The sequence below is a fragment of the Arthrobacter sp. P4_F11 genome, assembly GCF_056401395.1.
In genome coordinates this window covers 115,344-230,162 of the sequence record NZ_JBFUJK010000003.1, presented here as the reverse complement: position 1 = coordinate 230,162, position 114,819 = coordinate 115,344, and the positions used below count along the sequence as shown (strand labels likewise).

Genomic DNA, 114,819 nt, shown 5'->3' with positions numbered 1-114,819 from the left:
GTCGTCATAGCTGCTCATGTCAGTTGCCTTCCTTGATGGTCACGTTGCTGACGGTGCCGGAGATCTCCAGGACCAGCCGGGCGCCCGGTTTTGCGGTGTTGTAGTCGCTTTGCTGCGTCGTCATGCCGCCGCGGTCCTGGTTGCCGTCGTGGAGGTTGCCCATGGTCATGTCCGCCTGGACGTGCACCGGAACGGTGGCGGGGATGACGACGGTGAGGTTGCTGGCTGTCGCGTCGATCGGAACTACGACGTCGGAGCCCAGGGGCGGATTCAGCGCCAGCTTGGTCAGGTCCACGGTTCCGGCGCCGCCGGTGATCTCGAAGCCGCCTTGGGCCTGCTGAATGCTCGCCGGAGCCCAATCGGCGTTCTGGAAGCGGAACCGGTCCCCGTGCGGGACCACGCTGAAAATGGCGCCGATCAGCAGGGCCACGACTGCGAAGAAGCCCAGGATCCCGGAGGTCCGGCCCCTCAGCCCTGCAAACAGGATCCCGAGGCCCAGGATGGCCGCGCCGAAGGCCCAGACCAGCGCGTTGCCGGCATCGCCGAGATCGATCACGTTGGCGGCGTCGAGGGCCTTGATGCCCCCGCCCACCAGGAGGGCGGAGCCGACGGTGATGGCGACCGCCGGAGCGCCCGGGCCAAGGTTGCGCGCGGCCGGTGCGGGCGGTGTGCCGCCGGACCCCGGTCCGTAGCCGTCTGGGGGAACAAGGCCGGGCGGGACGGGGCCGGACGCAATGGGTCCCGACGGCGGGGGCGGACCCCAGTCCGGTACGGTGCCGGTGACTCGAGAGCTGTCAGCCGGGTCGCCATATGTCCGGCCGCCGCCCTGCGGGAAGCTGCCTGCTGATTGCGGCCCGGCGGCGGTGCGGGGGCTAGCCGCAAAAGCCGCGGCGCCGGCCGGGCTGCCGGAGTCGTAACGCGATGGCATGGCAGTGGCCCCGTCCCGGATCTTGTTGCGTTGGGTCAGGTAGTAGACGAGGTAGATGGCGCCGCCCACCCAGAAGACGGTCCAGACGAAGGCGCCGAAGCCGAAGCGGTCCCAGCCCCAGACCCCGGTGCCCAGGCTGGGGAAACCAATGACCGAGGTGATGAGCGCGCCGGTCATGCCGGCCGTCCACCGCCCTGCGGCGGCCTCCTGGACGTGAATGCGGCCGTCGTGTTCGGGCAGCAACGCCCAGGCCAGGCCGTAGGCGAGAACGCCGATTCCGGCGAAGACAGTCAGGACGATCAGGACGCCGCGGATAATCAGCGGATCGACGCCGAGCCGGTGGGCTATGCCGCTGGCCACGCCGCCGATCCAGCGGTCGCGTCCGCGGTAAATGCCCTGGCTGCGGATCCAGTCGAAGAAATTCTGGGTTTGCCGGCCGGGCAACGGCCCATTCGGATCGCCGGGCGGGTAAAGCCGCGGCGGCTCCGGCGGCGCGCCGCCCGGCCCGGAGAAGGCCGGAGCGGGCTGGCCCGTGCCTGGAAGATCGGGGTCGGGACGTTCCGTGTGCGGAAGGTCTGCGGCGGGGCGTTCGGGTTCGGGACGTTCCGGTTCTGGAAGTTCCGGTTCTGGAAGTTCGGGGCGGGATAGATCCGTGGCCGGCCGGTCTGCGGAGGCCGGGCCCTCATCGGGGTGCGGGGTGTGCGGGTTCATACTTCGATCCTTCCCGTTCCCGGCGCCGGGCTCTACTGGGGAACACCCTGAACGGTCCCTGAGTGGCCCCCGGTTGGGCCCTCAAACGCGTCCGGGAAACCCCGATCCGTGCTTGGATTGAGGCATGACAACCGCGCCCGCCCGACCGCCGCTGGTCCGCAGCAGCGACCGCGTGATTGCCGGCGTGTGCGCGGGCCTCGCCACCCACCTGGGCTGGCCGGTGCGCATGGTCAGGATCGGCATGGCAGTGGCCGCGCTCGCCGGCGGGGCCGGGGTGGCGTTCTACGCCTGGCTTTGGATCATGGTCCCCACGGCGGATGAAAGCGCCCGGCGCAACGCCCGCCGCCCGGCGTCGCCCATCGCTCCGGCAGTGAGCTTCCCGGACACTCCAGGCGTCGCAAACCTGCCCGACGCCCACGGCATGCCGGGAGCCCCCGGAACCAGTGGAACGCCAACGACGGCGGCGCCGGGATCCTGGCGGTCCAAAGTGTCCGGCATGCCCTTTGGCAAGGAGATCCTGCTGGGCGCAGGCCTGTTGCTGGCCGCCGGGATCCTGATCGCCCGGCTCCTGGGGGTCGACGTGCCGCTGGGTACCCTGATCCCGGTCGCGGCGATCCTGGGCGGCGCCGCGATCGCCTGGATGCAACTGGACGAGACCCGCCGGGCGGGGCTCGTGGACAAGACCAAAGCGAACCAGGCCGGCGGCTGGGCCCGCCTCGCGGCCGGGCTCGCCCTCGTCGTGGCCGGCGTGCTGGTCATGGTGTCCGGCTCGGGGTCCTGGGAACAGACCTGGCTCGCCCTCCTGGCCTCGGTGGCCGTGCTCGGCGGCGTGGCCCTGGTGCTCCTGCCATGGGGGCTGAAGTTCTGGCGCGACCTGGAAACCGAGCGCGCGGGGCGGGTCCGCGCCACCGAGCGTGCCGAGATCGCCGCCCACCTCCATGACTCCGTGCTGCAGACGCTCGCCCTGATCCAACGCCGGGCCGGCAACGAGCACGATGTCATCAGGCTGGCCCGCGCGCAGGAGCGCGAGCTGCGTGGCTGGCTGTACCGGGACGCCGACAAGGAATCCGGCCAGCTGTCCGACGGCATCAAGGCCGCTGCGGCCGAGGTCGAGGACGCCCTGGGGAACGCCGTCGAGGTGGTCAGCGTGGGGGACTGCGCCATGACCCAACGCCACGAGGCCCTCGTCCAGGCATCCCGAGAGGCCATGCTGAACGCCTCCCGGCACGGCGGCGGCGCCGTGTCCGTGTACCTGGAAGTCACCGACGCCGCCGCGGAAGTTTTCGTCAAGGACCGGGGCCCGGGCTTCGACCCGGATTCCGTTCCCCAGGACCGGCTCGGCGTCAGGGAATCGATCATCGGCCGGATGAACCGCCACGGCGGCACCGCCGCGATCACCAGCAGCCAGGACGGCACCGAAGTGCGGCTCCGGCTGCCCGTCGCCGCCGCCTCCGCCGGAACTGCCGCGGCCGCCGCCAACAACGCCAACGGAGAGGCCAAACCGTGACCAGCCCAACATCGGGAAACCCTGTGCAAGGAAACCCCGCACCGATTCGCGTGGTGATCGTGGACGACCACGCCATCTTCCGCTCCGGATTGAAGGCGGACCTGGACCCGGACATCGTCGTCGCCGGGGAGGCCGGAACGGTGGAGGAGGCAATCGCCGTCATCGCAGTCCAGCGCCCCGACGTCGTGCTCCTTGACGTCCATCTTCCCGGCGGCCGGGGTGGCGGCGGACGCGAGGTCCTGGCCGGCTCGGCGCCCCTGCTGGGCACCACGCGGTTCCTGGCGCTGAGCGTCTCCGACGCGGCAGAAGATGTGGTGTCCGTGATCCGGGCCGGCGCGCGCGGCTATGTCACCAAGACCATTTCCGGCGCGGAGATCAGCGGCGCCGTCCGCCGCGTGGCCGGCGGCGACGCCGTCTTCTCACCCCGGCTGGCGGGCTTCGTCCTGGACGCGTTCGGCACGGCCCCCGCGGACATCGCCGACGACGAGCTCGACAGGCTCTCGGCGCGGGAACTCGAGGTGATGCGCCTTATCGCCCGCGGCTACAGCTACAAGGAGGTGGCCAAAGAACTGTTCATCTCGATCAAGACCGTTGAAACCCACGTCTCGGCCGTGCTGCGCAAGCTCCAGCTCTCCAGCCGCCACGAGCTGACCCGCTGGGCCGCCGAGCGCCGCCTCCTTTAACCACAAACGCTCCCGCACGTCCGGCGCCTAAAACCCGGACGCTCCCGCACTTCAGGCGCTTTTAGGCCCGACGCTTCCGCAGGTGGTGCGGTGATGCGGTGGTGCGGTTTTGGGGTGGCCGCTCCCGCAGGTCGTGCGGTAATGCGGCGGACGCTCGTCGGGTTCTGCGGGAGCGTCGGGTAGGTCGGGTAGGTATGGTGCCGGACCTGCGGGAGCGTCAGGAGGAATGGTGCAGGACCTGCGGGAGCGTCAGGAGGAATGGTGCCGGACCTGCGGGAGCGTTTGGTAGGTTCCTACTTCGCCTTGCCGAGGAAGTCCTGCAGGCGGGCGACGCCCGTGGCCAGGTCGTCGTCGCCGAGTGCATAGGACAGGCGCAGGTAGCCGGACGGGCCGAACGCCTCGCCGGGAACCACAGCCACCTCGACCTCGTCCAGGATCAGCGCCGCGAGTTCGGCAGAGGTGGCCGGCCGCACCGGGCCGTTCGCAGACGGGAACTCCTTGCCCAGCAGCGCGCGGACGTCCGCGTACACGTAGAACGCGCCCTTCGGCGTCGGGCAGTCAACGCCGTCAATCGCGTTCAGGCCCGCGACGATCGCCTTGCGGCGGCGGTCAAATGCCACCTTCATCTCATCGACGGCGGTCAGCGGCCCGGACACAGCCGCGAGGGCGGCGACCTGGGGGATGTTGGAGACGTTCGACGTCGCGTGCGACTGCAGGTTGGTGGCGGCCTTGATGACGTCCGCGGGCCCGATCATCCAGCCCACGCGCCAGCCGGTCATGGCATAGGTCTTCGCGACGCCGTTGAGGATGACCACCTTGTCGCCGAGCTCGGGCACCGCGGTGGCGATCGAGGTGAACGGCACGCCGTCGTAGGTCAGGTGTTCGTAGATCTCGTCGGTGACAACCCACAGGCCCTTGGACGCTGCCCACTGGCCGATCTCCTTGACCTGCTCCGGCGAGTACACGGCGCCGGTGGGGTTGGAAGGGGAGACGAAGAGCAGGATCTTGGTGCGCTCGGTGAGGGCCGCTTCCAGCTGGTCCACAGTGACCAGGTAGCCCTGCTCCGGGCCAGCGAAGACCTCCACCGGCACGCCGCCGGCGAGCCGGATGGCCTCCGGGTACGTGGTCCAAAACGGGGTCGGAACAATGACCTCGTCGCCCGGATCCAGCAGGGTGGCGAAGGTGTTGTAGACGGCCTGCTTGCCGCCGTTGGTCACCAGCACCTGGGACGCCGCCGCCTGGTAGCCGGAATCCCGGAAGGTCTTGTCCGCGATGGCCTGCTTCAGTTCGGGGAGCCCGCCGGCGGGGGAGTACCGGTGGTATTTCGGCTGGCTGGCGGCCTCGATGGCGGCCTGCACAATGTAACCGGGGGTCGGGAAGTCGGGTTCCCCGGCACCGAAGCCAATGACCGGACGGCCGGCTGCCTTCAGCGCCTTCGCCTTGGCATCGACGGCCAGAGTGGCGGATTCGGCTATGGCGGAAATGCGCTGGGAAATGCGGGCAGCAGACATGGGCGGGTCCGTTCTTCGCTTGCAGCTGGAAGGCTGGATATGGGATTCGACGAAATCTACTCTATGCTGTTCAGCGGATCCCCCGGGGTGCCTGAACCCGAATGTGACTGACGGCTGTCAGTTGGTTTTCGCAGGCACGCAGGGGTCCGGAAGAGGGCCGGTTCGACGTAGGCGCAGTTGTTGCGTAGACTGGTTCTCCGGTGTTGAAAACACGATGATGGCCTGCGCCTCAGGGAAGCCTGTGGGACGCATCGGCCGGAGCGGTTTTTATCCCCGAAGGGTAGTGGCGCAATTGGTAGCGCAGCGGTCTCCAAAACCGCAGGTTGCAGGTTCGAGTCCTGTCTGCCCTGCGCATGCTGTTCCGGATTATCCGGAACCAGCGCAGCAACCATGGTTCAGTTCAGAGCCGGGTATCCGATCATTGCGAGGATGAGTGAGGACCAGGTGACCGAAACAGCTGCCAGCAGCTCCAAAGGCCGCCCCGCCAAGAATGCCGCCAAGCCCGGCTTCTTCGCTCGTATCGCGATCTTCATCCGCCAGGTCATTGGCGAACTGAAGAAGGTCGTCGCACCGACCCGTAAAGAACTGATCAACTACACACTCGTGGTACTGGTGTTCGTGACCATCATGATGGTGATCGTCACCTTGCTGGACCTGGCCTTTGGGACCGCGGTCAGCTGGGTCTTCGGCGGCAGCGGCCCCACGGACAGCTAAGGCGACCGGTCCGCAGACTGCGTGGATGCCCCGGGAAACCGGAGATTCCGCGGGGTGTGCGGAATTGAGTCATTTAAATAGGCATGTTAGGCAATGAGGAAGCAGGAGACCAAGTGTCTGAGCAGGAGCTCGAGGTAACTGAGACTGAGCTGGATAAGAGCCAGGACGCCGCGGTGGAAGCCGCGGAAGAGTCCGAGGCTGTGTCTGCTGCGCCCGAATCCGACGTCACTGACGAGGCCGTAGCCACGGAAGAAGAAGCGGCAGACGACGCCGAGGCAGTTGCAGCCGACGCCACCGACGCTGATGAGGCTGACGCCGACGCTGATGAGGCTGACGCCGACGTGCTGGCAGCGGCGGCCGCTAAGGCCGACGTCGACCCCGCGGACGAGTTCAAAGCCAAGCTGCGCCGCCAGGAGGGTGACTGGTACGTCATTCACTCCTACGCAGGCTACGAGAACCGCGTCAAGGCCAACCTTGAGACCCGCATCCAGACCCTGGACATGGAAGATTACATCTTCGAAATCCAGGTTCCGATGGAGGAAGTCGTTGAGATCAAGAACGCCCAGCGCAAGGTCATCAACCGTGTCCGCATTCCCGGTTACGTCCTGGTCCGCATGGACCTGACCGACGCTTCCTGGGGCGCCGTCCGCCACACCCCCGGTGTCACCGGCTTCGTGGGCAACGCCCACAACCCGGTCCCGCTGCGCCTCGATGAGGTCTTCTCCATGCTCGCGCCGGTCTTCGAAGAAGAGCAGGCCGAGAAGGGCAAGCCGGTCAAGCACGCCGCCGCCCAGGTCGACGTCGACTTCGAGGTTGGCGAGTCGGTCATCGTCAAGGAAGGCCCGTTCGAGACCCTCCCCGCCACGATCTCCGAGATCAAGATCGATTCCCAGACCCTCGTGGTGCTGGTGTCCATCTTCGAGCGCGAGACTCCGGTCACCCTGGCGTTCAACCAGGTCAGCAAGATCTAGCTGTTCCCTAAGAATTCGCCCCGGGCTGCCCGCTTAGCAGCCACGGAGCGGCCGGCCGCCTTGCCATGGCGGCCACCAACCTGAGGCACGCTCCTGTGCCCCAGGACGTATTTGAGAGAAGGACCTACATTGGCTCCCAAGAAGAAGGTCACCGGCCTCATCAAGCTGCAGATCCAGGCAGGTGCCGCTAACCCGGCCCCGCCGATCGGTCCTGCGCTCGGCCAGCACGGTGTCAACATCATGGAATTCTGCAAGGCGTACAACGCTGCGACGGAAGCCCAGCGCGGCAACGTTATCCCCGTGGAAATCACGGTCTACGAGGACCGTTCCTTCACGTTCATCACCAAGACCCCGCCGGCTGCAGAGCTCATCAAAAAGGCTGCAGGCGTCGCCAAGGGTTCGGCTACCCCGCACACCGTCAAGGTTGCCAAGCTGACCCAGGCCCAGGTCAACGAGATCGCCACCACCAAGATGGAAGACCTCAACGCCACCAGCCTCGAAGGCGCAGCGAAGATCATCGCCGGCACCGCCCGCTCCATGGGTATCACCGTCGAGGGTTAATTCCCCCCGCTGATGCGCCGGGATCGGGAAACCGGTCACGACGCCGTCAGCACCGCCGGCCAGCCGGCACCACCTAAACAATGAACAGCGGAATTCCGGAACGGATACACCAGCCGGAATGCCGCCTGTGGCAGGGCCCAGCGCGGTCCGCAGACCACAACTGCACAAGGAGAAATAAGCAGCATGGCAAAGCGCAGCAAAGCATATGAGGCAGCCGCGGCCAAGATCGACGCGGAGAAGTTCTACGCGCCGTTCGAGGCAGTGACGCTCGCCAAGGACACCAACCCGTCCAAGTTCGACGCCACCGTTGAGGTCGCTTTCCGCCTCGGCGTTGACCCGCGTAAGGCCGACCAGATGGTCCGCGGCACCGTCAACCTGCCGCACGGCACCGGTAAGGTCGCCCGCGTCCTCGTCTTCGCAACGGGCGACAAGGCTGAGGCTGCAATCGCGGCCGGCGCCGACTTCGTTGGTTCCGATGACCTGATCGAAAAGATCGCCGCCGGCTGGACCGACTTCGACGCCGCCGTCGCCACCCCTGACCTCATGGGCAAGGTTGGCCGCCTCGGTAAGGTCCTGGGTCCGCGTAACCTGATGCCGAACCCGAAGACCGGCACCGTGACCGCTGACGTCGCCAAGGCCGTCAACGACATCAAGGGCGGCAAGATCGACTTCCGCGTCGACAAGCACTCGAACCTGCACTTCATCATCGGCAAGGTTTCGTTCGACGCCATCAAGCTGGCCGAGAACTACGCAGCCGCACTGGAAGAGGTCCTCCGCCTCAAGCCGTCCGCTTCCAAGGGCCGCTACATCCAGAAGGCCACCGTGGCCACCACGTTCGGCCCTGGCATCTCGGTTGACCCCAACGTCACCAAGGTCCTGACCGAGGTCTAGTCCTCACCGGATCCACGGAACCGCCGGCTTCGCTGACGTCGCCGGTTCCAGCCAAAGGCCGTCCCGCCAACTGCGGGGCGGCCTTTTGCCGTCCTGCGCCGGGACCCCGCGGCGTACAAAACGCTTGGCATCCGGGGCCCTTGGTGCCGCCGGACTTGCCGGTTAGGCTGTCCCGGTGACTACGCCGTCGTACCTCATCGAGGAACTCTCCCTGCCCGCCAGCCTTGATGCCGCTGACACCGATGCCGCTGACACCCATGCCGCTGACACCCATGCCGCTGACACGGCGGAGTTCCTCGAATTCATGGAACTCTGCGATGAGCTCATCCGGCAGACCTGGGGCAACCTGGACCGGGCATCGTCCGCGGCGGCCCGCCTGCAGTACTGGCGGGACACGGCGTACACCCGGCTGCGGCTCTTCTTCGTCCGCGTCGACGGGCTCATGGTGGCCAACTCCTGGGTCCGCTGTGAACTGCAGGAGAATCTGGGCAGTGCGCTGCTGCACGTGGGCGTCCTGGATGACTTCGCCGGGCGGGGGATCGGCTGGGCACTGCTGGTGCACGCCGAGGCGCTGGCCGCCGCCGACGGGCGGACCATCCTGCAGACATTCACCGAGCACCCGGCCGATTTCGACGTCGATGGCACCAACCTCATCAAGCCCGCCACGGGGACCGGAGCGCTGCCCGCCGGCGCGCCGGGTGTCCGTTTCGCCGGAAAAGCCGGCTACCGCCTGGAGCAGGTGGAACGGTTCAGTTCGCTCGACGTACCGCCCGCCGCGGACCTCGACGCCCTGGAACGGGACGCCCTGGCCCGCGCGGGGGACTATGAACTGCTGCACTGGACCGACTCCTGCCCGGAGGAACATGCCGCCCAGCTCGCGGTGCTCATGTCCCGCATGAGCACCGACGCCCCCTCCGGAGCGCTGAGCTACGAGCCGGAAATCTGGGACGTCGCCCGGGTCCGCCACGTCGAGGACACCTGGCGGCGCGCCGGCCAGTCCTCCCTTGTGGTGGCGGCACGGCACCGGGCCAGCGGCGAACTGGCCGCCTATACCGTCCTGCAGACAACAGCCGACAAGCCATGGCTGGCCAACCAGGACGACACCCTCGTCGCGGTGGGCCACCGCGGCCACCGGCTTGGCATGCTCATCAAGATCCGCAACCTGCGCCTGCTGCGGGAGTCGTACCCCGCGGTCCGGCGCGTCCTGACGTACAACGCCGCCGAAAACGACCACATGCTCGGCATCAACATCGCACTGGGCTTCAAGCCGGCCGGCTACGACGGCGAGTGGCAGCGGACCGCTGCCGCCGCGGGCGCAGCCACCGGCAATGAGATCCGGAACTGACCGGGCGCCGGCTGGGGCAGAAGCTGCCGGGCGCCGGCTGGAGCGGAAACTGCCCGGCGTCACCAATGGAACAGCGGCCCAAACCAGCATATGCTGGCGGTTGAAAGCCCGGTTTGAGCCGGGCCGTACCGATGGTGGGTGGCACAACGGCTGGGAAGATGCCCTCTATGGCAAACGATGTACGGATTGAGCAGCTGTGGATCCCCGATTCCCTTGACGCGCCCGATGCCGCCGACTTTCTCGCCGCGATCGAGGTGGGGCGCAGGGTCCGGATGCAGACCTGGGGCACCGACGACCTCGCCTACGCGCCGCAGGAAAAGCTGCTTGAGATGGCGGACCCCTACGAACGCCAGGTGATCCTCGTCGCCAAGATCGACGGCGTGATTGTCGGGACGGCGGACATCGCCCTGCCGCTCGTGGACAACCTCGATCTCGCCGAATTCACGCTCGACATCCTGCCGGAATTCCGGCGCCAGGGCGTGGGGAGGCAGCTGCTGGCGGCCGCCGAACATTTCGCCCGGGACGAGGGCCGCCACACGATCCTGATCGACACCAACCACCCGGGATCAACCCTGACGGACCCGGAGGCCGAACAGCTCGTGCCCGGCAGCGGCGTCGGGTTCGTCCCGTTGGGCAGCCGTGACGTGGAATTTGCCCGCCACACCGGCTACACCCTGCAGCACATCGAGCAGTTCAGCTCCTGTGCGTTGCCGCTGGACACCAAGCTCGTCGCCGACCTCGAGGCCGAGGCCGAGGAAGCCAATGCCGGCCGCTACCGTCTGCACCACTGGACGGACCGGTGTCCTGACCAGTGGCTCGAGGCCGTCGCCGCGCTGGAAAACCAGGCAGGCGAGGACGAAGTGCCGGGGCCGGATGCCCAGGAAATGGTGTTCGACGGCGGCATCCTCCGGGAAGCGGAGGAAGTCACCATAGCCCAGGGCCGCCGGACGGTGGTCACCGCCGTCGAGCACGTCGCCAGCGGAACGCTCGTGGGCCTGACCACCATCAGTGTCCTGGCCCTGCGCCCGGACGTCGTCTTCCAGGACGACACGGTGGTGCTGCAGGAACACCGCGGCAACAAGCTCGGGCTGCTGATCAAGGTCGCCAATATGGAACGGCTCAGCGAACAGTTCCCGGACGCCCGGGTCCTGTACACGTGGAACGCCCCGGAGAACCGCTACTTGTTGAAGGTCAACCAGCAGCTCGGCTTCACGACAGCGGGAGTGACGGGTCTCTGGCAAAAAGAACTCCCCAACTTCGGACCGGCTGTCAGCTGAGGTCCCGGGCCGACGTCGGGCGCTAAAGTCTTTCGCTGAAGTCCGGCGCTGCCCCTGCCCGCCGGGCCCGATTTGGAACACGCGCGCCGTGTCCCGTAAGCTTGGAGGACCAAAGACCGTCGGTTGTTGGAAATCCACTCTCCCAAGCAAGACTCACTTCTGCAGTCGCGCCGGGAGAGCGCAGTGGATTTCCGGACGAAGGACCCTGAACATAGGGCGGCCGGCGCAGGTGAACGAAGCAAAGCTCCGCGGTCATGGACCGCGTCGAGACAAGCCCCGTGCATCTGCGCGGGGCGTTTTTTAGTTTTTAGCTCTTTTGAGCGGGGACCCGGACATACCGGCACTATCCCCGGAAGGAGGGTTATGGCAACGCCTAGCAAGGTTTCAGCAGTAGCTGAGATCACTAACGATTTCAAGGAATCGAACGCCGCTGTCCTGACCGAATACCGCGGGCTCACCGTTGCACAGCTCAAGCAGCTGCGTGTCTCTCTCGGCCAGGAAACCAAGTTCTCGGTCGTCAAGAACACCCTGACCGCCATTGCAGCCAAGGAAGCTGGTGTCGAAGCATTCGACGGTCAGCTCGCCGGCCCCACTGCAATCGCGTTCATCAAGGGTGACGCAGTTGCAGCTGCCAAGAGCCTGACGGATTTTGCCAAGGCCAACAAGCAGCTGGTCATCAAGACCGGTTACTTCGAGGGCAAGGCACTGAACGCCAGCGAAGTTGCTGCCCTGGCAGCACTCGAGTCCCGTGAGCTGCAGCTCGCCAAGGTTGCAGGGATCCTCAAGGCTCCTGCTGCCGCTGCTGTACGCATCATCGACGCACTGCGCCTCAAGCTTGAAGAAGAGAACGGTGCCCCGGCAGCAGCCGAAGCACCCGCCGCTGAAGAAGCTCCCGCAGCAGATGCAGCAGCCGAGGCCGAAGCACCGGCCGAAGCCGCAGCCCCCGAAGAGAACTAGTCCTCTTCTCCATAAGACTCCGGTGCCACAGCGAGCCTCAGGGCCGCCGCGCACCACTATAGGAAGGACGCCACACCATGGCGAAGCTCACCAACGAAGAGCTCATTGAAGCTTTCAAGGAACTGACCATCATCGAGCTCTCCGAGTTCGTCAAGCTCTTCGAAGAGACCTTCGAAGTTACTGCTGCTGCCGTTGCCGTTGCCGGCCCCGCCGCTGCTGCAGAAGAAGCTGAAGAGAAGACTGACTTCGACGTCATCCTCGAAGCTGCTGGCGACAAGAAGATCGCAGTGATCAAGGAAGTTCGCGCCATCACCTCCCTGGGCCTCAAGGAAGCCAAGGACCTGGTTGACAGCGCACCCAAGGCTGTTCTCGAAGGCGCCACCAAGGAAGCTGCCGAGAAGGCCAAGGCTCAGCTCGAAGAAGCTGGCGCCCGCGTCACCCTCAAGTAACACCCGCCGTCCGGATCCATCGCGGTCCGCACTGCTCACAGGAAACCCCGTCCACTCAGTGGGCGGGGTTTCCTGCGTTCCCGGACCGGAAACCCGAACCGCCCGGGCCGGCAGCCGGCGCCGGTGAACGGTACCCAAGGATTCGGCAAAGTTTTTCTGATACCCCTGTCGCACTTGATGGCGCGACCCTAGACTTTGGATTTGTGCCCACCGGCCCCCAACGCTCAGGAGTTCACCCACAATGACGGACCCGAACACTTCCCCCTCCCGCCGCGCCATGCTCGCCGCAGCCCTCGTGGGCGGCGGCGCGGCCGCCGCCGCGCTGGCCGGAGCCCCGGCGGCGCAGGCCGTCCCCGGCGAAGCCAGTGGCAGGGCGACTGCCAAGAATCAGTTCACCCTGACGGTGCTCGGCACCACGGATCTGCACAACAACGTCTTCAACTGGGACTACTTCAAGAACGTCCCCTATGCCGACGCCGCCGGGAACAAGATCGGGATTGCCCAGGCCGCGACCCTGATCAACGCCATGCGCGCCGAGCGCGGCGCGGCCAGCACCCTGACCATCGACGCCGGCGACACCATCCAGGGCACGCCCCTGGCCTACTACTTCGCCAAGATCAACCCCATCTCGGCAACCGTGAAACACCCCATGGCGCTGGCCATGAACGCGATCGGCTACGACGCCGTGGGGCTGGGCAACCACGAGTTCAACTACGGCATTGGGCTTCTGCGCACCTGGGAGCGGCAGCTAAACTTCCCGCTGTTGGGCGCCAATGTGCACGACGCCGTGGCGGGCGGGCGAGCCTTCACCCCCTACGTCCTGAAGCGGATCAAGACGGACAGCGGCTGGCTGACGGTCGGCCTCGTCGGCCTGGTGACGCCGGGCTGCGCACTCTGGGACCGGGACAACGTCCAGGGCAAGCTCGATTTCAACGGCATCGTAGAAGAGGCCAGAACCGTCATCCCGCAGGTGAAAGCGGCCGGGGCCGACGTCGTGATCGTCACGAGCCATTCGGGGGCGACTCCAGGGTCCTCCTACGGTGACGCCCTGCCCTTTCCCGAGAACGCGTCCACCCAGCTGGCAGAGGAAGTCCCGGGCATCGACGCCATCCTCGTCGGGCACGCCCACCTGGAGATCCCCGAGCGCTTCGTCACGAACAAGGCCACGGGCAAGCAGGTGCTCCTGACCGAGCCGCTCAAGTGGGGCATGCGCGTCTCCGTCATGGACCTCGAACTCGTCAAGGAAAAAGGGCAGTGGACCGTCACCGCGGCGCATTCGCTCCTTTTGGACGCCAAGACCGTCGACCCCGATCCCGCCGTCGTCCGGGCCGTTCAGGCCGGGCACGAGGCCACGGTGAACTACGTCAACGAGGTCATCGGAACTTCCACGGCGCCGCTCAGCACGGCCACCGCCTGCTGGGAGGACTCCGCCGCGATCGATGCCATTAATTACGTCCAGGCCAGCACAGTCAAGGCCGAGCTGGCCAACACTCCCGCCGCAGGGCTGCCCGTATTGTCCATTGCGGCGGCGTTCTCCCGTGCTGTGGACGTCAAGGCCGGGCCGCTGACCATCCGCGATGTCGCAGGCCTGTACATCTTCGACAACACGCTGCTCGCCATCAAGGTCACCGGCGCGCAGGTCAAGGCATACCTGGAGTGGTCCGCCCAGTACTTCAAACCGGTGACCGCCACCACGGCCAGGGCCCAGGAGGTCACCAACGCTGTGACGGCTACGGCCCCGAACGGCACGCCCGACTACAACTACGACGTCGTCTACGGACTGGACGCGCCGCTGAACTATGAGATCGACCTCGCCCGGCCGGCGGGGGACCGGATCGCCAAGCTCAGCTACGGCGGCCAGCCGCTGGCGCCCGAGCAGGAATTTGCTTTGGCCATCAACAACTACCGGCAGAGCGGCGGAGGCAACTTCCCGGCCGTGAAGAGCGCGCCGGTGCTCTCGAACAGCCAGCAGGAGATCCGGCAGCGCATCATCGACTATGTCGTGGACCGCGGAACCCTGGACATCGCCGTGTTCAGCCAGGCCAACTGGCGGCTCACCGTCAACGGGACGCCACTGACGGTCACGGCTTAGCCCCCGCCGATACAACAACGCGGGGTCACTTTGCGCCCATCCCGGCGGTCGGGATGGGCCGGAAGCGACCCCGCGTTGCTGTTAACCCGGGCGGGCTAGTTGGGTTCAGTGATATCTGCGACGACGGCGCCCAAGGCCGCCGTCAGGGCATCCGCGTCCACGAATGCGCTGTAGCCATGTTCCCCGGCGCCCATGGAGATCCGACGGCCCGTGATGGTCTGGTCGGCGTAGACGGGCCAGGGGCGGATGCTGCCGAGCGGCGTGATGGTCCCGCGCTCGTACCCGGTCGCCTCGAAAGCCGTATCCGCCGCCGGCAGCGAGAGCTTGTTGACGCCCAGCAGCGCCCGCAGCTTGGGCCAGGAAATCTGCCGGTCGCCGGGGACCAGTGCGAACAGGAAACTGCCGTCCTTGTGCTTGACCACGAGCGACTTCACGATATCCGCGGGCCGGATCCCGAGGATACCGGCCGCCTCCTCTAGGCTGCGGGCGGCGAGGCGTTCGACGATCTCCACGTCCAGCCCCCGCGCCGCGGCGTCGGCGAGGAACCGTTCGCGGCCGCTGGTTGTTTTCTGCTCTGGCATCGCGTCAAACCTTCCTGACTCCTGGCGGCGGTTCCCGGTCCGCCCGGCCGCCCTGTGGTCCGGGCCCGCCCCGCCCGCCGGTTACCGGATTTAGTCGCGGTACAGCAGCAGCGCTTCGCCCTGGCCGCCGCCGCCGCACAGGGACACGGCCGCCTTGCCGGTACCCCGGCGCTTGAGTTCGTGGGCCGCGTGCAGGGCCAGCCGGGCCCCGGAGGCCCCGATCGGGTGGCCCAGGGCGATGGCCCCGCCGTGGATGTTGCACTGCTCCGGCGGATAGTTGAGATCCTTCAGGGACTGCACCGCGACAGAACCGAAAGCCTCGTTGATTTCGATGAAGTCGAGGTCCGCGGCGGACCAGCCGGCTTTGTCCAGGGCGTTCTTGATGGCGTTCGACGGCTGGGAATGCAGCGAGTTGTCCGGCCCCGCAACCTGGCCCGGCTTGCCGACCACCGCCAGATACTCGAGGCCGTTGTCCTCGGCGAACTTCCGGCTGCTCAGCACCAGGGCGGCAGCGCCGTCGGACAGGGGAGAGGAGTTGCCGGCGGTGATGGTTCCGTCCGTGACGAACGCCGCGCGCAGTCCGGCCAGCGATTCGACGGTCGTGTCGGGCCGGATGCCCTCGTCGGCGGTGACGGCGATCGGATCGCCCTTGCGCTGCTTGACGCTCATCGGGGCGATCTCGTTGTCGAAGACGCCGTCCTTCGCGGCCCGGGCGGCACGCTGGTGCGACTGGGCCGCCACCTCGTCCTGGGAGGCCCGGTCAATGCCGAGGGTCAGGTTCTTGCTCTCGGTCGACAGTCCCATGGACTGCCCGTCGAAGGCGTCGGTCAGGCCGTCGTGCGCGGCCACGTCCAGGGCCTGGACCGTGCCGTACGCCCAGCCCTGCCGGGAACCGGGCAGCACGTGAGGTGCGCGGGTCATGGACTCCTGGCCGCCGGCGACCACCACCGTCGCGTCCCCGCTGCGGATCATCCGGGCGGCGTCGATCACGGCGGTGAGGCCCGAGAGGCAGACCTTGTTGATGGTCACCGTCGGCACGTTCCAGCCGATGCCGGCGCCGATGGCGCTCTGACGCGCAGGGTTCTGGCCCGCTCCGGCCTGCAGGACCTGGCCCATGATCACGCTGTCCACCTGGTCGGCCTTGACGCCGCTGGCGGCGAGGGCCGCGCGGATGGCGTGGGTGCCGAGCTCGACGGCGGTGAAGCTGGCCAGCTGCCCGTTCAGGCGCCCCTGGGGGGTGCGGGCTGCGGCGAGAATGACAACATCGTTGTTGTCTGCAGGATTGCTCATGGTGTTTTCTTCCGATCTTCTTTCGACTTATGTCTACGTTATCGTGAGCCCCGTCACCTATCCATTCGGCCCCGGTCTGGGCTGCGGTCCCGGCTGCTGACCCGCTCGCCCCGGGCGCTGCCCGGGGCAGCTTGCGAATGGCTCCGCCAGGAGTCAGGGAAAATTCCGCCAAACTTCGTGCTTGCAATCCCGCCGGAAGTGGGGTAGACAAGTAGGTTGCTTTGCCGTATCGTAGATATTTGCGTCTTCCCTGTTTACCTTCAGCCTTCATATAGCGGTGGGCTTAGCCTGACAGCTGTTCCATCAATGTGCCGTCTACCACGTGCACCAGCTATGGACAGCGCGGGTCCCGGGTCATATAGCGGAACCGGACTGGTAGCGCTGCGGAGTCATTCTGCAGAGTGCATAACGGGGGAGATCTGACAACGCCTGAAGGTCTGTGGAAGGATCCCTCTTGGTCGCCTCGAGCACCTCTAATGTAAACAACGCTACCGCTATCAATGCCGACAGCACCGACGGTGCAACCCGCCGGCTCTCATTCGCAAAGATTCACGAACCCCTTGATGTTCCGAATCTGCTCGCCCTGCAAACCGACAGCTTTGACTGGCTGGTCGGGAACGAACGCTGGCAGGCGCGCGTTGCGAAGGCCGTCGAAGAAGGCGACCTCAGCGTCGCCACCTCCTCGGGTCTGTCCGACATCTTCGAAGAGATCTCCCCGATCGAAGACTTCCAGGGCACCATGTCCCTGAGCTTCTCCGAGCCGGAGTTCGCTGACCCCAAATACACCATGGCTGAGTGCAAGGACCGGGACGCAACGTACTCGGCTCCGCTGTACGTCAAGGCCGAATTCATGAACAACAACACGGGCGAAATCAAGCAGCAGACCGTGTTCATGGGTGACTTCCCGCTGATGACCGAGAAGGGCACCTTCGTCGTCAACGGCACCGAGCGTGTCGTCGTCTCCCAGCTGGTCCGCTCGCCGGGCGCCTACTTTGAGCGCACCGCCGACAAGACCAGCGACAAGGACATCTTCACCGCGAAGATCATCCCCTCCCGCGGCGCCTGGTTCGAGCTCGAAATCGACAAGCGCGACCAGGTCGGCGTCCGTCTTGACCGCAAGCGCAAGCAGTCCGTCACCGTGCTGCTGAAGGCCCTCGGCTGGACCGAAGGCCAGATCCTCGAGGAATTCGGCCAGTACGACTCCATGCGCGCCACGCTGGAGAAGGACGCCACCGAGACCCGCGAAGACGCGTTGCTGGACATCTACCGGAAGCTGCGGCCGGGCGAGCCGCCCACGGTTGAGGCTGCCCAGTCCCTGCTGGACAACCTGTACTTCAACTCCAAGCGCTACGATCTGGCCAAGGTCGGCCGTTACAAGATCAACCGCAAGCTTGGCATCGACCGCTCCCTTGGCGACAAGGAAGCTTCGGTCCTGCACGTCGAAGACATCGTGGCCATGATCAAGTTCTTGGTTGCGCTGCACGCCGGTGAGAAGACCCTCATGGGCAAGCGTGATGGCCAGGACCACGAGCTTCGCGTCGAGATCGATGACATCGACCACTTCGGCAACCGCCGCATCCGCGCCGTCGGCGAGCTCATCGAGAACCAGGTCCGCACCGGCCTGTCCCGCATGGAGCGCGTTGTCCGCGAACGCATGACGACCCAGGACGTCGAGGCCATCACGCCGCAGACCCTGATCAACATCCGTCCCGTCGTGGCAGCCATCAAGGAGTTCTTCGGAACTTCCCAGCTGTCCCAGTTCATGGACCAGAACAACCCGCTCTCGGGTCTGACCCACAAGCGCCGCCTGTCCGCGCTTGGCCCGGGTGGTCTGTCCCGTGACCGTGCCGGCATGGAAGTTCGTGACGTGCACCCGTCCCACTACGGACGTATGTGCCCCATCGAAACTCCTGAAGGCCCGAACATTGGTCTGATCGGTTCGCTGGCTTCCTACGGACGCATCAACCCGTTCGGTTTCATCGAAACCCCGTACCGCCTTGTCGCCGAGGGTGTCGTCTCCGATGAGGTCAAGTACCTCACGGCCGACGACGAAGCCGAGGTCCTGATCGCACAGGCCAACGCACCGCTCGACGAGAACAAGCGTTTCGCGGAAGAGACCGTCCTGGTCCGTGCCCGCGGTGGTGGAGGCGAGCCTGTGCTGGTTCCCGCCGCCGACGTCGAGTTCATGGACGTTTCCCCGCGCCAGATGGTGTCCGTGGCTACCGCCTTGATCCCGTTCCTCGAGCATGACGATGCCAACCGTGCACTCATGGGTGCCAACATGCAGCGCCAGGCCGTGCCGCTGGTCCGTTCCGAGGCACCGTTCGTCGGTACCGGCATGGAGCGCGCCGCAGCCGTCGACGCCGGTGACGTTGTCATCGCCAAGAAGGCCGGTGTGGTTACCGAGGTCTCCGCTGAGCTGGTCATCATGCTCAACGACGACGGTACGGAAACCAACTACCGCATCAACAAGTTCGCCCGTTCCAACCAGGGCAACTGCTACAACCACCGTGTCCTGGTAAGCGAAGGCCAGCGCCTGGAGGTCGGCGGCATCATCGCTGACGGCCCGGCAACGGACCAGGGCGAGCTCGCCCTCGGTAAGAACCTGCTCGTGGCATTCATGTCATGGGAAGGCCACAACTTCGAGGATGCCATCATCCTGTCCCAGCGCATCGTGGCCGAGGACGTCCTGTCCTCGATCCACATCGAGGAGCACGAGATCGATGCCCGCGACACCAAGCTTGGTGCCGAGGAAATCACCCGTGACATCCCGAACGTGTCTGAGGAAGTCCTGGCGGGCCTGGACGAGCGCGGCATCATCCACATCGGTGCCGAGGTTGAGGCCGGCGACATCCTGGTCGGTAAGGTCACCCCCAAGGGCGAGACCGAGCTGACCCCGGAAGAGCGCCTGCTGCGCGCCATCTTCGGTGAGAAGTCCCGCGAAGTGCGCGACACCTCCCTGAAGGTGCCGCACGGCGAGTCCGGCACCGTGATCGGTGTCCGCGTCTTCGACCGCGACAACGACGACGAGCTGCCCCCGGGCGTCAACCAGCTGGTGCGCGTCTACGTCGCTGCCAAGCGCAAGATCACCGACGGCGACAAGCTCGCCGGCCGCCACGGCAACAAGGGTGTTATCTCCAAGATCCTTCCGATCGAGGACATGCCCTTCCTTGCCGACGGCACCCCCGTTGATATCGTCCTGAACCCGCTGGGTGTTCCGGGCCGCATGAACGTCGGCCAGGTGCTGGAAACGCACCTCGGCTGGGTTGCCAAGACCGGCTGGAAGATCGAGGGCGAGCCCGAGTGGGTCAAGCAGCTGCCGAACCTGCCGCGCGAGAGTGGCCAGACCACTGTGGCGACGCCGGTCTTCGACGGTGCGCGTGAAGAGGAAATCACGGGCCTGCTCGATTCCACCAACGTCACCCGCGACGGCGACCGCCTGATCAACTCCTCCGGCAAGACCCGTCTGTTCGACGGCCGCTCCGGCGAGCCGTTCCCGGATCCGATCTCGGTCGGCTACATGTACATCCTGAAGCTCCACCACCTGGTGGACGACAAGATCCACGCCCGCTCCACCGGCCCGTACTCCATGATCACGCAGCAGCCGCTGGGTGGTAAGGCACAGTTCGGTGGCCAGCGCTTCGGTGAAATGGAAGTGTGGGCGCTCGAGGCTTACGGCGCCGCGTACACGCTCCAGGAACTGCTGACGATCAAGTCGGATGATATCCACGGTCGTGTGAAGGTCTACGAAGCCATCGTCAAGGGCGAGAACATCCCCGAGCCGGGCGTTCCTGAGTCCTTCAAGGTCTTGATCAAGGAAATGCAGTCGCTGTGCCTGAACGTGGAAGTGCTTTCCACGGACGGAACCACAATTGAAATGCGTGACTCTGATGACGCAGTCTTCACGGCTGCGGAAGAACTGGGCATCGATCTGTCTCGTGCAGAGCCCAGTTCCGTAGAAGAGGTTTAGCAGGTGCGGCACCGGGAAAAGCAGGCGGCCCGGCCGCGCTGACTTTTCCCGGTGCATCACCTCCCTCTTCCCGTAACCCAAGACTTCAGAATTTAGAGAACAAGAGAGAACAGGGACCATATGTCCAGCGAATCCTCCTTCGGCCTCATGCAGATCGGCCTCGCCACCGCGGAAGACATCCGTGGCTGGTCGTACGGCGAGGTTAAGAAGCCGGAAACCATCAACTACCGCACGCTCAAGCCCGAGAAGGACGGCCTCTTCTGCGAGAAGATCTTCGGCCCGTCCCGCGACTGGGAATGCTACTGCGGCAAGTACAAGCGCGTGCGCTTCAAGGGCATCATCTGCGAGCGGTGTGGCGTTGAGGTCACCCGCGCCAAGGTCCGCCGTGAGCGCATGGGCCACATCGAGCTCGCCGCCCCGGTCACGCACATCTGGTACTTCAAGGGCGTGCCCTCCCGCCTGGGCTACCTCCTTGACCTGGCACCGAAGGACCTCGAAAAGGTCATCTACTTCGCCGCCTACATGATCACGAGCGTCGACGCCGACAGCCGCCACGAAGAACTGCCCAACCTCCAGGTTGAGCACGACATCGAGAAGAAGCAGCTGATCGACAACCGCGACTCGGACATCGCCACGATCGCCCGCGACCTTGAGAACGAGCTTGCCCGTCTCGAAGGCGAAGGCGCGAAGGCTGCCGACAAGAAGAAGGCCCGCGACTCCGCTGACCGCCAGATGGCGAACGTCCGCAAGCGTGCCGACGCCGAAATCGAGCGCCTCGAGCAGGTCTGGGACCGCTTCAAGAACCTCAAGGTCGCAGACCTCGAAGGTGACGAAGGCCTGTACCGCGAACTGCGCGACCGCTACGGCATGTACTTCGAAGGCTCCATGGGTGCCGAGGCCATCAAGAAGCGTCTTGAGAACTTCGACATGCAGGCCGAGTCGGACATGCTGCGCGACATCATCGCCAACGGCAAGGGCCAGCGCAAGACCCGCGCCCTGAAGCGGCTCAAGGTGGTCAACGCGTTCCTGACGACCAACAACAGCCCGCTCGGCATGGTGCTGGACGCCGTCCCGGTGATCCCGCCGGAACTGCGCCCGATGGTCCAGCTGGACGGTGGCCGTTTCGCGACCTCCGACCTCAACGACCTCTACCGCCGCGTGATCAACCGCAACAACCGCCTCAAGCGCCTGCTTGACCTCGGTGCTCCGGAGATCATCGTCAACAACGAGAAGCGCATGCTTCAGGAAGCTGTTGACAGCCTCTTCGACAACGGCCGCCGCGGCCGTCCGGTCACCGGACCGGGCAACCGTCCGCTGAAGTCCCTGAGCGACATGCTCAAGGGCAAGCAGGGCCGTTTCCGCCAGAACCTCCTCGGCAAGCGCGTCGACTACTCCGGCCGTTCGGTCATCGTCGTCGGCCCGCAGCTGAAGCTGCACCAGTGTGGCCTGCCCAAGCAGATGGCCCTGGAGCTCTTCAAGCCGTTCGTGATGAAGCGCCTGGTGGACCTCAACCACGCCCAGAACATCAAGTCGGCCAAGCGCATGGTGGAGCGTTACCGTCCGCAGGTCTGGGACGTCCTCGAAGAGATCATCACCGAGCACCCCGTGTTGCTGAACCGTGCACCTACCCTGCACCGTCTCGGCATCCAGGCGTTCGAGCCGCAGCTTGTTGAAGGCAAGGCAATCCAGCTGCACCCGCTGGTTTGTGGCGCGTTCAACGCCGACTTCGACGGCGACCAGATGGCAGTCCACCTGCCGCTGAGCCCCGAAGCCCAGGCCGAGGCCCGCATCCTGATGCTCTCCTCGAACAACATCCTGAAGCCGTCTGACGGCCGCCCGGTGACCCTGCCGTCGCAGGATATGATCATCGGTCTCTACCACCTGACCACCAAGCGTGTCGGTTCAGCTGGCGAAGGCCGGATCTTCTCCTCGGTCGCGGAAGCCATCATGGCCTACGACCTCCACGAGCTGCACCTGAACTCCAAGGTCAAGATCCGGCTCGAGGGCTTCGTGCCCTACGCCGGCTGGGAAGCCCCGGAGGGCTGGGAGCCCGGTCAGACCACACTGGTCGAGACCTCCCTCGGCCAGGTCATCTTCAACCAGACGCTGCCCGCGGACTACCCGTGGGTTGAGAACGTTGCCGACAAGGGCGAGCTGTCCACGATCGTCAACGACCTCGCCGAGCGCTACCCGAAGGTGATCACGGCGGCAACGCTGGACAACCTGAAGGATGCCGGTTTCTACTGGGCCACCCGCTCCGGCGTGACCGTTGCCATCTCCGACATCGAGGTGCCCACGGACAAGCCGCGGATCCTCGCCGGTTACGAGACCATGGCCGCCAAGATCCAGGGCCAGTACGACAAGGGCCTGATCGACGACGACGAGCGTCGCCAGGAACTGATCGAGATCTGGAACAAGGCAACGAACGAGATCGCCCAGGCGATGCGTGACAGCCTGTCCCCGATGAACACGATCAACCGCATGGTGTCCTCGGGCGCACGTGGTAACTGGATGCAGGTCCGTCAGATCGCGGGTATCCGTGGCCTGGTGGCCAACCCTAAGGGTGAAATCATCCCGCGTCCGATCAAGTCCTCCTACCGCGAGGGCCTCTCGGTGCTGGAATACTTCATCGCCACGCACGGTGCCCGTAAGGGTCTGGCTGACACCGCCCTGCGTACCGCCAACTCGGGTTACCTGACCCGTCGTCTGGTGGACGTGTCGCAGGACGTCATTGTCCGCGAAGAGGACTGCGGTACCGAGCGCGGCCTGATGACGGCCATCGCGGTGGCCGACGCCAACGGCGTCCTCGTCCTGGACGAGAACGTCGAGAACAGCGCCTACGCCCGCACCCTGGCCGTCGACGTCGTCGACTCCAAGGGCAAGGTCCTGGCAGCTGCAGGCACCGACTGCGGCGACGTCGTCATTGCCGAACTGTTCGCAGCCGGCATCACCGAGGTCAAGGTCCGCTCCGTACTCACCTGTGAGTCCAGCGTCGGCACCTGCGCCCTGTGCTACGGCCGTTCGCTGGCCACTGGCAAGACCGTCGACATCGGCGAGGCCGTGGGCATTATTGCCGCGCAGTCCATCGGTGAGCCGGGTACCCAGCTGACCATGCGTACGTTCCACACCGGTGGTGCTGTTTCCGCCAGCGGTGGCGACGACATCACCCAGGGTCTGCCCCGTATCCAGGAGCTCTTCGAAGCCCGTACTCCGAAGGGTGTCGCACCGATTGCTGAAGCAGCCGGCCGCATCACCATCGAAGAGTCCGAGCGCCAGATGCGCCTGGTCATCACCCCGGATGACGGATCTGAAGAGATCGCGTACCCGGTGCTGCGGCGTTCACGTCTTCTCATCGAAGACGGCGATCACGTCAGCGTTGGCCAGAAGCTCATCAACGGCCCGGTCGACCCCAAGCAGGTGCTGCGCATCATGGGTCCCCGTGCCGCGCAGAAGTTCCTGGTGGACGAAGTCCAGGGTGTGTACCGCAGCCAGGGCATCGGTATCCACGACAAGCACGTCGAGGTTATCGTCCGCCAGATGCTGCGCCGCGTCACGGTCATCGAGTCCGGCGAATCGGATCTGCTGCCCGGCGAGCTCGCCGAACGCAGCCGTTTCGAGGAGGCCAACCGCCGCGTTGTGTCCGAGGGCAAGACGCCGGCATCCGGCCGTCCCGAGCTCATGGGCATCACCAAGGCGTCCCTGGCGACCGAGTCCTGGCTGTCCGCAGCTTCCTTCCAGGAGACCACCCGCGTCCTGACGCAGGCGGCCATGGAAGGCAAGAGCGATCCGCTGCTCGGCCTCAAGGAAAATGTCATCATCGGTAAGCTCATCCCGGCCGGCACGGGTCTCCCGCGCTACACCGAGGTCACCGTGGAACCCACTGAAGAAGCAAAGGCCAACCTGTTCACCGGCCCCAGCGCATTCAGTGACTTCTCCTACGACTCGCTGGGCGGCGACGGAGCTCCCGAGTTCCACGCCATCCCGCTGGATGACTACGATCTCGGCAGCGACTTCCGCTGAGCTGAGTGACTGACAGGCCCCGTTCCCACCTCGGTGGGGGCGGGGCCTTTCCAGTGGTAAGCCCCGCCGATTAAGGGCTGGGACCCGTCCGTGTTAGACTTGAGACTAATTGTTATTGTGGCAGTGGATGAGTGCGCCGGTTTGAGTCAGACAGCTTGCAGCTGAAAGGTTCAACCAGGACGACGTTTCCGGTTTGCAGGGTTCTTGTGCAACGTATGCCACATTTTCGCATGCCTAGGGGCAGTTCGGGTCGAAAGTCCTTGGACCCCGGCGTGCGGTCCGACTATTAAGGCTTCGCCTCAGCTGCTCTGGAGAGAACTTCAAAGCTCGGGCGGCGAGGCGCAGCGACAAGAGAGCGGCCGCCAACGGCCGCTCCGGATAAAACGGAGAACACGAGAGTGCCTACGATTAACCAGCTGGTCCGCAAGGGCCGCACGCCTAAGGTCAAAAAGACCAAGGCTCCCGCGCTTAACGGCAGCCCGATGCGCCGCGGTGTTTGCACCCGCGTTTACACGACGACCCCGAAGAAGCCGAACTCGGCTCTGCGTAAGGTTGCTCGCGTGCGCCTCAACGGCGGCATTGAAGTCACCGCATACATCCCCGGTGTGGGCCACAACCTGCAGGAGCACTCCATTGTGCTCGTCCGCGGCGGCCGCGTGAAGGACCTTCCGGGTGTCCGCTACAAGATCGTCCGTGGCGCCCTCGATACCCAGGGTGTCAAGAACCGTAAGCAGGCTCGCAGCCGCTACGGCGCAAAGATGGAGAAGAAGTAATATGCCTCGCAAGGGTCCGGCCCCCAAGCGGCCGCTAGTTCTAGATCCCGTTTACGGCTCCCCGCTGGTCACCCAGCTCATCAACAAGGTGCTGGTTGACGGCAAGAAGTCCACCGCAGAGCGCATCGTTTACGGTGCCCTCGAGGGTGCTCGCGCCAAGTCCGGCGGCGACCCCGTTGCAGCCCTCAAGAAGGCCATGGAGAACGTCAAGCCTTCGCTTGAGGTCCGCTCCCGCCGTGTTGGTGGCGCCACGTACCAGGTTCCCGTTGAGGTCAAGCCGGGCCGTTCCACGGCCCTCGCCCTCCGCTGGCTGGTTGGCTACTCCAAGGCCCGCCGCGAAAAGACCATGACCGAGCGCCTCCAGAACGAAATCCTGGATGCCTCGAACGGTCTCGGTGCCGCTGTGAAGCGTCGCGAAGACACCCACAAGATGGCCGAGTCCAACAAGGCCTTCGCACACTACCGCTGGTAATACTTCCCGGACGCCGCCGGCTCGACTGAGCCGGCGGCGAACGTGCAGTCCATCCGAAAGGGAGACACCGTGGCACAGGACGTGCTTACCGACCTTAGCAAGGTCCGCAATATCGGCATCATGGCCCACATCGATGCCGGCAAGACCACTACTACCGAGCGCATCCTGTTCTACACGGGTGTGAACCACAAGATCGGCGAAACGCACGACGGCGCTTCGACGACTGACTGGATGGAACAGGAAAAGGAACGCGGCATCACCATCACGTCTGCCGCCGTGACCTGCTTCTGGGAAAACAACCAGATCAACATCATCGACACCCCCGGCCACGTTGACTTCACGGTCGAGGTTGAGCGCTCCCTGCGCGTCCTCGACGGCGCAGTCGCCGTGTTCGACGGCAAGGAAGGCGTGGAGCCGCAGTCCGAGACTGTTTGGCGCCAGGCTGACAAGTACAACGTTCCGCGCATCTGCTTCGTCAACAAGATGGACAAGCTCGGCGCTGACTTCTACTTCACCGTCGACACCATCATCAGCCGCCTCGGTGCCAAGCCGCTCGTCATGCAGCTGCCGATCGGCGCCGAGAACGACTTCATCGGCGTCGTGGACCTCCTTTACATGCGTTCGCTGGTCTGGCCCGGCGACGCCAAGGGTGACGTCACCATGGGTGCCAAGTACGAGATCCGCGAGATCCCGGCTGACCTCCAGGCGAAGGCCGAAGAGTACCGCGCAACCCTCATTGAGACAGTTGCCGAGTCCTCCGAGGAACTCATGGAGAAGTACCTTGAGGGCGAAGAGATCAGCATCGATGAGCTCAAGGCCGGCATCCGCAAGATGACGATCAACTCTGAGATCTACCCGGTCTTCTGTGGTTCTGCATTCAAGAACCGCGGCGTTCAGCCCATGCTCGACGCTGTGGTGGACTACCTGCCGAACCCGCTCGACGTCCCGCCGATGATCGGTCACGATCCTCGCGATGAAGAGAAGGAGCTTACCCGTAAGCCCTCCTCTGAAGAGCCCTTCTCCGCACTGGCGTTCAAGATCGCCGCGCACCCCTTCTTCGGCCAGCTGACCTTCGTCCGCGTGTACTCCGGTCACGTGGAAGCAGGCTCGCAGGTGGTCAACTCCACCAAGGGCAAGAAGGAGCGCATCGGCAAGCTGTTCCAGATGCACGCCAACAAGGAAATGCCCGTCGACGGCGCGACCGCCGGCCACATCTACGCAGCGATCGGCCTCAAGGACACCACGACGGGCGACACCCTGTGCGATCCGGCCAACCAGATTGTCCTCGAGTCCATGAGCTTCCCGGAGCCCGTGATCTCCGTTGCGATCGAGCCGAACACGAAGGGTGACCAGGAGAAGCTCTCCACGGCCATCCAGAAGCTCTCCGCTGAGGACCCGACCTTCCAGGTCTCCCTCAACGAGGACACCGGCCAGACCATCATCGCCGGCATGGGCGAGCTCCACCTCGACATCCTGGTGGACCGCATGCGCCGCGAATTCAAGGTCGAGGCAAACGTTGGCAAGCCGCAGGTTGCTTACCGCGAAACCATCAAGCGTGCTGTAGAGCGTCACGACTACACGCACAAGAAGCAGACCGGTGGTTCCGGCCAGTTCGCAAAGATCCAGATCGCGATCGAGCCGCTGGACACCTCAGGTGGCGAGCTGTACGAGTTCGAGAACAAGGTCACCGGTGGCCGCGTTCCGCGCGAGTACATCCCGTCGGTCGACGCCGGCATCCAGGACGCGCTTAACGACGGCGTCCTGGCCGGTTACCCGGTTGTCGGCATCAAGGCGACGCTGATTGACGGCGCTTACCACGATGTTGACTCCTCGGAAATGGCGTTCAAGATCGCCGGCCGTATGGCTTTCAAGGAAGCCGCACGCAAGGCGAATCCTGTCCTGCTCGAACCGCTGATGGATGTCGAGGTCCGCACCCCTGAGGAATACATGGGTGAAGTTATCGGTGACCTCAACTCCCGCCGTGGCCAGATGCAGTCCATGGAAGATGCCCAGGGCGTCAAGGTTATTCGCGCACACGTCCCGCTGTCCGGCATGTTCGGCTACATCGGTGACCTGCGCTCGAAGACCCAGGGCCGCGCTGTGTACTCCATGACGTTCAACAGCTACGCCGAGGTCCCGAAGGCAGTCGCCGACGAGATCATCCAGAAGAACCGCGGCGAGTAGTCCCCAGGACGCCTCGCAGCAACAAGAAAACTCGGGTGCGTCTCCGCCAGCGGAGACACATCTGGTGCAAGTGGCCGGACTCCGGTCAGCTGTAGTCCGGCCAGGCCGGAGTTCGGCCGCCTGCACGAACAGGCTCTAGGCACTAGCATTAGTACCTGAATCTGCAATTTCATCAATCCAAAGCCCCCCAAGTAGACTTACTGGAGTTTCTGCCGCGACAAGCGCGGCCGAAGGGTAAGTCAATTTGAAAACGTTCTAGGAGGAACCTGTGGCAAAGGCAAAGTTCGAGCGGACTAAGCCGCACGTTAACATCGGTACCATTGGTCACGTTGACCACGGTAAGACGACGCTGACGGCCGCCATTTCCAAGGTGCTGTACGACAAGTACCCGACTCTCAACGAGAAGCGTGACTTCGCGTCGATTGACTCTGCTCCCGAAGAGCGTCAGCGCGGCATTACCATCAACATCTCCCACGTTGAGTACCAGACCGAGAAGCGCCACTACGCACACGTAGACGCTCCGGGTCACGCTGACTACATCAAGAACATGATCACCGGCGCTGCTCAGATGGACGGTGCAATCCTCGTGGTTGCCGCCACTGACGGCCCGATGGCTCAGACCCGCGAGCACGTTCTGCTCGCCCGCCAGGTTGGCGTTCCCTACCTGCTGGTCGCGCTGAACAAGGCTGACATGGTTGACGACGAAGAGCTCCTCGACCTCGTTGAAATGGAAGTTCGCGAGCTGCTCAGCTCGCAGGGCTTCGATGGCGACGAGGCTCCGGTTGTTCGCGTTTCCGGCCTGAAGGCCCTCGAAGGCGACCCCGTCTGGGTCAAGTCCGTTGAGGACCTCATGGCTGCTGTCGACGAGTCCGTTCCGGACCCCGTACGTGACCGTGACAAGCCCTTCCTGATGCCGATCGAAGATGTCTTCACGATCACCGGCCGTGGCACCGTTGTTACGGGCCGCGCCGAGCGTGGAACCCTCGCCATCAACTCCGAGGTCGAGATCGTCGGCATCCGCCCGGTCCAGAAGACCACGGTTACCGGTATCGAGATGTTCCACAAGCAGCTCGACGAAGCATGGGCCGGCGAGAACTGTGGCCTCCTGCTCCGCGGTCTGAAGCGCGACGATGTCGAGCGTGGCCAGGTTGTCGTCAAGCCGGGTTCCATCACCCCGCACACCGACTTCGAGGCTAACGTCTACATCCTCTCCAAGGACGAAGGCGGACGTCACAACCCGTTCTACTCCAACTACCGCCCGCAGTTCTACTTCCGCACCACGGACGTAACCGGCGTTATCACCCTGCCGGAAGGCACGGAAATGGTTATGCCCGGCGACAACACTGAGATGACCGTTGCGCTCATCCAGCCGATCGCAATGGAAGAGGGCCTCGGCTTCGCTATCCGCGAAGGCGGCCGCACCGTTGGTTCAGGACGCGTCACCAAGATCATCAAGTAATTACTTGCCGATCTGATGCTTTGCCCCTGATCAGCCAGCCGTCTGGCAGCTGACCAGAGGATCGGGAACAGCCCCGCTGCACTTGCAGCGGGGCTGTTCCTTTTAAGTTCCTGATACCTTTGCAGGAAGGGAAGGGAGCTCACCATGGGCTGGTTCATTTTTCTGCTGATCGCCGCCGCGGTCGTCGTCGCGTTCTTTTGGGCGAAGAGGCACTTCCGCCAGGAGATCGAGCGCGCCAAGCGCATCAATAGGTCCAACCGCAACCAGTAGCACGGGCCGGGCGGGGCTCAGGCCCGGCGTGCCCGCGCGAGGGCCTGGTACCAGTAGTACGAGTCCTTCGGCGTGCGCTTGAGGCTCGTGAAATCGACGTGCACCAGGCCGAAGCGCTGCGAGTAGCCGGCCGCCCATTCGAAGTTGTCCATCAGCGTCCAGACGTAATAGCCGAGCAGTTCGACGTCGTGGGCCACGCCCCCGGGGGAGGTGGCCTCCACCGCCTGGCTCAGGTGTGCGGCGAGATAGCTGATCCGGCCGGCATCGGGAATGGGGCCGGTGACGTGGTCCGGTTCGGGGAAGCTCGCCCCGCTCTCGGTGATGTAGAGCGGCGGCAGCGAGGACCCGTACCGGTCCTTCAGCTCCCGGAGCAGGATCCCCAGGTGGTCCGGAGCGACCGGCCAGCCGAATCCTGTGCGTTCATACTCCGGGAACGCGGCCATGTGGAACGGGACTTTCAGCATCGCCTCCGCGGTTGCCGAGGGGCTGTCGACGCCGCGTCCCGTGGCCACCTTCACGGGGTAGTAATAGTTCAGGCCGTAGAAATCCAGCGGCTGGTGGATCGTGTCCAGGTCCGCGTCGCTGATGCTCCGCATTGAACGGAACCACGGCCGGGCGATCAGCGGCAGCCGGGGAAAGCGGCCCAGAAGGATCGGGTCAGCGTAGAGCCGGTTCAGCACGAAGTCGAACACCCTGGCAAGCATCCTGTCTGTTGGCGAACCGGAAGCAGGCCGGACGGGGGAATGCAGGTTCGCGACGCCGACGGCGCCGGCGACGCCCTGCGCGCGCAGCGCCTGAACCGCCAGCCCGTGCCCCAGGAGCTGATGCCGAACCGACGGCAGGGCATCGAAGAGCAGGCCGCGGCCGGGCGCGTGCACGCCCAGGGCGTAGCCGTTCAGGGTAACCGAGGCGGGCTCGTTCAGCGTCACCCACTGCGCCACGCGGTCGCCGAACCGCTTGCCGGCGGCCGCGCTGTACTCGGCGAACCGTTCCGCCGTCGAACGGTTCATCCAGCCGCCCCGGTGCTCGAGGGGCAGCGGCGTATCCCAGTGGTAGAGAGTGGCCATGGGGGAGATGCCGGCGGCGAGGAGCCGGTCGATCAGGCGGTCGTAGAAGTCCAGGCCGGCCGCATTGAAGCGGCCGCTGCCCTCGGGCTGGACCCGCGGCCACGAGATCGAAAAGCGGTAGGAATCGATCCCGAGATCGCGCATCAGTTCGATGTCTTCCTCGGCGCGGTTGTAGTGGTCGCAGGCCACGGCGGGGGAGTGCCCATGCAGGATGTTGCCGGGCTTTTCGGCAAAGGCGTCCCAGCCGGAGGGCCCGCGGCCGCCGGCGGCGAGGCTGCCCTCGATCTGGAAGGCCGCGGAGGAAACACCCAGGGTGAATCCGGGGCTCAGGCGTGCGGCGAGGGCCTGAACTGCTACAGAGTCCTGCACAGTCATGCCCCTATCATCCATTCGCCGGCGATTCAGGACAATGGCCCTCCGGCAGTGATTGCAATACGGCGATTGCAGTACGTTGCCTGCCCGGCTGCACGGCTGCGCTTGCAGTGCAGTGATTGCACCGCTGCGATTGCAGTACTGTGGCTGCACGGCCGTGCAAAGGGGCTGATTCGCTTCTGCCCGTAAATTCCGGCATACTAGATGAGTTGTTCAAGCGCTCTTTCGCGTCCCGATCCGGATAATGCCGGATGCCAGGGTCCAAGTGAGAGACCAAACATAACCCACTCCCCATGGAATTGCGGACTCGTACGTGTGAAAACATGCGACACGCCCGACCGCGGGGGTCGGTTGCGTCGGCAGGTTGAGGAACCCGGATCATTCCGGATTCAGCTTGTGCGGCGGGTGGTAGTCACGACTTCAAATGCTTCGGCAGCCATACAACTAGTAAGTGAACAGGGCAGCCCTAATCAGGGGAAGCACAGACTGAAAGAGAGTCAGGCGACATGGCGGGACAAAAAATCCGCATCCGGCTGAAGTCATATGACCACGAGGTCATCGACGTTTCAGCACGGAAGATCGTTGAGACGGTCACGCGCGCAGGCGCAACTGTAGTTGGCCCCGTGCCGCTGCCGACGGAGAAGAACGTTTACTGCGTTATTCGCTCTCCGCACAAGTACAAGGACAGCCGCGAGCACTTCGAAATGCGCACGCACAAGCGTCTTATCGACATCATCGACCCCACGCCCAAGGCTGTTGATTCGCTCATGCGTCTCGACCTGCCGGCCGACGTGAACATCGAAATCAAGCTGTAGGGAGGTGCTGAGAGACTATGACCGCAACCCGTAACGTAAAGGGCCTGCTGGGCACGAAGCTCGGCATGACCCAGGTCTGGGACGAGAACAACAAGCTCATCCCCGTCACTGTGGTCCAGGCTGACTCGAACGTCATCACGCAGCTGCGCAACGCAGAAACTGATGGCTATGTCGCCGTTCAGATCGGCTACGGCCAGATCGATCCCCGCAAGGTCACCAAGCCGCTGGCTGGTCACTTTGAAAAGGCAGGCGTCACGCCTCGCCGCCACGTCGTAGAACTGCGCACTGCAGATGCTGACTCTTACGAGCTGGGCCAGGAGCTCTCCGTAGAGCTCTTCGAAGCCGGCCAGAAGATCGACGTCGTTGGCACCACCAAGGGTAAGGGCTTCGCCGGTGTTATGAAGCGTCACGGCTTCCACGGCGTTGGAGCTTCCCACGGTGCCCACAAGAACCACCGTAAGCCCGGTTCTATCGGTGGCGCATCCACCCCGAGCCGCGTCTTCAAGGGCATGAAAATGGCCGGCCGCATGGGCGCCGTTCGTCACACCACGCTGAACCTCACGGTCCACGCGGTTGACGTCGAGAAGTCGCTGCTCCTGATCAAGGGCGCCGTTCCCGGCGCCCGCGGCCAGGTCGTACTCGTACGCACCGCCGTGAAGGGAGCCTAGTTCAATGACTAGCACTGTCAAGGTTGACCTGCCTGCAGAGATCTTCGACGTACAGACCAACGTGCCGCTGCTGCACCAGGTCGTCGTTGCCCAGCTCGCTGCTGCTCGCCAGGGTACCCACAAGACCAAGACCCGCGCCGAGGTTTCCGGTGCAGGTCGCAAGCCGTTCAAGCAGAAGGGCACCGGCCGCGCCCGTCAGGGTTCCATCCGTGCTCCTCACATGACCGGTGGTGGCGTTGTCCACGGCCCCACGCCGCGTGACTACAGCCAGCGCACCCCCAAGAAGATGATTGCTGCTGCACTGCGCGGCGCACTCTCGGACCGCGCCCGCAACGGCCGCGTCCACGTCGTTGCTGACCTGGTTGCCGGCTCCACGCCGTCCTCCAAGGAAGCACTGGCAACCCTGCGCGGAGTTTCCGAGCGCAAGAACCTGCTCGTTGTCATTGAGCGCGCCAACGATGTTGCTGCACTGTCCGTGCGCAACCTCGAGGAAGTTCACGTTCTGTACGCAGACCAGCTGAACACCTACGACGTTCTCGTTTCCGACGACGTAGTCTTCACCAAGGCTGCCTACGAAGCATTCGTTGCTGACAAGGTTGCAAAGAACGAGGAGGATGCCAAGTGAGTGCAGCCACCATCAAAGACCCGCGCGACGTCGTGCTTGCACCCGTTGTCTCGGAAAAGAGCTACGGCCTGATCGACGAGGGCAAGTACACCTTCCTGGTGGACCCCCGCTCGAACAAGACCGAGATCAAGCTGGCCGTGGAGAAGATTTTCTCCGTCAAGGTCGAATCGATCAACACCATCAACCGTGCCGGTAAGCGCAAGCGCACCAAATTCGGCTGGGGTACCCGCAAGAACACCAAGCGTGCAATTGTGAGCCTCAAAGAAGGCACTATCGACATCTTCGGCGGTCCGCTTTCATAGCGGAGACCACTTTAACGAGGAAATAAATTATGGGAATCCGTAAATACAAGCCGACTACCCCGGGCCGTCGCGGCTCGAGCGTAGCGGACTTCACTGAAATCACGCGGTCGACGCCGGAAAAGTCGTTGGTACGTCCCCTCCCGAAAAAGGGTGGCCGTAACAACTCCGGTAAGATCACGACCCGTCACAAGGGTGGTGGACACAAGCGCCAGTACCGTCTGATCGACTTCCGTCGCCACGACAAGGACGGCGTCAACGCCCGCGTTGCCGAAATCGAGTACGACCCGAACCGCACGGCTCGGATCGCCCTCCTGCACTACATTGATGGCACCAAGCGTTACATCATCGCCCCGAACAAGCTGTCCCAGGGCGACTTCGTAGAGGCCGGCGCCGACGCTGACATCAAGCCCGGCAACAACCTTCCGCTGCGCAACATCCCGGTCGGTACCGTAATCCACGCAGTCGAACTGCGTCCGGGTGGCGGCGCCAAGATGGGCCGCTCCGCCGGCGCATCGATCCAGCTCGTTGCAAAGGAAGGCCGCTTCGCCCAGCTGCGTCTGCCTTCCGGCGAAATCCGCAACGTTGACGTGCGCTGCCGCGCAACCGTCGGCGAGGTCGGCAACGCCGAGCAGTCGAACATCAACTGGGGCAAGGCCGGCCGTATGCGGTGGAAGGGCGTTCGCCCGACCGTCCGTGGTGTCGCCATGAACCCGGTTGACCACCCCCACGGTGGTGGCGAGGGTAAGACGTCCGGTGGACGTCACCCCGTCAACCCGAACGGTAAGCGCGAAGGCCGCACCCGCCGTCCCAACAAAGAGAGCGACAAGCTTATTGTTCGTCGCCGTCGTACTGGCAAGAACAAGCGATAGGAGCCTGGACACATGCCACGCAGCCTGAAAAAAGGTCCTTTCGTTGACCAGCACCTCTTTGTAAAGGTAGCCAGGGAAAACGAAAAGGGCACCAAGAACGTCATCAAGACCTGGTCCCGCCGTTCGATGATCGTCCCCGACATGCTCGGCCACACGATCGCCGTACACGACGGACGCAAGCACATCCCCGTGTTTGTCACTGAGTCGATGGTCGGGCACAAGCTCGGCGAATTCGCTCCCACGCGGACATTCCGCGGCCATGTCAAGGACGACCGTAAGGGCAAGCGCCGCTAGGCGCCTGCACTTACGTCAAAGACGAGAGAAGGAAAGCAATGGAAGCCAAGGCAATTGCGCGTCACATCCGCGTAACGCCTATGAAGGCCCGGCGCGTCGTCAACCTTGTTCGTGGTAAGCAAGCGAATGAGGCTCTGGCAATTCTGAAGTTTGCCCCCCAGGCAGCTTCGGAGCCGGTATTCAAGGTAGTTCAGTCGGCAATCTCCAACGCCCGGGTCCTCGCGGACCGCGACGGCGTGGCGTTTGACGAAGGTGACCTCATCATCAGCGAAGCGTTTGTTGATGAAGGCCCGACCATGAAGCGGTTCCAGCCGCGAGCCCAGGGTCGTGCATTTCAGATCAAGAAGCGCACGAGCCACATCACCGTGGTAGTCGCTACCCCGGAGAAAGAGGAGGCTCGCTAAGTGGGACAGAAAGTTAACCCGCACGGGTTCCGACTCGGCATCACCACCGATCACGTATCGCACTGGTTCGCCGACAGCACCAAGGCCGGCCAGCGGTACAAGGACTTCGTTCGCGAAGACATCCGTATCCGCCAGCTCATGTCCACGGGCATGGAGCGCGCCGGTATCGCCAAGGTCGAAATCGAGCGCACCCGCGACCGTGTCCGCGTGGATATCCACACGGCACGTCCGGGCATCGTCATCGGCCGCCGCGGCGCTGAAGCAGACCGCATCCGCGGCGAGCTTGAGAAGCTCACGGGCAAGCAGGTTCAGCTGAACATCCTCGAGGTCAAGAACCCCGAGATGGAAGCCCAGCTTGTTGCCCAGGGCGTTGCTGAGCAGCTGACTTCCCGCGTGGCATTCCGCCGTGCGATGAAGAAGGCCATGCAGTCCGCACAGCGCGCCGGTGCCAAGGGCATCCGGATCGCTTGCTCGGGTCGACTGGGCGGCGCAGAAATGTCCCGCTCGGAGTTCTACCGCGAAGGCCGTGTGCCCCTGCACACCCTGCGTGCGAACATCGACTACGGCTTCTACGAGGCCAAGACCACCTTCGGCCGCATCGGCGTGAAGGTCTGGATCTACAAGGGCGACGTCACTGCCAAGGAACTGGCTCAGCAGGCAGCTGCTGCTCCGTCCCGTGGCCGTGCCGGCGACCGCCCGGGCCGCCCGGGTGGCGCCGACCGTGGTGACCGCCGCCGTCGTCCCGACCGCCCCGCAGCCGAGGCAGCACCTGCCGCCGAAGCTCCGGCTGTCGAAGCCGGTGCCGCAGGCACGGCACAGTCAGTAGAAGGAGGACAGGCTTAAATGCTTATCCCACGTCGAGTCAAGCACCGTAAGCAGCACCACCCGGGTCGTTCCGGCGCTGCTACGGGCGGCACCCAGGTCTCCTTCGGTGAGTGGGGCATCCAGGCGCTGAGCCCGGCCTACGTCACGAACCGTCAGATCGAATCTGCCCGTATCGCGATGACCCGCCACATCAAGCGTGGCGGAAAGGTCTGGATCAACATTTACCCGGACCGTCCGCTGACGAAGAAGCCGGCCGAAACCCGCATGGGTTCCGGTAAGGGTTCTCCGGAATGGTGGGTCTCAAACGTCAAGCCGGGCCGGGTTCTCTTCGAACTCTCCGGTGTCAGTGAAGAGGTAGCTCGCGAGGCCCTGCGCCTGGCAATCCACAAGCTGCCGTTGAAGGCACGCATTGTGCGTCGCGAAGGTGGTGAGTAGAAATGGCAGTAGGATCCAAGGAACTTGCATCCGCACAGCTGGACGGTTTCGACAACGAGCGTCTCGTTGAAGAACTCCGCAAGGCCAAGGAAGAGCTGTTCAACCTGCGTTTCCAGTCCGCCACCGGTCAGCTGGAGAACCACGGTCGTCTGCGCGCGGTAAAGAAGGACATCGCCCGCATCTACACCGTTCTCCGTGAGCGCGAGCTCGGCATTCGTGCCGAGGTTGCCGCACCGGTTGTGGAAGCCAAGGAAGAGAAGAAGTCCAAGAAGGCTGCAACCAAGAAGGCTGAGAAAGCTGAAACGGTTGAATCCGAGGAGGATGCCAAGTGAGTGAAAAGGACGAGAACGTGACGGAAACTGTTTCCGACGCAGCCAAGGCTGACGAGCGCGGTTACCGTAAGACGAAGCGCGGCTACGTCGTCTCGGACAAGATGGAAAAGACCATCACTGTCCAGGTCGAAGACCGCGTGAAGCACGCCCTCTACGGCAAGGTCATCCGCCGCAACGCCAAGATCAAGGCTCACGACGAAGAGAACAGCGCCGGCATCGGCGACCTCGTGCTCCTCGCCGAGACCCGCCCGCTGTCCGCTACCAAGCGGTGGCGTCTGGTCGAGATCCTCGAGAAGGCCAAGTAACACCTGCACCTCGTGTCTGGTGATACAGCAGAAGCCCTCGTTCCCCTTTGGGGGAACGAGGGCTTCTGCGTTGCCCGCAGCCGCCGCAGCCGGCAGCCTGCGACCGGCGGCAGCCGTTTACCGTGCTCGTCGGGCGGAGCAGCCTTTGGGGGCTGACGACGCCGGCGGGCCGGGTTCCAGGGATGCGCGGCGGCGGGCGGGCCCAAAGCCTGTCCGGCGTAACGGCGTAACGGCGTAACGGCGTCGCGGCTGCGGGGGAGGGGTGTGCAGGTTCCATGGCTGTGATATGGGGATACGCCTAAAACGTGCTAAGATTTTGAGTTTGTATGGCGCCTTTTGCGCGCCGTCATCAACCTCGTAAACAATCGTGCCACGGCATAGTGCCCCCTTGCGCCCCGACTCGTCGGGAACCGCCTGGGAAGCAAATGTTTTTGGCACGGGCGTTTAGGCCTGGTCTGGCAAAATCCAGGCAGGTCAAGAGACACCCCGATCAACCGTTCCGCAAGGCTCATTCCGTAGGAAGATTTTCGGTCTGAGAACCAGCGCGACGCAAGGAGTAAATAGTGATTCAGCAGGAGTCGCGACTCAAGGTCGCCGACAACACGGGTGCTAAGGAAATCCTTACCATTCGCGTTCTCGGTGGATCTGGCCGTCGCTACGCAGGCATTGGCGACGTAATCGTCGCTACCGTCAAGGACGCAATTCCGGGCGGCAACGTAAAGAAGGGCGACGTCGTCAAGGCTGTCATCGTCCGTACCAAGAAGGAACGCCGCCGTGCGGATGGTTCCTACATCAAGTTTGACGAGAACGCAGCCGTCATCCTGAAGAACGACGGTGACCCCCGCGGTACCCGTATCTTCGGACCGGTTGGTCGTGAACTTCGCGACAAGAAGTTCATGAAGATCGTTTCTCTGGCTCCGGAGGTGCTCTAGTCCATGGCTAAGATCAAAAAGGGTGACCTCGTTCAGGTCATCACTGGCGCCAAGGCTGAGCGCGGCGGCGACAAGGGTAAGCAGGGCAAGGTTCTGCGCGTATACCCGGAGACCAACCGCGTGTTGGTTGAAGGCATTAACCGCGTAACCAAGCACACCAAGGTCGGTCAGTCGCAGCGCGGCACCAAGACCGGTGGCATCGAGGTCGTCGAGGCTTCGATCCACATCTCCAACGTGGCTCTGGTTGACCCGTCCACCAAGAAGCCCACCCGCGTCGGTTTCCGCACCGAGACCGTTGAGCGCGATGGCGTGAAGCGTGACGTGCGCGTCCGCGTGGCCAAGAGCTCAGGGAAGGACATCTAATGACTGAGACTCTCGAGACTCCGGCAAGCAAGATCGTTCCTCGTCTGAAGACCAAGTACGCCGATTCCATCAAGAACACGCTGACTGAGGAATTCAAGTACCAGAACGTCAACCAGGTTCCCCGCCTGGTGAAGGTCGTTGTGAACATGGGTGTTGGAGATGCCGCCAAGGACTCCAAGCTGATCGACGGCGCTGTCCGCGATCTGACCCTGATCACCGGCCAGAAGCCGCAGGTAACCAAGGCCCGCAAGTCGATCGCACAGTTCAAGCTGCGCGAAGGCATGCCGATCGGTGCACACGCAACTCTGCGTGGGGACCGCATGTGGGAATTCCTGGACCGTCTGGTCACGCTGGCCCTGCCGCGTATCCGCGACTTCCGTGGCCTCAGCGGCAAGCAGTTCGATGGCAACGGCAACTACACCTTCGGTCTGACCGAGCAGGTTATGTTCCACGAGATCGACCAGGATTCCATTGACCGCGTTCGCGGTATGGACATCACCGTCGTGACCACTGCCAAGACCGACGACGAAGGCCGCGCGCTGCTGAAGGCGCTTGGCTTCCCGTTCAAGACCGAAGACTAATCTAGCTACGTAAAAGGTCCGCCCGCGCTCCATTCCGAACTCTGTTCGGGACAAAGAGCACGGCGGAAACCGTTATGAGGAAGGGCAAGAGCCCACATGACAATGACAGATCCCGTCGCAGACATGCTTACGCGTCTGCGCAACGCTAACTCGGCATACCACGATTCCGTGACCATGCCGTACAGCAAGCTCAAGGCACGCGTTGCCGACATCCTGAAGGCTGAAGGTTACATCGCCTCCTGGAAAGAAGAAGACGCTGAGGTTGGCAAGAAGCTGACCCTCGAGCTCAAGTTCGGTCCGAACCGCGAGCGTTCAATCGCTGGCGTTCGTCGTATTTCCAAGCCGGGACTGCGCGTTTACGCAAAGTCCACCAACCTGCCGCACGTGCTCGGTGGCCTGGGTGTCGCAATCCTGTCCACCTCTTCCGGCCTCTTGACTGACAAGCAGGCCGGCAAGAAGGGCGTGGGCGGCGAAGTCCTCGCTTACGTCTGGTAACGGGAAAGGAAGAGAATAATGTCACGTATTGGACGTCTCCCCATCACCGTTCCTGCCGGCGTTGAGGTCAAGGTTGACGGCTCTGTCGTCAGCGTCAAGGGTTCCAAAGGCGAGCTGAGCCACACTGTGGCCAGCCCGATCGAGGTTTCCCTGGAAGATGGCACCCTGACTGTCGCCCGCCCGAACGACGAGCGCGCCTCACGTTCGCTGCACGGCCTGACCCGCACCCTGATCGCCAACATGATCCAGGGTGTCACCGCAGGCTACGAGAAGAAGCTTGAGATTGTCGGTACCGGTTACCGCGTCCAGGCCAAGGGTTCTGACCTGGAGTTCGCTCTGGGCTACAGCCACCCGGTCAACGTCTCGGCACCGAACGGCATCACCTTTGCAGTTGAGACCCCGACCAAGCTCTCTGTTTCAGGTATCTCCAAGCAGCAGGTCGGCGAGGTTGCTGCCAACATTCGCAAGCTGCGGAAGCCGGACCCCTACAAGGGCAAGGGCATCCGTTACGCAGGCGAAGTCATCCGCCGCAAGGTCGGAAAGGCTGGTAAGTAACCATGGCGATCGCAATTAACAAGAAGCGTACGAACAAGAGCAAGTCTGCCCAGCGCAGCCGCCGCCAGCTTCGTATCCGCAAGCGCATCTCCGGTACGGCTGTACGCCCGCGTCTGGTCGTCAACCGCTCCGCACGTCACGTATTCGTCCAGGTTGTCGATGACACCAAGGGCCTGACCGTGGCAAGCGCCTCCACACTGGAAGCCGACCTTCGTGCATTCGACGGTGACAAGACCGCCAAGGCCAAGCGCGTTGGCGAACTGGTCGCCGAGCGTGCCAAGGCTGCCGGTATCGAAGCAGTTGTCTTCGACCGCGGTGGTAACAAGTACCACGGCCGGATCGCCGCCGTCGCTGACGGCGCACGTGAAGGTGGGCTGGCACTGTGACCGAAAATAACGAAAAGGACATTCAGGTGACTGAAGCTGTAGCTGCTCCGGCAACTGAGACCGCTGCGCCTGCTACCACTGACGACCGCCGTGGTGGCGCTCGTCGTGGCGAGCGTGGCGACCGCGGCCAGGGCCGTGGCGACCGTGGCGGCCGTGGTGGCCGTGACGGCGGCCGCGAGGCCGAGAAGAGCCAGTTCGTAGAGCGCGTTGTAACCATCAACCGCGTTTCCAAGGTCGTCAAGGGTGGTCGTCGCTTCAGCTTCACCGCCCTCGTCGTCGTCGGTGACGGCAACGGCATGGTCGGCGTCGGCTACGGCAAGGCAAAGGAAGTTCCTGCCGCTATCGCGAAGGGCGTTGAAGAGGCCAAGAAGTCCTTCTTCCGCGTTCCCCGCATCGGCAGCACCATCCCGCACCGCGTTCAGGGTGAGGCCGCCGCAGGCGTCGTCATGCTGCGCCCGGCTTCCGCCGGTACCGGTGTTATCGCCGGTGGCCCGGTCCGTGCAGTACTGGAGTGCGTGGGCATCCACGACATCCTCTCCAAGTCGCTCGGTTCTTCCAACGCCATCAACATCGTTCACGCGACCGTTGACGCGCTGAAGCGCCTCGAAGAGCCGGCAGCAGTGGCAGCACGCCGCGGCCTCCCGCTCGACGAGATCGCCCCGCCGGCAATGGTCAAGGCGCTCCTGAACCAGAAGGCAGGTGTCTGAGTCATGGCTAAGAACGTGCTTGTCTCCGACGCACAGTTGGAGATCACTCAGATCAAGTCCGCCATTGGCGGCAAGCAGAACCAGCGCGACACCCTGCGGTCCCTCGGCCTGAAGCGGATCGGACACACCGTTGTCCGCACCGCCGACGCCGTGACCGTCGGGATGCTCAACACGGTTCCGCACCTGGTAAAGGTAGAGGAGGCGAAGTAAATGGCAGAGAAGAACACCGCCGAAAAGGCACAGGGCGCCGCTGAGAAGCAGAACGCACTGAAGGTTCACCACCTGCGTCCCGCCCCGGGTGCCAAGACCGCCAAGACCCGTGTTGGTCGTGGTGAAGGTTCCAAGGGTAAGACCGCTGGTCGCGGTACCAAGGGTACGAAGGCCCGCTACCAGATCAAGGCTGGCTTTGCCGGCGGCCAGCTGCCGCTGCACATGCGCCTGCCGAAGCTGCGCGGCTTCAAGAACCCGTTCCGGGTTGAGTACCAGGTGGTAAACCTGGACAAGCTCAACGAGCTGTTCCCGGAAGGTGGCGCTGTCACCGTGGAGAACCTGGTCGAAAAGGGTGCCGTTCGCAAGAACCAGCCCGTCAAGGTGCTGGGCACCGGCGACATCACCGTCAAGGTTGACGTCACCGTCCACGCATTCTCGGCCAGCGCTGCTGACAAGATTGCTGCAGCAGGCGGTAGCACCACCGCCCTCTAACGAGGCGGCGGGGCAGTTGCCCGTTGTTGAAACTCCCGGTACCAGGGGCTCAGGCCCCCGGTGCCGGGAGTTTTTTTCATTTTCCGGGCCCCGCCGATTGTTCGCGGGGCGCATCCACCCGTTAGACTCGGTTGTTGGGTTTATTTGACCTGTCTCACACGACTTTACTTATTACTCAGGAGGACGCTTGCTTAGCGCATTTGGCCGGGCCTTTCGCACGCCTGATCTGCGACGCAAGTTGTTGTTCACGCTGGGAATCATCACAATCTTCCGCTTGGGTGCCTTCATCCCCTCGCCTGGTGTGAGCTACCAGAATGTCCAGCAATGCTTGCAGAACGGTCAGACCTCGGGCGGGATCTACCAGCTCGTCAACCTGTTCAGCGGCGGTGCATTGCTGCAGGTGTCCATCTTTGCCCTCGGCATCATGCCGTACATCACCGCCAGCATCATCGTCCAGCTGCTCCGGGTGGTCATTCCCCGCTTCCAGCAGCTGTACGAGGAGGGCGCGTCCGGGCAGTCGAAACTGACCCAGTACACCCGTTACCTCACGATCGCACTCGGCCTGCTCAATGCCACGACACTGGTGTCGCTGGCACGCTCCGGCCAGCTGCTGCCTAACTGCCAGCTGCCCATCATCCCGGACAGCTCGATCGTCACCACGGTCCTGATCATCATCACGCTCACGGCCGGCACCGGCCTGATCATGTGGATGGGCGAGCTCGTGACGGAAAAAGGCGTCGGCAACGGCATGTCCCTGCTGATCTTCACGTCCATCGCCGCAGGCTTCCCCGGCTCGCTCGGTGCGATCTGGAAGGCCCAGGGTCCCGGCACGTTCTTCCTGGTCCTGATCATCGGCCTGCTCACCGTGGCGCTTGTGGTCTTCGTGGAGCAGTCCCAGCGCCGGATCCCGGTGCAGTACGCCAAGCGGATGATCGGCCGCCGCACGGTCGGCGGAACCAGCACCTACATCCCCATCAAGGTGAACATGGCCGGCGTCGTGCCCGTCATCTTCGCCTCGTCCATGCTCTACCTGCCGGGGCTGATCTCACAGTTCAACCAGCCCAAGGCCGGCGAGCCGGTACAGCCCTGGGTTGAGTGGATCAACAACAACCTCACCAAGGGCGACCACCCGATCTATATGGCACTGTATTTCGCCATGATTGTGTTTTTCACCTACTTCTATGTTGCGATTACTTTCAACCCCGAAGAGGTCTCGGACAACATGAAGAAGTACGGTGGCTTCATTCCGGGCATCCGCGCCGGCAAGCCGACCGCGGACTATCTTCAGTACGTCCTATCCCGGATCACCCTGCCCGGCGCCTTCTACCTCGGCTTCGTGGCATTGATCCCGCTGGTTGCACTGGTCCTGATCAACGCGAACCAGAACTTCCCGTTCGGCGGCACCTCGATCCTGATCATGGTGGGCGTCGGTCTGGAGACCGTGAAGCAGATTGATGCGCAACTACAGCAACGTCACTACGAAGGGCTTTTGCGATGACGAGAATGTTGATTATCGGACCTCCCGGGTCCGGCAAGGGAACGCAGGCGGAACGCATTTCAGAACGCCTCGGCGTCGTTGCGATCTCCACCGGAGACATCTTCCGCGCCAACGTCAAGGGTGAGACTCCGCTCGGCGTCGAAGCCAAGAAGTACATGGACGCCGGCGACTTCGTCCCGGACAGCGTCACCAACAAGATGGTGCGCGACCGCCTCAACGAGGACGACGTCGAGGCAGGCTTCCTGCTCGACGGGTACCCGCGCACCACCGCGCAGGTGGACTACCTCGAAGACATCCTCGCCGGCGCTGACCAGAAGCTCGACGTCGTGCTCCAGCTCACTGCTGACGACGAGGAGCTGGTTAACCGCCTCCTGGGCCGTGCCAAGGAAACTGGCCGCAGCGACGACAACGAAGGCGTTATCCGTCACCGGCTGGACCTGTACCACGAGCAGACCGAACCGGTGGTGGCCAAGTATGCCGAACGCGGCATCCTGACCCAGGTGGACGGCATCGGTGCCATCGACGAAGTCACCGAGCGCGTCATGGAAGCGATCAAGTCGGCCCAGGCCGCCTGATCCTCACCCCCTGATCCACGCATGCTCATTGCGGCTGACGCAGAACAGAGACGCAGTGCAGAAGGGCGCGTTCCGTACCATCGGGTACGGGACGCGCCCTTCGGCGTTGGGTGGCCCCGCAGCGGGCCCGTTCCGAACCGTTGAACCGGTACGGGAGAATAGAGCTTGAAGACTTGGGTTGATGACCCATGGTGGAGGCCCGGGATCCAGCCCGCCCGGACCGCGAGAGAAAATTTTGAGGTAGCGATGGCATTCGGCCAGGCACGCATTGAATACAAGACCAACGCCCAGATGCGCACGATGCACGAGGCCGGACTGGTCCTGAGCCGGGCACTGGATGCAGCGGTGGCCGCCGCGGCCCCCGGCGTCACCACTGCCCGGCTGGACGAAGTCTTCGCCGCCGTGCTCCAGGACGCCGGCGCCAAGTCCAACTTCCTCGGCTACCACGGGTTTCCGGCCACGATCTGCACCTCGGTGAACGAAGAGGTGGTGCACGGCATCCCCGGCGGCCGGGTTCTGGCGGACGGCGACATCATCTCGATCGACGGCGGCGCGATCGTGGACGGCTGGCACTCCGATTCGGCGCGGACCGTGGTTGTCGGCACCGCCGATCCCGAAGACGTTCGCCTCTCCGAGGTTACCGAGGAGGCCATGTGGCGTGGCATCGCAGCCCTGGCCACCGGGAAATTCGTGGGCGATATCGGCAACGCCGTGGACGACTACGTCTCCTCCGTGCCGGGCAAACCGCTGGGCATCCTGGAGGACTATGTAGGGCACGGAATCGGCTCCGAGATGCACATGGCTCCGGACGTGCTGAACTACCGCACCGGCCACCGCGGGCCGAAGATCCGCCCGGGGCTGTGCCTCGCAATCGAGCCCATGCTGGTCCGGGGCAGCATCGAGACCGCAATCCTGGACGACGACTGGACCGTCGTCACCACGGATGGCAAGCGCTCCTGCCAGTGGGAGCACTCGGTCGCTGTGCACGAGAAGGGGATCTGGGTCCTCTCGGCACCTGATGGGGGAGCGGCGAAACTGGCGCCGCTCGGTGTGGTGCCCGTCCCGATTCCCTAGGCCCGAACTACAAGGCGACTCGCGAGTTTTCTGGCGACGCGCAAAATCCCTGGCGACGGAAGACTCATAGCGCCAGGGATTTTGCGTGTCGCGGGTCAGCGGGGGCGCACAATGGAGCCATGGGAGCAACGGGAGCCATCACAGACGTGGCCGGGATCCGGGTGGGGCAAGTCCAGAAGTCCGGCGACGGCTGGCTGAGCGGAGTGACTGTGGTTCTCCCGCCGCCGGGCACCGTCGGCTCGGTCGACGTCCGGGGCGGCGGGCCCGCGACGCATGAGACGGACTCACTGGATCCCACCACGCTGTCCCAGACCGTGGACGCCGTGGTCCTGACCGGGGGCAGCGCCTTTGGCCTCGCAGCCGCGGGCGGCGCCATGCGCTGGTGCGAGGAGAACGGCCGAGGCTTCCCGGTCCCCGGCGGGCTTGTTCCGATCGTGCCGGCGGCCGCGATCTTCGACCTGGGCCGCGGCGGCGATTTCTCCGCCCGCCCCGGAGAGGCGATGGGCTACGCGGCGACGGCCGCCGCCGCCGGGCAGCCGGAAGGGCACGACGTCGAACGCGGCAACGTCGGCGCCGGCACAGGAGCGGCAATCGGCCGGGGACAGTACAAAGGGGGAGTGGGCACAGCCTCCCTCACCCTAAACAACATCTCCAAAGACGGGCCGGTGGTGGTAGGAGCCATAGCGGTAGTCAATGCGCTGGGGCTACCTTTTGGCTCATCGCCGCAACAGGGGGAACCCGGCAGCGTGCGTCTAAGCGGGGGCCACGCCGGCGGGGTTCCCTCACCGAGCTTGCGAGGCGAGGGGGCCGGTGGGGAGGAACGAGCGAGCACGCAGAGGGTTTCGCCTGTTGTGGAGAAAGCCGCGCAGGTCCCCGAGCCGGCGCCGCCGCTCAACACCACGCTCGTCGTCGTCGCCACCGACGCCGTCCTGGACAAGGCGGACTGCAAACGCACCGCCTCCGCGGCCCATGCCGGCCTGGCCCGGGCTTTGAATCCAAGCCACACCCTCGCCGACGGCGATACCGTGTTCGCCCTGGCGACGGGCGCCGTCGCGCTTGACCGAAGCACCCCGGCGGCCCGGCAGATCAGCCTCATTACCCTGCAGAGCGCGGCCGCCGACGTCGTCCGGCTGGCCATCCTCGACGGGATCTCGCGGGCAGAGGCAGTGACGACGGCGGCCGGGACGCTAGGTGCGTACGGACGCTGAGTGCGCTACGATGGGCGGATTTAACTTTGGATTTAACAATCGGGCCGCGATGGCGTAGTGTTGTCTGTTGGTTGTCTGCCCCGTTGTGCCCTTTTGGGGTCGGGTGGCACCAGCCAATCAATCAAAAACGTCCGCGGTCATGACCGGTGCAAACCGGGAGGCTGCGGCAACAACAGTTAGCGGAGGGTATGGCCAAGAAGGACGGGGTCATTGAGATCGAGGGCGTTGTGACCGAGGCGCTGCCCAACGCGATGTTTCGTGTTGAGCTCACCAACAAGCACATCGTTCTGGCACACATCTCTGGAAAGATGCGCCAGCACTACATCAGGATCCTCCCCGAGGACCGCGTAGTGGTGGAGCTGAGCCCTTACGACCTGACACGTGGTCGTATCGTCTACCGCTACAAGTAAACACTGGGCGGCCAGGGCGACAGCCGAGGGCCGGTCCAGCTGACCAACTGCAACACGCAAAGGAACGCCATGAAGGTCAAGCCGAGCGTCAAGCAGATCTGCGAAAAGTGCAAAGTGATCCGCCGTAATGGCCGGGTCATGGTGATCTGCGAGAACCCGCGCCACAAGCAGCGCCAGGGCTAATTTCCTTCACAGGAAATCCTGGGTTGCTAACCCACGCAAGTAAATAAAGGCAGCACAAGCTGAACTGGGACGTATTGAGCCCGGACAGCTAACCCCCGGTCGGAGGCTGGGGCCGCACTGTAAGTGCGGGTGTACTGCCTACGACCTCCGGTTTATACAAGGAGTACTGCCAATATGGCTCGTCTCGCTGGCGTAGACATTCCCCGCGAAAAGCGGTTGGAAATTGCGCTTACTTACATCTACGGCGTGGGCAAGACCCGTGCACACGAAACCCTGGCTGCTACCGGCATCAGTGCAGACGTTCGGGTCAAGGACCTGACCGACGCACAGCTGGTTGAGCTGCGTGACTACATTGAAGGCAACTACAAGGTTGAGGGTGACCTTCGCCGCGAAGTGGCCGCTGATATCCGCCGCAAGGTTGAAATCGGCAGCTACGAAGGTATTCGCCACCGCAAGGGCCTGCCCGTACGCGGTCAGCGTACGAAGACGAACGCGCGTACCCGCAAGGGTCCGAAGCGCACCGTCGCAGGCAAGAAGAAGGCCCGCTAAACCCCAGTTGCCCCCTAGGATCGCTTACGCGATTTCTGGGAACCCGGCAAGTGTGGGCCAAGCGTAGGCTTTCCCCCAATAACTTTCTGTAGGAGAAAAAATGCCCCCGAAGACTCGTGGCGCGGTTCGCAAGCCGCGTAAGAAGGACAAGAAGAATATCGCGCTGGGCCAGGCGCACATCAAGAGCACCTTTAACAACACCATCGTGTCCATCACGGACCCGAACGGTGCTGTCATCTCCTGGGCTTCGTCCGGTGAGGTTGGCTTCAAGGGCTCGCGTAAGTCCACCCCGTTCGCTGCCCAGATGGCCGCCGAAGCCGCCGCAAAGCGTGCACAGGAGCACGGCATGCGCAAGGTTGACGTGTTCGTCAAGGGACCGGGTTCCGGACGCGAAACCGCCATCCGCTCGCTGCAGGCCGCTGGCCTCGAGGTTGGCTCCATCCAGGACGTCACCCCCAGCGCCCACAACGGCTGCCGTCCGCCGAAGCGCCGCCGCGTCTAAGGCTTTCCAGCGCCCAGGAGCTTGCCCGGACCCTCACCGGTCCGGGCAGGCCCGGCCGCGTTAAGTCTTCAGACCGATCTTTCCACCACCTGTGTTGCGTCATATAGCGGATGCTCGCCGAAAGGAAACCTAAGTGCTCATTGCACAGCGCCCCACCCTCTCCGAAGAGGTCGTCTCCGAAAACCGCTCACGGTTCATCATCGAACCGCTGGAGCCGGGCTTTGGTTACACCCTCGGAAACTCCCTCCGCCGTACCCTGCTCTCCTCCATCCCCGGTGCCTCTGTAACGAGCATCCGGATCGATGGCGTGCTGCACGAGTTCACCACGGTTCCGGGTGTCAAGGAAGATGTCACCGAGATCATCCTGAACATCAAGAACCTGTCGGTTTCCTCCGAGCACGACGAGCCGGTTGTTGCTTACCTGCGCAAGCAGGGACCGGGAGTCGTCACCGCCGCGGACATCGCTCCGCCGGCCGGCGTCGAATTCCACAACCCGGATCTGCACATTGCCACGCTGAACTCGAAGGGCAAGTTCGAACTCGAACTGACCATCGAGCGCGGTCGCGGCTACGTTTCGGCAGCTCAGAACAAGTCCGGCGACTCCGAGATCGGCCGCATCCCGGTCGACTCGATCTACTCGCCGGTCCTGAAGGTTACTTTCCGCGTGGAAGCTACCCGTGTTGAGCAGCGCACTGACTTCGACAAGCTCATTGTCGACGTCGAGACCAAGCAGGCAATCGCCCCGCGCGACGCCGTTGCTTCGGCAGGTACCACCCTGGTGGAACTGTTCGGTCTGGCCCGCGAGCTGAACACCGCAGCTGAAGGTATCGAGATCGGTCCGTCGCCGACGGACGCTGCCCTGGCAGCCGACATGGCACTGCCGATCGAGGATCTGGACCTGACGGTCCGTTCCTACAACTGCCTCAAGCGTGAGGGCATCCACACCGTGGGTGAACTCGTTGCCCGCTCCGAGGCTGACCTCATGGACATCCGCAACTTCGGCGCGAAGTCCATCGATGAGGTCAAGGCCAAGCTGGTCGAACTGGGCCTGTCCCTCAAGGACTCCCCTCCCGGTTTCGATCTCGCAGCACGTGCCGCAGCCATCGAAGAGGACGACGCCGCGTTCAGCGACGACGAGCTCTAACCAACAGATCTTGGCCGGCTGGCTGGATGCACCCTGGTGTGCGCAGCCCAACGGCTTCCAATGAGGAGAAACTATAATGCCTACCCCCGCTAAGGGTCCGCGCCTCGGAGGCGGAGCGGCTCACGAGCGTCTTATGCTCGCGAACCTGTCCGCCGCACTTTTCGAGCACAAGCGGATCACCACCACGGTGACCAAGGCCAAGCGCCTGAAGCCGTACGCCGAGCGCCTGGTGACTTTCGCCAAGCGTGGCGACCTCGCGTCCCGCCGTCGTGTACTCGGCCTGATCAGCAACAAGGGCGTCGTCCACGAGCTGTTCACCGACATTGCACAGGCAGTGGAAAACCGCGATGGCGGCTACACCCGCATCACCAAGATCGGCAACCGCAAGGGCGACAACGCTCCCATGGCTGTCATCGAACTGGTTCTCGAGCCGGTTTCCGCAAAGCAGGCCGTGGTAGCAGAGGCTACTTCTGCTGCCAAGCGCGACGCTGACAAGAAGGACGCCGAAAAGGCCGAAGCAGCTCCGGTTGCCGAGACCGAAGAGGCTCCCGAGGCTGAGGTCGCTGAGACCGAAGCCGCTACCGAAGAGGCTCCGGCCGCTGAGGAAGCAGCCGCTGAGTCCGAGAAGGACGCGAAGTAATTCGCTAAGTCTTTCTATAGACTTAAGTCTATGAACGAGCTCAAACCCGCTGCCCCCGTCTTGGGGGGCGGCGGGTTTTTGCGTATCCGGCTGGATGTGGCGTACGACGGCGGCCCGTTCAGCGGGTGGGCCGTGCAGCCGGGACTGCGCACCGTCCAGGGCGTCCTGGAGGAGGCCCTCGCGCTGCTGATCCGCCGCCCCGTCCGGGTCACGGTTGCCGGGCGCACCGACGCCGGGGTGCACGCCCGCGGCCAGGTGGTCCACCTGGACCTCAGCGAGGCGGAGTGGCTGGGCCTGAACCGGGGCGCCGAACTGGATCCCGCCCTCGCCCTGCTCCGCCGCATCCGCGGTGCCTTGAGCCGTGGCCTGGGCGACCTCAGCGGCGCCATCGAGGTGCACCGAGTGAGCGTGGCACCCGTTGGCTTCGATGCCCGGTTCTCCGCCCTCTGGCGCCGCTATTCCTACCGGATCGCGGACGGCCCCGCGCTGTGGGACCCACTGGGACGCGCCTCGACCCTGTGGCACAAGGTTCCGCTGGACGTCGGTCTCCTCAACGAGGGCGCCGCGCCGCTGCTGGGCCTGCAGGACTTCCGCTCGTACTGCAAGCCCCGCGAGGGGGCCACGACCATCCGTGAACTGCAGCGCTTCGAATTCGCGCGCGGCACCGACGGCGTCATTGTCGTCACCGTTCAGGCTGACGCGTTCTGCCACAACATGGTCCGCTCCCTGGTGGGCTCGGCGTTGTACGTGGGGGAGGGCGAAGAGGCCCCGGAATGGCTCTACGAGCGGCTCCTCGCCCGGCAGCGCGACGCCCGCTCCGTGCTCGCAGCCCCGCACCCGCTGGTGCTCGAGGAAGTGGCCTACCCGACAGAGAGCGGCATGCTGGCCCGGGCCGAACTGACGCGGGCACTGCGGGCCTAAATCCAGACCTGGAACGCGGCTATGGGAACGCCGGCTGCGAGTAAGCCGGCGCGGTGCCTTTCGCAGGGAGCTCCAGCGTGAAGGTGCTTCCGGATCCGAGGAGGGTGTTGCAGGAAATGGAGCCGCCATGGCGCTCCACGATCGCCTTCGTGATCGACAACCCGAGCCCGGCCCCGGGGATGGAACCGTCCCGCACCGCAGGGCTTCGGAAGAACCGTGTGAAGACTCGTTCTGCGTCGGCGGCTGTCATCCCCAATCCGTCATCTTCCACGTGCAGCAGCACCCGGTCTCCCTCGGTGCTGGCGGAGACGCGCACATTGCCGCCATTGGGGGAATATTTGATGGCGTTGGAAATGAGGTTATCCAGCGCCTGGCTGATCCGGAGCGGGTCTACGTGCGCCCATAGCGGCGCCGGCACCTCCATCGAGAGCGTGACCTGGGAAGCCTGGGCGTGTGCGTGAGCCGAACCCAGGCTCGCCTCCACGAGGCTCGCCAGGTCGGTCCGCAGGGGATGGACATGGACAGCCGAGTTGGCGGACATCAGCAGATCCGAGACAAGGGCGAGGAGTCGTTCGGCGTTTCGTTGCGCAACCTCGAGGCGGCGGAGGGCCTGAGCGGACAAATGTTCCGAGTCGCTGAGGGCTAGATCCAAATTGCCGATAATCGATGTCAAGGGGGTCCGGAACTCGTGGGAGACGGTGGAAAGCACGTCGTCCTTGGCCGCCAGGGCATCGATCAGGCCGGACACTTCGTCATTGAGCAGTCGTTCGCGTTCGCAGCCGGCGTGGAGTTGGGTTGCCAGGCGCCCAGTCAACTGTTGCCGCGTAACCCGCAGGGCGATGGCCACTGCCAATGTGATGAATGGCAGGAGAACGGCGGCCGCGATTCGGTCCGGGGTTGAGCCGCCGTTGAGCAACCACGGCAGGCCGGTCAGCAGGGGCCCGAAGAAGCTGATCGAGACGATGGCCGGACCGGACAAACGGGAGGCCGTGACCCAGAGGACCGGAAGGACGGCCAAGATGCCGAGATCGGGCAGGCCCTCGACGCTGCCACTGCGGACGAGGCAGATCGCGGCTAAGTCGAGCACGGGGATGGCGAGCGGAGCATAGGGCCCGAACCGATGCCAGGGCACCAGAAGGCAGGCCAGGAGGAGGGCCAGAAGGAGCGCAAAGGCAGCCCGGCACAGGCCAGTCTCGAAGAGGCCGGGCCAGCCCCCGGGCGCTGCAAGCGCCACAGCCGTCATCGCCAGTGTGAGCGGAAGCTGGCATAGGGCAACCTGCACACGCGGCGGGAAAGCCGCAAAGTAACCTGCCGGGTTCCGGACCAGGTGCTGTTTACTCAATGAAGCCGCGCCCCTTCCTCGCTACTCTTTATTTAACAGCATTCGTCACGTTAACTTGACAAGTTACGAAAATATATTGCCGCGACTGTGCCTAAACGGTCGTTGGCGCTATAGCGTAGGTACTCTAGCAATGCTGGCGAATCATGATTGCACAGCAGTAGCGACGCGGCCGCTATGGGGGTAGGTGGCGCATCAGATGTGAGGGGGACCATGACTGACTTGGGAGTCGCCGTAGTTGTGGAGGACGATGACGATGTGCGTCATCTCGTGGAAGCGGTATTGAGCCAGGCGGGATTTGACGTCCACGGCGCAGCGAGCGGTCGCGAGGGGGTCGAGGTCGTGCGGAATCAGAAGGCCAACGTTGTCACCTTGGACGTTGGCCTCAACGATATTGACGGCTTTGAAGTGCTACGCCGAATTCGACAGTTCAGCGATGCCTACGTGGTCATGCTGACGGCGAGGACGGACGAGTTGGACACTCTGACCGCGCTGCATACCGGTGCCGATGATTTCATGACCAAACCGTTCCGGCCGCGCGAGCTCCGAGCCCGGATAGCTGCGATGATGCGCCGGCCTCGGCAGGACGGCCCGGAGGCCAAGCCCGCGGACCCGGAAACGGTTCCGTCGAAGGCACTTGACCTGACCCACGATTCGGAATTACGGCACAACGGCCTGATACTGAACCCGCACACCCGTTCGGTCACCGTGGATGGCATTCCTGCCAGCCTCACGCGCAGTGAGTTCGATCTCCTGCATGCCCTGTTGAAAGGGGCAGGTGCCGTCCGGTCGAAGACTGATCTGGTGCGGGTAGTGCGGGGTCAGCACTACAGCGCGGACGCCTATATCAGTGAGTCCGATGAGCGTGCCGTCGAAGTACACATCGGCAACCTGCGTCGCAAGCTGCGGGAGGATCCGCTGCAACCCCGCTGGCTCCAGACTGTCCGTGGCGTTGGGTACCGCCTCACGCCGGCCGCGGACTAGCTATCCCCGAGGTTGTGCCTGAGCTGCAGTTCGTCCACGGTGTGGTTTCCACTCTCCGCGACTTCCCGCAGGAGCAACCGCGCGAGGTGTGCGTCGTGGGTGCGAATGGCGTCCTCAAGCTCTCTGGCTAGCTCGGCCAGACGGACGCCGCCGACCATCGCAGAAGACGTCTTCAAGCTCAGGATTGCGTCCAGTGCTGCGGTCTCGTCACCGCTATCAAGGGACGTCGCCAGGGATTGATAGCGCTGGTCCCACATCCTTGCATAGTCCCTCGCGAATCCTTTGGCCACGGCAGGGCTGTCCAGCTGTGATTCGAGTTCCTTGAGGGCGGACGGGTCCACGATCGGGCTCACAACTTGTACGGTCGCCGTTGGGGCCGCGCCGGAACCAGGCGTGGTGCTGTCGGCGGAGGAACCGGTATTTGAATCGCCGTCGTCTGGCGTACCTTGGAAAGACATGTGCCCACGCTACTTGCTGCGCCTGCGCCGTGTTTCCAACTCCGGTGTTTCCTGTGGCAAAATTGTGGCTTTTCGGGTGCACTCCCGGGTTCTTGACTGCGGCTCGGACTCCTCCAGCGCCTGTCACACCGGGTGATCCTTCGGAAGCCTTTCGCTATCCCGATGGCTTCCTGAGGTTTGCGGTGAAGCTACTCTCCGCCGGAGGTCCGGGATGCTACTGGCCGCTGAAAGTCTCGATCGTGTTGATGACAGCAGGACCCAGGATGGCAATGAACAGAACCGGAAAAATGAAGAAGAGGAGCGGAAACAGGATCATCACCGGAAGCTTCATGGCCTTCTCTTCCGCCCTCTGCCGACGCTTGACGCGCATCACCTTGGCCTGGACGCGCAGCACGCGGCTAATGGCGATGCCGTAGGTATCCGCCTGAACCACTGCCTGGACGAAGCTCCGAAGTTCGGGGATATTGGTGCGTTCTGCGAGGGCAAGGTAGGATTCGCGGCGGCTGCGTCCCACCTGCATGTCCTGCAGGGTACGGACCAGCTCCTCCGCCAGCGGGCCTTTGCCGTTCTCGCCGGCCCGGGCCATGGCGCCCTCGAAGCCGAGGCCGGCTTCAACAGAGATCAGCATCTGGTCCAGGGTGTTGGCGAGCTCCAGCTGCATGGCCTTCTGCCGTTCCTGCCCCTTGCTGTAGAGCATCAGGTCCGGGATGAAATATCCCAGGACCACTACGAAGATCCCGACCAGCTTGATGATCGGCGTCGGCCCTATGGAACTGAGAAACAGTCCGAGCAGTCCGCCCAGGAGCCCCAAGGCGGGTTTGGCAGCAAGCAGCCGGCCCAAGGGCAGGTTTGCCGGGCGGCCGGCAAGAGACAGCAGGTGGTCGAGTTTGAACACGTAGGCGGCTGGCGTGAGGCGGTAGCCGATCTTCTCGATGAAGCCTGTACTGGCCTTCTTGTCTTCCTCCGCACGGTGGTTTCCCCTGGCGAGGATTTCCCGGGCCGCGGTCTGCCCCTTCCTGTCGGCGGACAGAAGGGTCCACGCCAGGTAGCTGAGCGGCAGGCAGATCAGGAGAAGGGCGAGAACAATCACGGGATCCATGGTCGGCTCAGAACTTTAGGTCGATAATCTTGCGCATCCAGAGACCGCCAATGGTCATCAAGATGACGGAAGCCACAACCATGATGCCGCCAAGGAGGGTAGTGAACATCTTGTCCATGTACCCGGGGCTGACCAGCATCAGCATGGCCACAATTCCGAGGGGGAGGGCCATCAGGATGTAGGCAGAGAACTTGCCCTCCGCGGCCAGGGACTTGATGTGGCCCTTGATTTCACTGCGTTCGCGGATGGTTTCATTCACCTGATCCATCACCTCGGCCAGGTTGCCGCCCACTTCGCGGTTGATCTGGATGGCCTGGGAGATCCACACGAAGTCCTCGTTCTTCATCCGGTCCGCCGTGTCGTTGAGGGAGGTCAGTAGGTCCCTCCCCAGGCTAGTTTCCGAGATGACCCGGCGCATCTCCTCGGAGGTGGGGGCCTGGGATTCATTGGCGGCGGCGTCAATGGCGCGAAGAATACTGTGCCCGGCGCGGAGGCTGCCAGAGAGCAGCTGCAAAGTATCGCCCAGCTGGGCATCGAATTTGGCGCGCCTCTTCCCCGCCAGGAAACCCAGGACAAGGTGCCCCAGGAAAGGCGCCGCAAGCATCAGAAGTATCGCCAAGAGGGGGCCGGCCACTACGACCCCCACGAGTCCGCCCACGAAGGAGCCGATGATTACCAGGAACAGGAAATCTGCCTGGCTCAGGCGCAGGCCGGCGTTCTCGAGGGCTTCCCGGTTGAAGAACCGGACGTTCCGTTTTGCCAGGAAGTGCTCGATCACCTCGACGGCGGAACCCGCGAATCGGGTCAGCTGCGAGTCTGATTCTGTCCGGTAGGGCCGACGGCGATCCAGCGGCACGGTGGGGGTGCGGGGGATGAGTACTGTCGCTCCGGCCAAGACGGCTGCCGCGACCAAGAGTATCACGCTGATAATCAGGACCATGAGTCTCAGTGCCCTCCGCTCGGGGTCAAGGGCGCCCCGAAGACACCTGCCGAAACGTGGATGCCCAGATCTTCAAAGCGGTCAATGAACCGTGGCCGGATCCCGGTAGGGATCGGAGTCCCCAGGAAACGTCCGTGTTGGTCAACGCCGGCGGAATAGTCGAAGATGAAGGCATCCTGGAGGGTGACGATGTCGCCTTCCATGCCCTGGACTTCGGTGACGTGCGTGATGCGGCGGGTACCGTCCCGGAGCCGGGAAATCTGGATGATGAGGTTGACGGCGGAGGCGATCTGTTCGCGGATGGCCCGCAGCGGCAGATCCATGCCGGCCATGAGGACCAGCGTTTCCAGACGGGCGACGGCGTCGCGCGGCGAGTTGGAGTGGACGGTGGAGAGCGAGCCGTCGTGGCCGGTGTTCATGGCCTGGAGCATATCCAGCGATTCGCCGCCGCGGACCTCACCGACCACGATGCGGTCCGGACGCATACGCAGGGAGTTGCGCAGCAGTTCGCGGATGGTGACTTCACCCTTGCCCTCGGTGTTTGGCGGCCGGCTTTCCAGCCGCACCACATGGGCCTGCTGGATCTGGAGTTCAACGGCATCCTCGATGGTCACGATGCGCTCGTTGGCCGGGAGGAAGGAGGAAAGCACGTTGAGGAGAGTCGTCTTGCCTGTGCCCGTACCGCCGGAAACGATGATGTTCAGCTTGGCCTTGACGCAGGCGTCGAGCAGCTCTGCCATCTCCGGAGTGAGCGTGCCGAAGTCGATCAAATTCCGGACCGTCAGCGGCACCTTGCTGAACTTACGGATGGTCAGCGATGAGCCGCCGACGGCGAGCGGGGGAATCACGGCGTTAACTCGAGAGCCGTCTTCCAGCCGCGCGTCAACCAGCGGCGAGGATTCATCGATGCGCCGGCCGACCTTGGACACGATGCGCTCAATGACCTTGCGCAGGTGGTCCTCGGAGCTGAACCTGGACTCGGTGAGCGTCAGCTGGCCCTTGCGCTCTACATAGATCTGGTCCATCCGGTTCACCATGATTTCCGTGACGTCCGGATCGTCCAGGAGCCGCTGCAACGGACCGTACCCGAGTACGTCGTCGGCTACGTCCCGGACCAAACGCGAGCGTTCGTCCGACGTGAGCGGGACTTGCTCCGCATCGATGATGCGGATGAGCTCCTCCCGGGCCGAGCTGCGCAGCTCGCCCTCCGTGATGGCTGAGTCGTTGAAGCGGGCTCCCATCTTTTCGAACAGCGCCGTCGCGGCGCGCTGTTTGATCGCTGCAAAAGCGTCTACGGGCTGGTGGGTCTTGGGATGGAAGCCTTCGGGCTCACCGGACGCGCCGGGTGGCCGCGTCGCCCGGGCGGGCGCCGCCGGCCGTTCGCGGCGTACTGCAGGCACAGAAGTCGGGGCCGGCATACGCGGGGCAGGCACACGGCGTGCAGCCGGGGGAGCCGTTGTGGAAGCAATCGAGACTACGGAGGCGGCGCCTGGGGCGGCTGCAGGCTGAGCCTTGTCTTTTGCCGCCTGAATGCGTTCTGAAAGTTTCAACTAGACCACAACCCGCCGGTGAGTCTTACGTTGGGAATTTGCGCGCCAGGCCGGGCTGAAGCGTTCCACGAGTTGGCTGAGGCCCTTGACGGCAGGATCCTTTCTAGCCTCCTGCAGGACGGGAACGCCACGGTTGGTGGAGAACGCGACGGCGCGGGAGCGCGGGACGCTGACATCCACTGGGGCGCCAAGGGTGGATTCGACGTCCTGGACCGAGAGACCGCACTTGGGATCGGCCATGTTGAGCACCACGTGCCGGCTTTCCGGCATGATGTCTAGCTGGCGTAGAACGTCGAGACCGGAGCGTAGGCCGCGGACGCTGGGGATATCCATAGCGCTCACCCAGACCACGTCGGTGCAGGCCTCCATGGCGGCCAACCCAATTTCCGGTAATCCTGGTGCGGTATCCACCACCACGTATTGGAACTCGTCCGCCAACTGCTCCAACAGGCGCGTGATCTGTTCAGGCGTGATGTAATCGGCCTCAACTGGGCTGACGGGTGCGCAGAGGGCATAGATGCTGGCGGGGTGCACAGTGAGGAAAGCCTTCAATACCAGCGTGTCCTGGCTTGCGGCAGGAGAGACGGCGTCTGTAACTGTGTGCTCCGGATTGAGATAGAGCCCGGAGGCGACGTCGCCGAACTGCAGGTCCAGGTCCACGATCACCACGCTCATGGGCGCAATCTTGCCCAGGCCCACGGCCACATTGGTGGCGATGGTTGTCTTTCCGACTCCGCCTTTCGGGGAGAAAACGCCGATGACCGTGCCCTTGCCGCCGTCCGCGTGCTGAGAGGGCTCCGTCCGGTGACGGTTGGCGAAGGACTGGCAGGCCCGCTCCAAAAGGACCCGCATCTGCGCCGGGTCGGCCGAGGGGCTGAGGATGTCCCGGACGCCTGCCCGCATGGCCTGCAGGATGAAGTCGGGATCAGGCTCACTGACCAGAAGCACCGTCAGGTCAGGCGCCTGAACGTCAAGCACGGTGGCGAGGCGCAATGCCTCGTCGACTGGCACGTCAGGCCCCAGCACGAGAACCTCCGGCCGCTCCTGATTCAGCTGGGCGAATAGGTCGTAGGGCCCGGCGGGCAAAACGTGGGTCAGGAATGTCTGCACGCCGCCCTGCAGCCCGCCCGCAACCGCCTGCCGCAAACGGTTGTCGAAGTCAGCATTAGGTGTGATCAGGACGAAGCGGCTCACTTGTAGACCTCAGGTTTCGTCATGATCCCGGGCTTTCCACTATCTGTGGCGTTGAGCGGTTCCTTGCTCAGCCAGATGCTGGCAAAGTCTTTAAACTCCGAGGCATAGACAATTTTCGTTGCATCGACATCATTGACCGCAACGGTCAGGAGCAATAAACCGGAGGGAAGTGACGTGTCTTCCGCTGGAGCAGAGCCTTCCGCCGACGGTTGGGGGGAAGGAGTAGCAACGGGAGCACGCTGGACGGCGGTGACCAGGACTTTGTGTACAGACAGTTGAGTCGTCTGCTTGTCAGGGGTGGCCTCGATGCCGCCATCCTTCAGGTTTATGAAGATTCCGACGTGGTCGCCTGGTGCGATACGGCCGCCGACAACGCGCTGAGGTTCCAGCTGGAAGGAGACTTCCTGCAGACCGGCCGGGATTTCTACCGACCCTTGGATTTTGAGGTCTTCCGGTTCGACCAAGCGTTCTGTAACAAGCTGCTCGCCGGGAATGAGGTCAACGGCGGCGACCTTCCCTTTGGACTCATCCAGGGACTTGAGGGAGGACGCGGTCACGGCCGCGGCAGGCAGCTGTTTGGTGGCTATCGAAGCGCTCATGGCCTCTACCGGCGTGCCAGCGGGAATCGCCGCCTTCACTACCAGGACACTCACAGGCTCAAGGTCCTTGACAGCCCGCTGGTCCGCGCCCTGAGCGTAGGAAACAACCAGCATGGCGCCAATGAGGGCGAGGACGACCGCTGCTATTCCGGCCAGAAGTCGTGACTTCACAGTTAGGTTGCTCCAATGGTGAGACGAACCACGGAAGTACCGTAGTCGGGGGTGCTGCCGAGTTCGAGGGCTTGAGACAGGGAAACAAACTTGACGAAAGAGCCTCGGAGCGTCTTGTTGGCAAGCTTGTCGGACTTTGGCCATTCTTCATTGGAGAAGTGGTACCCGGTGACGTGAAAGGCGGCAAACCCTTTGACGTAGTACTTGCCGCCTGAGCCTGTTCCGGTGGCGACAGCGTAGAGCGGAAGCAGGATCGTTTGATCTTGGAGGCCGCTAATGTCCGCGGATGAGCAGACGGTCGGGGCACTGGCACCGGTGTCGCTGCTGAACCAGATCCCTGAATCACTCGAAGCGCCGGCGCTCATCTTAACGCTGCATTTGCTGTCGGTTGCATCAGGATCGGTGATCCAACCAAAACCACCAGGGATCCCGCCGCAGCCCCCGGCGTCTATATAGAGGACTTGGACGACAGTGGGGTCCGAGGAAAATTTGCACTCAGCGATTGTCAACGGCACAATCACAGTGCCCTTGGACGGCGTCCCCCACTGGACATTCGAGATGGCCGTGACTTCAGAACTGGGAAAACCCAGTGCGCGCGCGAAAAAGTTCGACACTGAATTGGACGCGCCGCCCGTTTCTTTGGCACCTGTGGTCACCGTGGCCTTGCGGTTCACCTTGTCCAGGCCAATGGACTTCACGTTGCTTTGTCCGTCCACGGCGTTCTTATTTGCGAGATCAGCGGCCAACGCAGAAGTGGAAGAACAGTCCGAATCGTTTACATTCTTGGCACACTTCTGGGCCAGCATCAGGGCGACAGAATCCGAACCGTTCTGCAACTGGGCCCGCTCGGAATAGAGCCGAGCGACGTCAATGGAGATGGCTGCGAAGCCGAGAAGGACCACCATAAGCAGGGCGACGACAACCGCGATTCCGCCGCGTTCCCTGTCGGATTCAGCTGCTATCCGCCGCATTGCATCGTCCCGACGCCTTTCATCGCAAACGGACCGGCGATTCCCGTCATGGTGTTGAGAGTGTAGTCAATGGTCAAAGTGACCTGAACGTTCGCTGCGCAAGCCGTCGGTACCGGTGTAGTGGCAGGGGTCGTTTGATACTTGAAGACGATCTTTTCGTCTTTGATTGCCGGAGTGAGCGCAGAGGCAGCGCTCTGGACCGCTGCTTTGGCGCTGGGCGAGCTGTTGTTGATGGCCATAACGCGCACGCCCTCGCGGGCAGCATTGGATAGCGTGATTTGCACGTTGTAAGCACGGCCAAATTCCATGATGCCGAGTAACAGCATGATCAGGATAGGGGCCAGAATTGCAAACTCGACTGCCGCAGCACCGCGTTCGGATGCCCTCGACATGGTGGCCTCTCATCGAAACTGGTCAGACAGCTCGGCGGCGGCGGGTTTGCCGCCGCCGCCGAACTGAATTTGACTACCTGGGCTACTAATTACGCTGCGCAGGTCTGGGTAGCTGCAACCCAGTTCGGCTTTGTCGAGTCAGTGATTTGGCACTTGACGTCTCCGAACATGTCACCGAGCGTACTGCCGAGGAGGGTCACTGCGGCGATGATGACAACGGCGATGAGGGCGACCATGATGCCGTATTCAACGGCGGTTGCGCCTTTCTCATCGCGGCGGAGACGGACGGCGAGATTGGTGTAGAGAGCAAGCATTGTGGACTCCTGAGCGAGTGTAGGGAAGCTGGTCAGATGCCAGCTCTGCCAGAAAGCTAGCAATGCGATTCGTCAGAAGTTACGCTGCTTGCCACTTCCTGCGACAAGCCTTCTCTAACTGCACAATTCCTGATGATTTCCTGCGCATAATCTGCGCTCGAGCTGCTCCGAGGCTCAGAGGGATGGCACACGAAAGGACCCCCTCGGCTCTGGGGTCCAAGGGGGTCCGGTCCTGGGGCGCAACTTACAAGCTGCACTCTGCCCGTCACGCAGGTTGCTTACTAGGGCAGGCCCAGGGCATTTCTGATTCCGGTGCTGAGTTCCTCGAAATAGAGATTCAGCGCCAATCCGAAGGCCCCCACGCCCCCAACGATGACAATGGCGATGAAGCCTGTCAGGATGCCGTATTCCGTGGCGGTGGCGCCGCGCTCATCCGGGCTGAGCCAGCTGAGGTGCTGGAACCAGGCCCCGAGGCCGCATGAAGGTTTTGCCATTATGGCTCCTAGGAAAACGCGGCCATGATGCCCATGACGGCGGGCCCCATGAGGATGATAAAGAGCGTGGGGAAGATGCAGAAGATCAACGGGAAGAGGATCTTGACGGGTATCTTCATGGCATGCTCCTCGGCGGCCTGGCGACGCTTGGTCCTCAGTTCCTGGGCCTGCGCCTTGAGGACCTTCGCGATCGCGATGCCGTATGTATCGGCCTGGACGACAGCCCGGATGAAGCTCCGGAGGTCAGGCGAATCGACTCGCCCTGCGAACGCCAAGTAGGCGTCCTTCCGGCTGCGCCCCACTTGCATGTCTTGCAGCGTTCTGGTGAATTCGTAGGCGAGCGGGCCGGTGCCGTTGTGCGCACTCCGCGCCATGGCCGCTTCAAAGCCAAGGCCAGCCTGAACTGAGATCAGCATCTGGTCCAAAGCATTCGGCAGCTCAAGGCGGATCGCTTCACGGCGCTTTTCCGCCTTTGTCCGGATCAAAAGATCGGGAACGAAGTAGAGGAAGACGACGAAGGCAAGAGCGATGAGGACGCGCTGCGGAGAGGGCTCCGCCAAGAAGCCCATCAGGCCCAGGCCAGCGCCGGCCAGGGCCAACAGCGGTTTCACCATGAGCAGCCGCGCCACCGGCCAGCCCTTCGGTCGTCCCGCCCCGGCTAGTTGCTTGTCCAGCCAGGCAACGTAGCCAACCGGAGCCAGCTTTTTGCTGAGCCCTGCAAGCTGCCCGCCTATAACGGATCGCCCGGCGGCGGACCCCGCAGATTTGGTCCCGAGGTTAGTTCGGATATTCCGCAGCCCGGTGCGGTCTCCTGTGAATGCCAGCCAGACCATGCCGGAGACGGGGGCAATGATGGCCAACACGGCGGCCATAGCGATGGGTTGCATGTGTTCCTCCTCAGAACTTCGGCTTGATAAGACGGCTGAGCCAGAAAGCCCCGAGGCTGAGCATGACAGCGGAGGCCGCAATCATGAGGTAGCCGGGAAGCGTTGACGAGAACGTCTTCGCGTAGACCGGATTGATGAATTGCAACGCGATAAACAACAGGATCGGCAGGGAGATCAAAACCATGGCAGACACGCGTCCTTCGGCGCTGAGGGCCTTCACTTGGCGTCTGACCTGGTTCCGGTCACGGATAGTCTCACCCACGTGGTCAAGCACTTCGGCCAGATCTCCGCCGACTTCACGGTGGATTTCTATGGCTTGGGCGATCCAACTGAAGTCCTCATTCTTCGTCCGGCTTGAGACATCGAGAAGCGATTCGCCGAGGTCACGGCCGATGCGGGTCTCGTTGACTACGCGGCTCAATTCGTCAGCCATGGGTGCGTCGCTTTCCTGACCGGCAGCGTCCAGCGAACGTAGCAGGCTATGGCCGGCGCGCATGCCGCCAGCGAGCATCCGGAGCGTGTCCGGAACCTGATCATCGAACTTTGCCTGCCGGCGTGAGATGAGCACGTTCAAACTCAATGCGAGTCCAATGGGCGTGGCAAGAATCAGGAGAATCGCGGGAAACGCACCTCCCAGGAGGAATCCGGAGACGCCAGCCAGTACGGTGATGATGCCAGCCACCAGTAGGTAATCCGCGGGTTGCTTTTTGAGGCCCGCACTGTCCAGACGACGCCGGGACAGAATTCCCGAAGGCTGAGGCTGCAGCCTGGCATCGATCACGCCCAGCGTCGCGTCCGTCAGCTTTGTCAGGGTGGAAGGGTGGGCTACGCCGCCGGGCCGGCGACGTTCCGGTGAAATGACGTTGCTCGACTTCAAGATGATCCAGAACACGATCACGAGGGCCATATAGACCAGCGCCAAGCCAAGCACCATGACCGCAGGGGAGGCCTCGTCGGGAATCATCTGACACTACCCAGGTGCGCCCCGAAGACGGCGGGCGAGATTGGAATGCCAAGTTCCACGAACCTGTCGGTGAACCGCGGACGGACACCGGTGGGTATTGGTTTGCCGAGGAACCTGCCATTAGCGTCCACTCCGGCGGAGTAGTCGAAAACAAAGGCGTCCTGGAGGGTGACAATGTCCCCTTCCATGCCCTGCACCTCGGTGATGTGGGTGACCCGCCGGCTACCGTCACGAAGCCTCGTAATGTGGACGATGAGGTTCACCGCGGAGGCGACTTGTTCGCGGATGGCCCGCAGTGGCAGATCCATCCCCGCCATCAACACCAGCGTTTCGAGGCGGGCCACCGCATCCCGGGGGGAGTTCGCGTGCACGGTGGAGATTGACCCGTCATGGCCGGTGTTCATGGCTTGGAGCATGTCCAACGATTCGCCGCCGCGGACCTCGCCGACGACGATCCGGTCCGGCCGCATGCGGAGCGAGTTGCGGACGAGTTCGCGAATGGATACCTCGCCCCGGCCCTCGATGTTCGCCGGCCGACTCTCCAGCCGCACCACATGCTCCTGCTGCAACTGGAGCTCCACGGCGTCCTCGATGGTCACAATGCGGTCTGTCTCCGGGATGAAAGAGGACAGGACATTGAGCAAGGTGGTCTTGCCCGTGCCGGTACCGCCCGAGACGATGATGTTCATTCGCGCCAGGACACAGGCTCGCAGGAGTTCAGCCATTTCCGGGGAGAGGCTGCCGAACTCTATGAGCTTGTTCACAGTGAGGGCTTCGCGGGCAAATTTTCGGATGGTCAGCGAGGGACCATTGACGGCCAGGGGAGGGATGATCGCGTTTACGCGTGAGCCATCGGCAAGCCGCGCGTCGACCAGGGGCGAGGACTCGTCGATCCGTCGGCCGACCCTGGAGACAATCCGTTCAATGACCCGGCGGAGCGCTTCGTCCGAACTGAACTTGGCATCCGTTTTCTGGAGATGGCCATGTTTCTCCACGTAGATGCTGTCATGGCGGTTAACCATGACTTCCGTGACTTCGGGATCGTCGAGGAAACGCTGAATAGGACCGTGGCCCAGTACGTCGTCGATGATTTCGCGGGTCAGCCGCTGCCGTTCAGCCGAGGTAAGCGGGACTTGCTCCGCGTCCACGACCACCTTGAGTTCATCCTTGACCTGCTGGTGTAGCTCGGATTCATCCATCGAGGAGTCCGAGATCCTGGAGCCGAGCCGTTCATAGAGGGCCTGGCTTGCCCGCTCTTTGAGCCCACGGAGGGCCTCACTGGCTATACCGGCGTTGGGACCGACTTCCTCGACCACGAGTGCCGCGCTGGCAGCATCGGCGGCTTTGGCTTCCTGTATTCGGCCAAGGGTCGAAGGGACGCCAGGCTGCAGCAGAGGTTCCGGCGTGGCCGTCTCACCCTCCTGGCTGCCGTGACGCAATTGCTCAAATCTTTTGGTGAGACTCACTGGACTACCGCCCTTCGGTGGAGCTTGCGATGTGTTCGGTCCTGCCAATCCGGCTGGAAACGTTCCACGAGTTGACGAAGGCCTTTCGCTGCCACGTCACGTCGGCCATCCTGAAGGATGGGAACACCCTTGTTGGTGGAAAACGGCAGGGTCCGGGAGCGTGGAATGGCGACGTCAACCGGTACCCCGATTGTTGCCTCCACGTCGGGGACTGAAAGGCCGCTCCTGCCATCCGCCATGTTCAGCACAACATGCCGGCTGTCCGGCATGAGGCCCAGCTCGTTAAGGATGTGGAAGCCCGTGCGGAGCCCGCGGATGCTCGGCACGTCCATGCCGCACACCCAAACGGCATCCGTCGCCTGCTCTAGCGCGGCGAGGACGTGCTCGCCGAGTCCGGGCGCGGTGTCGATGACCACGTACTGGAACTCCTGTCGCAACTGTTTCAGTAGGTTTGTCACGTGTGCGCTGGAAATCTGCTCCATTTCCACGGGATTCCGGGGCCCACACAGTGCATAGATGCTTGCAGGGTGCAGGGTGAGATAGGTCTTGAGCACCATGGAGTCCTGGCTGGCAGCACCCGTAACAGCGTCCGTGATCGTATGTTCCGGGTCCAGCAACAGGCCGCTGGCGACGTCCCCGAACTGCAGGTCCAAGTCGACGATGACGACGCCCATCGGCGCTACCTTTCCCAGCCCAACGGCGATGTTTGTCGCGATGGTGGTCTTGCCTACACCGCCCTTCGGTGACATGACGGCGATGACTCGGCCGCCGGAACCGCCGACTGCAGACTCTGCGGTACTTGGATTCAGCCCCCTCCGGCGGCCCGCCGCGGCCAGGCTGGAACGTTCGACCATCGCCCGGACGCCGTTGGTGTCAGTCGCGGGCGAAAGGATATCCCTCACACCCGAGCGCATCGCGGCCAGGACAAGCTCTGGTGTCTGCTCCGCGGCCAACAGCACGCTGATCTCCGGATACTGCAGGTCCAGGACCGCGGCGTGCTTTAGGGTTTCGTCCAGATCCAGACCCGGGCCTAGGATGAGGACTTCCGGCGGCTCTCCCAGCAGTTTGCTGAGGAATTCATCCGGGCCGTCTGGGAGGTGATCTGCCTGGAACCACTGCAGGCTGCCACTCATGCCGGCCGTGGCGGAGCGGACCTTTCGTTCGAATTCTACGTTGGGCGTGATCAGTACGAAGCGGCTCATTGGAAGACCCTGATGCGTTCCATGACGCCGGTCTTCTGCGACGTCGAGCTTGCCGATTCCTTGCTCAGGTAAACTTTTCCGAACTCGATGGCGTGGACGATCTTTTCCACGTCAATCGAGGGCCGGGCCAGGGTGACCAAGTATCCACCGGTTGCCTGCGCGGCACTTGACTTGGCGCTTAGGGCCCCGTCGGAGGAATTGTCTGTCGTCGTTGTCGCCGACGGCTCCTGCGCTACGGCGCCCGAGGAGTTCTGGACTGCCGTCACGAGCACCTTGTGGAACACCAGCTGAGACTGGTCGGGGACGTTCAGCTTGTCGTTCGCCGCATAGGACAGAATCACACCGACGGTGTCTCCGGCCTTCAAACTGCCCCCGACGATTCTGTCGAGGGTCAACTTGACCGTGACTTCCTGCAGACCGCTGGGAACCGGTGCCCGGCCCGGGCCGAGCAACTGTGCCGGCTCCACCATGCGGGTGGCCAAGAGTTGTTCGCCGGGGACTAGCCCTACGGCGGAGACCTTCTGGCCGAGCTCAGCCAAAGTCGTGACGCTGTCACTTGCCACGGCTGACTTAGGTACAGATTTCTTGACCACCGAATCGCCGAAGTTTGCCGCGGCGGTTCCGGCTGCAATTTCTTTTTGGACCACATAGACCTCAGAGGTCTCGGTGTTTGCCAGGGCGCGCCGATCGGCGCCCTGGACGTAGGACACAAGCAGAACTGTCCCGATTATGGCCACAACGAGTGCGGCGATGCCTCCCAGTAGGCGAGCTTTCAATTCTTCCACCCCTTTAGAAATGAATCAGTTGCTATTTGATGAGACCCAGAACTTTGATGTTTCCGGTAGGGGTGGACGAGCCACCCGTGAATATGCTTGGATCGCCGAAATATCCGACAAACGTCCCGTAGAGGCCTTTTTGGCTCGTGGTAAAAACGTTAGTGGGATCATAGGAGTTGCCAGGAAACTTCCAGCCCTGAACTTCGAAACCCGCCCACTTCTCGATCATGTACTGCACGTTGCTGCCGGTGCAGGGCGAGAACATGTTCTTGCAGGTGTATTTGTAGACTGGAATTGCGACCGTCTGTCCGACGAGGGCGCTATTGAACATTGCGTCGCAGCCGGTTGGCATGGCGGCGCCCGCGCTCGTCATGCTCCACTGACCAACTTCTGCGGTCACCACGCAACCGGTACCTGAGTCCGGTTTCAGCCAGGCGAAACCACCCGGGATGATCTGATTGGAGGGGTTCAAACCGTTGCAGTCCACAGCTCCCGCACCGCCACCCTGTGTCAGGATTTTGTGGGGGAGCCCGTCATCGATGAATTCGCACGGTGCAAAGGTCAGCGGAAGAATGCTGCGTCCGCGCGTCGGGTAGAGCCATTTCGCCGTAGCCTGTGCCCCGACGCCGACGTCGGGCGTGTTGAGGGCGTTGGCGAACAGCTTGCTGAGGAAGCCTGAGCCGTTGGAACCGTTGACGGTGGAGGTGCTGACTGTCACCTGGCCGGCAACGCTGAGGTCTACAAAACGGACCCTGGAGACTCCGTCCTTGGAATTTTGGTTGGCCAGCAAAGCGGCGACGGCATTCGCGTCGCTCTGGGCGCAGCCTCCCGTTTCGGAACAGATCTGGGCGCCGGCCAGGGCTCCTGCGTCGGCTGCGTTTTGAAGTTCCGCGCGTTCTGCATAGATTTGCCCGACATCCACGGCAATGGCGCCGACGCCGATAAGAACGAGCATCATCACGGCCACGAGAACGCCGACGGCGCCTTTTTCGTTGTCCGCGGCCCGCCGATCTTCAGTTACGGCAAACGTTCGCATCGCATGGCTCCTTGTCCGGTCACAGTTACGGTTGGGCCGAAGAAACCCGTGAGGGCCGGCCTGCTGAAATTCACAGTGGCCGTGACAGTGGAGCCCGGTGTGCAGGCCCCAGCGAATGTGAAGTTTCCCGGGGCAATGGCGACACCCGGTGCTCCAGCGACCCCCTGGGCCGCTGCCCGACCAGCATCGCAGCTGACCGCCATTTCGCGGGCCGCTTCACGGGCCGCCTGGGTCACCGAAATTTGAAGGTTGTAGAAACTCGAGAACTCCACGATCGCCACAACGATCGCCAGTAGGAGTGGCGCGACAAGGGCGAATTCGACGGCTACGGCGCCGCGCTCCCGCCGCGTCATGACTTTGCTGCGTTTCACAGTTTCCCCCCCGAGGGATGTGAAGCTGGATTTAGTGAAAGGTGCCGCGCCCGCGGTGGGCGGACGCGGCACCTGTTGAGACCCGGCCAAGAGAGTGAGTTACCAGCCGTTGACGGTTCCGGCGAGACCCCGGAAGAAGTTGTCCAGGGCTGTGCCGAAGATGCCGACGCCACCGACGAGAATGAGGGCGATGAGGCCGACCAGCAGGCCGTATTCCGTCGCGGTCGCGCCCTTTTCAGATTCAAGCTTGTCCTTGACGCCGGCAACAAAAGCGAGCATTGAGACCATGAGACCAGTCATTTTAGGTTTTCCTTTTCCAGAGATTGAGTAATGAACGAATTCCAGTAAATCCCCGAATGCTTATTGGCTGGAGCTTCGTTGGGACAACATTTGCACGGGCGCAAACGGCACGGCAATGAGGTTCGATACTCGACTTTTTGGTAGGAATTTATGGGTTCCACTCGCCCACAAAAGGGGTGTACTCAGTTTCTAGGTAGCGAAAGCGGCCGATTACTTGGTTTGATCAGCCGGCTTACTTAAAACCCGCACGTGGCGGGGGGCTGCTACCTAGGGGAGAAGCAGGATGACAGCAAGGCCGGCCGCCAGCATCGAGGGCCCGTAGGCCACTTCCTTAGGCTTGTTTCCGCGGTTTTTCAGTACTACGACTACGGAGGCGACGCCCCCTGCGACAAATCCCAGGGCCCCACCGTAGAACAAGTGGGACCAGCCTAGGTAGCCCAAGTACAGCCCAAGTGGTGCTGCGAGCTTCACGTCGCCCATACCGAGGCCGTTTCGGCTGGTCAGGGCAAGGAAAAGGTACAAAACGAACAAAATTGAGGCGCCGGCTCCCCCCCGGAGCAGGTTACCTGCCTCGCCGGACACTCCTGCGGCTGCCCCGAGGAGCACAATTCCGGCCGCCAAGAGAGGCAGGACCATCCGGTTGGGCAGCAGATGGTGCAGCAGGTCGATCCGCGCCAGCTGGACGCCGGCCACCGCCAGCAGGATGTACGCAGGCAACTCAGGAGAGGGGCCGAAGCGCCACGCCAGCAGGGCGGACAGCGCAAAGGTAGCTGCCGCCGTCGTAAGTCTCATGCTTACTGTCATGGGTCCGCCCAGGCGGGGGAGCGTGCGCCGGATGAGGGCTTCGGCCAACAGGGACAGGCATGCGCCCGCGAGAGCAACGCCAGCTATGAAGAGGACCCCGCTGAACGATCCGGCCGGCTGCGCCAGCAGCAGGGAGATGGTGCCGGCGGCGGCGGGATCGGACACGGTTCCTCCAAGGGATGCGACGGGCCGGCACGGGGCTGTCTGACGAGACGGAGAGCAGACAGGATGCATCCGGACACCCCATTTTGACCCAACAGGCCGCCGTCGGCTATTCTTGGTAGTCGTTGTGCGTGTCCTATCTCGATGGTGCGTGCCCGCTTGAGAATCCGGTTGCAGGATAGCTACTCAACGTGCACATTCGAGACCTCAGGATGACTGGTTACATGGAGCCCTCACCTCTGTTCCGGTAGCGCATAGATAGTAGGTGCACCGTAAGAGTGACGCCTAAAACAAGAACGCCAGAACAAGAACGAGGCAAACACCGTGCGTACGTATACCCCGAAGCCCGGCGATATCAACCGCCAGTGGCACGTCATTGACGCCACCGACGTTGTCCTTGGTCGTCTCGCGAGCCAGACCGCAATCCTGCTGCGCGGCAAGCACAAGGCCACCTTCGCGTCCCACATGGACATGGGCGACTTCGTCATCATCATCAACGCTGAAAAGGTTGCCCTCACCGGCGCCAAGCTGGAGCAGAAGCGCGCATACCGCCACTCCGGCTACCCGGGCGGCCTGACCTCCGTCAACTACGCGGAGCTGCTTGAGTCCAACCCGGTTCGCGCCGTGGAGAAGGCTATCAAGGGCATGCTCCCGAAGAACTCCCTCGCTGCACAGCAGCTGGGCAAGCTGAAGGTGTACCGCGGTGCAGAGCACCCCCACGCCGCCCAGCAGCCCAAGACTTTCGAAATCACCCAGGTCGCCCAGTAGTCCTGGCCACCAACCAACTTTTTATCAAGGAGAATCGTGGCTCAGAACGAAGAACTGACCACCGAAGCCGTTGAGGCTGAGGAAAACCTGACCAGCTACACCTCGGAGAGCGGTGCTGCGGAAGCAGCTGCGCCGAAGAAGGAACGCCCGGCACTGACCGTTGCCGGCGCTGCAGTTGGCCGTCGTAAGGAAGCTGTTGCACGCGTTCGCGTTGTGCCCGGCTCCGGCAAGTGGACCATCAACGGCCGCGAGCTGGCGAACTACTTCCCGAACAAGCTGCACCAGCAGGACGTCAACGAGCCCTTCAAGATCCTCGATCTTGACGGCGCCTACGACGTCATCGCCCGCATCCACGGTGGCGGAATCTCGGGCCAGGCCGGTGCCCTGCGCCTCGGCATCGCCCGTTCACTGAACGAGATCGACACCGAGAACAACCGCGCCACCCTGAAGAAGGCCGGTTACCTGCGCCGCGACGCTCGAGTGATCGAGCGCAAGAAGGCCGGTCTCAAGAAGGCCCGCAAGGCTCAGCAGTACTCCAAGCGCTAATCCCGCTTCCAAGCGCTTCTGGCGTTTGCCCGAAAGCCCGTTCCGCCACTCGGCGGGGCGGGCTTTCGCCGTTAAAGCGGGACTTGCCCGGGCCATCGACTAAGCTTGGGTCGATGTCTAGATTATTTGGAACCGATGGAGTCCGGGGTTTGGCGAACGGGCTGCTGACCGCCGAGCTCGCGTTGCAGCTGGCTCAGGCTGCGGCCGTCGTACTTGGCCATGACCGCAATACGACCGGGAAGCGGCCGATCGCCGTGGTTGCACGCGACCCCCGGGCAAGTGGCGAGTTCATCGCGGCCGCCGTGGAGGCCGGCCTCTCAAGCTCGGGAATCGACGTCTACGACGCCGGCGTGCTCCCCACTCCGGCTGCGGCCTACCTCGTGGCGGACCTCGATGCAGACTTCGGCGTCATGATCTCCGCCTCCCACAACCCCGCGCCGGACAACGGCATTAAGTTCTTCGCCCGTGGCGGCCAGAAGCTGCCCGACGACGTCGAGGACGCCATTGAAGCGCAGCTCGGCAAGGACCCCTTCCGGCCCGTCGGCGCTGAGGTGGGTCGGATACAGCGCTTCTCCGACGCCGAGGACCGCTACATCGTGCACCTGCTCGGCACGCTTCCGCACCGCCTGGACGGGCTGAAAGTGGTGCTCGACTGCGCCCACGGCGCAGCCAGCGGCTGTTCCCCGCAGGTGTTCAAGGACGCCGGCGCCAACGTGGTCGTCATTGGCGCCGAACCGGACGGACTCAACATCAACGAAGGCGTCGGCTCCACCCACCTTGGCCCGCTCAAGCGCGCCGTCCTGGAGCACGGGGCGGACCTCGGTATTGCCCACGACGGCGATGCCGACCGTTGCCTTGCCGTGGACCACGAAGGCAACGAGGTCGATGGTGACCAGATCATGGCCATCTTGGCCGTCGCTCTCAAGGCCTCCGGAAAGCTCAGGGACGATGTCCTTGTGGCCACCGTCATGAGCAACCTCGGCCTGAAGCTCGCCCTGCGCGACGCCGGGATCAGCCTGCGTGAGACCGGCGTGGGGGATCGCTACGTCCTCGAGGAAATGCGCAACGGCGGCTTCAGCCTCGGCGGCGAGCAGTCCGGGCACGTAATTTTTGCCGACCACGCTACCACCGGCGACGGCGTACTGACCGGCCTGCAGATTGCAGCCCAGGTGGCCCTCACCGGGCGTCCGCTCAAGGAACTGTCCACGGTGATGACCAAGCTGCCCCAGGTCCTCATCAACGTCAAGGGCGTGGACCGTGCCCGGGTCAAGGGCGATGCTGTGGTGGCGCAGGCCGTATCCGTTGCCGAAACCGAACTCGGCGACACCGGACGCGTCCTGCTGCGCCCCTCGGGCACCGAGCCGGTGGTGCGCGTGATGGTGGAGGCCGCAGACCACGAGACCGCTCAGGGCGTCGCTGAGCGGCTGGCTCAAGTGGTCCGGACCGAACTGGCACTGGAGCTCGTCCCCGAGTAGTCCGCCCGTTCGATCACCTTTCGCGGCTGTAGTCCGGGGAGGGCCGTTAGCGCAGGAATATGTTGAGGATGAACGGACCGGTGGCGCTAAATAAAGCGACTGCTAGGATCCCGCGTGCAATTTGTCCCTTCCTGCTTAGGAGATACGTAGCGCTGGCGGACGCTTGGGGGCGCTGCTGCCAGTCCGCCGACATTTGAAATTCCGGACCTCCCAAGCTCGCCGTTTGCAGACCCTGGACCGAAGCCAAAGTTGCTTCCAGTGGCTTCGCTTCGAGGAAAGTTCGCGAAGTCCAGGCTACCTTTGCCTGTTCCAGCGGGAAGGCCAGTTGGATGTCTGCTCCTTCATGGCTCACGATGAGGACCACCCGCTGACCCGGTCCGAAGAACCTTTTCCGCCCCCTGGCTGGCGGTTCGGGGACAATTTCCCGGACGGTCTGCCACGGAAAAACAGCAACGACACCCGGTGAAGCCCCTCCGCCGATCAGCAGGGCACCGTCGCTGCTGAAGCAGAGCGAGAAGAACCGAGGCAGGCCAGCGGTCCCTGACCGTTGAAACAGTCCCGGGCGGAGGGCACGCAAAGCCTTGAGGAAGGCCTCGTCCCGTCTTCCCTGCAACACGGTGAACCGGCTCAGTTCGCGGGCCATGAGAAAGAATCCGCTGGCGCGGAGGTCCAGCCACGAAGAGACTCCCATTGCAAGCAGCACCCCACAGGCCAACTCTGCAAGGACAAATACCGTAAGTCCTTTCCACGCAGAGGGTGCAGAGCCGGCCAGTAGTTCGCGGATCAGCGGTTGTGCCAGCCACAGCGAGATGGCAAGGACGGCAAACGGAAAGGCGACCCAGCTCACCGCCCGCAGCCGGCGGACGATGAGGTCGGATTCCCGACGCGTAATGTGTTTCTCGAAGGCGTCATTGACGGTGGCGGGATTGCGTGCAGTGGGCGGGACAGTGACTACGAAACTTCCCATCGCGCCGTCGTCGAGGTCTGATAGATCGGGCCGGCGCCCCTGGTGGCTGTCCGAGGGTCCACTGCCGGCGTCTCCCGCTTGAGAATTTTCAGCTTCAAGGTCCGCCAGGGTTCCGGCCACGGCGGCAACATCTACTCTGTCGAGCTCCGCCCGAAGCTTCTCCGGGTCCAGATCGGCCGGTGATATCCCATACTTGGCCAATCGTCCGTTGGCGGCCAGGGCAGCGATCTTGGCAGGGGAGGGGTCTGTCTTCAAGATCCAGCGGGCGAAGGCGGCGGTCATGCAGTGGCAGTCGTCCTTGGCATCCGCCCAGGCGTCCAGTCCTGCATAACCCATTTGGGGCGTGATGTGTGCCGATGTTTGGCTGAACTGCAACTCTGCCAAAGACACTGAAATGTGCAGTAGTGAAACTATGCCGCGGGCACCGTATCGGGCGACACCGTGCTCCGCCAGGCTGTCTTCGGAGCTAAGGCCCAGGATGGCCTTGACGCCGTCAAAGCACCGGTGAAACATGGTGTTGCCATGAGCCAGCCGGACGTCCCGGAACATCAGCAGGTCCAGCAAGGACGCATCGATGGCGTGAGCCGGGCGCGGAGAGCTGTACGGGCGAGGGGTCTGAGAACACACGTGGACGAGGAACCTGGCGACGCCTGGTTCCTCGTCTTGGTTCCGGCCCTGGAGTCCCCCGGTTGCAAGGCTGTCCGGCCATGCGAGGTCCTTTTCTAGGGACCGGAGGGTGCGGAGCCTGAGCTGCGGCAGGAACTCGAGCGCAACGCCGAGTTCCGTTGCGAGCTCAGCGTCGGGGCCACTCCTGCCCAGCCGCTCATCGGCATACGCCAGTGCAGCAATACGGCCCACAATGGCTGCGATTTCGTTGCGCACGCTGCCGTCCCCGGTATCCCCCATGCGGACAATGTACACGGCATACACGCCCTGAGCTGGAAGGTCCAAGGGGCACCTCGGGGGCCGCCCTTACAGGTACGCCGGGGCGGCCTCCAGGCCGAAGTACTCTTCCAGCGTGCCGATCCCGCGCGCGGACATGTCCTTGGCCGCCTCGGTGCCGATGAAGCGCAGATGCCATGGCTCGTAGAAATAGCCGGTGATTTTGTGCAGCATCCACGGGTAGCGGACCACGAAGCCGAAGCGGTGGGCGTTCGTCTTGGCCCAGATCGCCGCAGGCCGGTCCTTGAACTGTGGGGTAAACGCGTCTGCGCCGCTTCCGTCGCCAATGTCGAACGCCCAGCCCGTCTGGTGCTCGGAGTGGCCCGGCCGGGCGGAAGCGGTGTCGGCCTCGGCCCGTCCCCGGGAATTCACGTAACCGCCGTAGGTAGCCGTCTGCGTCGCGAACGAACGGTAACCGCTGGCCAGGGTAATGATGACGCCCTCCGCTGCTGCCGCCGCGAACATCTTCTCCGCCGCGGCCGCCGTCGTACTGTTCAGCAGTGCCGCCTCGCCCGAGGTAGCCAGCCGCACGGCCGGCCGGACCAGATCCGGCGGCACAAAGGTGGCGGGGGAGAGCGGCCGGTGCTTGTTGACAATCACCCACGGGCTGGTGGGGTCCGTGAGTGAATGTTGCGGTCCTGGCGCCGTGGCCGATGGAGGGGATGCCGCGGCCGCCGGCGGGACAGCCGACGACGTCGCGGGCGTCGGAGTCGCCGGCGGGGTGCTTGCCGGCGAACCCGACGGCGCGGCAACGGCGCTCGGCGTCCCACCGTCCATGCCCGGTGTCAGGCCGGGAGTCGACCCTGGCGTGCCGGACGGCGTATAGGACTGGGCCGGGGTGCAGGCGGACAGGGCCGCCAGACCGGTGCCCGCCAGCAGGAGGCGGTTGAAGGCCCGGCGGCTCGGCGATTCCGGGCCGGCCTCTTGCCGTCCCGCTGTCCCGTCCGCGTCGTCGTAGCACATCTGTGCTAGACCTTCCTCAGTAGCATCCGGCGGATGGAGTGGTCCGCGTCCTTGGTCAGGACCAGCTGCGCGCGGCCCCGGGTCGGGAGGACGTTTTCCTCGAGGTTAGGCTCGTTGATGCGCTTCCAGATCTCACGGGCGGTCTGTTCGGCCTCGGCATCGGAGAGTGTTGCGTAACGGTGGAAGTACGATTCCGGTTGGGCGAAGGCCGTGGTGCGAAGTTTGCGGAACCGGTCCACGTACCACTCCTCGATATACGAGGTCTTCGCGTCCACGTAGATGGAGAAATCGAAGAAGTCGCTCAGGGCCAGGCCCTGTCTGCCGTCCTGCCGCGGCCGGGCCGGAGCCAGGACGTTCAGTCCCTCGACTATCAGCACATCCGGGCGGCGCACCACCACTTCCTTGCCGGGGACGATGTCATAGGTGACATGGGAATACCAGGGGGCCCGGACCTCCTCGGCGCCGCCCTTGATCTCGCTTACGAAGCGCAGCAGGGCGCGGCGGTCGTAGGATTCCGGAAAACCCTTGCGCTCGAGCAATTGCCGGCGCTTGAGCTCGGCGAGCGGGTAGAGGAATCCGTCCGTGGTGATGAGCTCCACGTTGGGGGTGCCGGGCCAGCGCCGGAGCATTTCGCGCAGGACGCGGGCGATGGTGGACTTGCCTACGGCCACCGACCCGGCCACGCCGATCACGAACGGCGTGCGCTGGGTCCTTTCACCGAGGAAGGTGGTGGTGGCCGCGTGAAGCTGGCCCGCCGCTTCGACATAGAGGTGCAGGAGCCGGGACAGCGGCAGGTAGACCTCGCGCACTTCCTTGATGTCGAGGGGGTCCCCGAGGCCGCGAAGGCGGAACACGTCCTCTTCATTGAGGGGCTGCTCCATCTGGGCAGCGAGCCGGGACCAGGTCTGCCGGTCCAGCTCCACGAACGGGGAGACACCTTCCCCGTTCGCTTCATTGCGTTGCAAAGTCACCCTAGAGATTCTGCCCTTCACAACGCCGAGAGCGAAATGGACTGGCCGGTGGGAGCCGGGGCAGGCACTTCACAGCCCCGCGCAGGGGCCTTCACGCCCCGCCGCCACACGTCCTCCCTCCCGGAAACCCGCTAGGCTTATGACCATGTGTGGAATCGTTGGATATGTGGGCCACTCAGATGGCCGGGTAAATGCTGGACACAATGCCTTGGACGTTGTCCTTGAGGGATTGCGGCGCCTGGAGTACCGGGGCTACGACTCCGCGGGTATTGCGGTGGTTGCCGACGGCACCATTTCTTCCCGGAAGAAGTCGGGCAAACTCAGCAACCTCATTGCGGAGCTGGACACCCGTCCGCTGCCGGCATCCCTCACGGGAATCGGCCACACGCGCTGGGCCACGCACGGCGGCCCGACGGACCAGAACGCGCACCCGCACCTGTCCGACGGCGGTAAGCTGGCCCTGATCCACAACGGCATCATCGAGAACTTCGCCGAGCTCAAGCTGGAACTCGTGGGCAAGGGGGTCACCTTCGAGTCCGAGACCGACACTGAAGTGGCGGCCGCCCTGCTCGGGGACATCTACCGGAACCAGCTCGGCGGTGACGCAAGCAACGGTGGCCTCACCCTGGCCATGCAGCTTGCCTGCCAGCGGCTCGAAGGAGCTTTCACGCTCCTCGCCGTTCACGCCGACCAGCCTGACGTAGTGGTCGCGGCCCGCCGGAACTCCCCGCTCGTCGTCGGCCTCGGCGAGGGCGAGAACTTCCTCGGCTCCGACGTCTCCGGCTTCATCGACTACACGCGGCGCGCTGTCGAACTTGGCCAGGACCAGATCGTCACCATCACCGCCGACTCGGTGGAAATCACGGACTTTTACGGCGCCCCCGCCGAGGGCAAGGAATACCACGTCAACTGGGACCCTGCCTCCGCGGAGAAGGGCGGCTTCCCGTCCTTCATGGAAAAGGAAATCCACGACCAGCCGGACGCCGTGCTCCAGACTCTGCTGGGCCGCTCCGACATCCACGGCAAGCTGACTCTTGATGAGCTCCGCGTTGATCCGCAGCTGCTCAAGAACGTCAACAAGATCATCGTCCTCGCGTGTGGCACCTCCGCCTACGCCGGGCAGGTTGCCAAATACGCCATTGAGCACTGGTGCCGGATCCCCACCGAAGTCGAACTCTCGCACGAATTCCGCTACCGGGATCCGATCGTGGACGAGAACACGCTGATTGTCTCCATCTCCCAGTCCGGCGAGACCATGGACACCCTCATGGCGGTCCGCTACGCCAAGGAACAGGGCGCCAAGACGGTCTCCATCTGCAACACCAACGGCTCCACCATCCCGCGAGAATCGGACGCCGTGCTCTACACGCACGCCGGACCGGAGATTGCCGTGGCCTCGACCAAGGCGTTCCTGGCTCAGATCACGGCCGCCTACCTGCTGGGCCTTTATTTGGCACAGCTGCGCGGCAATAAGTTCCAGGGCGAAATCAAGGACATCCTGGCCGACCTGGGCAAGATTCCCACCAAGATCCAGCACATCCTCGACAACGAGGCGCAGATCAAGGAGCTCGGCGTCTCCATGGCCGAGGCCAAGTCCGTGCTGTTCCTGGGTCGCCACGTCGGCTTCCCGGTGGCGATGGAGGGCGCGCTGAAACTCAAGGAGCTCGCGTACATCCACGCCGAGGGGTTTGCCGCCGGCGAGCTCAAGCACGGCCCGATCGCCCTGATCGAGGAAGGCCAGCCCGTCTTCGTGGTGGTCCCGTCCCCGCGCGGCCGCGACTCGCTGCACTCCAAGGTGGTCTCCAACATCCAGGAAGTCCGCGCCCGCGGCGCCCGGACGATCGTGATCGCGGAAGAGGGGGATGAAGCGGTGAAGGCCTACGCCGAGCACGTCTTCTACATCCCGGAGACCCCCACGCTCCTGGCGCCGCTGCTCGCAACGGTTCCGCTGCAGATCTTCGCCCTCGCACTCGCCTCGGCCAAGGGTTACGACGTGGACCAGCCACGCAACCTGGCCAAGAGCGTGACCGTAGAATAACGCCATGATTGTTGGCATAGGCGTTGACGTCGTAGACATTGAGCGGTTCGGGCGCCAGCTCGAGCGCACCCCCGGGCTGCGCGACAGGCTGTTCGTCCCCGCCGAGCGGGAACTGAACACGCGGTCGCTCGCCGCGCGGTTTGCCGCGAAGGAGGCCGTGGCCAAGGTGCTGGGGGCGCCGGCTGGCATGAACTGGCAGGACTGCTGGATTGGGCTGGACCAGAACGGCCCCACCGTCCAGGTCAAAGGCACCGTACTGGCCGTGGCGGAGTCCAAGGGCGTCAAGCGCTGGCACTTGTCCATGAGCCACGACGGCGGGATCGCCACGGCGACGGTTGTCGCCGAAGGCTGAGACGGCCGTCCAGGCAGAACCGGCCCCAGCGCCAAGCATTACCCAGCGACCGCGAATGGACTGAAACCATGATCAGCGCCTACACCGGAACCCAAGTGCGTGAGGCCGAAAAGCCATTTCTCGACGACACACTGGGCTCAGGTGCGGGCGCTGTTCTTATGCAGCGGGCCGCGTACGGCCTCGCCAACGCCGTGATCCGCGAACTGCGGAGCCGCGGGCAGCGGCTATACGGCTCCAGCGTGACCGTGCTGGCGGGCAAGGGCAACAACGGCGGAGACGGGCTCTTCGCCGCCGCGCTGCTGGCCCGCCGCGGCATGCGCACGACGGCGGTGCTCACCGCGGGCGCGGCCCACGACGCCGGGCTGGCGGCGTTCCGGAAGGCCGGCGGGCATGCCGTGGACCTCACCGGGGACAACGCCGCCGAACTCGCCGCGCTGGCCGGCAGCACCGACGTCGTGATCGACGCAGTCCTCGGGACCGGAGCCCAGGGCGGGCTGCGCGGACCGGCCGCCGAACTGGTCGCGGCCCTGGAGCGTTCCCGGCCAGGCTCCCGTTCCCCTTTGGTGGTGGCCTGCGATGTCCCCAGCGGGGTAGACGCGGACACGGGGGAGGCGCACGCGCCGGTGCTGGTGGCCGACATAACGGTGACCTTTGGGGCCGCCAAGGCCGGCCTGCTGGCGGATCCGGGCGCGGACTTCGCGGGCGCCATCCGGGTGGTCCCGATCGGAATCGAGCAGGCGCTGCCATGGCCGTCCCTGCGACGGCTTGAGGCCGCAGACCTGTCCGCCCTCCTGCCACGCCCGCAGCGGCGGGCGCACAAGTACTCCCGGGGGGTGCTGGGGGTGGTCGCGGGCTCCGGCGCTTATCCCGGCGCCGCGGTGCTGGCGTGCCAGGGCGCCCTGGCAGCCGGCGCCGGAATGGTGCGTTATCTGGGGCCGCCGGACGTCGCCGACCTGGTCCGCCGTTCCTGTCCCGAAGTGGTGTGCAGCGCCGGCGCAGTGGCCGACACGCACGTTCAGGCCTGGCTCGTTGGCTCCGGACTGGATGACGCCGACGAGGAGCAGCTGCAGCGCGCCCGCGACGCCGCAGACTCGGGCCTGCCGACGATCGCCGACGCCGGCGCGTTGCCCGCCCTGCCTGATGTGCTGGCCCCGCAAGTGATCCTGACACCCCACGCCGGCGAACTGTCGGCATTGCTTCAGCGCCTCGGGGCTGCGCTGGACCGCTCCGCCGTGGAAGCGTCCACCCTCAGCGCAGTGCGGCGGGCGGCGGGCCTGACCGAAGCCACCGTGCTGCTCAAGGGCGCCACGACCCTTGTGGCCTCCCCTTTCCAGGACTTCTACAGCCAGTCCGAAGGCACGCCCTGGCTCGCCACGGCAGGCAGCGGCGACGTCCTGGCCGGAGTCATCGGCGCACTGCTGGCCCAGTTGGGCGCCGACGTCGGGCGCTTCGGTGCATATGACATCGACCCCGATGCCAGATGGGCGGCAATCGCGGCGATGGCAGCCAGCATCCACGGACTTGCCGGAGTCCGGGCTTCCCGCGGGGGGCCGGTGACAGCAACGGCCATCGCGCGTGCCGTTCCGGAGGTGATGCGGGAGCTGTAACAAACGGGGGCGCCGCGAGCGCCCGGGCAAATACTAACCCTACTTACAAGTAGTCTGTCTAGAGAATATTCGTTCCGCACGAGGAGTACATATGGAAGTCTGGCCCGGATCGGCTTACCCGCTGGGAGCCACTTTTGACGGCACTGGCACCAACTTTGCCCTGTTCAGCGAGCGCGCCGAGCGGGTGGAACTGTGCCTCCTCGCTGACGACCTCACAGAAACCCGGATCGAACTGACCGAAGTGGACGGCTACGTGTGGCACTGCTACCTGCCGCAGGTCCAGCCCGGACAGAAGTACGGCTACCGGGTCCACGGCCCGTACGAACCCGAACACGGCAACCGCTTCAACCCGAACAAGCTGCTGATGGACCCCTACGCCAAGGCCGTCCAGGGCCAGATCGACTGGGATCCGGCGCTCTTCACCTACGAATTCGGCGACCCCGACTCGCGCAATGACAGCGACTCTGCCCCGCACACCATGCACGGCGTCGTCATCAACCCGTTCTTCGAGTGGGACGGCGACCGCCAGTTGCGGATCCCCTACCACCAGTCGGTCATTTACGAGGCGCACGTCAAGGGCCTGACCGAGCTCCACCCGGAAATTCCCGAGGAGCAGCGCGGCACCTATGCCGGCGTGTCGCACCCGGCCGTGATTGAGCACCTGAAGAAGCTCGGCGTCACCGCGATCGAGCTCATGCCCGTCCACCAGTTCGTCAACGACGGCACGCTCGAGGAGAAGGGCCTCAACAACTACTGGGGCTACAATACGATCGGCTTCTTCGCGCCGCAAAACACCTACAGTTCCTCCGGCGACGTCGGGCACCAGGTGCAGGAATTCAAGGCCATGGTCCGCGAGCTGCACAAGGCCGGCATCGAAGTGATCCTGGACGTGGTGTACAACCACACCGCTGAAGGCAACCACCTCGGCCCCACGCTGTCCTTCAAGGGCATCGACAACCAGGCCTACTACCGGCTGGTGGACGATGACCTGAAGCACTACATGGACTACACCGGCACCGGTAACTCCCTCAATGTCCGGCACCCGCACTCCCTTCAGCTGCTGATGGACTCCCTGCGCTACTGGGTGACGGAAATGCACGTCGACGGCTTCCGCTTCGACCTCGCCTCCACCTTGGCCCGCGAGTTCTACGACGTGGACAAGCTGTCCACCTTCTTCGAACTCATCCAGCAGGACCCGATCGTCTCCCAGGTCAAGCTGATCGCCGAGCCGTGGGACATCGGCCCGGGCGGCTACCAGGTGGGCAACTTCCCGCCCCAGTGGACTGAGTGGAACGGCAAATACCGCGACACGGTCCGCGACTTCTGGCGCGGCGAGCCCTCGACCCTGGGCGAATTCGCCTCCCGCCTGACCGGTTCCGCGGACCTCTACGAAAGCTCCGCCCGGCGCCCGGTGGCCTCGATCAACTTCGTCACGGCGCACGACGGCTTTACCATGCGCGACCTCGTGTCCTACAACGAGAAGCACAACGACGCCAACGGCGAAGGCAACAACGACGGCGAATCCCACAATCGCTCCTGGAACTGCGGCGAGGAAGGGGACACGGACAACGACCAGGTCCTGACCCTCCGCGCCCGCCAGCAGCGCAACTTCATCGCCACCCTGCTGCTCTCGCAGGGCGTCCCGATGCTCCTGCACGGCGACGAGCTCGGCCGCACCCAGCAGGGCAACAACAACACCTACTGCCAGGACTCCGAGCTGAGCTGGATCCACTGGGACGCGATGGACCAGCCGCTGGTGGAGTTCACCGCCGTCGTCAACAAGATCCGGCACGACCACCCGACGTTCCGGCGCAGCCGCTTCTTCGACGGCCGCCCGGTGGTCCGCGGTGAGGGCGAGAAACTGCCGGACATCGTCTGGCTGAAGACCGACGGCACCGGAATGCTCCCGGAGGACTGGGGCAGCGGCTTCGGCCGGACCATCGGTGTGTTCTACAACGGCCACGGCATCCAGGAACAGGACTCCCGCGGACGCCGGATCACCGACGACAGTTTCCTGCTCGGCTTCAACGCCCACGACGACGACGTGGACTTCGCCCTGCCGGCCGAGGAGTACTCACGGTTCTGGGACGTGCTGGTGGACACCGCGGACCAGGCGGACACTGAGGCGCCGCTGAAAGCCGGGTCCGTGCTGAAGCTGGCGGCAAAGTCGATGGTGGTGCTCCGGGCTCACTCCGGCCCCGAGGTGGAAGTGGACTACTCCGCGGCAGCCTCCCTCGCCGCGATGGCCGAGCACGAGGACTCTACGGGTGCCGGTTCTGCGGCCCCGGCACCGGAAGCTCCGGCGGTCCCGGCACCGGAAGCTCCGGCGGACCCGGCTCCGGCGGACCCGGCCCCGGCCTCCGGCGCCTCCAAGGGCTCCGCGAAAGCCTCCGCCTCAAAAAAGACGGGGGCCGACAAGCCGAAGACGCCGAAGGGCCGAGCTAAATGAGAACCCCCGTCTCGACGTACCGGCTGCAGATCCGGCCCGGGTTTACGCTGCAGGACGCCGCGCAGGCCGTGCCGTACCTGAAGTCGCTGGGCGTGGACTGGATCTACCTCTCGCCGATCCTCACGGCGGAGCGCGGCTCGGACCACGGCTACGACGTCACCGATCCCTCCGCCATTGATCCGGACCGGGGCGGCGCGGACGGCCTGCTGGCGGCGTCGGCCGCCGCGCGGGAGGCCGGCATGGGCGTGCTGGTCGACATCGTGCCCAACCACGTCGGCGTCGCGACCCCGGCCCAGAACCCATGGTGGTGGTCGCTCCTGAAGGAGGGGCAGCAGTCCCGCTACGCGCAGGCGTTCGACGTCGACTGGGACTTCGGCGGCGGCCGGGTACGGATCCCGGTGCTGGGGGACGACTCCGACGTCGACGCGCTGGAAATCAAGGACGGGGAACTGCGGTACTACGACCACCGGTTTCCGCTTGCAGAGGGCACGTATACCGCAGGTGACTCCACTGCCGACGATCCCCGCGAGGTCCACGACCGTCAGCACTACGAACTGATCGGCTGGCGCCGGGCCGACACGGACCTGAACTACCGCCGGTTCTTTGCCGTCAACAGCCTGGCCGGGATCCGGGTGGAGATCCCCGAGGTCTTCGATGAAGCCCACGCGGAGGTTGTGCGCTGGTTCCGGGAAGGACTCGTCGACGGACTGCGGATCGACCACCCGGACGGCCTCGCCGATCCGGAGGGATACCTGCACCGGCTGCGGGAGGCCACGGGCGGCAGCTACCTGCTGATCGAGAAGATCCTGGAACCGGGCGAGGCCCTGCCCGCCGGCTTCGAGTGCGAGGGCACCACCGGCTACGACGCCCTCGCTGACGTGGACCGGGTGTTCGTCGACGCCGCGGGCCAGGGCCCGCTTGACGCGCTCGACGCCGAACTGCGCGGCGGCGCTGCCGACTACGAGGACATGATCCGCGGCACCAAACGCCGGATCACGGACGGAATCCTGCACTCGGAAATGCTCCGGCTGGCTCGGCTGGTCCCTGCCGCGGCAGGACTGGGCCAGGAAGCCGCGGCGGACGCACTGTCCGAGATCATCGCCGCGTTCCCGGTCTACCGCAGCTACCTTCCGGAGGGTGCTGACGTCCTGAAGGAGGCAGGCGAACTCGCGGTCCGCCGCCGCCCCGAACTGGAAGGCGCCGTCGGCGTGCTGCTGCCGCTGCTGCTCGACGCGCAGGCCGAACTCGGCATGCGCTTCCAGCAGACCTCCGGGATGGTCATGGCCAAGGGCGTGGAAGACACCGCGTTCTTCCGCTACACGCGGCTGGGCACCCTGACCGAAGTCGGCGCCGACCCCACCGAGTTCGCCGTGGCACCGGAGGAATTCCACACCCGGATGGCCCGGCGCCAGGCCGAGCTGCCGTTGTCCATGACCACCCTCAGCACCCACGACACCAAGCGCAGCGAGGACACCCGGGCCCGGATCTCGGTCCTGGCCGAGCTCGCACCGGAATGGCAGGCATCCCTGCAACGGCTGCAGAAGCTGGCGCCGCTGCCGGACGGCCCGCTGGCCAACCTGCTGTGGCAGGCCGTCGCAGGCGCCTGGCCAGCAGACCGCGACCGGCTGCAGTCCTACGCGCAAAAAGCCGCCCGGGAGGCCGGAAACTCGACCAACTGGATCGATCCGGACGAGGCCTTCGAGGCGAAACTTGCAGCCGCCGTGGACGCCGCCTTCGACACCCCGGAGGTGACCGCCGAACTGGAATCCCTCGTGGCCCTGCTGGAGCCCTACGGGGCCGCCAATTCCCTGGGCGCCAAGCTCGTGCAGCTCACCATGCCCGGGGTGCCGGACGTATACCAGGGCACCGAATTCTGGGACCGCTCGCTGACCGATCCGGACAACCGGCGGCCGTTCGACTTCGGTGCCCGCCGGCGCACCCTCGCCGCGCTCGACGCCGGTGAGCGTCCGGCGTCGTTCCTGGACGAGGCAGCGAAACTCCTCGTCACCTCGCGGGCCCTGCGGCTGCGCCGGGACAGGCCGGAGCTGTTCACCGGGTACACCCCGGTCACCGCCACGGGCGCCGCCGCAGCGCACCTGCTCGCCTTTGACCGCGGGACTCCCGCAGCCCCGGGCGCGCTGACCCTCGCCACCCGGCTGCCCCGCGGCCTGGAGCAGCGCGGCGGCTGGCAGGACACGACCGTCGAGCTCGCCGCGGCCATGGCCGATGAACTGACCGGTGCCACACACGGTCCGGGCACCGTGGCGGTGGGGGAGATCCTGCGGGACTACCCCGTGGCCCTCCTGGTGCCCACCGCCTAAGCAGACCTTCGATATGGGGAATAGTACCGACATGGGGAACGGAAGAATGCCATGACCTTGCCTGCACACGGAAGCGACCGCTTCGATCTCTGGGCACCGGAAGCGCAGGCCGTCACGCTCCTCGCTGACGGCCGGAAGTACGACATGACCCGCCGCGGCGCGGAGGCGCCCGGCTGGTGGAGCGCCGCCGGGGCGCCCGCCGACGGGGACGTGGACTACGGCTACCTGGTGGACGGGGATCCCACCCCGCTGCCGGACCCGCGGTCCCGCCGCCAGCCCGCGGGCGTGCACGCGCTCTCCCGCACGTTCGACGCCGGACGCCACCAGTGGGCTGACGGCCAGTGGGCGGGGCGGGAGCTCAAGGGCGCCGTCATCTACGAACTCCATGTGGGCACCTTCACGCCGGAGGGAACACTGGACGCCGCGGCAGAGAAGCTGGCGTACCTGGCGGAGCTGGGCATCGACTTCGTCGAGCTGCTGCCGGTCAACGGGTTCAACGGCACCCACAACTGGGGCTACGACGGTGTCCTTTGGTACACCGTGCACGAAGGCTACGGCGGGCCCGACGCGTACCAGCGCTTCGTGGACGCCGCCCACGCCGCCGGCCTGGGCGTCATCCAGGACGTCGTCTACAACCACCTCGGCCCCAGCGGCAACTATCTTCCCCGCTTCGGGCCCTACCTGAAATCGGGGGAGGGCAACACTTGGGGCGACTCGGTTAACCTGGACGGCCCGGAATCGGACGAGGTGCGCCGCTACATCCTGGACAACGCCGCGATGTGGCTGCGCGATTACCACGTGGACGGCCTGCGCCTGGACGCCGTGCACGCCTTCAAGGACGAGCGCGCCGTGCACCTGCTGGAGGACTTCGGCGCCCTCGCCGACGAAATCGCCGCCGAGACCGGACGCCCGGCTGCGATGATCGCGGAATCGGACCTGAACAACCCGCGCCTGCTCTACCCGCGGGACACCAACGGGTACGGGCTGGCCGGGCAGTGGAGCGATGACTTCCACCACGCCGTCCACGTTAACGTCAGCGGCGAAACCACCGGCTACTACGCCGACTTCGACTCGATCGGGGCGCTGGCCAAGGTCCTGGAGCGCGGGTTCTTCCACGACGGCAGCTACTCCAGCTTCCGCGCCCGCCACCACGGCCGGCCCATCGACCCGGCACAGGTCCACCCGGCCGCGCTGGTGGTGTGCAGCCAGAACCACGACCAGATCGGCAACCGTGCCACCGGGGACAGGCTGTCCCAGACCCTGGGTTACGGGCCGCTCGCCCTCGCCGCCGTCGCCACCCTGACCTCGCCGTTCACGCCCATGCTGTTCATGGGCGAGGAATACGGGGCCACCACCCCGTGGCAGTTCTTCACCTCCCACCCGGAACCGGAGCTGGGCAAGGCGACGGCCGAGGGCCGGATCAGGGAGTTCGAGCGCATGGGCTGGGACCCCGCCGTCGTCCCCGACCCGCAGGATCCAGAGACTTTCACCCGGTCCAAACTGGACTGGGCCGAGGCCTCGGGAGGGGACCACGCCCGCCTCCTGGAGCTGTACCGGGCACTCATCGCGCTGCGCCGCACCACGCCGGACCTGACTGAACCCGGCTTCGAGGACACCGCCGTCGACGTCAGCGAGGACGAGGGCTGGCTGCTGCTGCGCCGCGGCCGCACCGAGGTGGCGATGAACTTTTCCGCCGAGGCGCGGCGGGTCCCGGTCCGCGGGGCGGCCCTGGCCCTGGCAACCGACGACGGCGTCCGGCTGGACCCGGCTTCCGGCGCGGAACCCGCTGCTGGCGGCGCGGCGCCGGCCACACCACTGCATCTACCCGGCCACAGCGCCGCGGTACTCACCCACTAAGGCAGGATATGACGTATGACATATTTGGCAGCTGATACCCGCTACGACTCCATGCCCTACCGCCGCGTGGGGCGCAGCGGCCTGAAACTCCCGGCCATCTCACTGGGCCTGTGGCACAACTTCGGCGACGACAAGCCGTTCGAAATCCAGCGCGCCATCCTGCGCCGCGCCTTCGACCTGGGCGTCACCCACTTCGACCTCGCCAACAACTACGGCCCGCCCTACGGCAGCGCCGAGACCAACTTCGGCCGCCACTTCAAGGACGACTTCAAGCCGTACCGCGACGAGCTGATCATCTCCAGCAAGGCCGGCTACGACATGTGGCCGGGCCCGTACGGCAACTTTGGCTCCCGCAAGTACCTGCTGGCCAGCCTGGACCAGTCGCTGGGCCGGATGGGCCTGGACTATGTGGACATCTTCTACAGCCACCGCCCGGACCCCGAAACGCCGATGGAAGAAACCATGGGCGCCCTGGACCAGGCCGTGCGCTCCGGCAAGGCGCTCTACGCAGGCATTTCGTCCTACACCCCGGAACAGACCATCGAGGCCGCGGGGATCCTCAAGGAACTCGGCACCCCGCTGCTGATCCACCAGCCCAGCTACTCCATGCTCAACCGCTGGACCGAGAACGGCAGCCCCAACCTCTTCGAGGCGCTGGAGCAGGTGGGCGCCGGGTCCATTGCGTTCTCGCCGCTGGCCCAGGGTATGCTCACCGACCGCTACCTGAAGGGCATTCCGGCCGACTCCCGGGCCGCCCAGCACAAGTCCCTGGGCGAATCCATGATCACCGAGGAGAAGCTGGACCGGGTGCGCGGGCTCAACCGGATCGCCGAAGGCCGCGGGCAGACGCTCGCGCAGCTGGCCATCGCCTGGATCCTGCGCGATCAGGGCAAGGGCTCATCGGTCACGTCCGCACTGGTGGGCGCGTCCAGCGTCCGGCAGCTTGAGGACACCTTGTCTGCGATCAACAACCTGGATTTCACGGCCGACGAGATCGACGCGATCGATGAATTCGCCGTCGAATCAAACATCAACCTGTGGGCCCAGAAGTCGTAGGCACCCGCAGTTAACACAAGCGCCGGGGCCGCCGGGGAACAACCGCGGCCCCGGCGGCGTTGACTAGACTACTAAGGGCGCCTTACGGCGTCGTGTCCGCCTGCCGCCCGCACAACTGATGCTGTACATCAGAGTGCGGCCGCGCCGGTCACCCTTGTTTCTCAAAAGGAGTTCCGTGTCTTCACATCCGATTCGTGTTGCAATCGTCGGCGTAGGTAACTGCGCCGCTTCGCTGGTCCAGGGCGTCCAGTACTACAAAGATGCCGACCCCAAGGCCACGATCCCGGGCCTGATGCACGTGGAGTTCGGCCAGTACCACGTCGGCGACGTCCAGTTCGTTGCTGCGTTCGACGTCGACGGCAAGAAGGTGGGGCAGGACCTGTCCGACGCCATCCTGGCCAGCGAAAACAACACCATCAAGATTGCCGATGTCCCGCCGACCGGCGTCACGGTCCAGCGCGGCCACACCCTGGACGGCCTGGGCAAGTACTACCTCGAGACCATCGAGCAGTCCCCGGAGGAGCCGGTCGACGTCGTCCAGGCCCTCAAGGACGCCCAGGTTGACGTCATGGTCTGCTACCTGCCGGTCGGCTCCCAGCAGGCCGCCGAGTTCTACGCCCAGTGCGCGATCGATGCCGGCGTGGCGTTCGTCAACGCCCTGCCGGTCTTCCTGGCCGGCACCAAGGAGTGGGCGGACAAGTTCACCGCCGCGGGCGTGCCGATCGTGGGCGATGACATCAAGAGCCAGATCGGTGCCACCATCACGCACCGCGTCATGGCCAAGCTGTTCGAGGACCGCGGCGTCACCCTGGACCGCACGTACCAGCTGAACGTCGGCGGCAACATGGACTTCAAGAACATGCTCGAGCGCGACCGCCTGGAGTCCAAGAAGATCTCCAAGACCCAGGCCGTCACCTCCAACGTCGAGGCCGAGCTCGCCGCCAAGGACGTCCACATCGGCCCGTCCGACTACGTCCAGTGGCTCGATGACCGCAAGTGGGCCTTCGTCCGCCTCGAGGGCCGTAACTTCGGCGACGCCCCGGTGTCCCTGGAATACAAGCTCGAAGTCTGGGACTCGCCCAACTCCGCCGGCGTGATCATCGACGCCATCCGTGCCGCCAAGATCGGCCTGGACCGCGGCATCGGTGGCCCACTGGTCTCGGCGTCGAGCTACTTCATGAAGTCCCCGCCGGAGCAGTTCAACGACGACCTCGCCCGTGAAAAGGTCGAGGCCTTCATCCGCGGCGACCTGGAGCGCTAACCGCCTTCCCCACCCTCCCGGACGCTCCCTCACGTTTGGCCTGTTCCAACCCGACGCTCCCTCACGTTTGGCGTGTTCCAACCCGACGCTCCCTCACCAATGGTGGGGGAGCGTCGTCGTTTTCGGATTGGGTCCGGGGATGCTCCCTCACTTTTGGTCGATACCGACCCGATCCTCCCTCACGTCTTGCAGACATCGGCGGCTTGCTGCCTCAGATTGCGCTGGAAAAGCCAGCTGCGGCCGGCGGGCTGAGGTATGAGGTGCGGAGGATTCGCTTCATCTTGGTGACGGCGCCGGAGAAGCCATCCGCGAGGTCATCTTTTGTCAGGACGAGCACTGTCCATCCCGCTGCCTCGAAGGCCTTGTCACGGCGGCGGTCGCTGAAGATCTGTGCGGGGACCAGGTGGTGCCCGCCGTCGTACTGAACCGCCAGCCGCCGACGGCGATACCCAAGGTCCGCCGTCGGCGTGGCAGGACTGTCCGGGCGCAGCGGGAGCTGCAGTTCCGGTTCCGGGAGTCCGGCGTCGCACATCGCTAGCCGCAGCAATGTCTCCGGCGCTGAATCCGAGCCCACGCGCATCAAGTCCAGAGCGGCACGGGCGCGGACGATTCCCTGCAGATTCGGGTGACGGCCCACCATCCAACGCAGCTCATCGATGGTCGCAAAGGGATCGCTACGCCCTTCCAACCCCAGTCGGGGAATCCGCACCAGCTCGTCACCCATGCAGACCAACGCCGGCAGGCTCAACCGCAGGGCGAGGTCGAGCCACGTCCGGGAGCGCGTGCTGATCCGGATCCCGTCCACTGTCTCGACCTCGCCCTCCAACGCAAGAACCGTGTGTCCGAGTACGCCTTTGCGCCGGACCTCCGGGAGCGCCCGCGCCTTGCTCAGGTGTAGCTCCTCCGAGTCCGATAGCCAGGGAGGCAATATCTGGCATCGGAGCCTGGCAGCGGTGACGTGGGAGATCCAGGCGCCGGGCGACGCTGCGGCCAACGCGCGGGCCGCCGCCTCCAGTTCGAAGTCCCAATCCGTGGGCCGGTAAAGACCCCGGCTGATGTGAATTACGTCGGAGTGCCTGAGTCTGGTTCTCGGCACTCCCAAGGACCTTGCATCCGCGATGGTAAAGGGTGCTGCGCTGAGTGGACCGGGAAGCTTCGTAGGCTTTTCCATGCTGGCATTTTGAACCTATTTGGAGAGCCGCGCAGGAGTTATCCACAGATGTCCCGGATCGGCCCGCGGCGGCAGGGTCAAGCGCCACGCCGGACCTGAGGGAGCGTCGGTTGGGGAGTTGCCGGACCTGAAGGATCGTTGGTTGGGGGGATGCAGGATGTGAGGGAGCGTCAGAGGCGTTTAGAAGAGGCCGACCGGGTTGCCGGCGTCGTCGACGTCCATCCGCATCGCTGCCGGCACCTTGGGCAGGCCCGGCATGGTCATCACGGCGCCGGTGAGGGCCACGATGAAGCCTGCGCCGGTCTTGGGGATGAGATCCCGGACGTGGATGGTGAAGCCCTTGGGCGCGCCGAGCCGGGTGGCGTCGTCGGTGAAGGAGTACTGGGTCTTCGCCATGCACACCGGCATCCCGGACCAGCCGTTCTTCTCGATCTCGGCCAGCCGTTTGAGCGCGGGCACGGAGAAGTCCACGCCGTCGGCGCCGTAGATCTCCTGCACGATGGTCCGGATCTTGTCCTCCACGGACATCTCCAGCGGGTACAGGTGCCGGAAGCCGTGCGGGGCCTCGATCGCGGCCGCCACCTTCGCCGCGAGCTCGTCGCCACCGTCGCCGCCACCGCCGCGGCCCCACACATCGGCCACCGCGGCCTGGACTCCCTCCGCGGCGCACCACTGAAGCAGCCAGTCCAGCTCCTCAGCGGTGTCCGTGGCGAATTTGTTGACCGCCACAACCGGGGTGATGCCGAACTTCTCGACGTTGCGGATGTGGCGCCGCAGATTGGCGACGCCGGCGGCCAGCGCCTCCACGTTGGGCTCCTTGAGCAGGTCTTTCGGCACGCCGCCGTGCATCTTGAGCGCCCGGACGGTGGCCACGAGGACGACGCCGGACGGGGCGACGTCGGCCATCCGCGCCTTAATGTCCATGTACTTTTCGGCGCCGAGGTCCGCGCCGAACCCCGCCTCGGTGATGACGATGTCCGCAAGGCGGCGGGCCGTCTGCGTGGCGATGAGGGAGTTGCAGCCGTGGGCGATGTTGGCGAAGGGCCCGCCGTGCACCAGCGCCGGGGTGCCGGCGATGGTCTGCACGAGGTTGGGTTTGATCGCGTCCTTGAGCAGCATGGTCAGGGCGCCCTGGACGCCGAGGTCGGCCACGGTGACGGGCCGGCGGTCGTAGGTGTAGCCGAACGTGATCCGGCCGAGCCGGTCGCGCAGATCGTTCAGGTCCGTGGCGAGGCAGAACACGGCCATGATCTCCGAGGCCACGGTGATGTCGAAGCCGTCCTGCCGCGGCGTGCCCTGGGCGGGCCCGCCGAGACCGATTACTACCTCCCGGAGGGACCGGTCGTTCATGTCCAGGACGCGCTTGAACGTCATCCGGCGCGGATCGATGTTGAGCTCGTTGCCCTGGAAGATGTGGTTGTCCACGAGTGCCATGAGGGCGTTGTTCGCCGAGGTGATGGCGTGGAAATCGCCCGTGAAGTGCAAGTTGATCTGGTCCATCGGCAGCACCTGGGAGTAGCCGCCGCCGGTCGCGCCGCCCTTCATGCCCAGGATGGGGCCGAGCGAGGGTTCGCGCAGCGCGATCATCACGCTGTGCCCGGCCCGGGCCAGGGAATCCGCGAGCCCCACCGTCGTGGTGGATTTGCCTTCGCCGGCGGGGGTGGGCGACATCGCGGAGACCAGCACGACCTTGCCGGGCGCGCGCACGGGGGCTCCCGCCGGAACGGTCAGCTTCGCAGGGTCGATCTTGGCCTTGTAAGGTCCGTAGAGTTCCAGCGCGTCCGGGGTGATGCCGGCGGCCGCCGCAATCTCCCCGATCGGCTTCATGACTGCCCGCTGGGCAATTTCCAGGTCGCTGGGGACGTTGTTCCCGGCAGTGGTGGTCTCAGACATCGTTGTCCTTCGGCTCGTGGCGTCGGCGGGTTTGTCCCGGTCCGGTGTTGCCGGCCGGGGTTGGAGCGGGCGGAGGGGGTGGATCCGGTTCAGGGTGTGTGGCCCACCGGGATGGTCAGGCTTCCAAAATACTGGCTCACGGCGGTGTGGTAGCTCTCCAGCGTAATCGCGGCGGTGCGTTGCCAGCCGAACTCCTGGGCATGGATCGCGGCGGCGCGCCCCATGTCGGTGCGGGTTTGGGTGTCGTCGAAGAGCGACTCGAGGGCGTCCGCCCAGTCGCTGGCCTTGTGGCCCTCGATCAGCATCCCGGTCCGTCCGTCCTGGACGGCGCGGGAGAGGCCGCCGACTTTCGTGGCGAGGACCGGCGTCCCGCAGGCCTGCGCCTCCAGCGCCACCAGGCCGAAGGACTCGCTGTAGGAGGGCATGACCACGACGTCGGCGGACCGGTACCAGCCGGCCAGTTCCGGGGCGTTCACCGGCGGGTGGTGGGTGGCGACGTCGTCCATTCCGGCGGCGCTGATCAGCGTCTTGAGGTTGAAGTCCTTGGCGCCGCTGACGGCCCCCAGGATGGTCAGCTGCAGGTCGATGTCCGGGCGCCGGGAGCGCAGGAGCGCCGCCGCCTTGATCAGGATCTGCGGGCCCTTGAGCCGCTGGATCCGGCCCGCGAACAGCAGATGGAACTTGCCCGGGGCGATGCCGTGCTGGGCCCTGGCCCGGTTCCTGAAGGCCGGCGTGAAGACGGCCAGGTCCACGCCGGGCGGCGCGACGTCGATGTGGTCGATGTCGGCGTTGTAGTGCGAGACGAGTTCGGCCGCTTCGGTGCCGGTATTGGCGATCAGCCGGGTGGCGCCGTCGACAATCCGGTGCTCGCCGTCCTCACGCCGCCGCGGCTCGGGCTGTTCGCCGGACTCGAGGAGCTGGTTCTTGACCTTCGCCATCGTGTGCATGGTGTGGACGAGGGGCAGCCGCCACAGCTCCGCGAGCTCCAGCCCGGCCACCCCGGAGACCCAGTAGTGGGAATGGATGACGTCATACCGGCCGTGCGGCTGGAGCTGGCGGATCCGGTTGACCTCGGCGACCATGCTGTGCAGCAGCCCCGGAAGTTCCTCCTTGGGCAGCTTCCGGGGCGGGCCGGCGAGGACGTTGTGCACGCACACGCCCGGGGACGGGTGTTCGACGGCGGGCTGGGTGGCCGAGGTGGACCGGGTGAAGATCTCCACTTCCACGCCCGTCTCGGCGAGGGCGGCGGCCAGCGCCCGGACGTACACGTTCATGCCGCCGGCGTCACCGGAGCCGGGCTGTTCCATGGGCGAGGTGTGCAGGGAGAGGAAAGCGACGCGGCGGATCAGCGACACGGTTCCCCTTTCCTCTGCCCATTTCTTTCTGACCAATGCATGTCGATAAAACATTACTCCTGAAGTGCCGGCCGGTTCACGGGACCGCAGGCTCGGTCCGCAGACCGGGGCGTGCTGCTAACGTGGCCGCTGTGAACACTACGACAGGACAAGAACCTGCAACCGGCTGGACCATCCGGGAGGCTGGCCCGGAGGACTGGCCGGGCATCTGGGCGATCCTGGAACCCGTCGTCCGGTCCGGGGAGACTTTTACCTGGGACCGGGACACGGCCGAGGACGAGGCCCGCGCACGCTGGTTCAAGCTGGCGCCGGGCCGGACGTTCGTCGCGGTAGCCTCCGACACCGGCGCGGTTCTTGGCACCGGCGAGCTGCACCCCAACCAGGGCGGCGGCGGCAGCCATGTGGCCAACGCGGGCTACATGGTCCACCCGGCCCAGGCAGGCCGCGGACTGGCCCGGGCCCTCTGCGCCTATTCGCTCGACGCCGCGCGCGACGCCGGTTTCCGGGCCATGCAGTTCAACGCCGTGGTGGAAAGCAATGTCCGGGCCGTGGCCGCGTGGAAATCGATGGGCTTCGAGGTGCTCGCGACCATTCCCGAGGCGTTCAACCACCCTGAACTGGGCTACGTGGGCCTGCACGTGATGTACCGAAAGCTCTAGGGTTGCCGGCCCGGTGCCGCGGGACGCTGATGTTGGCGGGCCGTTAAGGCCCACGGGCAGCTACGGCCCGCTGTGCCAGAGGCGGCCCAGCTCCGGGAAGGCTGCTTCATAGCCGGCCAGCAGTTGGCCGGCGAGGACATCCGAATCCACGAGCGGATGCCTGGCGAACGCGGCGAGGGCCGCCTCCCGCCGGCCGGTCGTCGCCGCCTCCACCACGAGCCGTTCGACGTCCTTGACGCGGCGCAGCAGCTCCAGTTGGGCCGGTCCCGGACGGTCCTGCGGGACCGGCCTGGCGCCGTCGGGCGTCACCCGGCACGGAACTTCGACGACGGCGTCGGCCGGCAGCCCCGGGACAGCCGGCACCACCTGTGCTCCGGACCCGGCGCCGCCCGCTTCCGGGCCGGCGGACCCAACGGTGGTGACGGCGTTGCGTGTGTTGAGGATCAGGTCCGCCGCGCCGCCACCGGAGAGGGCGCGCATGGCCGCCAGTGCCACCCGCTCGTAGCCGCCGCCGGCGAGGTCGGTCTCGTCGCGGCGTTCGCCCGAGGTGCGGGCCTCCGCGAGGTAGCCCTCCTCGCGGGACCGGCGGGCATCCTCCCACAGGGCAAAGGCCTCCGGCCCGGCGGCGGCCAGCCGGGGATAGAGCTCGGCCTGCTGCCGGGCGATCGATTCCCCCCGGGTCTGACCTGCGGCGCGCATGCCGGCCACCGCACGAATGGTGTCGTAGTAGTAGAAAAGATATTCATTCGGCAGGCAGCCAAGGCTGGCCAGCAACCCGGGGGAGAACAGCCGGCCTTCCTCGAATTCCGACAGCACCGCGGAGTTCGCGAGCAGTGCCGGGAGGGCGTCCCGGCCCCCGGCCTCCAGCCGGTACAGCCAGCCGAGGTGGTTCAGGCCGTAGTAGCCCACGCCGTCGAGCGTGCCCTCGGGCAGCGCGACGCCGGCGGCCCGCGCCGCGCGGTGCACCAGGCCGCTGGCGGAGTCGCAAATCCCGATCACCCTGGGACCCAGCACGGGGACCAGGGCCTCCGTCACCATGCCCGCGGGGTTGGTGAAGTTGAGCAGCCGCGCCCCGGGGCAGCGGCTCCGCATTTCCTCGGCGAGCCGCAGCATCGGCGGAATGGAGCGAAGCGCGTAGGAGATCCCGCCGGCGCCGGTGGTTTCCTGGCCCAGGAGTCCGAGGTCCAGGGCGATCCGCTCGTCGGCGGTCCGGCCGGCGGTGCCGCCGGGCCGGATGGCGGCGAAGACCATGTCGGCGCCGTCCAGGGCCTCGGGGAGCGAGGACACGGCACGGATCTGCGGGCCGGAACCCGGCAGGCTGGAACCCGGCGGGCCCTGCCGGGCGAGGGAGGCCAGGACCGCCTCGATGGCCGCCAGCCTGGCGGGGTCGACGTCGTAGAGCACCAGCTCCCGCACCAGCCCCGCGAAAGGCCCGGCAGAGAGCGCCCGGTAGACCAGGGGGACGCGGAAGCCGCCTCCGCCGGCGATCGTGAGCCGCATGCGGACAGTCTATTCCCCGCCGTGTTCCCCGCCGGTTTGGGCCCCGCTTTCCCCTGGTATCCCTCGACGGCGGTACGGCGTAATGTGCCGTATATGGACGCGACCCCGGCGCGGCGATTTGATCCGCTCTCTGCCGTCCGCAGCCCGGCCGCGGACGGATTCGACCTGCTCCTGACCGGGACCGTGTTCCAGGACATCATCTTCACCGGGCTTCCCCACGCGCCGCAGCCCGGCACGGAAATCTGGAGCGACGGGATGGGCAGCTGCCCCGGGGGCGTCGCCAATCAGGCCATCGCCGCCTCCCGGCTGGGACTGCGGACCGGCCTTGCCGCCGTGTTCGGCGATGACGGCTACGGTGACTACAACTGGAAGATTCTGGCCGCCCAGGAACACGTGGACCTGTCCCTGTCCCGGCGTGTTCCAGGCTGGCATTCGCCCGTCACGGTGTCCTTGAGTGTGGAGAAGGACCGGTCCATGGTGACGCACGGGCACCCGGCGCCGGTGACCTCCACCGAGCTGGTCGGATGCCCGCCGCCGGCGCTCGCAGCCGTCGCGGAGCTGGGGGAGGAACTCGAACCGTGGGCAGTCGACGCGCACAAGAACGGCGTCCAGCTGTTCGGCGATGTCGGCTGGGACCCCACCGGCGCGTGGTCCTCGACCCGGCTGGACAACCTGAAGTATTTCCACGCTTTCATGCCGAACCAGCACGAGGCCATGAACTTCACGGGCTGCGACGACCCCTGGTCCGCCCTGTACTCGCTTGCGGACCGGGTTCCGGTGGCGGTGGTCACCCTCGGCGCCCAGGGATCCATGGCCGTGGATTCGGAAACGGGGGAGGAGGAGTGGGTCCCCTCCCTGCCGGTCCGGGCCTACGATCCCACCGGCGCCGGTGACTGCTTCGGTGCGGCCTTCATTGTCGGCTCCCTGGCCGGCTGGCCGCTGGGAGACCGTCTCCGCTTTGCCAATCTGTGCGCCGCACTGGCCGTCCAGGAGGTGGGCGGCTCGCTGGCCGCGCCCGGCTGGGGCGACATTGCCGACTGGTGGCAGCGGGCCAACGCCCGGAAGGAACGGCAAAGCAGCCAATGGCTTCGCCGCTACCGCTTCCTGGAAGAGATCCTGCACGACGTCCCGCCCGAGGCGCAGCGGCGCGCGACGGCGACCATCGCGCACCAGTCCGACGCATAGACGGGCCGGCGCGGCTGGGTTTTCGTGGCTGGCGCCAGTGGACATGTCCTCCGCTGGGGCCGGGGCTCGGGCATGGACCCGTTGTGCACGGCCTTGAGTGTGAAAAATGAGCATGTCCCGCGGTGGGTGCGGCCGGATTCGTGCCACCAGTGGGCATGTCCTCCGGTGGGGCCGGGGCTCGGGCATGGACCCGTTGTGCGCGTCCTTGAGTGTGAAAAATGAGCATGTCCCGCGGTGGGTGCGGCCGGATTCGTGGCACAACTGGGCATGTCCTCCGGTGGGGCCGGGGCTCGGGCATGGACCCGTTGTGCGCGTCCTTGAGTGTGAAAAATGAGCATGTCCCGCGGTGGGTGCGGCCGGATTCGTGCCACCAGTGGGCATGTCCTCCGGTGGGGCCGGGGCTCGGGCATGGACCCGTTGTGCGCGTCCTTGAGTGTGAAAAATGAGCATGTCCCGCGGGGAGGAATGGGCATGTCCCGCGGGGAGGAATGGGCATGTCCAGCGGTGGCCGGGCCGGCCGATTATTCGGCCCGCAGCGCCGCGCCTAGAATCGTTAGGTGACTTACCAAGCAGCAACAGGCGATCTCCTGCCCGGTTCGGCGGCAGTGCCGGCCCACGCTGAGGAGCGCTCAGCCGTAATCGATCTCGACGCCATCCGGCACAACGTCCGCCGCATCGCAGCAGTGGCCTCACCCGCGCAGGTCATGGCTGTGGTCAAGGCCGACGCCTACGGGCACGGCGCCGTCCAGGTGACCCGCGCGGCCCTCGGCGCGGGGGCTAGCTGGATTGGCGTCGCCCACATCTCCGAGGCCCTCGCCCTGCGCGCCGCCGGGATCGAGGCGCCGCTGCTGGCCTGGCTGCACACCCCGGACAGCAACTTCGCCGCCGCAGTGGCCGCAGGAATCGACATAGGCTGCTCGGGCTGGGAACTGGACCGGATCGTGGCCGCGGCCCGCGAGCAGGAACGGCCCGCCCGCGTCCACCTGAAGGTCGACACCGGGCTCGGCCGCAACGGCGCCACCGTCGATGCCTGGGACAGCCTGGTCGGCGAAGCCATGGAACACCAGGACCAGGGCCTGCTCCGGGTCGTGGGAATCTTCTCCCACCTGGCCGTCGCCGACGAACCCGATCGGCCCGAAACCGACGAGCAGCTCGCCGCGTTCCGCCAGGTCCTCGCCGTCGCCCAGGACGCCGGCGTGGACCCCGAGGTCCGCCACCTCGCCAACACCCCGGCCACCCTCTCCCGGCCGGACACCCACTTTGACCTCGTCCGCGTGGGGCTGGGCCTGTACGGGCTGTCACCCTTCGAAGGGCAAAGCCCGGCGGAGCTCGGGCTGCGCCCGGCCATGACGGTCCGCACGGTGGTCTCGCACTGCAAGGACGTGCCCGCCGGGCAGGGCGTTTCCTACGGGCTGAACTACCGCACGGACGGCGTCAGCACCCTCGGGCTCATCCCACTGGGCTACGCCGATGGCGTGCCGCGCATCGCCACCGGTGGCCCCGTCCGGGTCGAGGGCGTGAACTATCCGGTAGTGGGGCGAATTGCGATGGACCAGATGGTGATCGACCTCGGACCCCGCCACGTGGCGGCCGGAGGCCCGAGCATCCTCGGCGCCGAGGCAGTGCTGTTTGGCGACGGCGCCGACGGCGGACCCACAGCCGATGACTGGGCCAAGGCCGCCGGTACCAACAACTACGAGATCGTCACCAGGATCAGCCCCCGCGTGCCGCGCCGCTACCTGAACGAAGAGCCCTCCACCGGCGAAGAGCGGCCGTGAGCGCGCCCGCGTGGGAACGGAGCCTTGAGGTCCACACGGCGGCGCAGACGCATGCGCTCGCCGCGGCCCTCGGCGCCGTGCTGGAGACCGGCGATCTGCTGGTCCTGACCGGCGAACTGGGTGCCGGCAAGACCACGTTCACGCAGGGGCTGGGGGAGGGCCTGGGAGTGCGGGCCGGCATCATCTCGCCGACCTTTGTCCTGGTGCGCATCCACCCCAACCTCCCCGGAGGACCCCGGCCGGGCGGACCGGACCTGGTGCATGTGGATGCCTACCGGCTGGAGTCGGCCGCTGAAATCGACGACATCGATCTTGAAAACACCATGGACAGCGCCGTGACGGTGGTCGAGTGGGGCCGCGGCCGGGTTGAGCACCTCAGCGACAGCCGGCTGGAGGTCGAACTCCACCGCACCCGCGGAGGCGCCGCCGCTTCCGCCGAAACCCCCGAAACCCCCGAAACCCCCGCCGAAACCGGCGCCAGTCCCGTTCTGGATTTCGACACGGACGACGACGACGAACCGCGGACCGTCGTCATCCGCGGCTTCGGCCCGCGCTGGGCCGGAGCCCCGACGCTGCCCGGCGCCGAGCCCTTGCCCGGGACCACGCCCCAGAGCCCGGAACGGAATCCCTGATGCTGATCCTCGCCATCGACACTTCAGCTGTCGCCAGCGCCGCCCTGGTCTCCGATGATGCGCCGGAATCCGTGCTCGCCAGCTTCGCCACCGAGGACACGCGCACCCACGCGGAGGTCCTGGCCCCGGGGATCGACGGGCTCCTGGCTGAGGCCGGCGTCAGCGGGCACGACGTCGACGCTATCGTCACCGGCGTCGGCCCCGGCCCGTTCACGGGGCTGCGCTCCGGGATCGTCACGGCCCGCACCCTCGCTTTTGTCTGGGGCAAGCCGCTGTACGGCGTCATGAGCCTGGACGCCATCGCCCTGGAAGTAGCCGAATCCACCGACTCGGCAGCGGAGTTCATTGTCGCCACCGATGCGCGCCGCAAGGAAGTGTACTGGGCCCGGTACACCCTCTCCGATGCCCAGCTGCCGCATCTGGAGGACGGCCCGCACGTGGGATTCGCCGCGGACCTGCCGGATCTGCCCGTCTACGGTGCCGGGGCAGGAATCTACTCCGACGCAGTCAAGGCGGTCGCGGAATTCAGCACCCGCCAGCCGGAGGCCCTCTCGCTCGGCCAGTTCGCACTCGCCCGGCTCTCCGCGGGGGAACAGCTCCTGGACTCCACCCCCCTGTACCTGCGCGAATCCGACGCCCAAGTGCCCGGACCCCGGAAGCGTGCCCTGTGAGCGCGGAGCGAGCCGTCCGGCTGCCCGGCGGGGTCACCCTGCGGGACATGGACGCCGCGGACATCCCCGCCATCCACGCCCTGGAACTCCGGCTCTTTCCCGTGGATGCCTGGCCGCTGCAGATGTTCCACGACGAGCTGGCGCAGGTGGATACCCGCCGCTACCTCGTGGCGGAGGTGCACGGCGGGATCGTGGGCTATGCCGGGCTCATGTGCATCGAACCGATCTCGGACGTCCAGACCATCGCCGTGGTGCCCGAGCAGGAAGGCAAGGGCATCGGCTCTGCCCTGCTCATTGAGCTGATCGCGGAAAGCCGGCGCCGGCACGCCCAGGACGTGCTGCTCGAGGTCAGGGCGGACAACCCCCGGGCCCAGCAGCTCTACCTGCGCTTCGGCTTCGAACAGATCCACGTCCGGCCCCGCTACTACCGAGACGGCGTCGACGCCCTGATCATGCGGCTCCAGCTGCCCCGCGAACTCAGCCCCCAGCCAACGGAAGCAGGCCGACCATGAACCGCACCCAGCCGCTCGTGCTCGGCATCGAGTCCTCCTGCGACGAAACCGGCGTCGGCATCGTCCGGGGAACCACCCTGCTGACGAACACCGTCTCGTCCTCCATGGATGAACACGTCCGCTTCGGCGGCGTGATCCCCGAGATCGCCTCCCGCGCCCACCTCGACGCGTTCGTCCCCACCCTCGAGGAGGCCCTCGCGGAGGCGGGAGTGACGCTCGCGGACATCGACGCGATCGCCGTCACCTCAGGGCCGGGCCTGGCAGGTGCCCTCATGGTGGGGGTATGCGCGGCCAAGGCGCTCGCCGTCGCCACCGGCAAACCGCTCTACGCCATCAACCACCTGGTGGCGCATGTCGGCGTCGGGCTCCTGCAGCAGGGCGCCGGCGCGCCGGCGCCGCAAACAACGCCGCACGCCCTGCCGGAGAATATGGGCGCGCTCCTGGTCTCCGGCGGCCATACCGAGATCCTGCGGATCCGGAGCATCACGGACGACGTCGAGCTGCTGGGCTCCACGATCGATGACGCCGCCGGCGAAGCGTATGACAAGGTGGCACGGCTCCTGGGCCTGGGCTACCCGGGCGGCCCGGCCATCGACAAGCTCGCGCGCACGGGCAACGCCAAAGCCATCCGGTTCCCGCGCGGGCTCACACAGCCCAAGTACATGGGGACCGCCGAGGAACCCGGACCGCACCGCTACGACTGGTCCTTCAGCGGGCTCAAGACCGCCGTCGCCCGCTGCGTGGAGCAGTTCGAGGCCCGCGGCGAGGAGGTGCCCGTGGCAGACATCGCCGCGGCCTTCCAGGAAGCCGTGGTGGATGTCATCACCGCCAAGGCGGTGCTCGCCTGCCGTGAAAACGGCATCACGGAGGTCCTCCTGGGTGGCGGGGTCGCCGCCAACTCGCGGCTGCGCCAGCTCACCGAACAACGCTGCAGTGCGGCCGGCATCCGGCTGACGGTGCCGCCGCTGCCGCTGTGCACGGACAACGGCGCCATGGTGGCCGCGCTCGGGGCGCAACTGGTGATGGCCGGCGTGCAACCGAGCGGGATCGGCTTTGCCCCGGATTCCTCAATGCCGGTCACGACCGTCTCCGCCTGAGGCCACAGCCTGAGGGTTCGTCCGCGTGGAGCTAGGACGGCCTGGGGCTCCGGCCGCCCGCGTGGCGGCTGTTGGGCGCCGGAGCTAGGCGTCCGGGCCCTGGCGCATCTGCTTGACCAGGTCCAGGACGACGGCGCGCAGGTCCCCGCCGTGCTCGGCGGCGACCCGGCGCTGCCGCTGGTAGCCGGCGCCGCGCTCGATGATCTTCTCGACGTCGGCCAGTTCGGCGCTGCAGCCCAGCTTCGCCGCCACCGGCTCAAGCCGCTTGAGCGTCTCGCGCAGGTGCTCCGTTACGAGCTGCTCGTTGCCGTCGGCGTCGAGGATGATGATCGCGTCCAGGCCGTACCGGGCCGCGCGCCACTTGTTTTCCTGCACATGCCACGGGGGCATCGTGGGAATGGTGCCACCGTTTTCCAGCGTGGTGGAAAATTCGTCGACAAGGCACTGCGTCAGTGCCGCGATCGCCCCGACGTCCTCGAGGGTGGCCAGGCCGTCGCAAATGCGCATCTCGATGGTGCCAAGCGCCGGAACGGGGCGGATGTCCCACCGGATCTCGGAGAGCGTGTCAATCACACCTGTGGTGAACATGTCCTGGACGTAGGACTCGTAGTCCTCCCAGCTGGCGAACTGGAACGGCAGCCCGGCGGTGGGCAGCTGCTGGAACATGAGGGCGCGGTGCGAGGCGTATCCGGTGTCCTCGCCGCCCCAAAACGGGCTGGACGCGGAGAGCGCCTGGAAATGCGGGAAGTAATTGACCAGGCCGTCCAGCACCGGAAGGACCTTGTCCCGGCTGTCCAGTCCGACGTGCACATGGACGCCGTAAATGACCATCTGCCGGCCCCACCACTGGGTCCGGTCAATGAGCTTGGCGTAGCGTGCCTTGTCCGTGACGGGCTGCAGCTGGGGCGGGCTGAAGGGGTGACTCCCGGCGCAAAAGATCTCCACGCCCATCGGATCGGTCACGTCCCGGACAGCCGCGAGCGAGCTGCTCAGGTCCGCCTTGGCCTCCGCGACGGTGGTGCAGATGCCGGTGACGAGCTCCACGGTGTTCAGCAGCAGCTCCTGCTTGATGTGCGGGTGCTCGTCGTCCTCATTGAGTTCGGGATGCCGGGCCGCGACGCCGCGCAGCACCTGGTTCGCCACGGAGGCCAGCTCACCGGTCTCGGCGTCGACGAGCGCCAGCTCCCATTCCACGCCAAGAGTCGACTGCCTTGATGAAGCGAACTCGATCTTCATGTGGTCCCTTCACTGTTTTGCTGTCGCTGGCCGTGGTCCTGGCGGGGAAATGCGCTGGCAAACATCCTCGGACATGCCTCTGGACATGGCACCGGCGGTGTCACGTGCAATTTCCCACACACCAGTGCGCCGGCCGGGCGGCCGGCAGGGCTACGGGTGGTCCAAGTCTAGTGCAGGGGCGGCCCCGGGACGGCGTCAAAGTTGCCGCTGGTGCGTGAGTGTATTCACAACATCGCTGGTCAGCGACGGCGCGCGCGGTTGCGCGTTGGGCTGCGGGTAGCCGGAGCGATCCTGGCGTTTAATGGAGCTGTGCCCATTCTGAACAAAGACATGACCCTGTGTATCTCGCTCTCGGCCCGGCCCAGCAACAACGGGACGCGCTTCCACAACCACCTGTACGAACAGCTGGGCCTGAACTGGATCTACAAGGCCTTTGCCCCCACCGACCTCGCCCAGGCGATCGCCGGGGTGCGCGGCCTCGGCATCCGCGGCTGCGCCGTGTCCATGCCTTACAAGGAGGACGTGATCGCCCTCGTTGACGTCATGGACCCGTCGGCGAAGGCCATCGACTCGGTCAACACCATCGTCAACGACGGCGGCCGGCTCACGGCGTACAACACCGACTACACCGCAATTGAGCAGCTCCTGCAGAGCAATGCAGTCCCCACGGACTACTCGGTGCTGGTCCTGGGCGCCGGCGGCATGGCCAAGGCCACCGTGGCCGCGCTGCGGGATGCCGGGTTCAAGGACGTGACCGTCGTGGCCCGCAACGAGGGCCCCGGCCGCGCCCTGGCCGAACAGTACGGCTTCGCCTGGCGCCCGGACCTTGGCTCTGCGGCGTCCGGTACCGGCACGGCGGACATGCTCATCAACGTCACCCCCATCGGGATGGCCGGAGGCCCGGACGCCGCCGCGCTGCCCTTCCCGCAGGAGGCCATCGACGCCGCCAAAGTGGTGTTCGACGTCGTCGCGCTCCCGGCCGAGACACCGCTGATCAAGGCCGGCCGCGCGGCCGGCAAGACCGTGATCACCGGAGCCGAGGTCGCCACGATCCAGGCGCTCGAGCAGTTCGTGCTGTACACCGGCGTCCGGCCGACCGACGAGCAAATCCGGTCAGCCGAGGACTTCACGCGGGCCCAGTAGCGCGACAGCCCAGTTGCCCGGCCGCTTCGCTGAGATCCGGCGGCGGGGCACTGCGCCGGTGGGATCCCGCTGGCGGGGCTAGACGGGCTCCACTGAGACGGCCACCCGGTCCTCGCCGATCCTGGTGAGGACCAGGGTGGCTGCTTTCTTGTCCTTGTCCTTGTGCTTTGCGCTGCCGCCGGGCAGGAGTTGCTTGCGCAGCTCTTCGGGTGTGACAGCCATACCGCGCTTCTTGATGTCCAGGACCCCGATGCCTTGATCCTTGACCCAGGCCTTGAGTGCCTTGACGTTGAACGGCATCACCTCCAGGACCCTGTACGCCTTGGCGAACGGGGTGTCATGCAGCTCCGGGGCGCAGATGTAGGCGATGTGCTCGTCCACGAGGTGCCCGCCCAGTTGGAGGGCGACGTCGGCCACCAGGCCGGCGCGGATTACCGCGCCGTCAGGCTCGTACAGGTACCCCTCCACGGGTCCCACGGGCGCCACCGGGCCGGCACCGAAGTCCTCGCCGCTGGTGAGCTCAGCGGAACCAAGGGGGCCGAGCACGAGGGCTGCGCGCCGCACCCCGGGACGCCGCACCGCGTTGAACCACAGGGCCACCTCGGTCACGTCCCCGCCCACGGAGACCCACTGCGCCTCGCAGCCGGCCGGCACGGAATCGTGCGGCATGCCCGGTCCCATCTTCACGCCGACAGCGCGGCCGGAGCCTGCGAGTGACTCCACGAAGGACAGCGGCGGGGAGAAATCCTCCGGATCCCAGATCCGTTTGGTACCCGAGGTGGACGTCGTACGCCGGGCCGGGTCGAGCCAGACGCCGTCGACCCCCTCGAGCGAAACCGACGTTGCATCGGAATGGACCACCGTGGCATTGCGGAACGGGATCAGGTTCATCGTGGCGCAGGCGGCTGTGGCCTCATCAATTTCCACGGCGGTGACCACCAGGTCCAGGGAGGCCAGGGCCATGGAGTCCGCCCCGAGCCCGCAGCCGAGATCCGCGACGTGGCCGATCCCGGCCTCCGCGAACCGCTGCGCGTGCCGTGCCGCTACCGTGAGCCGGGTGGCCTGTTCCAGGCCGGCCTTCGTGAAAATCATCTGCCGTGCGAATTCGCCGAACTTCGCCTCGGCCTTGGTCCGCAGCCGGGACTGGGTGAGCACGGCCGAGACCAGCTCGGGGGAGTGGCCGGCCTTGCGCAGCGACGCCGTGAGGCGGAAGGCCTCGTCCTCGCGGTACGGGCCCAACGACGCCAGCAGCTCCCAGCCCTCGGGGGTGAGGATCGGGGCAATATGTTCCTGCGGTGCGTCAGTCATGCCATCCAGCGTAGTTGAGGTCCGCGGGCGCGCTGTGACCGGACGGCGGGGGCTAGGCTTGATGGCATGGAAGACAGCGGCACAGGCGACAGCATCTCAGCGGACACGGCCGGGCAGGACACGGTTGGCAGCGACGACGCCGGGCAGGGGCGCCGGCGCCCGCAGGGACTGGCCCGCTACGCAAAACCGGCGCTGATTGCCGGCGCGGTGATCGCCGTCGTGTCCGTCGCACTTTTGGTGATTATCTTCTTCCTCGATTCCTTCAACGCCACCGTGTATTCCGTCGGCGGCAAGAACGTCCAGGACGCCACGGACGAGGCCAGGGCCATCCGCGAGACTTATACCGCGGCCCGGCTCGGCGGCATCATCTTCCTCATCTCCGGCATTCTGCTGGCCGCCGCCGGCGCCGTGCTGATGTTCCGGCACCGGAATGACGAAGGCCAGAACACGGACGAAGACGACGGCGAGGACGTGGACTTCGACGACCTCGCAGACCAGTAGCCAGCGAGTAGGCAGGCTAAAGGGCGCCCCTGGTGGGCGCGCACCGCACCGCCAAACGGCCAACGACCACAGGCCGCGGGACATGCCCAGCCTCCTGCGCCACGGATGGGCATGTACTCCCCGGCAGCCCGCACCCGTTGGGCATGTCCATCGCTCAGCGCGGGCATAGAGCATGAGGCCCAAGTGTCCTCTGGCCGCAACAAAAAATGGGCATGTCCTCCCCGGCAGCCCACGCATGGTGGGCAAGTCCATTGCTCAGCGCGGGCAGTGAGCACGATGCCCAAGTGTCCTCTGGCCGCAACAAAAAATGGGCATGTCCTCCTAGGGGGAAATGTTCACCCGGAACGAATTTCTGGCACTCGCCTTGACCGAGTGCTAACCATTTACATAGAGTCGTCATTAGCACTCTCCCTAGGAGGGTGCTAACACATGAAGCGCGTTCCGCCAGGCACGCTGCCGGCACCGCGACGACGGTCTGTGCGCCTTGGCATCACCGCTTCATAGTCCACGAATTTGCTGACGAAAAGGAGAGGTCCGAGTGTCGGTCTCTATTAAGCCTCTTGAGGATCGTATTGTTGTCCGCCCGCTCGAAGCCGAGCAGACCACGGCTTCCGGCCTGGTTATCCCGGACTCCGCGCAGGAGAAGCCGCAGGAAGGCGAAGTTGTTGCAGTAGGCCCCGGCCGCTTCGATGACAACGGCAACCGCGTTCCCGTTGACGTTGCCGTCGGCGACGTCGTCATCTACTCCAAGTACGGCGGAACCGAAGTCAAGACCGGCGGCACCGAGTACCTCGTACTCTCCGCCCGCGACGTTCTGGCGATCGTCGTAAAGTAACTCTCTTGGACCCCCGCGCAGCCGATCCTTCGCAATGAACGGATCAGTTGCGCGGGGTTCTGTCTTGAAAGGACAAAACCATGGCAAAGCAGCTTGCGTTTAACGACGCTGCCCGCCGGTCGCTTGAAGCCGGCATCGATAAGCTCGCCAACACCGTCAAGGTCACGCTGGGCCCGCGCGGCCGCAACGTTGTGCTGGACAAGAAGTGGGGCGCCCCCACGATCACCAACGATGGTGTGACGATCGCCCGTGAAGTCGAGCTGGACGACCCCTACGAGAACCTTGGCGCGCAGCTCGCCAAGGAGGTCGCCACCAAGACCAACGATGTTGCCGGCGACGGCACCACCACCGCCACCGTCCTGGCCCAGGCCCTGGTCAAGGAAGGCCTGCGCAACGTAGCGGCAGGCGCCGCACCGGGCGAAATCAAGCGCGGCATCGAGGTTTCCGTCGAGGCCGTCGCCGCCCGCCTGCTGCAGAACGCGCGCCCGGTTGAAGGCACGCAGGTCGCCAACGTGGCCGCAATCTCCGCCCAGAGCGACGAGGTCGGCGAGCTCCTGGCCGAGGCGTTCGGCAAGGTCGGCAAGGATGGTGTGATCACCATCGAGGAGTCCTCCACCACGCAGACCGAGCTGGTCCTGACCGAGGGCATGCAGTTCGACAAGGGCTACCTGTCCCCGTACTTCGTCACTGACGCGGAGCGCCAGGAGGCCGTCCTCGAGGACGCACTGATCCTGATCAACCAGGGCAAGATCTCCTCGGTGCAGGATTTCCTGCCGCTGCTGGAAAAGGCGCTGCAGAGCTCCAAGCCGCTCTTCATCATCGCCGAAGACGTCGAGGGCGAGGCCCTGTCCACGCTGATCGTCAACCGCATCCGCGGCACGCTGAACGTGGTCGCCGTCAAGGCTCCGGGCTTCGGTGACCGCCGCAAGGCCATGCTGCAGGACATTGCGACCCTCACCGGTGCGCAGGTTGTCTCCGCGGAGCTGGGCCTGAGCCTGGACACCGTTGGCCTTGAGGTGCTCGGCACCGCGCGCCGCATCACGGTCACCAAGGACAACACCACGATCGTCGACGGCGCCGGTTCGGCCGAGGACGTCGCCGCCCGTGTTGCCCAGCTGCGCGCCGAGCTGACCCGCACCGATTCGGACTGGGACAAGGAAAAGCTGCAGGAACGCCTGGCCAAGCTGGCCGGCGGCATCGGCGTGATCAAGGTCGGCGCTGCCACCGAGGTTGAGCTGAAGGAAAAGAAGCACCGCATCGAGGACGCCGTGTCCTCCACCCGCGCTGCCCTCGAAGAGGGCATCGTGGCCGGCGGCGGCTCCGCCCTCATCCACGCGCTGAAGGCGCTCGACGAGGACGCTGCCGTCCAGGCCCTCGAAGGTGACGCGGCTGCCGCCGTCGGCATTGTCCGCCGCGCCCTGACCCAGCCGCTGCGCTGGATCGCCCAGAACGCCGGCTTCGACGGCTACGTCGTCGTTGCCAAGGTCGCCGAATCCGCCGTGAACCAGGGCTTCAACGCAAAGTCCGGCGAATACGAAGACCTGATCGCCGCTGGCGTGATCGACCCGGTCAAGGTGACGCGTGCGGCTCTGCGCAACGCGGCCTCCATCGCGGCACTGGTCCTCACCACGGAAACCCTCGTGGTGGAAAAGCCGGCTGACGAAGACGAGCACGCAGGGCACAAGCACTAGGCTCTGCCCGCAGGGGGACGGTCCGGCATCTGCCGGGCCGTCCCTTTTTTCGTTAGGGGTTTCGTCGCGCTTTTGGACGCAGGTTTGCTCGGATTCGGCCACTAAGATCCCGGCATTTCCGGCGGACTCGGGGCGCCGTGGGCCGTGGCCGATACCTGCGGCGCCCGTGTGTCAGTGCTGGGAGCGGTCCGCCCTGCGCCGCAGCTTGCGGGCGGTGTCCGGCGCCAGTCGCTTGGTCACCAGCCGGTAAAACAGCAGGACGCCGACGGCGGCCACGACGATTCCGAGCAGGTTCAGGAACAGTTGCAGGGCAGAGCCGGCTGCCTTCTGGTACTCGCCCAGGACCAGTGCCACGGCCACGAACCCGGCTGCCGGCACCGTGGTGACGGAGATGAACACCCCGATCAGCGCCGCCGAGCGCCGGCTGATGACCGATAGCATCCCGGCTGTCCCGGCGAGGACGGCGACGATCAGGGAATAAGGGCCGGGGTGGTAAATGAATTCAACCGCTGAACCGTGGTCCAGCGCGTCTGCGGGGAACAGCCCGAGTGGCACGGAGAGCCACGCGGTCAGCGCGGCGGCCAGCATCGCGACGGGAAAACCAACGCCGAGGGCCAGGGCCGCGTCACGTCCGAGCCGCCGCTGGCGCCGGACCAGGGCAACGGCCAGGGCAGCCAGCGGGCCGAACTCCGGGCCCACTGCCATGGCGCCGACGATCGCAATGGTGGAGTCCGTCACGATGCCGATGGCCGCCAGCTGGGTCGCGAGGACCAGGAACGCCAGGAAACTCCACGTCAGGCGCGAATCCTCGCCGGTCTGCCGCGACACCTCATCCCAGATCACGGCGTCCGCGCCCTCTCCTGGAGCCTCCGCCTCCGCCCTGTCGGCGCGGTCCGAGAGCACAAGGTCCGGTGCGATGACCGTAATCGATCCCCGCTGCTGGACATCGAGGGCGTGCAGCTTCTCCACGAGCCCCTCCACGGATTCCCGGGCCAGCAAGACCTCGATAACGTCCCCGGGCGGCGTGACGGAAGAGGCCTTCGCGAGCGCCACTTCCGAGACGCCGACGTGGTTTGTACAACTTTCGAGAACAACTCCGGACAATTCACCCGGAACACAAATGCGCACCTGCACGATCACTTGGCGGCCTCCTCAGACTCCTACCAGCCTAACTTCCGCCCCGCGGCCGACGGCGCCGGCCGGCACCCTGGGTGCGCCGCCGGCCAGGCGTGTGAAGGACACCGCCGGCCCGTGTGATTGGCAAAGAAAGTTACGTTTCGGTAACATTGGTGTTTTGGAATTCGGTAACATTGGTGTTTTGGAAACCGGCCGGAAGGGATCTTTGTGTCGAACGAGCGAACCACCGCCACCCCGCCACGGGCGGATGCAGGTTCTCCGGCGACCCGAAAAACAAGCTACCGCCCCGAAGTCCAGGGCCTTCGCGCCCTCGCGGTCCTCATGGTGGTCACGTACCACGTGTGGCTGGGCCGGGTCTCCGGCGGCGTGGACATCTTCCTCCTCATTTCAGCCTTCCTGATGACACTCAGCTTCACGCGGAAAGTCGAAAGCGGCGCGCCGCTGCGGCTGCTCAGCCACTGGCTGCATCTGCTCAAGCGCCTGCTGCCCGCCGTCGTCGTGGTGGTTCTCGGCGTCCTCGCCGGCACCTGGGCCATCCTGCCGCAAAGCCGCTGGCCCGACGTCCTTGAACAGGCCTGGGCCTCCCTGCTGTACCGGCAGAACTGGCTCCTGGCGGACAGCGCCGTGGACTACTACGCCCAGGACCATTCGGGCGCGAGCCCGCTCCAGCACTTCTGGTCACTCTCAATCCAGGGCCAGGTGTTCGTGCTCTGGCCGCTCGTCTTTGCCGGCACCGCACTTCTTTCCCGCCTGCTCCGCCGCCGGACCGGCCAGGACCACGTCCTGCTGCGTTACCGCTCCCTGCTGGCCGCGGCCTTCGGCGCCATCTTCGCCGTGTCCCTGGCCTACTCGATCCAGCAGACCGCAACGAACCAGGCCCACGCCTACTTTGATACCGGCGCTCGGCTCTGGGAGTTCGCGCTCGGCTCGCTCCTGGCCCTCGCCCTGCCGTACCTGAAACCGGGCAGGGTGCTGCGCGTCGTGCTCGGCTGGGCCGGCCTCGTGGCCATGCTCTCCTGCGGGCTCCTGCTGACCGTGGACCGTTCGTTCCCCGGATTCATCGCGCTGTGGCCCACGCTGGCCGCCGCCGCGATCATCACCGCCGGTCAAAGCGGCAGCCGCTTCGGGGTTGACCGCTTCCTGACCTGGAAACCCCTGGTGGCGCTGGGGGATAACTCCTACGCGCTCTACCTCTGGCACTGGCCGCTGCTGGTCCTGGCCCTCGCCGGGGCGGGAATCACGGCGCCCAACCTGTTCCAGGGGCTGTGCATCGTTGCCGCGTCCCTCGTCCTGGCCGTGCTCACCACCCGCTTCGTCGAGAAGCCGCTGCGCGAATGGCACTGGCCCAAGCGCCGCGCCTGGCGCACCGCCGTCGTGATCGCCGCCTGTGGTGCCCTGCTGGCGGGTCCCGTCGCCGTGTGGCAGAGCCAGCTTCTGGCCGACGAAGCCGAGGCGGCCTCCCAGCCCAAGGAACTGACCCCCGGCGCAGCCGCCTTGGCACCGGAAAACGCCGGCAAGCCCACGCCGGAAGCCAAGATCATCCCCGCGCCGGCGGCGATGAAGAACGAGTGGGCCGACATCGACGGGCTGTGCACGGACGCCAACGTCCCCAGCGACCCCCTGCTTCAGGGGTGCCTGCAGAACAACAAGCCGGACAAGGTCACCAAACGGATCGTGGTGCTCGGTGACTCCCATGCCCAGCAGTACATGGCGGCGCTGGGCCCCATCGCGAAAAGCCACGGCTGGGAAGTTGTCACCCTCCTGAAGGGCAACTGCCGCTTCGGCGGGGAGTCCCCGGAGCGGGACGCGGACTGCAACGCCTTCAACCGGGCCAGCGCGCAGTACGTCCTGGACCACCGCCCCGACGCCGTTTTCACGGTTGCGTCCCTGACCCACAAGGAAGCGCCGTTCGAGACCGAAGTGCCTGAGTATTTGGCGGGCATCAAGCCCTTCACCGACGCCGGCATGGACGTGGTGGGCATCCGCGACAACCCCCGCTTCACCATCAATATGCCCGAGTGCGTCCAGAAGTCCGGCCCGGATGCCTCGGAGTGCAACGTGCCGGAGCAGGAATCGCTCGCGGGGTCCTCGCCGCTGGACGCCTACCGCGGCCAGGTGCCGAGGCTGCACCTCATGGACATGAGCGATTTCATCTGCGCCAACGGAACATGCCCCGCGGTGGTCGGCAACGTGTACGTCTACAAGGACGACAACCACCTGACCAAGACGTACGTCCAGACCATGATCCCCATGTTCGAACGGCGGCTGCTCGCCGCCACCGGCTGGAAGTAGGCCGGCGCCCACCGTCCGACGCCCACAGGCCCGGCAGGCCCGGCCGGCCGGCGGAGCCGTCCGGGCATGGGGCGGCTCACATTGAAACCGGACGTTACCGCCCGGAATATGGCTATCGCCGCCAAGGTTCTACTATTTATTGAGGACTTCTGCACGAATCATCTGCACGAACCTTCTGCATGACCTTCTGCACAGGCCAGACCCGTAATGACGGGCTGGTCATCTGTTGCAACCCCTACCCGTGACCCCGTAACCCAAGGTAAGAGGCGCACTCATGACCCAGCCCGAACACGATCCCTTCGGCTTCATCGGCCTGACGTACGACGACGTCCTGCTCCTGCCCGGCCACACCGACGTGATCCCCTCGGAAGCGGACACGTCGTCCCGGATCTCCAAGCGCATCACGGTCCAGACCCCGTTGCTCTCCGCCGCGATGGATACCGTGACGGAGTCCCGGATGGCCATCGCCATGGCCCGCCAGGGCGGTCTTGGCGTCGTGCACCGCAACCTTTCCATCGCCGACCAGGCCGACCAGGTGGACCGGGTCAAGCGCAGCGAATCCGGCATGATCACCAACCCCCTGACCATCGGCCCCGAGGCCACGCTGGCCGAGCTGGACGAAATCTGCGCACGCTACCGCGTCTCCGGCCTGCCGGTCGTGGACGAGGGCAACAGGCTGCTGGGCATCGTCACCAACCGCGACACCCGCTTCGTGCCCGAATCCGACTTCCCGCTGCGGCTGGTCAGCGATGTCATGACCAAGATGCCGCTCGTGACCGGACACGTCGGCATCAGCCGCGAGGAAGCCTCGCACAAGCTGGCCACGAACAAGATCGAGAAGCTCCCGCTCGTTGACGAGCAGGGCCGGCTCAAGGGCCTGATCACCACGAAGGACTTCACCAAGGCCGAGCAGTACCCGCTCGCCACCAAGGACGACGAAGGCCGCCTGCGCGTCGGCGCGGCGATCGGCTTCTTCGGCGACGGCTGGGAACGCGCCATGGCGCTGATCGACGCCGGTGTGGATGCCCTCTTCGTGGACACCGCGAACGGCCACTCCCAGGGTGTGCTGGAAATGATCCGCCGGCTCAAGTCCGATCCCGTTGCCGCGCACGTGGACATCATCGGCGGCCAGGCCGCCACCCGCGAAGGCGCCCAGGCCCTGATCGACGCCGGTGCCGACGGCATCAAGGTCGGCGTCGGTCCCGGGTCCATCTGCACCACCCGTGTGGTGGCCGGCGTCGGCGTCCCGCAGATCACGGCCATTTACGAGTCGGCGAAGGCCGCCATCCCGGCCGGCGTGCCGCTGATCGCCGACGGCGGCCTGCAGTACTCCGGTGACATCGGCAAGGCGCTCGTCGCCGGCGCCGACACCGTGATGCTCGGCTCGCTCCTGGCCGGTTGCGACGAATCCCCGGGCGACCTGATTTTCGTCAACGGCAAGCAGTTCAAGAGCTACCGCGGCATGGGCTCCCTCGGCGCCATGCAGACCCGCGGCAAGAACACCTCCTACTCCAAGGACCGCTACTTCCAGGCCGACGTCTCCGGCGATGACAAGCTCATCCCGGAAGGCATCGAGGGCCGGGTCGCGTACCGCGGTCCGCTGTCATCGGTGGCGTACCAGCTGGTCGGCGGGCTCCGCCAGACCATGTTCTACACCGGCGCCCCGACCGTGGCCGAGCTGAAGGCACGCGGCAAGTTCGTGCGCATCACCGCGGCCGGGCTCAAGGAGTCTCACCCGCACGACATCCAGATGACGGTCGAAGCCCCGAACTACGGGTCGCGCTAAGACCCCACCCGGTTTAAGGGCGCCCCGATTCCCGGCGGCGGTGCCGCTCACGCCCAGGCTCCGCGTCCCGGAACTAGGCTGGAGGCATGTCCGAACTCCTGCCGGCACGCGCGCCCAAACGCAAGCTCGCGCTCAAGCCCTACGCCCGCGCCGTGGCACAAGTGCTGCGGGTGAGCTTCCGGGCCTCGCCCGCCGCCGTCGTCATGAAGGTCCTGGGCTCGCTGATCTCGGCACTGCTGCCGCTGGTCACAACGTACTTCGCCGCCCTGACCACCACGGCGCTGGCTGCCGCCTACGCGGGGGACGCCGACGCCGGCGCGCAGGCCGTCGTGTACGTCATCATCACCGCGGCACTCGGGCTCTTCTGGGGGTCGTTCAGCAGCGTGGACCGCTACATCCAGCAGCTCATGAGTTTCCGGGTCGGCGCGATCGTCGGTGACCTGATGTACGAGCGCTTCCTGACCCTGGACTTCTGGCGCTACGACGACAAAGAGACCGTGGACCTGTACGACCGGGCGAAGCGTTTCTCCGACTCCTACGCCCGCGTCCTGGACCGGATCGCCGCCATTTTCACCCAGCTCGTCTCCGTGCTGCTGGCGATCGGCGCGCTGCTGCTGGTCAGCTGGTGGATCGCCGTGATCGTCCTGGTTGCGATCGTCCCCAGCGTCTACCTGCAGTTCAAGCTCTCCCGCGAACAGATCGCGCACTGGAACACCCAGGTCGATTCGCGCCGGCAGCGCAGGATGATCGAAACCAACCTCCTGCGACCGCAGCACATCGCCGAGATGCGGCTTTACGGGATTGTCGGCTACCTGATGGGCCTGCGCTCCCGGCTGCGGGACGCGGATGAAAAGCGCCGGCTGGACTTCCAGAAGCGCTACATCCCCAAACAGCTCGCGGCCGATGCCCTGCAGTACGGCGCCGAGGTGGTCTCGCTGATCTGGGTGGTGGGCCAGATCATCGCCCGGGCCCAGCCGGTGGGGCAGTTCCTCTATGTCCAGCAGATTGTCAGCCGCGCCCTCTCGACCGCCAACAGCCTCGTCTCCTCACTGAGCTCGATCGACGAGGACCTGGCGAACCTCACGGACTACGAGCTCTTCATGGCCCTGCCCGTGCCGTCCGGCCACGCCCCGCCGCTGCTGCAGGCGCCGAAGACGGTGGAACTGCGGGACATCCGCTTCACGTACACCGGCAGCGAACTGGAGGTGATCCGCGGCATTTCGATGACCATCAGGCAGGGCCAGCACATCGCGATCGTGGGGGAGAACGGCGCCGGCAAGTCCACCCTGATCCGTATCCTGGCCGGGCTGTACCGTCCCGACTCCGGGCAGGTGATGCTCGACGGCGTGGACCTCGCCGCCGTCGACGTCACCTCCTGGCACCGGCACCTGGCGGTGCTCAGCCAGGAGTTCCTGAAGTATGAATTCGCCACCGCGGCGGAAAACATCTTCTTTGGCGACGTCGATTCGCCCCGCGACGACGGACGGGTCCGGCGCTCCGCCGCGGATGCCGAGGCCCTCGAATTCATCAACAAACTGCCCAACGGCCTGGACAACCACGTCAGCAACTGGATGGAGGACCCGCGCGGGCGGAAGGGCTCCGGCCTTTCCGGCGGGCAGTGGCAGCGGCTGGCGATGGCCCGGAACTTCTACCGCGGCGCATCGTTCATGGTGATGGACGAGCCGACGTCGGCCATCGACGCGCTGGCGGAACACCGGATCTTCACGCGGCTCTTCGCTGACCGCAGCAGCACCATCATCGCCATCAGCCACCGCCTGGCCACGATCGAGAAGGCCGATGTGGTCTACATGCTCGAGGAAGGCCGCATCGTGGAACAAGGCACCCACAGGGAACTTGTGGCGCGCCGCGGCCGGTACTTCCGGATGTTCGAGTCCCAGCTCACCGTCCCGGACACCGAGAACGTCAGCGGCGAGTAAGCGGAGCGCCCTCGATGGTCGTCCGCACCCGGGCCAGGCTGGGTTCGGGCGGGACGCTGCTGAAACCGAAGCCGACGGCGGGGCGGACGGCGGCGAGCGG

Annotated in this window: 112 protein-coding genes and 1 tRNA gene (2 of these 113 running past the window's edge); 76 read left to right on the top strand and 37 right to left on the bottom strand. The window is 65.2% G+C overall.

The annotated features are described in order from the left end of the window. Both AC1DRO_RS05645 and AC1DRO_RS05640 read right to left on the bottom strand, forming a co-directional pair. On the bottom strand, positions 1-18 hold the 5' portion of the coding sequence (locus tag AC1DRO_RS05645; protein WP_028276533.1) for a hypothetical protein. 246 nt of this gene lie to the left of the window's left edge; 18 of the gene's 264 nt are visible here — the first part of the coding sequence; its start codon is at positions 16-18; its stop codon lies off the left edge, out of view. 1 nt (position 19) lies between these two features. Continuing rightward, the gene (locus AC1DRO_RS05640; protein ID WP_476950111.1) at positions 20-1,639 is read right to left on the bottom strand and encodes a PspC domain-containing protein; all 1,620 of its coding nucleotides are present in this window, start codon (positions 1,637-1,639) and stop codon (positions 20-22) included. 124 nt (positions 1,640-1,763) lie between these two features. On the opposite strand from AC1DRO_RS05640, the gene AC1DRO_RS05635 reads away from it, so the two are divergent. Both AC1DRO_RS05635 and AC1DRO_RS05630 read left to right on the top strand, forming a co-directional pair. Next, positions 1,764-3,146: an ATP-binding protein gene (locus AC1DRO_RS05635; protein WP_476950110.1), complete on the top strand. Its 1,383-nt coding sequence runs from the start codon at positions 1,764-1,766 to the stop codon at positions 3,144-3,146. Next, a complete protein-coding gene (locus AC1DRO_RS05630; protein WP_476950109.1) occupies positions 3,143-3,829 on the top strand; it encodes a LuxR C-terminal-related transcriptional regulator in 687 nt (228 codons plus the stop codon). Before AC1DRO_RS05635 ends, AC1DRO_RS05630 begins: the two co-directional genes overlap by 4 nt. 293 nt (positions 3,830-4,122) lie before the next feature. On the opposite strand, the gene AC1DRO_RS05625 is transcribed toward AC1DRO_RS05630, so the two are convergent. Then, entirely contained in the window at positions 4,123-5,340 is a 1,218-nt protein-coding gene (locus tag AC1DRO_RS05625) for a pyridoxal phosphate-dependent aminotransferase (protein ID WP_028276537.1), read from the bottom strand. 277 nt (positions 5,341-5,617) lie between these two features. Between AC1DRO_RS05625 and AC1DRO_RS05620 the strand changes: the two genes are divergently transcribed. The 10 genes from AC1DRO_RS05620 (at position 5,618) to AC1DRO_RS05575 (ending at position 14,597) form a co-directional block, all read left to right on the top strand. After that, positions 5,618-5,690: transfer RNA gene (locus tag AC1DRO_RS05620), tRNA-Trp, on the top strand. A gap of 79 nt (positions 5,691-5,769) precedes the next feature. Further along, the gene (secE, locus tag AC1DRO_RS05615; protein WP_028276538.1) at positions 5,770-6,054 is read left to right on the top strand and encodes a preprotein translocase subunit SecE; all 285 of its coding nucleotides are present in this window, start codon (positions 5,770-5,772) and stop codon (positions 6,052-6,054) included. Positions 6,055-6,167: 113 nt separating this feature from the next. Next, a complete protein-coding gene (gene nusG / locus AC1DRO_RS05610) occupies positions 6,168-7,025 on the top strand; it encodes a transcription termination/antitermination protein NusG (RefSeq protein WP_476950108.1) in 858 nt (285 codons plus the stop codon). A 129-nt stretch (positions 7,026-7,154) separates the two neighbouring features. After that, positions 7,155-7,586: a 50S ribosomal protein L11 gene (gene rplK, locus AC1DRO_RS05605; RefSeq protein WP_018773647.1), complete on the top strand. Its 432-nt coding sequence runs from the start codon at positions 7,155-7,157 to the stop codon at positions 7,584-7,586. Between the two features lie 183 nt (positions 7,587-7,769). Continuing rightward, positions 7,770-8,477 (top strand): 50S ribosomal protein L1, encoded by a 708-nt coding sequence (rplA, locus tag AC1DRO_RS05600; protein WP_091251962.1) that lies wholly within the window; start codon positions 7,770-7,772, stop codon positions 8,475-8,477. A gap of 175 nt (positions 8,478-8,652) precedes the next feature. Beyond that, positions 8,653-9,822, top strand: coding sequence for a GNAT family N-acetyltransferase (locus AC1DRO_RS05595; RefSeq protein ID WP_476950107.1), 1,170 nt, complete (start codon positions 8,653-8,655; stop codon positions 9,820-9,822). Positions 9,823-9,989: 167 nt separating this feature from the next. Continuing rightward, on the top strand, positions 9,990-11,099 hold the full coding sequence (locus AC1DRO_RS05590; protein WP_476950106.1) for a GNAT family N-acetyltransferase: 1,110 nt from the start codon (positions 9,990-9,992) through the stop codon (positions 11,097-11,099). A gap of 363 nt (positions 11,100-11,462) precedes the next feature. After that, positions 11,463-12,056 carry a 50S ribosomal protein L10 gene (gene rplJ / locus AC1DRO_RS05585; RefSeq protein WP_028276542.1) on the top strand — a complete coding sequence of 198 codons (594 nt, stop codon included), beginning with the start codon at positions 11,463-11,465 and terminating at the stop codon, positions 12,054-12,056. Positions 12,057-12,133: 77 nt separating this feature from the next. Continuing rightward, complete coding sequence (gene rplL / locus AC1DRO_RS05580) at positions 12,134-12,505, top strand: 50S ribosomal protein L7/L12 (RefSeq protein WP_028276543.1); 372 nt, start codon at positions 12,134-12,136, stop codon at positions 12,503-12,505. Between the two features lie 241 nt (positions 12,506-12,746). Next, the gene (locus AC1DRO_RS05575; protein ID WP_476950105.1) at positions 12,747-14,597 is read left to right on the top strand and encodes a bifunctional metallophosphatase/5'-nucleotidase; all 1,851 of its coding nucleotides are present in this window, start codon (positions 12,747-12,749) and stop codon (positions 14,595-14,597) included. A gap of 95 nt (positions 14,598-14,692) precedes the next feature. Here the strand turns inward: AC1DRO_RS05575 and AC1DRO_RS05570 are convergent, their stop codons facing one another. Further along, complete coding sequence (locus tag AC1DRO_RS05570; RefSeq protein ID WP_223913811.1) at positions 14,693-15,178, bottom strand: aminoacyl-tRNA deacylase; 486 nt, start codon at positions 15,176-15,178, stop codon at positions 14,693-14,695. Between the two features lie 90 nt (positions 15,179-15,268). After that, positions 15,269-16,468: an acetyl-CoA C-acetyltransferase gene (locus AC1DRO_RS05565; RefSeq protein ID WP_476950104.1), complete on the bottom strand. Its 1,200-nt coding sequence runs from the start codon at positions 16,466-16,468 to the stop codon at positions 15,269-15,271. Between the two features lie 454 nt (positions 16,469-16,922). On the opposite strand from AC1DRO_RS05565, the gene rpoB reads away from it, so the two are divergent. From rpoB to AC1DRO_RS05530, 7 genes are all read left to right on the top strand, one after another. Continuing rightward, the gene (rpoB, locus tag AC1DRO_RS05560) at positions 16,923-20,438 is read left to right on the top strand and encodes a DNA-directed RNA polymerase subunit beta (protein WP_028275121.1); all 3,516 of its coding nucleotides are present in this window, start codon (positions 16,923-16,925) and stop codon (positions 20,436-20,438) included. Positions 20,439-20,558: 120 nt separating this feature from the next. After that, a complete protein-coding gene (locus tag AC1DRO_RS05555; RefSeq protein ID WP_028275120.1) occupies positions 20,559-24,458 on the top strand; it encodes a DNA-directed RNA polymerase subunit beta' in 3,900 nt (1,299 codons plus the stop codon). A 398-nt stretch (positions 24,459-24,856) separates the two neighbouring features. Beyond that, positions 24,857-25,231 carry a 30S ribosomal protein S12 gene (gene rpsL / locus AC1DRO_RS05550; RefSeq protein WP_018773658.1) on the top strand — a complete coding sequence of 125 codons (375 nt, stop codon included), beginning with the start codon at positions 24,857-24,859 and terminating at the stop codon, positions 25,229-25,231. 1 nt (position 25,232) lies between these two features. Beyond that, the gene (rpsG, locus tag AC1DRO_RS05545) at positions 25,233-25,703 is read left to right on the top strand and encodes a 30S ribosomal protein S7 (protein WP_011692813.1); all 471 of its coding nucleotides are present in this window, start codon (positions 25,233-25,235) and stop codon (positions 25,701-25,703) included. 69 nt (positions 25,704-25,772) lie between these two features. Continuing rightward, a complete protein-coding gene (gene fusA, locus AC1DRO_RS05540) occupies positions 25,773-27,887 on the top strand; it encodes an elongation factor G (RefSeq protein WP_028275119.1) in 2,115 nt (704 codons plus the stop codon). A 268-nt stretch (positions 27,888-28,155) separates the two neighbouring features. Next, complete coding sequence (gene tuf, locus AC1DRO_RS05535) at positions 28,156-29,346, top strand: elongation factor Tu (protein WP_018773660.1); 1,191 nt, start codon at positions 28,156-28,158, stop codon at positions 29,344-29,346. A 144-nt stretch (positions 29,347-29,490) separates the two neighbouring features. Further along, on the top strand, positions 29,491-29,616 hold the full coding sequence (locus tag AC1DRO_RS05530) for a hypothetical protein (RefSeq protein WP_256860042.1): 126 nt from the start codon (positions 29,491-29,493) through the stop codon (positions 29,614-29,616). 17 nt (positions 29,617-29,633) lie between these two features. Here AC1DRO_RS05530 and AC1DRO_RS05525 read toward each other — a convergent pair whose 3' ends face one another. Beyond that, positions 29,634-31,058, bottom strand: coding sequence for a GH1 family beta-glucosidase (locus AC1DRO_RS05525; protein WP_476950103.1), 1,425 nt, complete (start codon positions 31,056-31,058; stop codon positions 29,634-29,636). A 503-nt stretch (positions 31,059-31,561) separates the two neighbouring features. Between AC1DRO_RS05525 and rpsJ the strand changes: the two genes are divergently transcribed. The 31 genes from rpsJ to truA all read left to right on the top strand — a co-directional run bounded on the left by rpsJ (position 31,562) and on the right by truA (position 50,354). Next, positions 31,562-31,870: a 30S ribosomal protein S10 gene (gene rpsJ, locus AC1DRO_RS05520; protein ID WP_003803825.1), complete on the top strand. Its 309-nt coding sequence runs from the start codon at positions 31,562-31,564 to the stop codon at positions 31,868-31,870. Between the two features lie 17 nt (positions 31,871-31,887). Then, on the top strand, positions 31,888-32,538 hold the full coding sequence (rplC, locus tag AC1DRO_RS05515) for a 50S ribosomal protein L3 (RefSeq protein WP_003803812.1): 651 nt from the start codon (positions 31,888-31,890) through the stop codon (positions 32,536-32,538). Positions 32,539-32,542: 4 nt separating this feature from the next. Then, positions 32,543-33,163: a 50S ribosomal protein L4 gene (gene rplD / locus AC1DRO_RS05510; RefSeq protein WP_028275117.1), complete on the top strand. Its 621-nt coding sequence runs from the start codon at positions 32,543-32,545 to the stop codon at positions 33,161-33,163. Next, the gene (gene rplW, locus AC1DRO_RS05505; protein ID WP_018773664.1) at positions 33,160-33,465 is read left to right on the top strand and encodes a 50S ribosomal protein L23; all 306 of its coding nucleotides are present in this window, start codon (positions 33,160-33,162) and stop codon (positions 33,463-33,465) included. The genes rplD and rplW overlap by 4 nt, the downstream gene beginning before the upstream one ends. A 29-nt stretch (positions 33,466-33,494) precedes the next feature. Continuing rightward, a complete protein-coding gene (gene rplB, locus AC1DRO_RS05500; RefSeq protein WP_476950102.1) occupies positions 33,495-34,334 on the top strand; it encodes a 50S ribosomal protein L2 in 840 nt (279 codons plus the stop codon). Between the two features lie 12 nt (positions 34,335-34,346). Then, entirely contained in the window at positions 34,347-34,628 is a 282-nt protein-coding gene (gene rpsS / locus AC1DRO_RS05495; protein ID WP_018773666.1) for a 30S ribosomal protein S19, read from the top strand. Between the two features lie 38 nt (positions 34,629-34,666). Next, on the top strand, positions 34,667-35,032 hold the full coding sequence (gene rplV / locus AC1DRO_RS05490; protein ID WP_003803798.1) for a 50S ribosomal protein L22: 366 nt from the start codon (positions 34,667-34,669) through the stop codon (positions 35,030-35,032). Continuing rightward, positions 35,033-35,875, top strand: coding sequence for a 30S ribosomal protein S3 (gene rpsC, locus AC1DRO_RS05485; protein ID WP_028275116.1), 843 nt, complete (start codon positions 35,033-35,035; stop codon positions 35,873-35,875). It begins immediately after the preceding gene. Then, positions 35,876-36,292 carry a 50S ribosomal protein L16 gene (rplP, locus tag AC1DRO_RS05480; protein WP_018773668.1) on the top strand — a complete coding sequence of 139 codons (417 nt, stop codon included), beginning with the start codon at positions 35,876-35,878 and terminating at the stop codon, positions 36,290-36,292. Between the two features lie 2 nt (positions 36,293-36,294). Then, complete coding sequence (gene rpmC / locus AC1DRO_RS05475) at positions 36,295-36,624, top strand: 50S ribosomal protein L29 (protein WP_018773669.1); 330 nt, start codon at positions 36,295-36,297, stop codon at positions 36,622-36,624. Next, positions 36,621-36,929 (top strand): 30S ribosomal protein S17, encoded by a 309-nt coding sequence (gene rpsQ, locus AC1DRO_RS05470; RefSeq protein WP_018773670.1) that lies wholly within the window; start codon positions 36,621-36,623, stop codon positions 36,927-36,929. The genes rpmC and rpsQ overlap by 4 nt, the downstream gene beginning before the upstream one ends. Before the next feature lie 563 nt (positions 36,930-37,492). After that, entirely contained in the window at positions 37,493-37,861 is a 369-nt protein-coding gene (rplN, locus tag AC1DRO_RS05465) for a 50S ribosomal protein L14 (protein WP_003803789.1), read from the top strand. Between the two features lie 3 nt (positions 37,862-37,864). Beyond that, on the top strand, positions 37,865-38,224 hold the full coding sequence (gene rplX, locus AC1DRO_RS05460; RefSeq protein ID WP_028275000.1) for a 50S ribosomal protein L24: 360 nt from the start codon (positions 37,865-37,867) through the stop codon (positions 38,222-38,224). Further along, positions 38,224-38,805 (top strand): 50S ribosomal protein L5, encoded by a 582-nt coding sequence (gene rplE / locus AC1DRO_RS05455; RefSeq protein ID WP_018773672.1) that lies wholly within the window; start codon positions 38,224-38,226, stop codon positions 38,803-38,805. The genes rplX and rplE overlap by 1 nt, the downstream gene beginning before the upstream one ends. 96 nt (positions 38,806-38,901) lie before the next feature. Continuing rightward, on the top strand, positions 38,902-39,300 hold the full coding sequence (gene rpsH, locus AC1DRO_RS05450; protein WP_018773673.1) for a 30S ribosomal protein S8: 399 nt from the start codon (positions 38,902-38,904) through the stop codon (positions 39,298-39,300). 18 nt (positions 39,301-39,318) lie between these two features. Next, positions 39,319-39,855, top strand: a complete 537-nt coding sequence (gene rplF, locus AC1DRO_RS05445) for a 50S ribosomal protein L6 (RefSeq protein WP_011692797.1) — start codon at positions 39,319-39,321, stop codon at positions 39,853-39,855. Positions 39,856-39,857: 2 nt separating this feature from the next. After that, complete coding sequence (rplR, locus tag AC1DRO_RS05440; RefSeq protein ID WP_018773674.1) at positions 39,858-40,241, top strand: 50S ribosomal protein L18; 384 nt, start codon at positions 39,858-39,860, stop codon at positions 40,239-40,241. Between the two features lie 26 nt (positions 40,242-40,267). Next, a complete protein-coding gene (gene rpsE, locus AC1DRO_RS05435; protein ID WP_173403037.1) occupies positions 40,268-40,948 on the top strand; it encodes a 30S ribosomal protein S5 in 681 nt (226 codons plus the stop codon). 3 nt (positions 40,949-40,951) lie between these two features. Next, positions 40,952-41,158 carry a 50S ribosomal protein L30 gene (rpmD, locus tag AC1DRO_RS05430; RefSeq protein WP_160664304.1) on the top strand — a complete coding sequence of 69 codons (207 nt, stop codon included), beginning with the start codon at positions 40,952-40,954 and terminating at the stop codon, positions 41,156-41,158. Beyond that, positions 41,159-41,650 (top strand): 50S ribosomal protein L15, encoded by a 492-nt coding sequence (rplO, locus tag AC1DRO_RS05425; RefSeq protein WP_018773677.1) that lies wholly within the window; start codon positions 41,159-41,161, stop codon positions 41,648-41,650. Between the two features lie 187 nt (positions 41,651-41,837). After that, entirely contained in the window at positions 41,838-43,148 is a 1,311-nt protein-coding gene (gene secY / locus AC1DRO_RS05420) for a preprotein translocase subunit SecY (RefSeq protein WP_026266474.1), read from the top strand. Positions 43,149-43,153: 5 nt separating this feature from the next. After that, complete coding sequence (locus AC1DRO_RS05415) at positions 43,154-43,723, top strand: adenylate kinase (RefSeq protein WP_476950162.1); 570 nt, start codon at positions 43,154-43,156, stop codon at positions 43,721-43,723. 246 nt (positions 43,724-43,969) lie between these two features. Further along, positions 43,970-44,797 carry a type I methionyl aminopeptidase gene (map, locus tag AC1DRO_RS05410; protein ID WP_243181086.1) on the top strand — a complete coding sequence of 276 codons (828 nt, stop codon included), beginning with the start codon at positions 43,970-43,972 and terminating at the stop codon, positions 44,795-44,797. Positions 44,798-44,916: 119 nt separating this feature from the next. Next, positions 44,917-46,005 carry a P1 family peptidase gene (locus tag AC1DRO_RS05405; RefSeq protein ID WP_476950101.1) on the top strand — a complete coding sequence of 363 codons (1,089 nt, stop codon included), beginning with the start codon at positions 44,917-44,919 and terminating at the stop codon, positions 46,003-46,005. Positions 46,006-46,193: 188 nt separating this feature from the next. After that, positions 46,194-46,415 carry a translation initiation factor IF-1 gene (gene infA, locus AC1DRO_RS05400; protein WP_009358723.1) on the top strand — a complete coding sequence of 74 codons (222 nt, stop codon included), beginning with the start codon at positions 46,194-46,196 and terminating at the stop codon, positions 46,413-46,415. A gap of 69 nt (positions 46,416-46,484) precedes the next feature. Next, on the top strand, positions 46,485-46,598 hold the full coding sequence (gene rpmJ / locus AC1DRO_RS05395; RefSeq protein WP_009358722.1) for a 50S ribosomal protein L36: 114 nt from the start codon (positions 46,485-46,487) through the stop codon (positions 46,596-46,598). Positions 46,599-46,772: 174 nt separating this feature from the next. After that, a complete protein-coding gene (rpsM, locus tag AC1DRO_RS05390; protein ID WP_028275004.1) occupies positions 46,773-47,147 on the top strand; it encodes a 30S ribosomal protein S13 in 375 nt (124 codons plus the stop codon). A gap of 100 nt (positions 47,148-47,247) precedes the next feature. Then, complete coding sequence (rpsK, locus tag AC1DRO_RS05385; RefSeq protein ID WP_018773682.1) at positions 47,248-47,649, top strand: 30S ribosomal protein S11; 402 nt, start codon at positions 47,248-47,250, stop codon at positions 47,647-47,649. Positions 47,650-47,782: 133 nt separating this feature from the next. Beyond that, on the top strand, positions 47,783-48,793 hold the full coding sequence (locus AC1DRO_RS05380; protein WP_018773683.1) for a DNA-directed RNA polymerase subunit alpha: 1,011 nt from the start codon (positions 47,783-47,785) through the stop codon (positions 48,791-48,793). A gap of 76 nt (positions 48,794-48,869) precedes the next feature. Continuing rightward, positions 48,870-49,433 carry a 50S ribosomal protein L17 gene (gene rplQ / locus AC1DRO_RS05375; RefSeq protein WP_476950100.1) on the top strand — a complete coding sequence of 188 codons (564 nt, stop codon included), beginning with the start codon at positions 48,870-48,872 and terminating at the stop codon, positions 49,431-49,433. A gap of 30 nt (positions 49,434-49,463) precedes the next feature. Then, the gene (gene truA, locus AC1DRO_RS05370) at positions 49,464-50,354 is read left to right on the top strand and encodes a tRNA pseudouridine(38-40) synthase TruA (RefSeq protein ID WP_476950099.1); all 891 of its coding nucleotides are present in this window, start codon (positions 49,464-49,466) and stop codon (positions 50,352-50,354) included. A gap of 19 nt (positions 50,355-50,373) precedes the next feature. On the opposite strand, the gene AC1DRO_RS05365 is transcribed toward truA, so the two are convergent. Continuing rightward, on the bottom strand, positions 50,374-51,597 hold the full coding sequence (locus AC1DRO_RS05365) for a sensor histidine kinase (RefSeq protein ID WP_476950161.1): 1,224 nt from the start codon (positions 51,595-51,597) through the stop codon (positions 50,374-50,376). Between the two features lie 309 nt (positions 51,598-51,906). Here AC1DRO_RS05365 and AC1DRO_RS05360 point away from each other — a divergent pair, with 309 nt between their 5' ends. After that, on the top strand, positions 51,907-52,677 hold the full coding sequence (locus AC1DRO_RS05360; RefSeq protein ID WP_476950098.1) for a response regulator transcription factor: 771 nt from the start codon (positions 51,907-51,909) through the stop codon (positions 52,675-52,677). On the opposite strand, the gene AC1DRO_RS05355 is transcribed toward AC1DRO_RS05360, so the two are convergent. The 19 genes from AC1DRO_RS05355 to AC1DRO_RS05265 form a co-directional block, all read right to left on the bottom strand. Further along, a complete protein-coding gene (locus AC1DRO_RS05355; RefSeq protein WP_476950097.1) occupies positions 52,674-53,030 on the bottom strand; it encodes an Hpt domain-containing protein in 357 nt (118 codons plus the stop codon). The two genes, AC1DRO_RS05360 and AC1DRO_RS05355, sit on opposite strands and share 4 nt — an antisense overlap. Positions 53,031-53,349: 319 nt before the next feature. Further along, complete coding sequence (locus AC1DRO_RS05350; RefSeq protein WP_476950096.1) at positions 53,350-54,234, bottom strand: type II secretion system F family protein; 885 nt, start codon at positions 54,232-54,234, stop codon at positions 53,350-53,352. 7 nt (positions 54,235-54,241) lie between these two features. Further along, positions 54,242-55,174, bottom strand: coding sequence for a type II secretion system F family protein (locus tag AC1DRO_RS05345; protein WP_476950095.1), 933 nt, complete (start codon positions 55,172-55,174; stop codon positions 54,242-54,244). Between the two features lie 5 nt (positions 55,175-55,179). After that, positions 55,180-56,724 (bottom strand): CpaF family protein, encoded by a 1,545-nt coding sequence (locus AC1DRO_RS05340; RefSeq protein ID WP_476950094.1) that lies wholly within the window; start codon positions 56,722-56,724, stop codon positions 55,180-55,182. Then, on the bottom strand, positions 56,725-57,918 hold the full coding sequence (locus AC1DRO_RS05335) for a CpaE/TadZ family protein (protein ID WP_476950093.1): 1,194 nt from the start codon (positions 57,916-57,918) through the stop codon (positions 56,725-56,727). Beyond that, positions 57,915-58,688 (bottom strand): Flp pilus assembly protein CpaB, encoded by a 774-nt coding sequence (gene cpaB, locus AC1DRO_RS05330; protein ID WP_476950092.1) that lies wholly within the window; start codon positions 58,686-58,688, stop codon positions 57,915-57,917. The genes AC1DRO_RS05335 and cpaB (AC1DRO_RS05330) overlap by 4 nt, the downstream gene beginning before the upstream one ends. A gap of 2 nt (positions 58,689-58,690) precedes the next feature. After that, positions 58,691-59,659 carry a pilus assembly protein TadG-related protein gene (locus AC1DRO_RS05325; RefSeq protein WP_476950091.1) on the bottom strand — a complete coding sequence of 323 codons (969 nt, stop codon included), beginning with the start codon at positions 59,657-59,659 and terminating at the stop codon, positions 58,691-58,693. After that, positions 59,647-60,051, bottom strand: a complete 405-nt coding sequence (locus tag AC1DRO_RS05320; protein ID WP_476950090.1) for a TadE/TadG family type IV pilus assembly protein — start codon at positions 60,049-60,051, stop codon at positions 59,647-59,649. The genes AC1DRO_RS05325 and AC1DRO_RS05320 overlap by 13 nt, the downstream gene beginning before the upstream one ends. Before the next feature lie 89 nt (positions 60,052-60,140). Continuing rightward, a complete protein-coding gene (locus tag AC1DRO_RS05315) occupies positions 60,141-60,365 on the bottom strand; it encodes a Flp family type IVb pilin (protein ID WP_476950089.1) in 225 nt (74 codons plus the stop codon). A gap of 281 nt (positions 60,366-60,646) precedes the next feature. Next, on the bottom strand, positions 60,647-60,859 hold the full coding sequence (locus tag AC1DRO_RS05310) for a Flp family type IVb pilin (protein ID WP_476950088.1): 213 nt from the start codon (positions 60,857-60,859) through the stop codon (positions 60,647-60,649). An 8-nt stretch (positions 60,860-60,867) separates the two neighbouring features. Beyond that, a complete protein-coding gene (locus tag AC1DRO_RS05305) occupies positions 60,868-61,746 on the bottom strand; it encodes a type II secretion system F family protein (protein ID WP_476950087.1) in 879 nt (292 codons plus the stop codon). Positions 61,747-61,756: 10 nt separating this feature from the next. Further along, positions 61,757-62,710 carry a type II secretion system F family protein gene (locus AC1DRO_RS05300; RefSeq protein ID WP_476950086.1) on the bottom strand — a complete coding sequence of 318 codons (954 nt, stop codon included), beginning with the start codon at positions 62,708-62,710 and terminating at the stop codon, positions 61,757-61,759. Continuing rightward, on the bottom strand, positions 62,707-64,176 hold the full coding sequence (locus tag AC1DRO_RS05295; RefSeq protein WP_476950085.1) for a CpaF family protein: 1,470 nt from the start codon (positions 64,174-64,176) through the stop codon (positions 62,707-62,709). The genes AC1DRO_RS05300 and AC1DRO_RS05295 overlap by 4 nt, the downstream gene beginning before the upstream one ends. Beyond that, positions 64,173-65,378 carry a CpaE/TadZ family protein gene (locus AC1DRO_RS05290; RefSeq protein WP_476950084.1) on the bottom strand — a complete coding sequence of 402 codons (1,206 nt, stop codon included), beginning with the start codon at positions 65,376-65,378 and terminating at the stop codon, positions 64,173-64,175. The genes AC1DRO_RS05295 and AC1DRO_RS05290 overlap by 4 nt, the downstream gene beginning before the upstream one ends. Then, entirely contained in the window at positions 65,375-66,163 is a 789-nt protein-coding gene (gene cpaB / locus AC1DRO_RS05285) for a Flp pilus assembly protein CpaB (protein ID WP_476950083.1), read from the bottom strand. The genes AC1DRO_RS05290 and cpaB (AC1DRO_RS05285) overlap by 4 nt, the downstream gene beginning before the upstream one ends. A gap of 22 nt (positions 66,164-66,185) precedes the next feature. Then, the gene (locus AC1DRO_RS05280; protein ID WP_476950082.1) at positions 66,186-67,190 is read right to left on the bottom strand and encodes a pilus assembly protein TadG-related protein; all 1,005 of its coding nucleotides are present in this window, start codon (positions 67,188-67,190) and stop codon (positions 66,186-66,188) included. Further along, a complete protein-coding gene (locus tag AC1DRO_RS05275) occupies positions 67,172-67,543 on the bottom strand; it encodes a TadE/TadG family type IV pilus assembly protein (protein ID WP_476950160.1) in 372 nt (123 codons plus the stop codon). Before AC1DRO_RS05275 ends, AC1DRO_RS05280 begins: the two co-directional genes overlap by 19 nt. A gap of 117 nt (positions 67,544-67,660) precedes the next feature. Then, a complete protein-coding gene (locus AC1DRO_RS05270; protein ID WP_476950081.1) occupies positions 67,661-67,861 on the bottom strand; it encodes a Flp family type IVb pilin in 201 nt (66 codons plus the stop codon). A gap of 267 nt (positions 67,862-68,128) precedes the next feature. Next, positions 68,129-68,830 (bottom strand): prepilin peptidase, encoded by a 702-nt coding sequence (locus tag AC1DRO_RS05265; RefSeq protein ID WP_476950080.1) that lies wholly within the window; start codon positions 68,828-68,830, stop codon positions 68,129-68,131. Between the two features lie 321 nt (positions 68,831-69,151). On the opposite strand from AC1DRO_RS05265, the gene rplM reads away from it, so the two are divergent. From rplM to glmM, 3 genes are all read left to right on the top strand, one after another. Continuing rightward, on the top strand, positions 69,152-69,595 hold the full coding sequence (gene rplM, locus AC1DRO_RS05260) for a 50S ribosomal protein L13 (protein ID WP_015937805.1): 444 nt from the start codon (positions 69,152-69,154) through the stop codon (positions 69,593-69,595). 36 nt (positions 69,596-69,631) lie between these two features. Next, complete coding sequence (gene rpsI / locus AC1DRO_RS05255; RefSeq protein ID WP_018773707.1) at positions 69,632-70,141, top strand: 30S ribosomal protein S9; 510 nt, start codon at positions 69,632-69,634, stop codon at positions 70,139-70,141. 113 nt (positions 70,142-70,254) lie between these two features. Further along, positions 70,255-71,616: a phosphoglucosamine mutase gene (gene glmM / locus AC1DRO_RS05250; protein ID WP_476950079.1), complete on the top strand. Its 1,362-nt coding sequence runs from the start codon at positions 70,255-70,257 to the stop codon at positions 71,614-71,616. Positions 71,617-71,662: 46 nt separating this feature from the next. Here the strand turns inward: glmM and AC1DRO_RS05245 are convergent, their stop codons facing one another. The 3 genes from AC1DRO_RS05245 to coaA all read right to left on the bottom strand — a co-directional run bounded on the left by AC1DRO_RS05245 (position 71,663) and on the right by coaA (position 75,459). Next, a complete protein-coding gene (locus AC1DRO_RS05245; RefSeq protein ID WP_476950078.1) occupies positions 71,663-73,147 on the bottom strand; it encodes a hypothetical protein in 1,485 nt (494 codons plus the stop codon). A gap of 408 nt (positions 73,148-73,555) precedes the next feature. Further along, positions 73,556-74,488 (bottom strand): M15 family metallopeptidase, encoded by a 933-nt coding sequence (locus AC1DRO_RS05240; RefSeq protein ID WP_476950077.1) that lies wholly within the window; start codon positions 74,486-74,488, stop codon positions 73,556-73,558. A 5-nt stretch (positions 74,489-74,493) separates the two neighbouring features. Then, positions 74,494-75,459, bottom strand: a complete 966-nt coding sequence (gene coaA / locus AC1DRO_RS05235) for a type I pantothenate kinase (RefSeq protein ID WP_476950076.1) — start codon at positions 75,457-75,459, stop codon at positions 74,494-74,496. A 145-nt stretch (positions 75,460-75,604) separates the two neighbouring features. Here coaA and glmS point away from each other — a divergent pair, with 145 nt between their 5' ends. The 8 genes from glmS to AC1DRO_RS05195 all read left to right on the top strand — a co-directional run bounded on the left by glmS (position 75,605) and on the right by AC1DRO_RS05195 (position 88,400). Next, positions 75,605-77,497 (top strand): glutamine--fructose-6-phosphate transaminase (isomerizing), encoded by a 1,893-nt coding sequence (glmS, locus tag AC1DRO_RS05230; RefSeq protein WP_476950075.1) that lies wholly within the window; start codon positions 75,605-75,607, stop codon positions 77,495-77,497. Between the two features lie 4 nt (positions 77,498-77,501). Beyond that, positions 77,502-77,849: a holo-ACP synthase gene (locus AC1DRO_RS05225; RefSeq protein ID WP_018773713.1), complete on the top strand. Its 348-nt coding sequence runs from the start codon at positions 77,502-77,504 to the stop codon at positions 77,847-77,849. 68 nt (positions 77,850-77,917) lie between these two features. Then, positions 77,918-79,456, top strand: coding sequence for an NAD(P)H-hydrate epimerase (locus AC1DRO_RS05220; protein WP_476950074.1), 1,539 nt, complete (start codon positions 77,918-77,920; stop codon positions 79,454-79,456). A 91-nt stretch (positions 79,457-79,547) separates the two neighbouring features. Then, a complete protein-coding gene (gene glgX, locus AC1DRO_RS05215) occupies positions 79,548-81,905 on the top strand; it encodes a glycogen debranching protein GlgX (protein WP_476950073.1) in 2,358 nt (785 codons plus the stop codon). Next, positions 81,902-84,226 (top strand): malto-oligosyltrehalose synthase, encoded by a 2,325-nt coding sequence (gene treY / locus AC1DRO_RS05210; RefSeq protein WP_476950072.1) that lies wholly within the window; start codon positions 81,902-81,904, stop codon positions 84,224-84,226. Before glgX ends, treY begins: the two co-directional genes overlap by 4 nt. 51 nt (positions 84,227-84,277) lie before the next feature. Continuing rightward, the gene (gene treZ / locus AC1DRO_RS05205) at positions 84,278-86,083 is read left to right on the top strand and encodes a malto-oligosyltrehalose trehalohydrolase (protein ID WP_476950071.1); all 1,806 of its coding nucleotides are present in this window, start codon (positions 84,278-84,280) and stop codon (positions 86,081-86,083) included. 15 nt (positions 86,084-86,098) lie between these two features. Then, on the top strand, positions 86,099-87,139 hold the full coding sequence (gene mgrA / locus AC1DRO_RS05200; RefSeq protein WP_476950070.1) for an L-glyceraldehyde 3-phosphate reductase: 1,041 nt from the start codon (positions 86,099-86,101) through the stop codon (positions 87,137-87,139). A 175-nt stretch (positions 87,140-87,314) separates the two neighbouring features. After that, positions 87,315-88,400 carry an inositol-3-phosphate synthase gene (locus tag AC1DRO_RS05195; RefSeq protein WP_018773719.1) on the top strand — a complete coding sequence of 362 codons (1,086 nt, stop codon included), beginning with the start codon at positions 87,315-87,317 and terminating at the stop codon, positions 88,398-88,400. 211 nt (positions 88,401-88,611) lie between these two features. Here AC1DRO_RS05195 and AC1DRO_RS05190 read toward each other — a convergent pair whose 3' ends face one another. The 3 genes from AC1DRO_RS05190 to mshA form a co-directional block, all read right to left on the bottom strand. Further along, positions 88,612-89,571: a hypothetical protein gene (locus AC1DRO_RS05190; RefSeq protein ID WP_476950069.1), complete on the bottom strand. Its 960-nt coding sequence runs from the start codon at positions 89,569-89,571 to the stop codon at positions 88,612-88,614. Between the two features lie 180 nt (positions 89,572-89,751). Continuing rightward, a complete protein-coding gene (locus tag AC1DRO_RS05185) occupies positions 89,752-91,464 on the bottom strand; it encodes a formate--tetrahydrofolate ligase (protein WP_476950068.1) in 1,713 nt (570 codons plus the stop codon). Between the two features lie 89 nt (positions 91,465-91,553). Then, positions 91,554-92,819, bottom strand: coding sequence for a D-inositol-3-phosphate glycosyltransferase (gene mshA / locus AC1DRO_RS05180; protein WP_476950067.1), 1,266 nt, complete (start codon positions 92,817-92,819; stop codon positions 91,554-91,556). A 131-nt stretch (positions 92,820-92,950) separates the two neighbouring features. Here mshA and AC1DRO_RS05175 point away from each other — a divergent pair, with 131 nt between their 5' ends. Continuing rightward, positions 92,951-93,478 (top strand): N-acetyltransferase family protein, encoded by a 528-nt coding sequence (locus AC1DRO_RS05175; protein ID WP_476950066.1) that lies wholly within the window; start codon positions 92,951-92,953, stop codon positions 93,476-93,478. Positions 93,479-93,538: 60 nt separating this feature from the next. Here AC1DRO_RS05175 and AC1DRO_RS05170 read toward each other — a convergent pair whose 3' ends face one another. After that, positions 93,539-94,978 (bottom strand): family 4 glycosyl hydrolase, encoded by a 1,440-nt coding sequence (locus AC1DRO_RS05170; protein ID WP_476950065.1) that lies wholly within the window; start codon positions 94,976-94,978, stop codon positions 93,539-93,541. A 93-nt stretch (positions 94,979-95,071) separates the two neighbouring features. Between AC1DRO_RS05170 and AC1DRO_RS05165 the strand changes: the two genes are divergently transcribed. From AC1DRO_RS05165 to tsaD, 6 genes are all read left to right on the top strand, one after another. Then, the gene (locus tag AC1DRO_RS05165; RefSeq protein ID WP_476950064.1) at positions 95,072-96,163 is read left to right on the top strand and encodes a carbohydrate kinase family protein; all 1,092 of its coding nucleotides are present in this window, start codon (positions 95,072-95,074) and stop codon (positions 96,161-96,163) included. 557 nt (positions 96,164-96,720) lie between these two features. Further along, on the top strand, positions 96,721-97,941 hold the full coding sequence (gene alr, locus AC1DRO_RS05160) for an alanine racemase (protein WP_476950063.1): 1,221 nt from the start codon (positions 96,721-96,723) through the stop codon (positions 97,939-97,941). Continuing rightward, positions 97,938-98,573, top strand: coding sequence for a tRNA (adenosine(37)-N6)-threonylcarbamoyltransferase complex ATPase subunit type 1 TsaE (tsaE, locus tag AC1DRO_RS05155; protein ID WP_476950062.1), 636 nt, complete (start codon positions 97,938-97,940; stop codon positions 98,571-98,573). The genes alr and tsaE overlap by 4 nt, the downstream gene beginning before the upstream one ends. Then, the gene (tsaB, locus tag AC1DRO_RS05150) at positions 98,573-99,244 is read left to right on the top strand and encodes a tRNA (adenosine(37)-N6)-threonylcarbamoyltransferase complex dimerization subunit type 1 TsaB (protein ID WP_028275754.1); all 672 of its coding nucleotides are present in this window, start codon (positions 98,573-98,575) and stop codon (positions 99,242-99,244) included. Before tsaE ends, tsaB begins: the two co-directional genes overlap by 1 nt. 47 nt (positions 99,245-99,291) lie before the next feature. Further along, positions 99,292-99,756, top strand: coding sequence for a ribosomal protein S18-alanine N-acetyltransferase (gene rimI, locus AC1DRO_RS05145; protein WP_476950159.1), 465 nt, complete (start codon positions 99,292-99,294; stop codon positions 99,754-99,756). Further along, on the top strand, positions 99,753-100,853 hold the full coding sequence (tsaD, locus tag AC1DRO_RS05140; RefSeq protein ID WP_476950061.1) for a tRNA (adenosine(37)-N6)-threonylcarbamoyltransferase complex transferase subunit TsaD: 1,101 nt from the start codon (positions 99,753-99,755) through the stop codon (positions 100,851-100,853). The genes rimI and tsaD overlap by 4 nt, the downstream gene beginning before the upstream one ends. 84 nt (positions 100,854-100,937) lie before the next feature. Here the strand turns inward: tsaD and AC1DRO_RS05135 are convergent, their stop codons facing one another. After that, the gene (locus AC1DRO_RS05135) at positions 100,938-102,089 is read right to left on the bottom strand and encodes a glutamate--cysteine ligase (protein ID WP_028275751.1); all 1,152 of its coding nucleotides are present in this window, start codon (positions 102,087-102,089) and stop codon (positions 100,938-100,940) included. A gap of 309 nt (positions 102,090-102,398) precedes the next feature. Here AC1DRO_RS05135 and AC1DRO_RS05130 point away from each other — a divergent pair, with 309 nt between their 5' ends. Next, positions 102,399-103,232, top strand: a complete 834-nt coding sequence (locus tag AC1DRO_RS05130; protein WP_476950060.1) for a shikimate 5-dehydrogenase — start codon at positions 102,399-102,401, stop codon at positions 103,230-103,232. A gap of 78 nt (positions 103,233-103,310) precedes the next feature. Here the strand turns inward: AC1DRO_RS05130 and AC1DRO_RS05125 are convergent, their stop codons facing one another. Continuing rightward, positions 103,311-104,540, bottom strand: a complete 1,230-nt coding sequence (locus AC1DRO_RS05125; RefSeq protein WP_476950059.1) for a class I SAM-dependent methyltransferase — start codon at positions 104,538-104,540, stop codon at positions 103,311-103,313. A 66-nt stretch (positions 104,541-104,606) separates the two neighbouring features. On the opposite strand from AC1DRO_RS05125, the gene AC1DRO_RS05120 reads away from it, so the two are divergent. The 3 genes from AC1DRO_RS05120 to groL all read left to right on the top strand — a co-directional run bounded on the left by AC1DRO_RS05120 (position 104,607) and on the right by groL (position 107,567). Then, on the top strand, positions 104,607-105,041 hold the full coding sequence (locus tag AC1DRO_RS05120; protein WP_476950058.1) for a hypothetical protein: 435 nt from the start codon (positions 104,607-104,609) through the stop codon (positions 105,039-105,041). A gap of 538 nt (positions 105,042-105,579) precedes the next feature. Then, positions 105,580-105,876, top strand: a complete 297-nt coding sequence (gene groES / locus AC1DRO_RS05115) for a co-chaperone GroES (protein ID WP_028275747.1) — start codon at positions 105,580-105,582, stop codon at positions 105,874-105,876. An 80-nt stretch (positions 105,877-105,956) separates the two neighbouring features. Next, positions 105,957-107,567, top strand: a complete 1,611-nt coding sequence (groL, locus tag AC1DRO_RS05110; protein WP_476950057.1) for a chaperonin GroEL — start codon at positions 105,957-105,959, stop codon at positions 107,565-107,567. Between the two features lie 171 nt (positions 107,568-107,738). Here groL and AC1DRO_RS05105 read toward each other — a convergent pair whose 3' ends face one another. Further along, positions 107,739-108,620 (bottom strand): DUF389 domain-containing protein, encoded by an 882-nt coding sequence (locus AC1DRO_RS05105; protein WP_476950056.1) that lies wholly within the window; start codon positions 108,618-108,620, stop codon positions 107,739-107,741. A 291-nt stretch (positions 108,621-108,911) separates the two neighbouring features. Here AC1DRO_RS05105 and AC1DRO_RS05100 point away from each other — a divergent pair, with 291 nt between their 5' ends. The 3 genes from AC1DRO_RS05100 (at position 108,912) to AC1DRO_RS05090 (ending at position 114,719) form a co-directional block, all read left to right on the top strand. After that, positions 108,912-110,996 carry an acyltransferase family protein gene (locus tag AC1DRO_RS05100; protein ID WP_476950055.1) on the top strand — a complete coding sequence of 695 codons (2,085 nt, stop codon included), beginning with the start codon at positions 108,912-108,914 and terminating at the stop codon, positions 110,994-110,996. 274 nt (positions 110,997-111,270) lie between these two features. Then, positions 111,271-112,782, top strand: a complete 1,512-nt coding sequence (guaB, locus tag AC1DRO_RS05095; protein WP_018773740.1) for an IMP dehydrogenase — start codon at positions 111,271-111,273, stop codon at positions 112,780-112,782. Between the two features lie 86 nt (positions 112,783-112,868). After that, the gene (locus tag AC1DRO_RS05090; protein ID WP_028275742.1) at positions 112,869-114,719 is read left to right on the top strand and encodes an ABC transporter ATP-binding protein; all 1,851 of its coding nucleotides are present in this window, start codon (positions 112,869-112,871) and stop codon (positions 114,717-114,719) included. On the opposite strand, the gene AC1DRO_RS05085 is transcribed toward AC1DRO_RS05090, so the two are convergent. Next, on the bottom strand, positions 114,706-114,819 hold the final stretch of the coding sequence (locus AC1DRO_RS05085) for a hypothetical protein (protein WP_476950054.1). 519 nt of this gene lie beyond the right edge of the window; 114 of the gene's 633 nt are visible here — the last part of the coding sequence; its start codon lies off the right edge, out of view; its stop codon occupies positions 114,706-114,708. The genes AC1DRO_RS05090 and AC1DRO_RS05085 overlap by 14 nt on opposite strands.

Coding starts and splice junctions, on each gene's coding strand:
- AC1DRO_RS05190 (WP_476950069.1), bottom strand. CDS start 89,571: ATGGAAAAGCCTACGAAGCTTCCCGGTCCACTCAGCGCAGCACCCTTT.
- treY (WP_476950072.1), top strand. CDS start 81,902: ATGAGAACCCCCGTCTCGACGTACCGGCTGCAGATCCGGCCCGGGTTT.
- AC1DRO_RS05290 (WP_476950084.1), bottom strand. CDS start 65,378: ATGAGCCGCTTCGTACTGATCACGCCCAACGTAGAATTCGAACGAAAG.
- rpsS (WP_018773666.1), top strand. CDS start 34,347: ATGCCACGCAGCCTGAAAAAAGGTCCTTTCGTTGACCAGCACCTCTTT.
- AC1DRO_RS05570 (WP_223913811.1), bottom strand. CDS start 15,178: ATGCCAGAGCAGAAAACAACCAGCGGCCGCGAACGGTTCCTCGCCGAC.
- map (WP_243181086.1), top strand. CDS start 43,970: ATGGCATTCGGCCAGGCACGCATTGAATACAAGACCAACGCCCAGATG.
- rplR (WP_018773674.1), top strand. CDS start 39,858: ATGGCGATCGCAATTAACAAGAAGCGTACGAACAAGAGCAAGTCTGCC.
- AC1DRO_RS05565 (WP_476950104.1), bottom strand. CDS start 16,468: ATGAGCAATCCTGCAGACAACAACGATGTTGTCATTCTCGCCGCAGCC.
- truA (WP_476950099.1), top strand. CDS start 49,464: ATGAACGAGCTCAAACCCGCTGCCCCCGTCTTGGGGGGCGGCGGGTTT.
- AC1DRO_RS05120 (WP_476950058.1), top strand. CDS start 104,607: ATGGAAGACAGCGGCACAGGCGACAGCATCTCAGCGGACACGGCCGGG.
- groL (WP_476950057.1), top strand. CDS start 105,957: ATGGCAAAGCAGCTTGCGTTTAACGACGCTGCCCGCCGGTCGCTTGAA.
- AC1DRO_RS05220 (WP_476950074.1), top strand. CDS start 77,918: ATGATCAGCGCCTACACCGGAACCCAAGTGCGTGAGGCCGAAAAGCCA.
- treZ (WP_476950071.1), top strand. CDS start 84,278: ATGACCTTGCCTGCACACGGAAGCGACCGCTTCGATCTCTGGGCACCG.
- AC1DRO_RS05090 (WP_028275742.1), top strand. CDS start 112,869: ATGTCCGAACTCCTGCCGGCACGCGCGCCCAAACGCAAGCTCGCGCTC.
- secE (WP_028276538.1), top strand. CDS start 5,770: ATGAGTGAGGACCAGGTGACCGAAACAGCTGCCAGCAGCTCCAAAGGC.
- AC1DRO_RS05320 (WP_476950090.1), bottom strand. CDS start 60,051: ATGTCGAGGGCATCCGAACGCGGTGCTGCGGCAGTCGAGTTTGCAATT.
- AC1DRO_RS05635 (WP_476950110.1), top strand. CDS start 1,764: ATGACAACCGCGCCCGCCCGACCGCCGCTGGTCCGCAGCAGCGACCGC.
- rplP (WP_018773668.1), top strand. CDS start 35,876: ATGCTTATCCCACGTCGAGTCAAGCACCGTAAGCAGCACCACCCGGGT.
- rplE (WP_018773672.1), top strand. CDS start 38,224: ATGACTGAGACTCTCGAGACTCCGGCAAGCAAGATCGTTCCTCGTCTG.
- AC1DRO_RS05135 (WP_028275751.1), bottom strand. CDS start 102,089: ATGAAGATCGAGTTCGCTTCATCAAGGCAGTCGACTCTTGGCGTGGAA.
- AC1DRO_RS05280 (WP_476950082.1), bottom strand. CDS start 67,190: ATGCGAACGTTTGCCGTAACTGAAGATCGGCGGGCCGCGGACAACGAA.
- AC1DRO_RS05530 (WP_256860042.1), top strand. CDS start 29,491: ATGGGCTGGTTCATTTTTCTGCTGATCGCCGCCGCGGTCGTCGTCGCG.
- rplV (WP_003803798.1), top strand. CDS start 34,667: ATGGAAGCCAAGGCAATTGCGCGTCACATCCGCGTAACGCCTATGAAG.
- rimI (WP_476950159.1), top strand. CDS start 99,292: ATGGACGCCGCGGACATCCCCGCCATCCACGCCCTGGAACTCCGGCTC.
- rpsJ (WP_003803825.1), top strand. CDS start 31,562: ATGGCGGGACAAAAAATCCGCATCCGGCTGAAGTCATATGACCACGAG.
- rpmD (WP_160664304.1), top strand. CDS start 40,952: ATGGCTAAGAACGTGCTTGTCTCCGACGCACAGTTGGAGATCACTCAG.
- AC1DRO_RS05360 (WP_476950098.1), top strand. CDS start 51,907: ATGACTGACTTGGGAGTCGCCGTAGTTGTGGAGGACGATGACGATGTG.
- AC1DRO_RS05225 (WP_018773713.1), top strand. CDS start 77,502: ATGATTGTTGGCATAGGCGTTGACGTCGTAGACATTGAGCGGTTCGGG.
- rpsM (WP_028275004.1), top strand. CDS start 46,773: ATGGCTCGTCTCGCTGGCGTAGACATTCCCCGCGAAAAGCGGTTGGAA.
- AC1DRO_RS05575 (WP_476950105.1), top strand. CDS start 12,747: ATGACGGACCCGAACACTTCCCCCTCCCGCCGCGCCATGCTCGCCGCA.
- AC1DRO_RS05170 (WP_476950065.1), bottom strand. CDS start 94,978: ATGCGGCTCACGATCGCCGGCGGAGGCGGCTTCCGCGTCCCCCTGGTC.
- glmM (WP_476950079.1), top strand. CDS start 70,255: ATGTCTAGATTATTTGGAACCGATGGAGTCCGGGGTTTGGCGAACGGG.
- mgrA (WP_476950070.1), top strand. CDS start 86,099: ATGACATATTTGGCAGCTGATACCCGCTACGACTCCATGCCCTACCGC.
- rplJ (WP_028276542.1), top strand. CDS start 11,463: ATGGCAACGCCTAGCAAGGTTTCAGCAGTAGCTGAGATCACTAACGAT.
- rpsG (WP_011692813.1), top strand. CDS start 25,233: ATGCCTCGCAAGGGTCCGGCCCCCAAGCGGCCGCTAGTTCTAGATCCC.
- AC1DRO_RS05310 (WP_476950088.1), bottom strand. CDS start 60,859: ATGGCAAAACCTTCATGCGGCCTCGGGGCCTGGTTCCAGCACCTCAGC.
- AC1DRO_RS05415 (WP_476950162.1), top strand. CDS start 43,154: ATGTTGATTATCGGACCTCCCGGGTCCGGCAAGGGAACGCAGGCGGAA.
- AC1DRO_RS05270 (WP_476950081.1), bottom strand. CDS start 67,861: ATGACTGGTCTCATGGTCTCAATGCTCGCTTTTGTTGCCGGCGTCAAG.
- AC1DRO_RS05345 (WP_476950095.1), bottom strand. CDS start 55,174: ATGGTCCTGATTATCAGCGTGATACTCTTGGTCGCGGCAGCCGTCTTG.
- infA (WP_009358723.1), top strand. CDS start 46,194: ATGGCCAAGAAGGACGGGGTCATTGAGATCGAGGGCGTTGTGACCGAG.
- AC1DRO_RS05275 (WP_476950160.1), bottom strand. CDS start 67,543: ATGACGCGGCGGGAGCGCGGCGCCGTAGCCGTCGAATTCGCCCTTGTC.
- tsaD (WP_476950061.1), top strand. CDS start 99,753: ATGAACCGCACCCAGCCGCTCGTGCTCGGCATCGAGTCCTCCTGCGAC.
- AC1DRO_RS05125 (WP_476950059.1), bottom strand. CDS start 104,540: ATGACTGACGCACCGCAGGAACATATTGCCCCGATCCTCACCCCCGAG.
- rplB (WP_476950102.1), top strand. CDS start 33,495: ATGGGAATCCGTAAATACAAGCCGACTACCCCGGGCCGTCGCGGCTCG.
- AC1DRO_RS05555 (WP_028275120.1), top strand. CDS start 20,559: ATGTCCAGCGAATCCTCCTTCGGCCTCATGCAGATCGGCCTCGCCACC.
- AC1DRO_RS05300 (WP_476950086.1), bottom strand. CDS start 62,710: ATGATTCCCGACGAGGCCTCCCCTGCGGTCATGGTGCTTGGCTTGGCG.
- AC1DRO_RS05325 (WP_476950091.1), bottom strand. CDS start 59,659: ATGCGGCGGATAGCAGCTGAATCCGACAGGGAACGCGGCGGAATCGCG.
- rplA (WP_091251962.1), top strand. CDS start 7,770: ATGGCAAAGCGCAGCAAAGCATATGAGGCAGCCGCGGCCAAGATCGAC.
- rplF (WP_011692797.1), top strand. CDS start 39,319: ATGTCACGTATTGGACGTCTCCCCATCACCGTTCCTGCCGGCGTTGAG.
- rplQ (WP_476950100.1), top strand. CDS start 48,870: ATGCCTACCCCCGCTAAGGGTCCGCGCCTCGGAGGCGGAGCGGCTCAC.
- glgX (WP_476950073.1), top strand. CDS start 79,548: ATGGAAGTCTGGCCCGGATCGGCTTACCCGCTGGGAGCCACTTTTGAC.
- tsaB (WP_028275754.1), top strand. CDS start 98,573: ATGCTGATCCTCGCCATCGACACTTCAGCTGTCGCCAGCGCCGCCCTG.
- AC1DRO_RS05625 (WP_028276537.1), bottom strand. CDS start 5,340: ATGTCTGCTGCCCGCATTTCCCAGCGCATTTCCGCCATAGCCGAATCC.
- AC1DRO_RS05185 (WP_476950068.1), bottom strand. CDS start 91,464: ATGTCTGAGACCACCACTGCCGGGAACAACGTCCCCAGCGACCTGGAA.
- AC1DRO_RS05305 (WP_476950087.1), bottom strand. CDS start 61,746: ATGCAACCCATCGCTATGGCCGCCGTGTTGGCCATCATTGCCCCCGTC.
- rpmJ (WP_009358722.1), top strand. CDS start 46,485: ATGAAGGTCAAGCCGAGCGTCAAGCAGATCTGCGAAAAGTGCAAAGTG.
- AC1DRO_RS05590 (WP_476950106.1), top strand. CDS start 9,990: ATGGCAAACGATGTACGGATTGAGCAGCTGTGGATCCCCGATTCCCTT.
- AC1DRO_RS05365 (WP_476950161.1), bottom strand. CDS start 51,597: ATGACGGCTGTGGCGCTTGCAGCGCCCGGGGGCTGGCCCGGCCTCTTC.
- rplD (WP_028275117.1), top strand. CDS start 32,543: ATGACTAGCACTGTCAAGGTTGACCTGCCTGCAGAGATCTTCGACGTA.
- rplC (WP_003803812.1), top strand. CDS start 31,888: ATGACCGCAACCCGTAACGTAAAGGGCCTGCTGGGCACGAAGCTCGGC.
- AC1DRO_RS05165 (WP_476950064.1), top strand. CDS start 95,072: ATGGACGCGACCCCGGCGCGGCGATTTGATCCGCTCTCTGCCGTCCGC.
- rplL (WP_028276543.1), top strand. CDS start 12,134: ATGGCGAAGCTCACCAACGAAGAGCTCATTGAAGCTTTCAAGGAACTG.
- AC1DRO_RS05350 (WP_476950096.1), bottom strand. CDS start 54,234: ATGGATCCCGTGATTGTTCTCGCCCTTCTCCTGATCTGCCTGCCGCTC.
- rpsK (WP_018773682.1), top strand. CDS start 47,248: ATGCCCCCGAAGACTCGTGGCGCGGTTCGCAAGCCGCGTAAGAAGGAC.
- glmS (WP_476950075.1), top strand. CDS start 75,605: ATGTGTGGAATCGTTGGATATGTGGGCCACTCAGATGGCCGGGTAAAT.
- rplO (WP_018773677.1), top strand. CDS start 41,159: ATGGCAGAGAAGAACACCGCCGAAAAGGCACAGGGCGCCGCTGAGAAG.
- AC1DRO_RS05315 (WP_476950089.1), bottom strand. CDS start 60,365: ATGCTTGCTCTCTACACCAATCTCGCCGTCCGTCTCCGCCGCGATGAG.
- AC1DRO_RS05525 (WP_476950103.1), bottom strand. CDS start 31,058: ATGACTGTGCAGGACTCTGTAGCAGTTCAGGCCCTCGCCGCACGCCTG.
- guaB (WP_018773740.1), top strand. CDS start 111,271: ATGACCCAGCCCGAACACGATCCCTTCGGCTTCATCGGCCTGACGTAC.
- rpmC (WP_018773669.1), top strand. CDS start 36,295: ATGGCAGTAGGATCCAAGGAACTTGCATCCGCACAGCTGGACGGTTTC.
- AC1DRO_RS05640 (WP_476950111.1), bottom strand. CDS start 1,639: ATGAACCCGCACACCCCGCACCCCGATGAGGGCCCGGCCTCCGCAGAC.
- rplX (WP_028275000.1), top strand. CDS start 37,865: ATGGCTAAGATCAAAAAGGGTGACCTCGTTCAGGTCATCACTGGCGCC.
- AC1DRO_RS05240 (WP_476950077.1), bottom strand. CDS start 74,488: ATGTGCTACGACGACGCGGACGGGACAGCGGGACGGCAAGAGGCCGGC.
- AC1DRO_RS05405 (WP_476950101.1), top strand. CDS start 44,917: ATGGGAGCAACGGGAGCCATCACAGACGTGGCCGGGATCCGGGTGGGG.
- rpsH (WP_018773673.1), top strand. CDS start 38,902: ATGACAATGACAGATCCCGTCGCAGACATGCTTACGCGTCTGCGCAAC.